At 60.8% G+C, this 111,525-nt stretch carries 114 protein-coding genes, 1 tRNA gene and 1 pseudogene (2 of these 116 cut by a window edge); 64 read left to right on the plus strand and 52 right to left on the minus strand.

Annotation, left to right across the window (positions count from 1 at the left end; genetic code table 11):
* Positions 1–440, minus strand: partial view of an efflux RND transporter periplasmic adaptor subunit gene (locus tag L1O02_RS05840; RefSeq protein ID WP_235759680.1) — the 5' end (the start) only. It extends 718 nt beyond the left edge of the window; 440 of the gene's 1,158 nt are visible here — the first part of the coding sequence; its start codon is at positions 438–440; its stop codon lies off the left edge, out of view.
* A 224-nt stretch (positions 441–664) separates the two neighbouring features.
* Between L1O02_RS05840 and L1O02_RS05845 the strand changes: the two genes are divergently transcribed.
* Positions 665–910 carry a hypothetical protein gene (locus L1O02_RS05845; RefSeq protein WP_060840952.1) on the plus strand — a complete coding sequence of 82 codons (246 nt, stop codon included), beginning with the start codon at positions 665–667 and terminating at the stop codon, positions 908–910.
* A gap of 157 nt (positions 911–1,067) precedes the next feature.
* Complete coding sequence (locus L1O02_RS05850; protein WP_060840951.1) at positions 1,068–2,651, plus strand: PAS domain-containing methyl-accepting chemotaxis protein; 1,584 nt, start codon at positions 1,068–1,070, stop codon at positions 2,649–2,651.
* 38 nt (positions 2,652–2,689) lie between these two features.
* Here L1O02_RS05850 and L1O02_RS05855 read toward each other — a convergent pair whose 3' ends face one another.
* The 4 genes from L1O02_RS05855 to norR all read right to left on the minus strand — a co-directional run bounded on the left by L1O02_RS05855 (position 2,690) and on the right by norR (position 6,696).
* Positions 2,690–3,439 (minus strand): YkgJ family cysteine cluster protein, encoded by a 750-nt coding sequence (locus L1O02_RS05855; RefSeq protein ID WP_235759681.1) that lies wholly within the window; start codon positions 3,437–3,439, stop codon positions 2,690–2,692.
* A gap of 129 nt (positions 3,440–3,568) precedes the next feature.
* Complete coding sequence (locus tag L1O02_RS05860) at positions 3,569–4,057, minus strand: GNAT family N-acetyltransferase (RefSeq protein WP_060840949.1); 489 nt, start codon at positions 4,055–4,057, stop codon at positions 3,569–3,571.
* A 3-nt stretch (positions 4,058–4,060) separates the two neighbouring features.
* Positions 4,061–4,963: a chemotaxis protein gene (locus L1O02_RS05865; protein ID WP_060840948.1), complete on the minus strand. Its 903-nt coding sequence runs from the start codon at positions 4,961–4,963 to the stop codon at positions 4,061–4,063.
* Positions 4,964–5,139: 176 nt separating this feature from the next.
* A complete protein-coding gene (gene norR, locus L1O02_RS05870; protein WP_235759682.1) occupies positions 5,140–6,696 on the minus strand; it encodes a nitric oxide reductase transcriptional regulator NorR in 1,557 nt (518 codons plus the stop codon).
* A 156-nt stretch (positions 6,697–6,852) separates the two neighbouring features.
* On the opposite strand from norR, the gene hmpA reads away from it, so the two are divergent.
* Both hmpA and L1O02_RS05880 read left to right on the plus strand, forming a co-directional pair.
* Positions 6,853–8,034, plus strand: a complete 1,182-nt coding sequence (gene hmpA / locus L1O02_RS05875; protein WP_235759683.1) for an NO-inducible flavohemoprotein — start codon at positions 6,853–6,855, stop codon at positions 8,032–8,034.
* A 305-nt stretch (positions 8,035–8,339) separates the two neighbouring features.
* Positions 8,340–8,849, plus strand: a complete 510-nt coding sequence (locus tag L1O02_RS05880; protein ID WP_060840945.1) for a disulfide bond formation protein B — start codon at positions 8,340–8,342, stop codon at positions 8,847–8,849.
* A 572-nt stretch (positions 8,850–9,421) separates the two neighbouring features.
* Here the strand turns inward: L1O02_RS05880 and L1O02_RS31155 are convergent.
* Positions 9,422–9,616, minus strand: a pseudogene (locus L1O02_RS31155) (hypothetical protein); the annotation flags it as partial.
* 27 nt (positions 9,617–9,643) lie between these two features.
* On the opposite strand from L1O02_RS31155, the gene cyoA reads away from it, so the two are divergent.
* The 6 genes from cyoA to L1O02_RS05910 all read left to right on the plus strand — a co-directional run bounded on the left by cyoA (position 9,644) and on the right by L1O02_RS05910 (position 15,178).
* Positions 9,644–10,588: a ubiquinol oxidase subunit II gene (gene cyoA, locus L1O02_RS05885; protein WP_060840944.1), complete on the plus strand. Its 945-nt coding sequence runs from the start codon at positions 9,644–9,646 to the stop codon at positions 10,586–10,588.
* Between the two features lie 3 nt (positions 10,589–10,591).
* Positions 10,592–12,610, plus strand: a complete 2,019-nt coding sequence (gene cyoB / locus L1O02_RS05890; RefSeq protein WP_060840943.1) for a cytochrome o ubiquinol oxidase subunit I — start codon at positions 10,592–10,594, stop codon at positions 12,608–12,610.
* A gap of 3 nt (positions 12,611–12,613) precedes the next feature.
* Positions 12,614–13,240 carry a cytochrome o ubiquinol oxidase subunit III gene (locus tag L1O02_RS05895; RefSeq protein ID WP_011063285.1) on the plus strand — a complete coding sequence of 209 codons (627 nt, stop codon included), beginning with the start codon at positions 12,614–12,616 and terminating at the stop codon, positions 13,238–13,240.
* Complete coding sequence (gene cyoD, locus L1O02_RS05900; protein ID WP_060840942.1) at positions 13,241–13,570, plus strand: cytochrome o ubiquinol oxidase subunit IV; 330 nt, start codon at positions 13,241–13,243, stop codon at positions 13,568–13,570.
* Positions 13,571–13,580: 10 nt separating this feature from the next.
* The gene (gene cyoE, locus L1O02_RS05905; RefSeq protein WP_060840941.1) at positions 13,581–14,468 is read left to right on the plus strand and encodes a heme o synthase; all 888 of its coding nucleotides are present in this window, start codon (positions 13,581–13,583) and stop codon (positions 14,466–14,468) included.
* Positions 14,469–14,623: 155 nt separating this feature from the next.
* Complete coding sequence (locus L1O02_RS05910; protein WP_060840940.1) at positions 14,624–15,178, plus strand: cytochrome b; 555 nt, start codon at positions 14,624–14,626, stop codon at positions 15,176–15,178.
* Positions 15,179–15,277: 99 nt separating this feature from the next.
* Here L1O02_RS05910 and L1O02_RS05915 read toward each other — a convergent pair whose 3' ends face one another.
* The gene (locus L1O02_RS05915; protein WP_060840939.1) at positions 15,278–16,159 is read right to left on the minus strand and encodes a queuosine precursor transporter; all 882 of its coding nucleotides are present in this window, start codon (positions 16,157–16,159) and stop codon (positions 15,278–15,280) included.
* Positions 16,146–16,748, minus strand: a complete 603-nt coding sequence (locus L1O02_RS05920; protein ID WP_060840938.1) for a helix-turn-helix transcriptional regulator — start codon at positions 16,746–16,748, stop codon at positions 16,146–16,148. The genes L1O02_RS05915 and L1O02_RS05920 overlap by 14 nt, the downstream gene beginning before the upstream one ends.
* A 532-nt stretch (positions 16,749–17,280) precedes the next feature.
* Between L1O02_RS05920 and L1O02_RS05925 the strand changes: the two genes are divergently transcribed.
* Positions 17,281–18,636 (plus strand): serine hydroxymethyltransferase, encoded by a 1,356-nt coding sequence (locus L1O02_RS05925; protein ID WP_235759684.1) that lies wholly within the window; start codon positions 17,281–17,283, stop codon positions 18,634–18,636.
* A gap of 100 nt (positions 18,637–18,736) precedes the next feature.
* Here the strand turns inward: L1O02_RS05925 and L1O02_RS05930 are convergent, their stop codons facing one another.
* The 9 genes from L1O02_RS05930 to L1O02_RS05970 form a co-directional block, all read right to left on the minus strand.
* A complete protein-coding gene (locus tag L1O02_RS05930) occupies positions 18,737–19,438 on the minus strand; it encodes a hypothetical protein (RefSeq protein WP_060840935.1) in 702 nt (233 codons plus the stop codon).
* 189 nt (positions 19,439–19,627) lie between these two features.
* Positions 19,628–20,125, minus strand: coding sequence for a hypothetical protein (locus L1O02_RS05935; RefSeq protein ID WP_235759685.1), 498 nt, complete (start codon positions 20,123–20,125; stop codon positions 19,628–19,630).
* Between the two features lie 127 nt (positions 20,126–20,252).
* Entirely contained in the window at positions 20,253–21,179 is a 927-nt protein-coding gene (locus L1O02_RS05940; RefSeq protein ID WP_235759686.1) for a GTP-binding protein, read from the minus strand.
* Positions 21,176–22,924, minus strand: coding sequence for an amidohydrolase (locus L1O02_RS05945; RefSeq protein ID WP_108545246.1), 1,749 nt, complete (start codon positions 22,922–22,924; stop codon positions 21,176–21,178). Before L1O02_RS05945 ends, L1O02_RS05940 begins: the two co-directional genes overlap by 4 nt.
* A gap of 216 nt (positions 22,925–23,140) precedes the next feature.
* Complete coding sequence (locus tag L1O02_RS05950; protein ID WP_060840931.1) at positions 23,141–24,322, minus strand: aminotransferase class I/II-fold pyridoxal phosphate-dependent enzyme; 1,182 nt, start codon at positions 24,320–24,322, stop codon at positions 23,141–23,143.
* A 43-nt stretch (positions 24,323–24,365) separates the two neighbouring features.
* Positions 24,366–25,070 carry an ABC transporter permease subunit gene (locus L1O02_RS05955; protein ID WP_060840930.1) on the minus strand — a complete coding sequence of 235 codons (705 nt, stop codon included), beginning with the start codon at positions 25,068–25,070 and terminating at the stop codon, positions 24,366–24,368.
* A 9-nt stretch (positions 25,071–25,079) separates the two neighbouring features.
* A complete protein-coding gene (locus L1O02_RS05960) occupies positions 25,080–25,793 on the minus strand; it encodes an ABC transporter permease subunit (protein ID WP_047305985.1) in 714 nt (237 codons plus the stop codon).
* A 51-nt stretch (positions 25,794–25,844) separates the two neighbouring features.
* On the minus strand, positions 25,845–26,618 hold the full coding sequence (locus L1O02_RS05965; protein WP_060840928.1) for a transporter substrate-binding domain-containing protein: 774 nt from the start codon (positions 26,616–26,618) through the stop codon (positions 25,845–25,847).
* A 49-nt stretch (positions 26,619–26,667) separates the two neighbouring features.
* On the minus strand, positions 26,668–27,462 hold the full coding sequence (locus L1O02_RS05970) for an ATP-binding cassette domain-containing protein (protein WP_016966681.1): 795 nt from the start codon (positions 27,460–27,462) through the stop codon (positions 26,668–26,670).
* Positions 27,463–27,686: 224 nt separating this feature from the next.
* Between L1O02_RS05970 and L1O02_RS05975 the strand changes: the two genes are divergently transcribed.
* From L1O02_RS05975 to L1O02_RS05990, 4 genes are all read left to right on the plus strand, one after another.
* On the plus strand, positions 27,687–28,607 hold the full coding sequence (locus tag L1O02_RS05975) for a LysR substrate-binding domain-containing protein (protein ID WP_060842013.1): 921 nt from the start codon (positions 27,687–27,689) through the stop codon (positions 28,605–28,607).
* A 124-nt stretch (positions 28,608–28,731) separates the two neighbouring features.
* Positions 28,732–30,339, plus strand: a complete 1,608-nt coding sequence (locus tag L1O02_RS05980; RefSeq protein ID WP_235759687.1) for a 5-guanidino-2-oxopentanoate decarboxylase — start codon at positions 28,732–28,734, stop codon at positions 30,337–30,339.
* A 111-nt stretch (positions 30,340–30,450) separates the two neighbouring features.
* Positions 30,451–30,927: an HIT family protein gene (locus L1O02_RS05985; RefSeq protein ID WP_235759688.1), complete on the plus strand. Its 477-nt coding sequence runs from the start codon at positions 30,451–30,453 to the stop codon at positions 30,925–30,927.
* A 1-nt stretch (position 30,928) separates the two neighbouring features.
* On the plus strand, positions 30,929–31,726 hold the full coding sequence (locus tag L1O02_RS05990) for a GNAT family N-acetyltransferase (protein ID WP_235759689.1): 798 nt from the start codon (positions 30,929–30,931) through the stop codon (positions 31,724–31,726).
* Here L1O02_RS05990 and L1O02_RS05995 read toward each other — a convergent pair.
* A complete protein-coding gene (locus L1O02_RS05995; protein WP_235759690.1) occupies positions 31,723–32,592 on the minus strand; it encodes a DUF4087 domain-containing protein in 870 nt (289 codons plus the stop codon). The genes L1O02_RS05990 and L1O02_RS05995 overlap by 4 nt on opposite strands.
* 229 nt (positions 32,593–32,821) lie before the next feature.
* Between L1O02_RS05995 and L1O02_RS06000 the strand changes: the two genes are divergently transcribed.
* Positions 32,822–33,526 (plus strand): hypothetical protein, encoded by a 705-nt coding sequence (locus L1O02_RS06000; protein ID WP_146189193.1) that lies wholly within the window; start codon positions 32,822–32,824, stop codon positions 33,524–33,526.
* Between the two features lie 10 nt (positions 33,527–33,536).
* Here the strand turns inward: L1O02_RS06000 and L1O02_RS06005 are convergent, their stop codons facing one another.
* Positions 33,537–34,163: an SMI1/KNR4 family protein gene (locus L1O02_RS06005; RefSeq protein ID WP_108545252.1), complete on the minus strand. Its 627-nt coding sequence runs from the start codon at positions 34,161–34,163 to the stop codon at positions 33,537–33,539.
* A 152-nt stretch (positions 34,164–34,315) separates the two neighbouring features.
* Here L1O02_RS06005 and L1O02_RS06010 point away from each other — a divergent pair, with 152 nt between their 5' ends.
* Genes L1O02_RS06010 through L1O02_RS06020 form a run of 3 tightly spaced genes read left to right on the plus strand, consistent with a single transcriptional unit; the run spans position 34,316 to position 36,322 of the window.
* On the plus strand, positions 34,316–35,146 hold the full coding sequence (locus L1O02_RS06010; protein WP_108545253.1) for an amidohydrolase family protein: 831 nt from the start codon (positions 34,316–34,318) through the stop codon (positions 35,144–35,146).
* Positions 35,147–35,202: 56 nt separating this feature from the next.
* Positions 35,203–35,733, plus strand: coding sequence for a DUF3592 domain-containing protein (locus tag L1O02_RS06015; RefSeq protein ID WP_060844547.1), 531 nt, complete (start codon positions 35,203–35,205; stop codon positions 35,731–35,733).
* A gap of 4 nt (positions 35,734–35,737) precedes the next feature.
* Complete coding sequence (locus L1O02_RS06020) at positions 35,738–36,322, plus strand: hypothetical protein (protein ID WP_102860366.1); 585 nt, start codon at positions 35,738–35,740, stop codon at positions 36,320–36,322.
* A gap of 24 nt (positions 36,323–36,346) precedes the next feature.
* Here L1O02_RS06020 and L1O02_RS06025 read toward each other — a convergent pair whose 3' ends face one another.
* The 4 genes from L1O02_RS06025 to L1O02_RS06040 form a co-directional block, all read right to left on the minus strand.
* Positions 36,347–37,594 (minus strand): aspartate aminotransferase family protein, encoded by a 1,248-nt coding sequence (locus tag L1O02_RS06025; RefSeq protein ID WP_235759691.1) that lies wholly within the window; start codon positions 37,592–37,594, stop codon positions 36,347–36,349.
* Positions 37,595–37,714: 120 nt separating this feature from the next.
* On the minus strand, positions 37,715–38,296 hold the full coding sequence (locus L1O02_RS06030; RefSeq protein WP_060844544.1) for a DedA family protein: 582 nt from the start codon (positions 38,294–38,296) through the stop codon (positions 37,715–37,717).
* 263 nt (positions 38,297–38,559) lie between these two features.
* Positions 38,560–39,078: a hypothetical protein gene (locus L1O02_RS06035; RefSeq protein WP_060840907.1), complete on the minus strand. Its 519-nt coding sequence runs from the start codon at positions 39,076–39,078 to the stop codon at positions 38,560–38,562.
* A gap of 42 nt (positions 39,079–39,120) precedes the next feature.
* Complete coding sequence (locus L1O02_RS06040) at positions 39,121–39,630, minus strand: DUF2938 domain-containing protein (RefSeq protein ID WP_060840906.1); 510 nt, start codon at positions 39,628–39,630, stop codon at positions 39,121–39,123.
* A 109-nt stretch (positions 39,631–39,739) separates the two neighbouring features.
* Between L1O02_RS06040 and L1O02_RS06045 the strand changes: the two genes are divergently transcribed.
* The 3 genes from L1O02_RS06045 to L1O02_RS06055 all read left to right on the plus strand — a co-directional run bounded on the left by L1O02_RS06045 (position 39,740) and on the right by L1O02_RS06055 (position 43,443).
* The gene (locus tag L1O02_RS06045) at positions 39,740–40,405 is read left to right on the plus strand and encodes a metalloregulator ArsR/SmtB family transcription factor (protein ID WP_235759692.1); all 666 of its coding nucleotides are present in this window, start codon (positions 39,740–39,742) and stop codon (positions 40,403–40,405) included.
* Between the two features lie 214 nt (positions 40,406–40,619).
* Positions 40,620–42,668: a c-type cytochrome gene (locus tag L1O02_RS06050; protein ID WP_235759693.1), complete on the plus strand. Its 2,049-nt coding sequence runs from the start codon at positions 40,620–40,622 to the stop codon at positions 42,666–42,668.
* Between the two features lie 205 nt (positions 42,669–42,873).
* Positions 42,874–43,443: a hypothetical protein gene (locus tag L1O02_RS06055; protein WP_235759694.1), complete on the plus strand. Its 570-nt coding sequence runs from the start codon at positions 42,874–42,876 to the stop codon at positions 43,441–43,443.
* A gap of 9 nt (positions 43,444–43,452) precedes the next feature.
* On the opposite strand, the gene L1O02_RS06060 is transcribed toward L1O02_RS06055, so the two are convergent.
* The 5 genes from L1O02_RS06060 to gcvA all read right to left on the minus strand — a co-directional run bounded on the left by L1O02_RS06060 (position 43,453) and on the right by gcvA (position 48,091).
* Positions 43,453–43,815, minus strand: a complete 363-nt coding sequence (locus L1O02_RS06060; protein ID WP_173664420.1) for a hypothetical protein — start codon at positions 43,813–43,815, stop codon at positions 43,453–43,455.
* A 75-nt stretch (positions 43,816–43,890) separates the two neighbouring features.
* On the minus strand, positions 43,891–44,358 hold the full coding sequence (locus L1O02_RS06065) for a hypothetical protein (protein WP_235759695.1): 468 nt from the start codon (positions 44,356–44,358) through the stop codon (positions 43,891–43,893).
* Between the two features lie 37 nt (positions 44,359–44,395).
* On the minus strand, positions 44,396–46,324 hold the full coding sequence (locus L1O02_RS06070) for an alkaline phosphatase D family protein (RefSeq protein WP_235759696.1): 1,929 nt from the start codon (positions 46,322–46,324) through the stop codon (positions 44,396–44,398).
* 103 nt (positions 46,325–46,427) lie between these two features.
* The gene (locus L1O02_RS06075; RefSeq protein WP_235759697.1) at positions 46,428–47,036 is read right to left on the minus strand and encodes a LysE family translocator; all 609 of its coding nucleotides are present in this window, start codon (positions 47,034–47,036) and stop codon (positions 46,428–46,430) included.
* Positions 47,037–47,161: 125 nt separating this feature from the next.
* On the minus strand, positions 47,162–48,091 hold the full coding sequence (gcvA, locus tag L1O02_RS06080; RefSeq protein WP_235759698.1) for a transcriptional regulator GcvA: 930 nt from the start codon (positions 48,089–48,091) through the stop codon (positions 47,162–47,164).
* 100 nt (positions 48,092–48,191) lie between these two features.
* Here gcvA and L1O02_RS06085 point away from each other — a divergent pair, with 100 nt between their 5' ends.
* Both L1O02_RS06085 and L1O02_RS06090 read left to right on the plus strand, forming a co-directional pair.
* On the plus strand, positions 48,192–49,352 hold the full coding sequence (locus tag L1O02_RS06085) for an MFS transporter (RefSeq protein ID WP_060844538.1): 1,161 nt from the start codon (positions 48,192–48,194) through the stop codon (positions 49,350–49,352).
* A gap of 374 nt (positions 49,353–49,726) precedes the next feature.
* Complete coding sequence (locus tag L1O02_RS06090; RefSeq protein ID WP_108545261.1) at positions 49,727–50,005, plus strand: DUF3077 domain-containing protein; 279 nt, start codon at positions 49,727–49,729, stop codon at positions 50,003–50,005.
* Positions 50,006–50,175: 170 nt separating this feature from the next.
* On the opposite strand, the gene L1O02_RS06095 is transcribed toward L1O02_RS06090, so the two are convergent.
* Positions 50,176–50,448 carry a hypothetical protein gene (locus tag L1O02_RS06095; protein ID WP_232513178.1) on the minus strand — a complete coding sequence of 91 codons (273 nt, stop codon included), beginning with the start codon at positions 50,446–50,448 and terminating at the stop codon, positions 50,176–50,178.
* A gap of 218 nt (positions 50,449–50,666) precedes the next feature.
* Between L1O02_RS06095 and L1O02_RS06100 the strand changes: the two genes are divergently transcribed.
* Complete coding sequence (locus L1O02_RS06100; protein WP_108545262.1) at positions 50,667–51,377, plus strand: response regulator; 711 nt, start codon at positions 50,667–50,669, stop codon at positions 51,375–51,377.
* Complete coding sequence (locus L1O02_RS06105) at positions 51,374–52,714, plus strand: ATP-binding protein (protein WP_108545263.1); 1,341 nt, start codon at positions 51,374–51,376, stop codon at positions 52,712–52,714. The genes L1O02_RS06100 and L1O02_RS06105 overlap by 4 nt, the downstream gene beginning before the upstream one ends.
* 87 nt (positions 52,715–52,801) lie before the next feature.
* On the opposite strand, the gene L1O02_RS06110 is transcribed toward L1O02_RS06105, so the two are convergent.
* Both L1O02_RS06110 and L1O02_RS06115 read right to left on the minus strand, forming a co-directional pair.
* Complete coding sequence (locus L1O02_RS06110) at positions 52,802–53,530, minus strand: hypothetical protein (protein WP_016968352.1); 729 nt, start codon at positions 53,528–53,530, stop codon at positions 52,802–52,804.
* A 51-nt stretch (positions 53,531–53,581) separates the two neighbouring features.
* On the minus strand, positions 53,582–54,424 hold the full coding sequence (locus tag L1O02_RS06115) for an AraC family transcriptional regulator (RefSeq protein ID WP_235759699.1): 843 nt from the start codon (positions 54,422–54,424) through the stop codon (positions 53,582–53,584).
* A gap of 80 nt (positions 54,425–54,504) precedes the next feature.
* Here L1O02_RS06115 and L1O02_RS06120 point away from each other — a divergent pair, with 80 nt between their 5' ends.
* Positions 54,505–55,131, plus strand: a complete 627-nt coding sequence (locus L1O02_RS06120) for a glutathione S-transferase family protein (RefSeq protein WP_060844534.1) — start codon at positions 54,505–54,507, stop codon at positions 55,129–55,131.
* Between the two features lie 49 nt (positions 55,132–55,180).
* A complete protein-coding gene (locus L1O02_RS06125) occupies positions 55,181–56,080 on the plus strand; it encodes a DMT family transporter (RefSeq protein WP_235759700.1) in 900 nt (299 codons plus the stop codon).
* A 96-nt stretch (positions 56,081–56,176) separates the two neighbouring features.
* Here the strand turns inward: L1O02_RS06125 and ppk2 are convergent, their stop codons facing one another.
* Entirely contained in the window at positions 56,177–57,073 is an 897-nt protein-coding gene (gene ppk2 / locus L1O02_RS06130; RefSeq protein WP_162492860.1) for a polyphosphate kinase 2, read from the minus strand.
* Between the two features lie 623 nt (positions 57,074–57,696).
* Between ppk2 and L1O02_RS06135 the strand changes: the two genes are divergently transcribed.
* Positions 57,697–57,942 (plus strand): hypothetical protein, encoded by a 246-nt coding sequence (locus L1O02_RS06135; protein ID WP_235759701.1) that lies wholly within the window; start codon positions 57,697–57,699, stop codon positions 57,940–57,942.
* Positions 57,943–58,188: 246 nt separating this feature from the next.
* On the opposite strand, the gene L1O02_RS06140 is transcribed toward L1O02_RS06135, so the two are convergent.
* Positions 58,189–59,145, minus strand: coding sequence for an NAD-dependent epimerase/dehydratase family protein (locus L1O02_RS06140; protein ID WP_235759702.1), 957 nt, complete (start codon positions 59,143–59,145; stop codon positions 58,189–58,191).
* Positions 59,146–59,711: 566 nt separating this feature from the next.
* The gene (locus L1O02_RS06145) at positions 59,712–60,539 is read right to left on the minus strand and encodes a hypothetical protein (RefSeq protein ID WP_235759703.1); all 828 of its coding nucleotides are present in this window, start codon (positions 60,537–60,539) and stop codon (positions 59,712–59,714) included.
* Positions 60,540–61,912: 1,373 nt separating this feature from the next.
* Here L1O02_RS06145 and L1O02_RS06150 point away from each other — a divergent pair.
* Both L1O02_RS06150 and L1O02_RS06155 read left to right on the plus strand, forming a co-directional pair.
* The gene (locus L1O02_RS06150) at positions 61,913–62,530 is read left to right on the plus strand and encodes a hypothetical protein (protein ID WP_235759704.1); all 618 of its coding nucleotides are present in this window, start codon (positions 61,913–61,915) and stop codon (positions 62,528–62,530) included.
* Entirely contained in the window at positions 62,523–64,016 is a 1,494-nt protein-coding gene (locus L1O02_RS06155; RefSeq protein ID WP_235759705.1) for a hypothetical protein, read from the plus strand. The genes L1O02_RS06150 and L1O02_RS06155 overlap by 8 nt, the downstream gene beginning before the upstream one ends.
* Here the strand turns inward: L1O02_RS06155 and L1O02_RS06160 are convergent.
* Positions 64,013–64,582, minus strand: a complete 570-nt coding sequence (locus L1O02_RS06160; protein ID WP_235759706.1) for a hypothetical protein — start codon at positions 64,580–64,582, stop codon at positions 64,013–64,015. The genes L1O02_RS06155 and L1O02_RS06160 overlap by 4 nt on opposite strands.
* A gap of 173 nt (positions 64,583–64,755) precedes the next feature.
* On the opposite strand from L1O02_RS06160, the gene L1O02_RS06165 reads away from it, so the two are divergent.
* On the plus strand, positions 64,756–65,472 hold the full coding sequence (locus tag L1O02_RS06165; protein WP_145597234.1) for a hypothetical protein: 717 nt from the start codon (positions 64,756–64,758) through the stop codon (positions 65,470–65,472).
* 1,069 nt (positions 65,473–66,541) lie between these two features.
* Here L1O02_RS06165 and L1O02_RS06170 read toward each other — a convergent pair.
* From L1O02_RS06170 to L1O02_RS06225, 12 genes are all read right to left on the minus strand, one after another.
* Positions 66,542–66,907 (minus strand): histone-like nucleoid-structuring protein, MvaT/MvaU family, encoded by a 366-nt coding sequence (locus L1O02_RS06170; protein WP_065365243.1) that lies wholly within the window; start codon positions 66,905–66,907, stop codon positions 66,542–66,544.
* Between the two features lie 66 nt (positions 66,908–66,973).
* A complete protein-coding gene (locus tag L1O02_RS06175) occupies positions 66,974–67,162 on the minus strand; it encodes a hypothetical protein (protein WP_065365244.1) in 189 nt (62 codons plus the stop codon).
* Between the two features lie 63 nt (positions 67,163–67,225).
* Positions 67,226–68,068 carry a chromosome segregation protein SMC gene (locus tag L1O02_RS06180; RefSeq protein ID WP_235760234.1) on the minus strand — a complete coding sequence of 281 codons (843 nt, stop codon included), beginning with the start codon at positions 68,066–68,068 and terminating at the stop codon, positions 67,226–67,228.
* A gap of 228 nt (positions 68,069–68,296) precedes the next feature.
* A complete protein-coding gene (locus L1O02_RS06185; RefSeq protein WP_235759707.1) occupies positions 68,297–71,191 on the minus strand; it encodes a DUF927 domain-containing protein in 2,895 nt (964 codons plus the stop codon).
* On the minus strand, positions 71,188–71,457 hold the full coding sequence (locus tag L1O02_RS06190) for a DUF3077 domain-containing protein (protein ID WP_235759708.1): 270 nt from the start codon (positions 71,455–71,457) through the stop codon (positions 71,188–71,190). The genes L1O02_RS06185 and L1O02_RS06190 overlap by 4 nt, the downstream gene beginning before the upstream one ends.
* On the minus strand, positions 71,454–71,738 hold the full coding sequence (locus L1O02_RS06195) for a hypothetical protein (protein ID WP_194237135.1): 285 nt from the start codon (positions 71,736–71,738) through the stop codon (positions 71,454–71,456). Before L1O02_RS06195 ends, L1O02_RS06190 begins: the two co-directional genes overlap by 4 nt.
* Positions 71,735–72,220, minus strand: a complete 486-nt coding sequence (locus tag L1O02_RS06200; protein ID WP_235760278.1) for a hypothetical protein — start codon at positions 72,218–72,220, stop codon at positions 71,735–71,737. The genes L1O02_RS06195 and L1O02_RS06200 overlap by 4 nt, the downstream gene beginning before the upstream one ends.
* Positions 72,221–72,268: 48 nt before the next feature.
* Entirely contained in the window at positions 72,269–72,574 is a 306-nt protein-coding gene (locus L1O02_RS06205; protein WP_235759709.1) for a hypothetical protein, read from the minus strand.
* Positions 72,571–72,825 carry an AlpA family phage regulatory protein gene (locus L1O02_RS06210; RefSeq protein ID WP_073698973.1) on the minus strand — a complete coding sequence of 85 codons (255 nt, stop codon included), beginning with the start codon at positions 72,823–72,825 and terminating at the stop codon, positions 72,571–72,573. The genes L1O02_RS06205 and L1O02_RS06210 overlap by 4 nt, the downstream gene beginning before the upstream one ends.
* 82 nt (positions 72,826–72,907) lie before the next feature.
* Entirely contained in the window at positions 72,908–73,846 is a 939-nt protein-coding gene (locus L1O02_RS06215; RefSeq protein ID WP_235759710.1) for a hypothetical protein, read from the minus strand.
* A gap of 246 nt (positions 73,847–74,092) precedes the next feature.
* A complete protein-coding gene (locus tag L1O02_RS06220) occupies positions 74,093–75,334 on the minus strand; it encodes an integrase arm-type DNA-binding domain-containing protein (RefSeq protein WP_235759711.1) in 1,242 nt (413 codons plus the stop codon).
* 165 nt (positions 75,335–75,499) lie between these two features.
* A tRNA-Leu gene (locus L1O02_RS06225) sits at positions 75,500–75,584 on the minus strand.
* Between the two features lie 108 nt (positions 75,585–75,692).
* Between L1O02_RS06225 and queA the strand changes: the two genes are divergently transcribed.
* The 6 genes from queA to L1O02_RS06255 all read left to right on the plus strand — a co-directional run bounded on the left by queA (position 75,693) and on the right by L1O02_RS06255 (position 81,805).
* Positions 75,693–76,757 (plus strand): tRNA preQ1(34) S-adenosylmethionine ribosyltransferase-isomerase QueA, encoded by a 1,065-nt coding sequence (gene queA / locus L1O02_RS06230; RefSeq protein WP_129406514.1) that lies wholly within the window; start codon positions 75,693–75,695, stop codon positions 76,755–76,757.
* Between the two features lie 14 nt (positions 76,758–76,771).
* Entirely contained in the window at positions 76,772–77,887 is a 1,116-nt protein-coding gene (gene tgt / locus L1O02_RS06235) for a tRNA guanosine(34) transglycosylase Tgt (RefSeq protein ID WP_161799191.1), read from the plus strand.
* A gap of 47 nt (positions 77,888–77,934) precedes the next feature.
* Positions 77,935–78,273 (plus strand): preprotein translocase subunit YajC, encoded by a 339-nt coding sequence (yajC, locus tag L1O02_RS06240; protein WP_060840888.1) that lies wholly within the window; start codon positions 77,935–77,937, stop codon positions 78,271–78,273.
* 62 nt (positions 78,274–78,335) lie between these two features.
* Positions 78,336–80,204, plus strand: a complete 1,869-nt coding sequence (gene secD, locus L1O02_RS06245; protein WP_060840887.1) for a protein translocase subunit SecD — start codon at positions 78,336–78,338, stop codon at positions 80,202–80,204.
* Between the two features lie 9 nt (positions 80,205–80,213).
* Positions 80,214–81,128, plus strand: coding sequence for a protein translocase subunit SecF (gene secF, locus L1O02_RS06250; protein ID WP_060840886.1), 915 nt, complete (start codon positions 80,214–80,216; stop codon positions 81,126–81,128).
* Between the two features lie 122 nt (positions 81,129–81,250).
* Positions 81,251–81,805 carry a glycine zipper 2TM domain-containing protein gene (locus tag L1O02_RS06255; protein ID WP_011063221.1) on the plus strand — a complete coding sequence of 185 codons (555 nt, stop codon included), beginning with the start codon at positions 81,251–81,253 and terminating at the stop codon, positions 81,803–81,805.
* A gap of 133 nt (positions 81,806–81,938) precedes the next feature.
* Here the strand turns inward: L1O02_RS06255 and suhB are convergent, their stop codons facing one another.
* Positions 81,939–82,754 carry an inositol-phosphate phosphatase gene (gene suhB, locus L1O02_RS06260; protein WP_011063220.1) on the minus strand — a complete coding sequence of 272 codons (816 nt, stop codon included), beginning with the start codon at positions 82,752–82,754 and terminating at the stop codon, positions 81,939–81,941.
* Between the two features lie 246 nt (positions 82,755–83,000).
* On the opposite strand from suhB, the gene trmJ reads away from it, so the two are divergent.
* The 22 genes from trmJ (at position 83,001) to L1O02_RS06370 (ending at position 102,354) form a co-directional block, all read left to right on the plus strand.
* Positions 83,001–83,774 carry a tRNA (cytosine(32)/uridine(32)-2'-O)-methyltransferase TrmJ gene (gene trmJ / locus L1O02_RS06265; protein WP_108545270.1) on the plus strand — a complete coding sequence of 258 codons (774 nt, stop codon included), beginning with the start codon at positions 83,001–83,003 and terminating at the stop codon, positions 83,772–83,774.
* Positions 83,774–84,550, plus strand: a complete 777-nt coding sequence (cysE, locus tag L1O02_RS06270) for a serine O-acetyltransferase (protein ID WP_060840884.1) — start codon at positions 83,774–83,776, stop codon at positions 84,548–84,550. Before trmJ ends, cysE begins: the two co-directional genes overlap by 1 nt.
* 239 nt (positions 84,551–84,789) lie before the next feature.
* On the plus strand, positions 84,790–85,281 hold the full coding sequence (gene iscR / locus L1O02_RS06275; RefSeq protein ID WP_011063217.1) for a Fe-S cluster assembly transcriptional regulator IscR: 492 nt from the start codon (positions 84,790–84,792) through the stop codon (positions 85,279–85,281).
* A gap of 50 nt (positions 85,282–85,331) precedes the next feature.
* Positions 85,332–86,546, plus strand: coding sequence for an IscS subfamily cysteine desulfurase (locus L1O02_RS06280; RefSeq protein WP_060840883.1), 1,215 nt, complete (start codon positions 85,332–85,334; stop codon positions 86,544–86,546).
* 94 nt (positions 86,547–86,640) lie between these two features.
* Positions 86,641–87,027, plus strand: coding sequence for a Fe-S cluster assembly scaffold IscU (gene iscU, locus L1O02_RS06285; RefSeq protein ID WP_003443374.1), 387 nt, complete (start codon positions 86,641–86,643; stop codon positions 87,025–87,027).
* Positions 87,028–87,069: 42 nt separating this feature from the next.
* Positions 87,070–87,393 carry an iron-sulfur cluster assembly protein IscA gene (iscA, locus tag L1O02_RS06290; RefSeq protein WP_007929524.1) on the plus strand — a complete coding sequence of 108 codons (324 nt, stop codon included), beginning with the start codon at positions 87,070–87,072 and terminating at the stop codon, positions 87,391–87,393.
* An 8-nt stretch (positions 87,394–87,401) separates the two neighbouring features.
* A complete protein-coding gene (gene hscB / locus L1O02_RS06295) occupies positions 87,402–87,923 on the plus strand; it encodes a co-chaperone HscB (RefSeq protein WP_060840882.1) in 522 nt (173 codons plus the stop codon).
* Between the two features lie 51 nt (positions 87,924–87,974).
* Positions 87,975–89,837, plus strand: coding sequence for a Fe-S protein assembly chaperone HscA (gene hscA, locus L1O02_RS06300; protein WP_060844529.1), 1,863 nt, complete (start codon positions 87,975–87,977; stop codon positions 89,835–89,837).
* Positions 89,838–89,840: 3 nt separating this feature from the next.
* On the plus strand, positions 89,841–90,182 hold the full coding sequence (gene fdx, locus L1O02_RS06305; RefSeq protein ID WP_011063213.1) for an ISC system 2Fe-2S type ferredoxin: 342 nt from the start codon (positions 89,841–89,843) through the stop codon (positions 90,180–90,182).
* A 14-nt stretch (positions 90,183–90,196) separates the two neighbouring features.
* Positions 90,197–90,397 carry a Fe-S cluster assembly protein IscX gene (gene iscX, locus L1O02_RS06310; RefSeq protein WP_011063212.1) on the plus strand — a complete coding sequence of 67 codons (201 nt, stop codon included), beginning with the start codon at positions 90,197–90,199 and terminating at the stop codon, positions 90,395–90,397.
* A gap of 94 nt (positions 90,398–90,491) precedes the next feature.
* Positions 90,492–90,917 (plus strand): nucleoside-diphosphate kinase, encoded by a 426-nt coding sequence (gene ndk / locus L1O02_RS06315; RefSeq protein WP_025129556.1) that lies wholly within the window; start codon positions 90,492–90,494, stop codon positions 90,915–90,917.
* 28 nt (positions 90,918–90,945) lie between these two features.
* Positions 90,946–92,094, plus strand: coding sequence for a 23S rRNA (adenine(2503)-C(2))-methyltransferase RlmN (gene rlmN, locus L1O02_RS06320; protein WP_060840879.1), 1,149 nt, complete (start codon positions 90,946–90,948; stop codon positions 92,092–92,094).
* Positions 92,095–92,106: 12 nt separating this feature from the next.
* The gene (pilW, locus tag L1O02_RS06325) at positions 92,107–92,865 is read left to right on the plus strand and encodes a type IV pilus biogenesis/stability protein PilW (protein ID WP_060840878.1); all 759 of its coding nucleotides are present in this window, start codon (positions 92,107–92,109) and stop codon (positions 92,863–92,865) included.
* The gene (locus tag L1O02_RS06330; protein ID WP_235759712.1) at positions 92,865–93,881 is read left to right on the plus strand and encodes a RodZ domain-containing protein; all 1,017 of its coding nucleotides are present in this window, start codon (positions 92,865–92,867) and stop codon (positions 93,879–93,881) included. The genes pilW and L1O02_RS06330 overlap by 1 nt, the downstream gene beginning before the upstream one ends.
* A 3-nt stretch (positions 93,882–93,884) precedes the next feature.
* Complete coding sequence (ispG, locus tag L1O02_RS06335) at positions 93,885–94,994, plus strand: flavodoxin-dependent (E)-4-hydroxy-3-methylbut-2-enyl-diphosphate synthase (protein ID WP_016968333.1); 1,110 nt, start codon at positions 93,885–93,887, stop codon at positions 94,992–94,994.
* Between the two features lie 23 nt (positions 94,995–95,017).
* On the plus strand, positions 95,018–96,307 hold the full coding sequence (gene hisS / locus L1O02_RS06340) for a histidine--tRNA ligase (protein ID WP_060840876.1): 1,290 nt from the start codon (positions 95,018–95,020) through the stop codon (positions 96,305–96,307).
* A gap of 40 nt (positions 96,308–96,347) precedes the next feature.
* Complete coding sequence (locus L1O02_RS06345) at positions 96,348–96,989, plus strand: tetratricopeptide repeat protein (protein ID WP_016968331.1); 642 nt, start codon at positions 96,348–96,350, stop codon at positions 96,987–96,989.
* Positions 96,982–98,133: an outer membrane protein assembly factor BamB gene (gene bamB / locus L1O02_RS06350; RefSeq protein ID WP_060840875.1), complete on the plus strand. Its 1,152-nt coding sequence runs from the start codon at positions 96,982–96,984 to the stop codon at positions 98,131–98,133. Before L1O02_RS06345 ends, bamB begins: the two co-directional genes overlap by 8 nt.
* Before the next feature lie 141 nt (positions 98,134–98,274).
* Positions 98,275–99,747, plus strand: coding sequence for a ribosome biogenesis GTPase Der (der, locus tag L1O02_RS06355; protein ID WP_016968329.1), 1,473 nt, complete (start codon positions 98,275–98,277; stop codon positions 99,745–99,747).
* A gap of 187 nt (positions 99,748–99,934) precedes the next feature.
* The gene (locus L1O02_RS06360; protein WP_060840874.1) at positions 99,935–101,083 is read left to right on the plus strand and encodes a pyridoxal phosphate-dependent aminotransferase; all 1,149 of its coding nucleotides are present in this window, start codon (positions 99,935–99,937) and stop codon (positions 101,081–101,083) included.
* Positions 101,071–101,862, plus strand: coding sequence for an amidohydrolase (locus L1O02_RS06365; protein ID WP_108545400.1), 792 nt, complete (start codon positions 101,071–101,073; stop codon positions 101,860–101,862). The genes L1O02_RS06360 and L1O02_RS06365 overlap by 13 nt, the downstream gene beginning before the upstream one ends.
* Positions 101,863–101,952: 90 nt before the next feature.
* Positions 101,953–102,354 (plus strand): hypothetical protein, encoded by a 402-nt coding sequence (locus L1O02_RS06370; protein WP_060844524.1) that lies wholly within the window; start codon positions 101,953–101,955, stop codon positions 102,352–102,354.
* 88 nt (positions 102,355–102,442) lie between these two features.
* Here the strand turns inward: L1O02_RS06370 and leuA are convergent, their stop codons facing one another.
* From leuA to L1O02_RS06390, 4 genes are all read right to left on the minus strand, one after another.
* Entirely contained in the window at positions 102,443–104,122 is a 1,680-nt protein-coding gene (gene leuA / locus L1O02_RS06375; protein ID WP_016968325.1) for a 2-isopropylmalate synthase, read from the minus strand.
* A 356-nt stretch (positions 104,123–104,478) separates the two neighbouring features.
* On the minus strand, positions 104,479–105,300 hold the full coding sequence (locus L1O02_RS06380; protein WP_060840871.1) for a peptidoglycan DD-metalloendopeptidase family protein: 822 nt from the start codon (positions 105,298–105,300) through the stop codon (positions 104,479–104,481).
* 3 nt (positions 105,301–105,303) lie between these two features.
* The gene (gene xseA / locus L1O02_RS06385; protein WP_108545275.1) at positions 105,304–106,683 is read right to left on the minus strand and encodes an exodeoxyribonuclease VII large subunit; all 1,380 of its coding nucleotides are present in this window, start codon (positions 106,681–106,683) and stop codon (positions 105,304–105,306) included.
* The gene (locus tag L1O02_RS06390; RefSeq protein WP_235759713.1) at positions 106,680–107,627 is read right to left on the minus strand and encodes a LysR family transcriptional regulator; all 948 of its coding nucleotides are present in this window, start codon (positions 107,625–107,627) and stop codon (positions 106,680–106,682) included. Before L1O02_RS06390 ends, xseA begins: the two co-directional genes overlap by 4 nt.
* Before the next feature lie 102 nt (positions 107,628–107,729).
* On the opposite strand from L1O02_RS06390, the gene L1O02_RS06395 reads away from it, so the two are divergent.
* From L1O02_RS06395 to guaA, 4 genes are all read left to right on the plus strand, one after another.
* Positions 107,730–108,500, plus strand: a complete 771-nt coding sequence (locus L1O02_RS06395; RefSeq protein ID WP_060844520.1) for a sulfite exporter TauE/SafE family protein — start codon at positions 107,730–107,732, stop codon at positions 108,498–108,500.
* A 130-nt stretch (positions 108,501–108,630) separates the two neighbouring features.
* Complete coding sequence (locus tag L1O02_RS06400; RefSeq protein WP_060840867.1) at positions 108,631–109,179, plus strand: hypothetical protein; 549 nt, start codon at positions 108,631–108,633, stop codon at positions 109,177–109,179.
* A gap of 116 nt (positions 109,180–109,295) precedes the next feature.
* Positions 109,296–110,765 (plus strand): IMP dehydrogenase, encoded by a 1,470-nt coding sequence (gene guaB, locus L1O02_RS06405; RefSeq protein WP_060840866.1) that lies wholly within the window; start codon positions 109,296–109,298, stop codon positions 110,763–110,765.
* A 104-nt stretch (positions 110,766–110,869) separates the two neighbouring features.
* Positions 110,870–111,525: the 5' portion of a glutamine-hydrolyzing GMP synthase gene (gene guaA / locus L1O02_RS06410; RefSeq protein WP_060840865.1), read on the plus strand. It continues 922 nt past the right edge of the window; only the first 656 of its 1,578 coding nucleotides appear in the window; it begins with the start codon at positions 110,870–110,872; the stop codon falls past the right edge of the window.

Raw genomic sequence — 111,525 nt, forward strand, 5'->3', positions numbered from 1 at the left:
TGCTGGTCGTAGGTCTGTTTCGAGACGCCGTCATCCACCGACAGCAGCTTGTAGCGCTTGAGGTTGACCTGCGCCACCTGCAACTGGGCCTGGTTCTGTGCCAGCTGGGCCTTGGCCTGATCCAGGCTGGCGCGGATCGAGCGGTCATCGAGGGTGGCCAGCAGATCCCCGGCCTTGACCTGTTGTCCCTCCCTGACCAGCAATCGGGTGAGGATGCCATCCACCTGGGGACGGATGATCACGCTGTGCAGCGACAACACCGTACCGATGCCGCTGACGTAGCGCGGCACATCCTGCTGGAGCACCTGCACCGCTCGCACCGGAATGGCCGTGGGCGCGGCCAGCCTGGCGGTCGCCGGCTTGTTGAAAAACCAGGCCGCGCCAGCGGTGAGGCCCACCAGCAGCGCTGCGGTCACGACGGTTTTCTTGGCATTGGGCATAGAGGTAGAACGCCGGGGGCAATGGTGTCGAAAGGCTGGCCATGATCTGTTGACAGTTATAGTCCGGCAACCCGGTCAGCACCGTGACCGCCAGCTGTCAGCGCTGTCAGAAAAGTACAGCCCGACCGCCGTGCCCCAGGTCAAAGATCGCGGGCGCGCAGGTATACTGCCGGCCACTGCGGCCCGTTCCCTGGCGCGGATTATCTTTCTCCCCTGGAGCTTCCATGACTTGCCCTGCACAACCTGCTGCGGATGACGGCCTGAACGTCGATCCCGCGGCCGCCCCGGCCACTCCTGAAACCGAGGCCAAGGCGGCGATTCCGGCGTTCAAGTTTCCTTTCAAGCCGTCCGAGTTCGCGCCGGCCAAGAATGCCCAGCAGCCCTGGTACAAGAACGGTGCCAGCAACGGCCACACCAAGACCCCCGGCGCAGCGCCGCCCGGCACCCGTCGCTCCATGGGCAAACGTTGAGATCGCCGACAATCGCAGACATTGCCCTTATTTGCGCTTTTTAATCGCAGTGATGGCTAATTGCTTTAAACCTGAGCTGGATCAGTATTTGTGGCATCAGTGCGCTTAGAGTCAGCAGCCCTGCCGACTCCTCCTAACAAATACGAGCGCGCTTCCCATGAAGATCAACCTGCCGGTTACTGGGCGAAACGTGGACTTTGCCCCTGATGCGAACATCCTTTCGACCACCGATCTGACCAGCGCGATCACCTACGCCAATCCTGATTTCATCAAGATCAGCGGCTACACCCGTGAGGAACTGCTGGGGTCGCCGCATAACCTGCTGCGTCACCCGGACATGCCCCCGGCGGCCTTCGGCCATATGTGGCGCACGCTCAAGCGCGGCCGCTCGTGGATGGGCATGGTCAAGAACCGTTGCAAGAACGGTGACCACTACTGGGTCAGCGCCTACGTCACCCCGGTGACGCGGGACGGTCAGGCGGTGGAATACCAATCGGTGCGCACCAAGCCCAGCCCGCAACAGATCGCCGCCGCGGAGCGGGCCTATGCCCGACTCAGGGAGGGCGGGCCTTCATGGTGGAGCCTGCTGCCGGTCATGAGCCTGCGCTTGCGCCTGTGGGCCGCCATCAGCGCCGGTTTTATCGGCAGCTTCGGGGTTTCAGCGTGGCTGCTGCCCGAGTCCTGGATGCTCCAGGGCACGGTGATGGCCATGGGCTGGTGCCTGAGTCTGCTGGCGGTCGGTGTGCAAATGCGCCCGCTGGACCGCCTGGCCGAGCGCGCCCGGCAGATCGGCGACAACCCACTGAGCCAGGGGATCTACACCGGTCGTGCGGACGAATTCGGACGTATCGAGTTCGCCCTGCAGATGCTCGAAGCCCAGGTAGGAGCCGTGGTGGGGCGGATTGGCGATGCCTCCCAGCGCCTGGCCGGGCATGCCGCGGAGCTGGTGGAGCATCTGCACAGCAGCCATAACAGCACCCTGGAACAGCAGGCGGAAACCGATCAGGTGGCCGCGGCCATTCACCAGATGGCCGCCAGCGTGGCCGAGGTCGCCACCCATGCCCAGCAGGCCTCGGTGGCGGCGGATCAGGCGGAAAGCGAAACCCGTGAGGGGCATCAACTGGTGGGCGAAAGCCGCAGCGCGGTGTTGCGCCTGGCCAGCGAGCTGGAGCGGGCCACCGAGGTCATCCATCAACTGGAAGGCCACAGCTCGGATATTTCCGGGGTGCTGGAGGTGATTCGCAGCATTGCCGAACAGACCAACCTGCTGGCCCTGAATGCGGCCATCGAGGCGGCGCGGGCTGGCGAGCAGGGACGCGGCTTTGCCGTGGTGGCCGATGAGGTGCGCGGGCTGGCCCAGCGGACCCAGGACTCCACCAACGAGATCCAGCGCATGATCAGCACCCTGCAAAATGCGGCGCGCCATGCGGTGGAGGCCATGCAGCACAGCAGTGCCCATGTGGAAAGCAGCGTCGATCAGGCCCAGCGCGCGGCGGTGGCCCTGGACGGCATCAGCCAGCGGGTCAACCAGATCACCGAGATGAGCCTGCAGATTGCTGCGGCAGTGGAAGAGCAGAGCGCGGTCAGCGAGGACATCAACCGCAACATCATGGGCATTCGCAATGCCTGCGAGGTGACGGTCAGCGCCGGCCAGCTCAGCCACGTCAATTCAGGTGATGTGGCCGGGCTGGCGGGGGACCTGCGCCAGCTGGCCCAGGAGTTCTGGCATAAGCGTGGATAGGCCGCCGCGCGGGGCGGCGGCCAGCCGGCGCCGGCGGCTCAGGCGGCGCGCAGGGAGATGAAGGCGTAGTCCACGCCGGCAGTGCTGACCACCTGGGCCCCAGCGGCCAGGACCTGGCTGGCGATGTCGTCGCCGGACAGGTGAAAGCGCCACGGCTGGCTCGCGGTCTGCGGGGGAGCGGCGCGGACCTGGTCGATGGCGGCGGCCAGGGCGTTCATGTCGGGCAGATAGGCAGTGAAACCGTCGCCCTTGAGGGCCGTGGCGCGAATGCCCAGCAGGGCGCAGATGGCTTCCTTGGTGTGGATATCGTCGCGGTCGGCCTGGCGCGAGCGCGCGATCAGTTCCGCCAGCTCCTGGTCCACCAGTTCACCCCCGAGGATCAGTTGCGGGCCCTGTTCCCATGAATGCGGCGGGCAGTCCTTGGCCAGCGGATTGAGCGGAATGTGTGGATTGATTTCCATCGGATAGATGCGACACACCAGCGGTCGCCGCTCATAGATGCGACAGCGCGACTCTTCGTCAAGATTCCGGCAGGGGCCGACGTTGTAGGCGGCAAAGGTGATCGCCACGTAGGCTTCGGTACTGCCACTGGTGATCCGGCAGGAACGGCGTTCGGCGTGTTCGCGCTGTTGCGCCGGCAGCCCCAGGCCATTGCCGAGGAAGGCCTCCACCAGAACGATCACCTGACCGCCGTCAGCCGCCCAGGCCCGGGCTTCCGTGAGGGTCAGGGGCACGTGGTGATCGGTGCAGCACTTGCCGCAACCAACGCAGGAAAACTGGGTGTTCATGGATCGGGGAACCCTTCTGGGGCGATGGGGATCGCGTCGAAAAAAACACGTCGACGCGGCTGGAGCAGGGGCCAAGCAAGTTGCATGCCACCCGCCGCGGCTGGCGGGGTGGGGCGGGTCGGTCGCTGCTCAGGAGCCCCGGGGCACCCGTTCGCGACGCAGGATCTGCATGCCGGCGCTTTCATACAAACGACGGGCTCGCCGGTTGTCTTCCAGAACCCGAAGATCGACAAAGCCTTCCCGGCGTTCGGCGAACATCACGAAGGCCTGCTCCAGGAGGGCCCTTCCCACCCCCTGGCCACGGGCGCGGGGATGCACCACCAGATCCTTGATGTAGGCACTGGTCCAGCATTGGGCGACGCCGATCAGGCCGTCGGCATCACGGGCCAGCAGACAGAGTTGCGGATCGTATTCGGCATCGCTTTCGAAGCACTGGCGCCAGCGGTCCAGCGTCGGCACACTGCCGCCGCCATCCTGGTAGCCCAGGTGCATCAGCTGATGCACCTGGGCGGCCAGCTCGGGCTGGTAGTGCAGCAGGGTGACGCCGGGCGGCCACTGCGGGGCGGCCTGCGCACGGGTGAGATCGCGGCGCAGCAGCAGGCAGTGGATCTCGCTCACGGTTCAGGCCGCCTGGCTGGCGATGGTTTTGGCGGCGTCGATCAGGCAGCGGGTCAGTTCCGGCGAAGAGAACTTGGTGAGTACCGCATTGGCCCCGGCCTGACGCGCTTTTTCACTGTTCATGGCGCTGTCCAGGGAGGTGTGCAGCAGCACGTAGAGGTGAGCGAAGTCCGGGGTTTCCCGCAGGGTCCGGGTCAGGGCGTAGCCGTCCATTTCCGACATCTCGATGTCCGAGACGATCAGGTTGATCTCGTTGGCCGTGCCCTGCAGTTCCAGCAGGCAGTCGATGGCTTCCTTGGCACTGCGGGCGGTGTGGCATTGCAGGCCGAGGTTGCGCAGGGTGTGCACCGATTGCTGCAGCGCCACCTGACTGTCGTCCACCACCAGGATCCGCGCGTTGCCCAGGGCTTCGGCGTCTTCCATGCTCAGTTCGGTGGGCGCCATCTCGATCTGCGCCGGGGCAATGCCGTGGATCACCTTCTCGATGTCCAGCACCTGCACCAGGGTGCCGTCCACCTGGGTCACGCCGGTGATGTAGGACTTGATACCGCCGGAGCCAAAGGGTGGCGGGCGGATATCAGTGGTCAGGCAATGCACGATCTTGCTCACGGCCTGCACGTGCAGACCCTGCTTGGAGCGGCTGACGTCGGTGACGATCAGGCAGCCGCTGTCCGGGTCGGCCAGGGGGCGTTCGCCAATGGCCCGGCTGAGGTCGATCACCGACAGCGAGTTGCCGCGCAGGGTGGCGATGCCTTTCACATGGGGGTGGGACTCTGGCAGCTTGGTCAGCGGCGGGCAGGGAATGATTTCACTGACTTTAAGCAGGTTGATTGCCATCAGCTTGCCGCTGCGCAAGGTAAACAGCAGAAGCGAAAGCGAATCTGCGCGGGCTTTGTTGGAGGACATAAAAACCTTCTCTGAAAAAGTTGGCGTGTGGCTCGACCCACGGAGCACCATTGATAACGGGTTATCGACGTGTTCAGGGCAGGCTTTAGCGGTGTTCCTGCTTTCCGTCGGCGCTGCTGCCTTCGCCGGTAAGCCGGCGAAGGCAGCGGGGCGTGGCGTTCTGCCGATGCTGGCGTTTAGCGCAGGCCCAGGCGTTTGGCCAGACGGCTGAGGTTGGCTCTGTCCAAGCCTAGCTCACGGGCGGCACTGGCCCAGTTGTGCTGGTGCCGTTCCAGGCAGGCGTTGATCAGCTGGCGTTGATAGTGCTCGGTGGCCTGGCGCAGGTCGCCTTCGAGGGGCGCTGGCGCCAGGCTTTCCAGGGTTGGGGCGAGGACGCCGGGCGCTTTTTCGCCGAGCCCGGGCAGGTCGAGGTCGGCTGCATCCAGGCTGAGAATCTTCGGGCGTTCGCGGCAGTTGCCCAGGGCCTTGAGGGCGCTGCGGCCGATCAGGTGCTCCAGTTCGCGAACGTTGCCCGGCCAGTTGTAGCCCAGCAGTGCCTGCTGCGCGTCGGCACTGAGCCGCAGGCTGCCCAGGCCCATGCGCGAACGGTTCTGCTCCAGGAAGTAGCCGCTGAGCAGCAGCACGTCGCGACCCCGGTCGCGCAGGGCCGGCACTCGCAGCGGGTAGACGCTGAGGCGGTGGTAGAAGTCGGCACGGTAGCGCCCGCTGCGCACTTCTTCGGCCAGGTCGCGGTTGGTGGCGGCGATCAGGCGCACGTCCACCTGATGCTCCTTGTCCGAACCCAGGCGCTGCAACTGTCCGCTTTGCAAGACCCGCAGCAGTTTGGCCTGGACCGAAAGCGACAGTTCGCCCACCTCATCGAGAAACAGCGTGCCGCCATTGGCCAGCTCGAATTTGCCCCGCCGATCCTGGGTGGCTCCGGTGAAGGCGCCGCGCACATGGCCGAACAGTTCGCTTTCCACCAGGGTGTCGGGCAGGGCCGCGCAGTTGAGGCTGATGATCGGCTGTTCGGCCCGGGGCGAGGCGGCGTGAATGGCCTGGGCCACCAACTCCTTGCCGACGCCGGTTTCACCGGTGATCAGTACCGTCAGGTCGCTGCCGCCCACCAGGCTGATTTCTTCCAGCAGGCGCTTGTGGGCCTTGCTCTGGCCGATCATCTCGCGGTGCTGTCCGCTGGCCTGGCGATAGACTTCGGCCCGTTGATGCTCGTTTTCGGCCCGCAGAGCCAGGCGTTCGATACGCTCGGCGGCACTGACCGTGGCCGCGGCGAGGCTGGCGAAGGCTTGCAGGGCGTCCAGTTCGATGGGCTCGAAGCGCTGCGGGTCCAGGGCATCGAGGGTCAGCAGGCCCCAGGGGCGCTCATCGACGAACAGCGGGCAGCCCATGCAGTCATGGACTTCCAGGTGGTCGTCAAGACCTTCCACCAGACCGTCATAGGGATCGGGCAGCTCACTGTCGCTGGCAAAGCGGGTCGGGCCCGGGCTGGCGAGCAGGGCGGCAAAGCGTGGGTGCTCGCTGACCTTGAAGCGGCGGCCCAGGGTATCGGTGCTCAAGCCGTCCACCGCCAGCGGCACCAGCCATTCGCCATCCAGGCGCAGCAGCGCCGCGGCATCGCAGGGCAGCAGGGCGCGCAAGGCTTCCAGCAGGCGGCGGTAGCGTTCGCCCTCGGGCAGTTCCCGGGACAGGTCGGTCACCAGGGGGAGCAGGGTCGTGAGCAGGGATTTTGCGGTCATAATGACTCCGTCTAGTCTTAATGACTATAAATGCATCAGTGTCTTTATGACCAACTGAATTTTAAGCCATTGATTTATAAGGATTTTAATCTTGGCATGAAAACTGACTGGATAAGGGAAACCTGCAAGCAGTCATAAAGTCCAGGAGTTGTCCTTATGCTAAGCGTCCAAGATCGCACCCTCATCAAAGCCACCGTGCCCCTGCTGGAGAGCGGTGGTGAAGCGCTGATCACCCACTTCTACCGGATGATGCTGTCCGAGTACCCCCAGGTACGTCCGCTGTTCAACCAGGCGCACCAGGCCAGCGGCGACCAGCCCCGTGCCCTGGCCAACGGGGTACTGATGTATGCCCGGCATATCGACCAGTTGGATCAACTGGGGGATCTGGTGGCCAAGATCATCAACAAGCATGTGGCCCTGCAGATCCTGCCGGAGCACTACCCCATCGTGGGAGCCTGTCTGTTGCGGGCCATTTCCGAGGTGCTGGGCAGCGAGATTGCCACCCCTGAAGTGATCGATGCCTGGGGCGCGGCCTATAACCAGTTGGCGGATATCCTGATCGGTGCCGAGGCGGCGATCTACGACCAGAAGGCCCAGGCTCCGGGCGGCTGGCGTGGCGCGCGGGCATTCGAGCTGGTGCAGAAGGTGCAGGAGAGCGTGGAAATCACCTCGTTGTATTTCGCGCCGCTGGATCAGGGGCCGATCCTCGCCGCCGAGCCGGGTCAGTACATCGGCTTGCAGTTGTTCATCGACGGTCAGGAGGTGCGGCGCAACTACTCGCTGTCGGCCCTTTCCAACCGGGGGCAGTACCGCATCAGCGTCAAGCGCGAACCCGGGGGAGTGGCCTCCAACTACCTGCATGACCAATGCCCGGTGGGCACCCGCATCATGCTGTTCCCGCCTGCCGGCGAGTTCACCCTGGCGGCAAGCACCAAGCCGCTGGTCCTGATCAGTGGCGGCGTGGGCATCACCCCGACCCTGCCGATGCTGGAGGCGGCGCTGGCCACGGAGCGTCCGGTGCATTTCATCCACTGCGCGCGCAACGGCCAGGTGCATGCGTTCCGTCACTGGGTCGACGAACTGGCCCAGCGTTATCCACAGCTCAAGCGCTTTTACTGCTACGCCGAGGACGACGGTGTCAGCCCGGCGGCAGACCAACTGGGGCTGCTGACCCGGGAGCAGTTGGCCGACTGGTTGCCGCAGGAGCGAGATCTGGATGCCTACTTCCTCGGGCCCAAGGGATTCATGGCGGCCATCAAGCGCCACCTCAAGGCCCTGGGCATTCCCGAGCAACAGAGCCGGTATGAGTTCTTCGGCCCGGCGGCGGCCCTGGAATAACCCGGCCGGCTCCTGCGCAACCCGGCCCTGCAACGGGGCCGGGTTGTTAATCCTTGCTTAACCTGCCTGTCGTTAATTCCCCTCGATGCCGGGATGGCGCTGCCATCCCGGCCTTTTCGTTCGTGTGTCCCCCTGGCCCGTAAACCTTGGGTGTTGCCTTCGATGCTGTGCATTCAAAGGTCATGATCAGCGTGTAGACTTCCGGGCACCCGATGGCAATCAGATCAACTTCGCAATTCAACCCGCGGGCTGGCGTGACAAGCACGGCTACGCCGGTTGAGCAGACAACAGAAAAAGGAATAGGGATGAGTGACGACAGACTGCGTTTAGGGCGTGAACGGCGCTTCCTGGTGCTGCTGGGGATTATCTGCCTGGCGCTGATCGGCGGGGCCCTGTACATGCAGGTGGTGCTGGGCGAGGCGCCTTGCCCGCTGTGTATCCTGCAGCGCTATGCCTTGCTGCTGATCGCTCTGTTCGCCTTCATCGGGGCGGCCCTGAGCTCGCGACGTGGGGTGACCGTGATGGAGACCCTGGTGGTCATCAGTGCCATCGCCGGTGCCGGGGTGGCCGGGCACCATGTGTACACCCAGTTCTACCCGGCGGTGAGCTGCGGCATCGATGTGCTGCAGCCCTTTGTCGACAGCCTGCCGCTGGCGAGCATCTTTCCCCTGGTCTTCCAGGTCGACGGTTTCTGCTCCACGCCGTATCCGCCGATCCTTGGCCTGTCCCTGGCGCAATGGGCGCTGCTGGCGTTCGTGTTGACGGTGATCCTGGTGCCCCTGGGCGTCGTTCGCAATCGCAAGAAAACCTACTGATTCACCCGGAAAAGCCCCGGTCCCTCAACAGGGGCCGGGGCTTTTTCATGTCGTTCATCCGGCTGTTGAAAAGTCCGTGATTTGCGGCAAGTGAGGGGGCGGTAAAAGTGCGACATGTTGTCACACTGTCGCGGTCGCACAGGGGCGGAGGGAGGCCGGCAACAGACTGCATATTGGGTAATCGGTTCCCCTGAAGTCTGTCACTTTGTGTAAATCCCCAGGCTGGGTTAAATCCATAGCCTGCTATCTATACATCTCTTCACAAAGCCCGTTTTACAAGGGTTGAAGCCCTATCCAAGGCGGCTTTCAGCCGCTCGTTCGGCCTGTTGAAAGGGGGCGCTGGAAGTCCCTTTTGGGGTTTTTGTTGAGAATAAAAATCGATATCATTACGATCCTTCGCAATAATCGTGAGGGATTGTTGCGCCGGGGGATAAAAATTATTTCGGGATAAGACATGGTTTATAAAACGCGACATATCTACAATCGCCCGCACTGAATTTCCGACGCTGCTCATCCCTGAGCACACGAGGACGGTCGAGGGGCGGATTGAGCGCTCCGTGCGACTGCGGGTGTCGGCGCCTTCCAAACTTCCGCACCAAATGGAATTGGTCTGTAACAAGGCCTTTGACCACGAGATCGAATAAGAACCACTGCTAGCCCGGGATGTGTCGTTGAGCGTTTAACGCAACGGGCAGGCCCTTATTCAATTGAAGAAAAATGCCAACCCTTGGCAGGGTGAAGTGTTGGCGATCAAAACCCAACTGCATTGCGCAAGCTGCTTTAGAGGTCGTGAGATGAGTAAAAACAGGTACCCCAGATTACTAGGCTTATTGCCGCTGCTCGGCATGTTAATGCTGGGAGGCTGCAAATGGACCTTGCTTGATCCCAAAGGTCAGGTTGGTCTGGATGAACGAAACCTGATCATCACGGCCACCATCCTGATGCTGCTGGTGGTTGTGCCGGTCATCATCATGACCTTCGCCTTCGCCTGGAAATACCGCGCCTCGAACAAGGACGCGACCTACGCGCCCAAGTGGTCCCACTCCACCAAGATCGAGATCGCGGTGTGGCTGGTTCCGGTGCTGATCATCATTGCCCTGGGTTATGTCACCTACAAGTCGACCCACGCCCTGGACCCGTACCGTCCGCTGGAGTCCGACGCCAAGCCTGTGACCATCGAAGTGGTCGCCATGGACTGGAAGTGGCTGTTCATCTACCCCGACCAGGGCATCGCCACCGTCAACAAGATCGTGTTCCCGGCCCATACCCCGGTGAACTTCCGCGTCACCTCCGACACCGTGATGAACTCGTTCTTCATCCCGGGCCTGGGCGGCCAGATCTACGCAATGGCGGGCATGACCACCAAGCTGCACCTGATTGCCAACCAGAACACCGAACTTGAAGGGATCTCCGCCAACTACAGCGGCGCGGGTTTCACCGGCATGAAGTTCAAAGCGATCGCTACCAGTCAGGAAGATTTCGACGCCTGGGTAAACGAAGTCAAAAAGGCACCTAAACAGCTGGACACCGCTGAATACGAAGCCCTTTCCAAGCCGAGCCAGAACAATCCTGTCGAGCTCTACTCCGCCTACGCGCCGAACCTGTTCCAGACCGTCATCGACAAGTATGAAGGCATGAAACCGGGCAAGCCGCTCAAGCACGAGAAGAAAGAAAAGGAAGTGGCCGCAACCGAAGGGATGGACGTGAGTTCGCATTCAGCTGCCGGGGCAGAGGAGTAAACGATGTTTGGTAAATTAAGTCTGGAAGCGATACCGTTCCACGAGCCGATCGTCATGGTGACCGTTGCCATGATCCTGCTCGGTGGTGTGGCGCTGTTCGCGGCAATCACCTACTTCAAGAAGTGGACCTACCTGTGGACCGAGTGGCTGACGTCCGTCGACCACAAGAAAATCGGTGTGATGTACATCATCGTCGCCATGGTCATGCTCCTGCGTGGCTTCGCCGACGCCATCATGATGCGTACCCAGCTGGCCATGGCCACCGAGGGTTCGCCTGGCTACCTGCCACCTGAACACTATGACCAGATCTTCACCGCCCACGGTGTGATCATGATCATCTTCATGGCGATGCCATTCTTCACCGGCCTGATGAACCTTGTCGTGCCGCTGCAGATCGGCGCGCGTGACGTGGCCTATCCGTTCCTCAACTCCCTGAGCTTCTGGCTGCTGGTATCGGGCGTGGTGCTGATCAACCTGTCCCTGGGCGTCGGCGAATTCGCCAAGACCGGCTGGGTTGCCTATCCGCCGCTGTCGGGCCTGCAATACAGCCCGGGCGTGGGTGTGGACTACTACATCTGGGCGCTGCAGCTATCGGGTCTGGGGACAACGCTGACGGGGGTCAACTTCCTGGCCACCGTGCTGAAAATGCGTACCCCTGGCATGAAGATGATGGACATGCCGATCTTCACCTGGACCTGCACCTGGGCCAACGTGCTGATCGTGGCTTCGTTCCCGATCCTCACCGCCACCCTGGCACTGCTGACGCTTGACCGTTACATGGATTTCCACATTTTCACCAATGAACTTGGTGGCAATCCAATGATGTACGTGAACCTGTTCTGGGCCTGGGGTCACCCCGAGGTGTACATCCTGATCCTGCCGGCGTTCGGTATCTTCTCCGAAGTCATCTCGACCTTCTCGGGCAAGCGCCTGTTCGGTCACCACTCGATGATCTACGCTTCCGGCGCGATCTCGATCCTGGGCTTCATGGTTTGGCTGCACCACTTCTTCACCATGGGTTCGGGTGCCAGCGTCAACGCCTTCTTCGGCCTGGCGACCATGCTGATCTCGATCCCGACCGGGGTGAAGCTGTTCAACTGGCTGTTCACCATCTACCACGGTCGTCTGCGCATCACCAGCCAGGTTCTGTGGACCCTGGGCTTCATGGTGACCTTCGCCATCGGCGGCATGACCGGCGTACTGCTGGCCATCCCGGGTGCGGACTTCGTCCTGCACAACAGCCTGTTCGTGATCGCTCACTTCCACAACGTGATCATCGGCGGCGCGGTGTTCGGCTACATCGCCGGCTTCAGCTTCTACTTCCCGAAAGCCTTCGGCTTCAAGCTGCATGAAGGTTGGGGCAAGGCTGCCTTCTGGTTCTGGATCTCGGGCTTCTTCGTCGCCTTCATGCCGCTCTACGCACTGGGCTTCATGGGCATGACCCGTCGTCTGAACGCCACCACCAACCCTGAGTGGGTGCCATACCTGTACGTGGCCATGGTGGGTGCACTGATGATCGCCGTGGGCATCGCCTGCCAGCTGATCCAGCTGTACGTCAGCGTGCGTGACCGCAAGCAGAACATGTGCGTGTCCGGCGACCCATGGAACGCCCACACCCTGGAATGGTCGACCTCGTCGCCACCTCCGTTCTACAACTTCGCGGTACTGCCCAAAGCCGAAGGCATCGACCCGTTCACCGAAGCCAAGGAAGACGGCACTGCCTACGCGCAGCCAAGCCGCTACCAGCCGATCCACATGCCCAACAACACCGCTACCGGTGTGGTCATGGGGGCCCTGCTGACCGTGTTCGGTTTCGCCATGATCTGGCACATCTGGTGGCTGGCCATCGCAAGCCTGGCCGGCACCGTGATCTATTTCGCGATCCACGCTGCCCGTGATGATCAAGGCTACATGGTGCCGGTCGAGACGATCGAGCGCATCGAAGCCGAACAGCACAAGCGTCTGGTATCGGAGAACAAGATCCCGGCTACCCGTGTTGAAACCTCGTTGGAACAGGCTTAATCCATGTCGAACTTAGTGACCAATGCTGGACACGCCCATGTCGATGACCATGGGCACGATGACCATCACCACGACTCGGGCGAGATGACCGTATTCGGTTTCTGGCTCTACCTGATGACCGACTGCATTCTGTTTGCGTCGATCTTCGCGGTATACGCGGTACTGGTTAACAACGTAGCGGGTGGCCCGTCGGGCCACGACATCTTCGAACTGCCTTACGTACTGGGCGAAACCGCTCTGCTGCTGTTCAGTTCGATCACCTACGGCTTCGCCATGCTGGCGTTCTTCCGGGGCAACAAGAAGCAGGTGCTGGGCTGGCTGGCCATGACCTTCCTGTTCGGCCTGGGCTTCATCGGCATGGAGATCAACGAGTTCCACCTGCTGATCTCCGAAGGCTACGGCCCTAGCCGTTCCGGCTTCCTGTCCGGGTTCTTCACCCTGGTCGGCACCCACGGTCTGCACGTGACCAGCGGTCTGATCTGGATGGCGATCATGATGTACCAGGTGCAGAAAAACGGCCTGACGGCGACCAACAAGACCCGTCTGAGCTGCCTGAGCCTGTTCTGGCACTTCCTGGACGTGGTGTGGATCTGCGTATTCACCGTTGTTTACCTGATGGGGACTATGTAAATGGCCAACGCACACTCCCACGACGAAGCCGGTCACGGCAGCGTCAAGTCCTACGCCATCGGCTTCATCCTGTCGGTCATCCTGACACTGATCCCGTTCGGCCTGGTGATGTACCCGTCGCTGCCTAAAGACGTGACCCTGTGGATCGTCCTGGCATTCGCCGTGATCCAGGTGCTGGTGCACCTGGTGTACTTCCTGCACCTGGACCGTTCCGCGGCACAGCGCAACAACGTGGTGGCGTTCATCTTCGCCGCGCTGGTCATTGTTCTGCTGGTTGGTCTGTCGTTGTGGATCATGTTCAGCATCCACACCGTCATGATGGCCAAGTGAGGTAAACCCGATGTCGCTCAAGCACTTTATCCAAATCACCAAACCGGGGATCATTTTCGGTAACGTGCTTTCTGTGGCAGGCGGGTTTTTCCTGGCCTCGAAAGGGCATGTCGATCTGGCCATTTTCCTGGCCGCGATGATCGGCACCTCGCTGGTGGTAGCGTCCGGTTGCGTGTTCAACAACTGCATCGACCGAGACATCGACCTGAAGATGGAGCGCACCAAGAACCGCGTGCTGGTCCAGGGCCTGATCTCCCTGGAAGTGGCCCTGGTCTATGCCTCCCTCCTCGGGATCGCCGGCGTCGCCCTGCTGTACTACGTGGCCAACCCGTTGGCCGCGTTGTTCGCGGTAATCGGCTTTGTCATCTACGTCGGCCTCTACAGCCTGTACCTCAAGCGCAAGTCGGTTCACGGCACGCTGGTGGGCAGTCTGTCCGGGGCCATGCCGCCGGTGATCGGTTATGTGGCCGTGAGCAACAGCTTCGACATGGCCGCGCTGACCCTGCTGGTGATGTTCAGCCTGTGGCAGATGCCGCATTCCTACGCCATCGCGATCTTCCGCTTCAACGATTACCTGGCCGCATCGATTCCGGTGCTGCCGGTGAAGCGCGGCATTCGCGTGGCCAAGAAGCACATCCTGCTCTACATCCTGGCGTTCCTGGTGGCGACCCTGATGCTGACCTTCAGCGGTTACGCCGGCATGAGCTACCTGGCGGTAGCGGCGGCGATGGGCATGTACTGGCTGTACATGGCCTGGACCGGCTACAAGGCGGTGGATGACACCGTGTGGGCGCGCAAGCTGTTCGTGTTCTCGATCTTCACCATCACCGCGCTGAGCGTGATGATGTCGGTGGATTTCAAGGCCCCGACCGAGCTGTTGCTGACCTACGCGCACTAAGCTGTCCAGGCCACAGAAAAGCCCCGCCTTCGTAAGAAGTGCGGGGCTTTTTTTATCCGCTGGCGCGACGGTCACATCATTTAAAGCTTTTCGGTCCGAAGGCTCCGCCTGGCCGGGTAAAATGCGCCGCTCGTGGATGAACCTGAGTGGATGCAATGCAAAGCCGTATTGAAATGAACGACAGCCAGGAGCGTTACGGCGCGGTCAGTCGTGGGTTGCACTGGGCCATGGCGCTGGCCTTTGCCTGGATCTATTGCTCGACCGCCGCCCATTACCTGCTGGAGGATTCGGCACTGGACAAGTTCCTCTGGCCGACCCACAAGCAAGTCGGGCTGCTATTGATGGGGCTGTTGCTGGTGCGGCTGTTCTGGAGCCTGCTGAACCGGCATCGTCGGCCGCCGAGCCTGAACCTGGCCGCGCGCCTGGGGCATGGGCTGCTGTATGCCGGGATGTTCGCCATTCCGTTTCTCGGGCTGCTGCGCCAGTACGGCTCCGGGCGAGCGTTTTCCGCCTTCGGGCTGCCGGTGATGAGCGGCTTCGAAGGGCCGAAGATCCAGTGGATGACCGACCTGGGCAACAGCTTCCATAGCCTCCTGGGCTGGACCTTGCTGGTACTGATCGTCGGTCATGTGGCCGCGGTGATCCTGCACTGCGTCAAAGGCCAGGGGCATATCCTGCGGCGCATGGCCGGTAGCACGACCTCGGCTTGAGGTATCGTCGGAGCAGAGAAAACCCCGTCTTCGAGAGAAGGGCGGGGTTTTTTATTTAGAACCTATTGATGGGACATCTGGATGATATTCAGTGCCAGATCATTTTGTCTGGTTGCTGCTCATGTATCTCTTGAACAGTGATCTTGCGCCGTAAGCGGGCAAGATATTGAAGAGTGCAAAAAACACTTTTATCGCAATCTGAAAAAAGATCATGTTGAGAATGTCGCTGTTTTTCATCAATCCATAGAAGGCGATATAGCAAAACAGGAAGCTGTCGATAATGACCGCGAAGAAGGTGCTGAGGAATATTCGCAAGAACAAAAATCTGGAATTTGTCAGCTCTTTTATCTTGCACAGCAAGTATGAGTTTATGTTTTCAGAAACAAGGAATGAAACAGAGGAGGCTACCAGTACGGATGACACCTGAATGATCACGTCATTGTAGGGCGTTTCAAGCTTCCAGCCTGGCATACCTGGCAGGAAGGTCGAGCCGTAGAGCAGGATGAAAACCGTGGATGTGCTAGCGAATGCAAAGAAAATGGCTCTTCTGGCTAACCGGAGTCCAAAGTTTTCGTTTAACAAGTCGACGATCAAAAAAGTAATGGAGTAAAGGAAGGTACCAGGAGTAATGATGATGTCCAGCGACTCCAGATAAATGGGTTTTGTCGCTGCAATACTGGTGAATATATAAAATGTGACGAGCAACAAGTTCAGGATTATATAAATCATCCATGAGTTCTCATGGCGATCGTTCAGGTCGTATGCGGTCAGCGTGTCTCCCTGGGAATAGAGCTTTCGATACAGATTCTTGATTTCCGTTTTGTTCAGGTTATCCATTATTTCACTGTTCAGTACCTCTCTTAGCTTGATTCTGATGACCTTGCCTGTAGCAATGATCATGATTACGGCAAGTTTTTTATTGTTCTCGAAACCCAGAAGTTTGTATTTGCTGTTTTCGATTTCGCTTTCATGGACAGTCATTGAACCGCTCCTCAATGATATCGCCCACTACAATCATGCGATCTGAGTCGGGACAAACATCATTCAAGATGAGCAGCCTGCCTGTCAGTTTGTCGTAAGCCAGTTTTTCTTTGTCGTCGGTCGAGGAGCCCTTTTGTACGATCAACAGATCGCCGGGTTCATTCATTCCGTTGATTTCGTTCTCCAGCAGCACCGCTATCAGGTTGTAGGAAGTGCCGAAGTAGTAAGTCAATGGATAGAGCGTCGCCAGTTCCCCAATGCGTTTGTCCATGTTGGCCATCAGCAGGCTCTCCTTGATGATCGGAACGGCCGCCGGGTTCATGTTTCCTTGAGGGGAGATGCTGCTCTCGATGATCTCCTTTTCTTCAAAGTCGACAGTCTCTATTTCTTCGTAGGAGACGCCAAAAAAGTCAGAGATTTTTCGAATGGTGGACTGCTGTACGTTGGTGACCTTGCCTTCCAGAATGTTGTAAATGGTCGTTCTGGTCAGCCCGCTGGCGTTGCACAAAGACAGTTGTGTCTCACCACGGCTTTTTATCAAGTACTTGATGTTGCTTTTTAAATGCTCGGTTCTTTCTCTTTTATGCATCAGATACTCACCACTTCCTTTTGGCCGTAACCCATTGAATCTTTGCAAGTTATAGAGCCGTATCAGGCATTCAGTCGCCCGACGCCGAGACGAGATCGGCCAGATCAATGCGGTAGATGTATGTCGGATTTTTCGAAGTCTGTACCAACCTATGCTCCTTTAGCCGGACTGCCTCCATCCTGGGGGCTTTCGCAGTCGGTTTCTTGAGTGATCCTGCCTTCGGCAGGAGTTGGATCAGCGTCACCGAGGAAAAATTGTCGCATGCGCCGGCCATGACAATACAGTCCCGCAGGCTTGGCGTCATGGCTCTCGACCATGAAGGTACTCGCTAGCGCAAGGCTGAGGCTGCCCTTCCTCGATAAGAAAAGCATCATTTAATTTGGAAAATGTTTAATTCTTTGATTAATTTTGTTGCGGCTTATAGAGTCTGACGCCGAGGCTTGGATAAGCCCGATGCAGACAAACGAACGTGATACCCAGGAAGCGTGCTGTCGTTCGTGGCGCGCAACACACAAGGAAGGGACACAGAAGAATGGCAGCTGACACTGAACCACTCAGGACCCAGGCCGACCTGCTGCGACGCGGTCTGGCCGATCTGCGCGCTGAAGACACGGAGCTGGCAAGCATCCTGGACGCGGAAGTCACGCGCCAACACCGCACACTGTCTTTGGTTTCATCTTCCTGCGCGGCCGGCCCCCGGAGCTTGGCGGCATCAGCCTCGGCGCTGGTCAACGTCACGGTCGAGGGCGCTCCCGGCCGGCGTCATTATAGTGGGTGTGAAAACGTTGATCGGGTTGAGGCTCTGGCGATCCGACGCGCTCGGGAGCTGTTCTCTGCCCAATACGCCTGCGTGCAATCACACTCGGCCTCGAATGCCATTTACCAGGTGCTGACGGCGCTGGCCGAGCCTGGGGATACGATCCTGGGCATGGCCCTCGAACAGGGTGGGCACCTTGCACATGGCCGAGTGGAAGCCTTCACGGAGGCCAACTACAAGGCTGTTCGCTACGGCACCACATCCCAGGGGGAGATCGATTACGCAGAAGTGCGCCAACTGGCGATGGCCCATCGTCCGCGGATCATCATTTGCGGGGCGACGGCCCATTCTCGGGTCGTGGACTTCCAGCGCTTTCGTGCCATTGCCGATGAGGCCGGGGCCATCGTGCTTGCCGATATTTCCCATATCGCCGGGCTGGTGGCCACAGGGCGCCATCCGAGCCCGATCGATGCCGCGCACGTCACAATCACCTGCACCCACAAGCAGCTCGCCGGCCCGCGTGGAGGTCTGATTCTCTCCGGTCGTGATGCAGACACCAAAGTGCCTGGACTGAGGTCGAGTTTTCGCCGGGTTCTCGAACAAGCGGTTTCCCCCGGTATGCAAGGCGCGCCTGCCGTCAACGTGATTGCCGCCAAGGCTGCCGCGTTGGGCTATGCGATGTCCCCGCTGTTTGATGCCTACATGGGGCGGATTCGCGCCACGGCAGATGAAATGGCTTGCGCGTTCATGGAGCGGGACTACGAGGTCGTGGGGGGAGGAACGGAAAATCACACGATCTTGCTGCGCTTGCGTGGCGGCATCAGCGGCTCCATCGCCGAATCGGCGCTGGAGAAGTGTGGAATCATCGTCAGCAAAAAACGCGGTCCGAGGGAAAACCGATCATCATTTGCCGCCAATGGCTTGTGTATCGGCACCGGCTCCATCGCCCAGCGCTACGTGGACGCCCAAGGGTGTCGCCAGATCGTCGACCTGGTGTGCCGGATACTCGATCAGGTGCAGCCCCACGGCGAGCAGAAATACACCCTGGAGCCCGGATTGCAGGAGCAGTTCCGGCAACAGACCGAAGCGTTGTGCGCGATGTACCCGATCCGTGAGTACGGGGATCGCTGAAAACAAAAAGCCCCGACTTCATACACAAGTACGGGGCTTTTTCTCGGCGCTCAGGTCGGGCTGACGCCTTCGCGAGCAAGCTCGCTCCTACAGGGGCGGGTTACAGCTGCTGTTGCGCGCTGTAGCCTTCGAATGCGGTCTGCTGCTGGATCGCGGTGATGATGTTCTTGCGGGTCGCTTGCTGCTCGTTGCCGTCCTTGTCGAGGAACATCTCGCTTTCCAGTTCGGCCTCGTCGCCTTCGCCGACAAAGCTGAAGCCGAGGAATTCGAAGGCTTCACGGTCGACGTTGGCCTTGGAGCGCGGGCGCATCGGCAGGGTGACGCTGATGCCGTCCTTGCTGATGGCGAACACTTCCATTTCCTTCTTCGGCCGCGCCTTGCTCTTGCCGCCGCTGGGGTTGCTGATGGCCTGGTGCGTCTGGTTCAGCACTTTCAGGGCCAGGCCGTAGACCAGTTCCTGGAAGTCCGGGTCGTCCTTGTAGCTGGAGAGAATCCGGCTGATGGGGAATTTCTTGCTCAGGTCTTCCAGGGCAGCCAGGTCGGCGGCCTCGGCGTCTTTGAGTTGCTTGAGCTGGCCCATTAGTTCATAGGCGGTGTCGTCGTCAAAGCGGTCGTGGGCCTGGCGAATCGCAGCACGCAGTTCGCGAATCTGGTCACTTTCTTTCGAGGTGTGGAAGGCGTCGAGCACCATCTCGCTGATGGTCTTGGCCTGGGACACGTGTTGTGAAAGATGAATGGCGTTTTCGTACTCGGCCTTGTTGGACAGGGCGATTACGGATTCTTCGGTGTTGGAATCAGGCATTGAACATCCACTACTTGGTTTAACAGGTTTTAGGCGCGAAAGGCCCAGGGGGATTTTCGGGGGCGCCTAATCTATTGGACCCGGACCCTAATGTCACGGACCAAGCGACCCGCCCAACAGGACCGTCCCTACAGACCGGTTTGCACGGCGAAGATTCCCCAGTGATCCAAGGGCATGGCCGCACCGCTTTCAGGCGTTGAGCCGCAGTTGCCGGAAGTTGCGGAACAGCTTGAGTGCTCGCCCGCAGAACAGACCAACGGTAAAGCCTGCGGCGGCGCCACTGATAGCGAGCATCTGCACGCTGGCGGCCTGTACGGGGTGCACGGCGGTTTGATAGCCGATCCAATACTTCACCGCGAAGAACAGCAGCGAGATGGCGAGGATCTTCACGGTGCCAGGCACCAGGATCGCCTCGCCGCCGGACTCCGGTAGCACGCCGGCGCTGGAGAACAACAGCATCGCCAGCAGGCTGCCGAGTGCGGCACCACCGGCCCAGGCGCCCAGCGCCAGCAATGGGTGATCGCCGAGATTCACCGAGCACAGCGACCAGACCAGCAGGATCACTGGCGTCAGCAGCAGCGAACGACGGCTCTCGCGAGTGATGGCGAGGGCACGCAGACCGTAGTAGCAGACCAGGGCGAAGACCGCGTACACCCACAGGAGCGTGCCTTGGAGGATATCGAGCATCTGTAGCGTCCTTGCTTCAGCGGAAAATGAGCGATCCATGGTGCGCTATGTACCCGCCGACGTGAAGCCTTCGCCCTCGGCACAGCTCACCGCAGCCGCTTGCGGCTGAAAACGTGCCGCTTGAAGCTCAGTGCACTTGGGTATCGCTGACCCCGGCCTCCAGTTCCTGGCGCAGATCGCTGCCCCGACGGGCGATGAACACCAGTTGCACGGCATGCTCGGTGGGCTGCCCTGTGGCCAGGGTGAACTGGCTGCGGTTGCCTACATGCTGCAACCAATAGGGTTGTTCATTGCCTTCCAGGCGCACCAGGCCCTTGAGGCGCAGCAGGTCGGCGGGCAGGCGCGCCAGCCAGTCGCGCAGGGCCTTGGGCTGCAGCGGTCGCGAGCTTTTCCACACCCAGCTTTCGAACAGTTCGTCGTGGGCCTGGGGCAGGGCCTTGAACAGCACTTCGGTGGAACGCACCGGCGGCGCCAGCAGCAGCTCGGGTGGCAGTTCGGCCTGCACCGTTTCGAATACCGGGGCGCGGCCGCCGAGGCTGGCGCGGATGCTTTGCAACTGCTCGGGGCTCACCAGGTCGGCCTTGTTCAGCAGCACCCAGTCGGCGCAGGCCACCTGGGCCCGGGACAGCCGGGCCATTTCACCTTCTAGGTCCTGGTAGCCGCTGGCATCCACCAGGGTGATCACCGCGTCCAGGTGCAGACGGTTGCGCAGTTGCGGGTAGCCGATGGTTTGCACGATACGCTGCGGGTCGGAGACGCCACTGCACTCGATGACGATCCGTTCCAGGGCCGGGCGCAGCTTGGACAGGCTCACCAGTTGCGCCAGCAGGTCCTCCTGCACGGTGCAGCAGATGCAGCCGTTCTGCAGGCTGTACACCGCGTCGGTGACCTCGGCAATGATCGCCGCATCGATGTTCAGCTCGCCGAAGTCGTTGACGATCACCGCCAATCGGCCGCTGTCGGCGCGCTGCACCATGCGGTTGAGCAGGGTGGTCTTGCCGGCGCCGAGAAAGCCTGCAACCACGGTCACCGGAATGCTCGGGGTGCTGTTCATTGTTCCTTGCCCTCGATCACCGGTGGCAGGCCTTCCCACACCGCCTGCAACGGCGTGTCGCTGAAGATGCCCTGGCGGTCGTAGACCAGTTGCCCTTCGACGAAGGTCAGTTGCACCTGGGTGTGGTGGATGTAGTTGCGCGGCCCTTGGGCGAACAGGTTGCGGTCGAGGACGATCAGGTCCGCCGACTTGCCCACCTGCAGGCTGCCGGTCAGGTGTTCCAGGCCCATGGCGTGGGCGCCGTTGAGGGTCGCCACTTGCAACGCCTGCTCCAGGCTGATGGGGTCGCCGAAGGTGTCGGGCTCCTGGTTCCACGGGTTCTGCCGGGTGACCATGGTTTCCAGGGCCAGCCACGGGTCGATGGACGCCACCGGCCAGTCGGTGCCGAACACCGCGATGCCACCGGCGGCCAGCACGCCCTTGAAGTCATAGATGCGCTTGAGGCGCTCCTGGCCGTAACCGGAGCGGGCACCGCTGGCGAACGGCGTCGGGTACCAGGCCGCCGGGGAGAACTCGGCGATCACGTCCAGGCTCTGGAAGCGCTTGAGGTTGCCCGGGTGCAGCAAGGTGCTGTGGGCGCATTGGTGGCGGATGCCGCTGTTGCCGTTGCGCCGCCGGGCTTCGGCCACGGCGTCGAGGAACACGTCGGAGGCGCCGTCGCCGGTGCAGTGGGCGATCACCCGCAGGCCGCGCTTGTCCATGTCCACCACCATGTCGGTGATGTGTTCCGGGGTCAGGTTGAGCTTGCCGCGCCAGCTCGATTCTTCCGGCCAGGGGGTCAGCAGGTAGGACGACTTGGGCTCCACGGTGCCGTCGAAGTGGAACTTCACCGCGTTGGCGCTCAGGCGGGCGCTGCGATAGAAGTGCCGCTCGCCACTGAGCAGCTCCCAGCGCCGGCGCACCGGGAAGATATCGTCCTGCCAACTGATGGCGGCTTCCACCCGTAGGGTCAGCTCGCCGGCGTCGTCCAGTTCCTTGAGGGCCTGCAGACGGTTCTCGCAGACGTGCACGTACTTGGTGGCGGTGACCCCGCGCGAGGTCTGGAAGTGCACGCCATCGCGGTAGGCGCGGCGCAGTACCGGGACGGGCGTCGGCGGCATGGCGGCGTGGATCAGGGCGTAGGCGCCGTCGATCAGCAGGCCGTTGGGCTCGCCGCTCAGCTCGTCGCGCTCCAGGTAGCCGTTGCGCGGGTCGCTGGTGTGGCGGTCGATGCCGGCCAGTTCCAGGGCCTTGGAGTTGACCATCATGGTGCCCCACATGCGGTCCAGCAGGGCCACCGGGCGATCCGGCATGACGCTGTCGAGCCATTCGCGGCCCGGGGTCAGGCCGGCTTCGCGGAAGGTGTAGCGCACCCAGTACTGGCCGTAGATCCAGCCGTCGCCGGGGTGGCTGTCGGCGTAGGCGTGGATCGCCGCCGCCAGTTGCTCGGGAGTCGGATCTTCGATGCCCACGTCCAGGTCGTCGGCGTAGCGCGGCGCCAGGGCCAGGTCCGGGTGGGTGTGCATGTCGTGCAGGCCGGGCATGCAGAAGGCCCCGTCCAGGTCGTGCTGTCGGGTGTTGGGCCCGATCAGCGAAGCCAGGGAGGCGAGGCTGCCCACCGCGATCAGCTTGCCCTGGCGGATGGCCACGGCATCGGCCCAGGGTTGGGCCGGGTCGAGGGTGTACATCCGGCCGTTGTGCAGCACCAGTTCGGCGTATTGATCGACGGCGCTATGGGTGGAGTTGAATTGGTCGGAAGCGGTCACGGGGTCAACCTCTCAAGCAGGGGGCCCTTCAAAGGTGGGCGGAAAAATGGGCGACAAGCTCAAATGCATTCTTGTTGTGCGGGCTACTGTGGCGAGGGCGCTTGCTCCCGCCGGGTGGCGTAGCCACCCCAATGGCCGTGACCGCGATGGCCAGGCCTTTACGACTGCTTCGCAGCCGAACGGGAGCAAGCTCCCTCACCACTATCGGGTTGTTGTCTAGCGTTGTGCGCCCAGGGTTTCGACAAAGCCGGCGATGCGCTGGCAGGCGTCCTTGAGCACCTCGTCGGCGACGGTGAAGGAGATCCGCACGAAGCCCTCGGCGCTGGCGCCAAAGGCCTGGGCGTCGAGCACCGAGACCCCGGTGGCGCGGAACAGCTGCCAGGCGAAATCCATGCTCGACAGCCCGGTGCGGCGCACGTCCACCAGCATGAACATCCCGGCCTCGGGCTCGCGGCAATCGAGCAGGTGCACCGACTTGAGCCCGGCCACCACCAGGTCGCGGCGCCGGCGATAGACCTCGCGGGCGCTGCCGATCACTTCTTCATCCAGCTCCAGGGCCTTGAGCGCGGCTTCCTGGATAAACCCGGGCAGGCCGTAGAGCATGCACAGCAGCAGGTTGTCCAGGTGCCCGACCAGGGCCGGCGGGGCGATCACCCAGCCCACGCGCCAGCCGGTCATGGCGTGGGTTTTCGACAGGCTGTTGAGGATCACCGTGCGCTCGGCCATGCCTGGCATCGAAGCGATGCTCAGGTGGTCGCGGTCGTAGGTCAGTTGCCCGTAGACCTCGTCGGAGATCACCCACAGGTCGTGCTTGCGCGCCACTTCGGCCACGGCTTCCAGCTCTTCGCGGCTGTAGACGTTGCCGGTGGGGTTGCACGGGGTGGCCAGGGCGATGCCCCGGGTCTTGTCGGTCAGCGCCGCTTCCAGGGCCGCGGCGGTCAGGCGGAAGCCGTTGGCCGCCGGCTGCTGCACACAGGCGATCTTGGCCCCCGAGGCGTGGATGCAGGCCTCGTAGGTCAGGTACATGGGTTCCGGCACCAGCACCTCGTCGCCACTGCTGAACAGGCACAGCGAGGTGGCGAACAGGCCGTTCTGCGCCCCGGCCACCAGGGCCACGTTGTCGGCGCTGACCTCGATCCCCAGCAGGCGTCGCTGCTTGGCGGCAATCGCTTCGCGCAGGGCCGGGCGACCCAGGACGTGGGTGTAATGGGTGTCGCCTTGTTCCAGGGCGGCGCTGGCGGCGGCGCTGATACGTGCATCGGTGGCGAAGTCCGGATCTCCGACGCTGAGGACGATCACGTCCTCGCCGCGGCCCCGGGCCTCGATGGCCGCGTAGTGGATGTCCCAGGCGCTGACGGATTCGCCGCTGATGCGCTGAACGAAAGGTGAATAACGCATGTTGTGCTCCTCACGGGCTCGGTTGCCCGCGCAATGAATGGGTTCAGGCCTGACGCTGTGGCCGCTGAGTCTGCGAGGCGTTGCCCAGGCGTGCGCACAGGTGTTCGATGACAAAGGCCAGGACGATGTAGATCAGCGCCACCGCCAGCAGCGGTTCGTAGACCTTCAGGGTCTGGGCCCGCACCAGGTTGGCGGCGCCGAGCAGGTCGGTGACCGCCACGGTGGAGGCCAATGCGGTGGCCTTGAGCAGCAGCACGCATTCCCCCACCAGGGTCGGGCGTACCAGCTCCAGGGCCCGGGGCAGCCAGACTCGGCGCAGGGTCAGCCAGTAGCCCATGCCATAGGCGCGGGCGGCTTCCAGCTCGCCCCGGGGCACGGCCCGCAGGCCACCGCGCAGCACTTCGCCGACATAGGCGCCGACACTCAGGGTCAGGGCCAGGGCCACGTACCAGAAGCCTTCGCGCAGGTAGGGCCAGAGAAAGCTGCCGCGGATCGGCGGGTAGGCGGCGAACAGGCTGCCGACCCCGTAGTAGAGGATGTAGATCTGCACCAGCAGCGGCGTGCCGCGGAACACACTGATGTAGAACTGCATGGGCGCACGCAGCAACGGATTGCGCGACACCCGGCCCAGGCCCACCACCACCGCCAGGGCAAAGCCGCAGACCCCGCTCAGCAGCAGGAGCTTGAGGGTGATGCCCAGGCCGCGCAGCAGTTCGGCGGAAAAACCGTTGATCCAGGAAAAGTCCATCCGAGTCTCCTAGTGCTGGGGCAGCCAGCGATTGGTGCGACGCTCGAGCACCCGGAACAGGCTGCCGGACACCAGGGTAATGACGAAATAGAAAGCCGCGACCGCCAGGTAGAACACCAGGTAGTGCTTGGTGGAACCGGCCGCCTGTTTGCCGACTGAAAGCAGTTCGCTGTAGCCGACGATGCTGATCAGCGCGCTGTCCTTGACCAGTACCAGCCACAGGTTCGACAGCCCGGCCATGGCGTAGGGCAGCATGCTCGGCAGCAGGATGCGCCGCACCAGCAGCCAGCGCTCGATGCCGTAGGCCCGCGCCGCTTCGATCTGGCCGTGGGGAATGGCCTGGATCGCGCCGCGGATGATCTCCGCCGAATAGGCGCCCTGGACAATCCCCAGCACCAGTACCGCGGCAATGAAGCCGTTGACCGTGACACTTGGCCGGTCCATGGCGGCCATGGCCATGTTCAACAGGTCAGTGCCGGCGTAGTACAGCAGCAGGATCAGCAGCAGCTCGGGCATGGCCCGGTACAGGGTGGTATAGACGTTGGCCAGCTTCACCAGCCAGCGCGGGCCCTTGAGCTTGATCATCGCCACCAGCAGGCCGATGCCCAGGCCGAGGACGAAGGCCCCGGCGGAAATCTGCAAGGACACCAGCGCGCCCTGGGCCAGGGCGCCGAGCCAGCCGTCGGCGACGAACAGTTGGGAAAGGTCGGACAGAGAAATCATGACGTATCCAGTCAACGCCGGCGGCCCGCGCGAGCGGGCGCACCGGACGGCTTAGTTGGCAGAGATGTCGACGCTGAAGTAGCGGCTGCGGATCTTGTCGTAGGTGCCGTCGGCCTTGAGCGAGGCCAGGGCGGTGTTGATCCGCTGTTGCAGGGCGCTGTCGCCCTTGCGCAGGCCGACGCCGATGCCGGAACCGAACAGCGGGTCTTTCGGCGCCAGGCCCTTGTCCGCCAGGCCGGCCCCGGCGGTGGTCTTGAGGATCGGTTCGATGGTCAGGGCGTCGGCCAGCATCACGTCGATCCGCCCGCTCTGCAGGTCGGCGATCATGTCGTCCTGGGTGGTGTAGTAGCGCAGGGTCGAGGTCTTGCCGTAGTAGGTCTTGGCGAAGGTGGCGTTGGAGGTCGAACCCTGCACGCCGATCAGCTTGCCCTTGAGGCCCTCGGGGGTGGTGACCAGTTCCAGGCTCTGGTCGGCGACCCACATGGCCGGGGTCTGGTAGTAGGGCGCGGAGAAATCGATGACCTTCTCGCGCTCCTCGGTGATGCTCAGGGAGTTGAGAATGGCGTCGATCTGGCTCGATTGCAGGGCCGGAATCAAACCGTCCCAGGCCACTTCCTTGAGCGGACACTGGGCCTGCATGCGTTCGCACAGGGCCTTGATCAGCTCCGGTTCGAAGCCGCTCCAGTCGCCGTTGCCGCTTTTCATCGAGAACGGCGGGTAAGGTTCCAGGGCGATGCCGAAGACGATCTTGTCGGCGGCCACCGCGTGGCTGGCCAATGCGCTGAACAGGCAACCGGTGGCGAGCACCTTGAGCAGGTTTTTCATGGCTTTACCCTTTATCGAAGTTGTTGTTTTCAAGGATTGAAGCGGGACGTCAGACGCGGTTTTCCTGGGCCATGACGAATTGCCGGCAGCGTTCGCTGACCGGGTTGAGGAACACTTGTTGCGGCGGGCCTTCCTCTTCCACCAGCCCCTGGTGAAGGAACATCACCTTGCTCGACACATCCCGGGCGAAGGCCATTTCGTGGGTCACCAGGATCATGGTGCGGCCTTCCTCAGCGATGCCCTGGATGACCTTGAGCACTTCGCCCACCAGTTCCGGGTCCAGGGCCGAGGTCGGTTCGTCCATCAGCAGTACCTGGGGCCGCATGGCCAGGGCCCGGGCGATGGCCACCCGTTGTTGCTGGCCGCCGGAGAGAAAGGACGGGAAGGCGTCGCGCTTGTTGGCCAGGCCGACTTTTTCCAGCAGGTGCTCGGCGTGGGCGATGGCGTCCTTGCGGTCTTCGCCGAGGACATACACCGGCGCCTCGATGACGTTTTCCAGCACGCTGCGATGGGGCCACAGGTTGAAGCTCTGGAACACCATGCTCAATTGCGTGCGCAAGCGTGCCACCTGGGCCGGGTCGGCCACCTGGGGGTTGCCGGCGCGATCGGTCTTCAGGCGCACTTCTTCGCCATTGATGCGCAGGCTGCCGCTGCAGGGGATTTCCAACAGGTTGATGCAGCGCAGCAGGGTGCTTTTGCCCGAGCCGCTGGAGCCGATCAGCGACACCACTTCACCTTCATTGGCGCGCAGGGCAATGCCCTTGAGCACGTGGTGATCGGCGTAGCTCTTGTGCAGATCATCGATCGCCACCACGGGATTGACGGAGTTGGGCTGCGATTGCAAGGGTCGACCCTCTTGTTATTGTGCGATGGCCGGGCAGTACCCGGCACAGGGTAGGGCTGGAGAATTAGCCATCGATGGCCTGGGGTCAATCGAGCATTTTTAGCCCGATGCGGTAATTTTTTTCAGCAGTCGGGGATTTTTTCGGCGACGGGCAAGGCTATTGCCGGATCGCGATTGCGGCTATGGTGCTGGCACTCGTTTTTTGCAGTCGAGGCCTGATCGGTATGCGTTATCCCTCCATGACCGCTCTGCGCGCGCTGGACGCGGTGGCCCGCCTGGGCAGTGTCGCCGAAGCCGCCAATGAGCTGAACCTGACCCCCAGCGCCATCAGCCACCAGATCAAGAGCCTGGAGCAGACCCTGGGGTTTGCCCTGACCGAGCGCCAGGGCCGCAGCATTCGCATCACCTACCAGGGCGAGCGCTATGCCCGGGACATTCACCTGCTGCTGGCCAATATCCTCGAGGCCGGCCAGCGCTCCGACGGCCAGCAGGTCAGTGGGCGACTGTGCATCAGCAGCCCGCCGGGGTTCGCCACCTATTGGCTGTGCACCCATATCGCCGAGTTCCAGGCGCTGTATCCCCAGGTCGAATTGCAGCTGGTTTCACCCCGCACCCCGGGCGACACCAGCGACAGCAGCGTCGATCTGTTCGTCGCCTACGGCATGGGCGACTGGCCCAACCAGCATGTGCAGAAGATCGTCTCCCTGCGCTATTTCCCGGTGTGCAGCCCGAGCCTGGTCAATGCCATGGGCGGTTTGAAAACCCTCGACAGCCTGGACCACGCCCTGCTGCTGCACATGATCGACTACTCCGACTGGCGGGTCTGGCTGGCGGCGGCCGGGGCGCCGAATGTCGATGTGCGCCGGGGCATCGTGTTTGCCGACGCGCACTTCGTGCAGTCGGCCTGCATCGCCGGCCAGGGCATCGCCATGGGCGACAACCTGATCAGCGGCGAGGCCCTGGCCAGGGGGCAGTTGGTGCAACCCTTCGGCACCGAGATCGAATCCAACCGCGGCTACTACCTGGTGGCCGACCTGCTCAAGGCCGAGCGCCCGGTGGTGCTGGCCTTCAGCGAATGGGTCAAATCCCAGCTGCAGGGCATCACCCGCCTGCACCCGGAACCCCGGCGCAATGGCAAAGCGTGAATTTTATTGAGCAATCGCGGCGATTTTTTTCGATTGTTGCCCCTTGGGTGCAGCGACTAATGTCCCTCGACATCAGCCGGGCGCAGGGTGTCGTCCGGACGCATAAGAACAAGAGGAGTAGTCGATGACCACCTGTGCCCAGTCCCTGGTTCGTTTGCTGGAAGGTTATGGCGTGGACACGGTGTTCGGGATTCCCGGCGTGCACACCGTCGAGCTGTATCGCGGCCTGCACGGCAGCCGCCTGCGCCATGTCAGCCCGCGGCACGAACAGGGCGCCGGGTTCATGGCCGACGGCTATGCCCGGGCCAGCGGCAAGCCGGGAGTGTGCTTCATCATCACTGGTCCGGGGATGACCAACATCCTCACCGCCATGGGCCAGGCCTACGCCGATTCGGTGCCGATGCTGGTGATTTCCACGGTCAACCGTCGCGAGCACCTGCGCCTGGGCCATGGCCACCTGCATGAGCTGCCGGACCAGCGGGCGATGGTGGCCGGGGTCTGTGCCTTCAGTCATACCCTGCAATCGCCTGCGGAACTGCCGGAGCTCCTGGCCCGTGCCTTTGCCGTGTTCAAGTGCGCGCGGCCACGGCCGGTGCACATCGAGATTCCCCTGGATGTGCTGGACATGCCCGCCACCGACCTCAACCTCATGCCCCGCAGCCTGCCCGGTGCACCGGCGCCTGCCGGGGCTTCGATCGAGGCGGCCGCGACCTTGCTCAACAGTGCCCACCGGCCGCTGATCCTGGCCGGCGGCGGCGCCCGCGGTTGCGCCGAGGTCCTGCGACAATTGGCTGAACGCCTGCAAGCGCCGGTGGCCCTGACCACCAACGCCCGCGGCTTGCTGCCCTGTGGCCACCCGTTGCTGCTCGACGGCGTGCAGTCGTCGGCCCATGGCCGGGCCCTGATCGATGAGGCCGACGTGGTGCTGGCCGTGGGCACCGAACTGGGGGAAACCGACTACGACTTCTTCGGCCTCGGGCCGCTGCGCTTCAAGGGGTCGCTGATCCGCCTGGACATCGACCCGATGCAGGTCATGGGCGTGCAACGGGCCCATGTCGGCCTGGTGGGCGATGCCCTGGAAGGCTTGCAAGCCTTGCTTGGCAAAGTGGCACCACCCAGCGCTCGCGGTCGTTGGGCGCTGGACAGCGTGCAGCGCGTGAACCAGGCCGAACGCACCGGCTGGACGCCCAAGCAACAAGGCTTGCAGGGCTTGCTCGACCTGCTGCGCGACACCCTGGGCAGCCCGATCCTGGTGGGCGACTCGACCCAACCGGTGTACCAGGGCGCCTGCGGCTACCAGGCACCGGCCCCGGCCAGCTGGTTCAACGCCGGCAGCGGTTACGGCACCCTGGGCTACGGCCTGCCGGCAGCCATGGGCGCCAAGCTGGCACAGCCCGAGCGTCCGGTGGTGGCGTTGGTGGGGGACGGCGGCCTGCAGTTCGCCAGCAGCGAGCTGATCGCCGCCAAGGAAGCGCAGATCGGCGTGATCCTGCTGGTGTGGAACAACCAGTGCTACGGCGAGATCCGCGACTACATGCAGGCCCGGGACATCGCGCCGCTGGGGGTGGACATCCTCACCCCGAACTTCCAGGCCATGGCCCAAAGCTTCCACGTGGCGCACCATCGCGCCGACACGCCAGGGCAGCTGCAGGACTTGCTGCAGAGCCTCAAGGACACTCGGCAGCCGGTGATGATCGAGGTCGACGCCCGGGCCTACCTGGCCCTGGACTGATCCGCCGGCCGGTTCGGCACTCGGGCCGACAAGGAGCGGGCCTTCAAGGGACAAGCTGGGTTACATTGGCCGCGCTCGCCAGGACGCACCTTGTCACTTGAGGATTCAGGGATGAACTGCATTTTCTGCCAGATCGTCGCCGGCACCCTGCCGGCGGCCGTGGTTTACCGCGATGAACACTGCATGGCCTTCATGGACGTGCATCCGCTGGGGCGGGGCCATGTGCTGCTGATTCCCCAGTCTCATGTGGAAAAGCTCGAGCAACTGCCCGGCTTTGTCCGCCAGCACCTGTATCAGGTGTTCGATGGATTGGTGGCCGCGCAGCGGCGTGCCGGCTACGGCGTCGAAGGCACCCACCTGCTGGTCAATGATGGTCGGGCCACCAACCAGCACATCCCCCATGCCCATCTGCACCTGATCCCGCGCAAGCGTGGCGATGCCCTGGGGTTTGCCGGGCGCTTGCTGCTGCATTTCACTGGGGTGTTCGGGCGCCGCGCGAAACTGGACGTCCTGCAGCAGCAGGCCGCCGGCATCGCCGAACAGGTGCGCGTGCCCTGGGTCAGTGAAACACCGGTGGGCAACCGCTGATATGGACCGCCGTCGCGCGCTGGCCCTTGAATATGCGGAGGCCCAATACCTGCGGGCGCGGGTTCAGGGGCTGGCGAATCTGCCGGGCAACCCCTATCGGGCCAGCCTGTTGGGCGAGCCGGAGTGTGGCGCCTTCGTGGTCGCCGGCAATCCCAGTCCGATGATGAACCGGGTGCATGGCGACTGTGGGCAACAGGCGCGCAGCCTTGTCGGTCTGTTACAGACTTGCGCGGCCTACGCCCCGGCAATCGCCTTGATCGCTGAGTCAGCCAAGGTGGCGAACACCCTGGAGCTTGACGGGCAGCCGTTGCAGCGTCTCAAGGGTTGGACCCACGGGCAGCTGTTCGCCTCGGTGGACCCGCGTGTCGCGCCCTCTTCGGCGCTGGATATCGAACCGGTGACGGCCTTGACCCTGGAAGACTTCTGCGTGCTGCACGGGGACAGTTTCAAAACGCCTGCGGCGGCCCGACCGGTCAATCAGGCGGCCTTCGGTGGATTGCTCAATGAGGACCGTGGGCACTTGTACCTGCTGCGCGAGCAGGGCGTTGCAGTGGCCGGGGCGGCGCTGTTCATCGCTGACAACGCGCTGGCCTACCTGGGCACCGCCTTTACCGCTCGGACCGCCCGGGGCCAGGGTTATCACCGGGCCCTGATCGCCCATCGCTTGCAGCAGGCCGCCGCCCTCGGCGCCCAGAGTGTGGCGGCCACCGCCCTGCTGAACTCGCAAAGCCGGCGCAACCTGGAGCACTACGGCCTGCGCCTGTCCCACCTGCAGACCCTGTATCGGGCCGTGCCTTAGTGCGGGTTCTGTTGCGCCGCTGGCACCGGGTCGAAGCGGATCGAGTGCAGGATCGCGTCCAGGGTCGCGAAGTCCTGGAAGAACCCCACGCTGTCAGCCACCACCTGACGCCGACTACTGTCGAGCAACGCCATCAGGCAGGTGCCACCATAGGCGTGAAAACCGGTTTCCTCATCGCTGATGCCGCAGGTCTGATAGGCCCGCAAGCCTTTCCAGCCGGGGCCTGAAATGTCCTGCACCGGGCTGGGTGCATCCCTTCCGGCGCTGCGCATCCAGACGCCGTTTTCCTGATAGAAAAACAGCTCCTCGGCGGCCTGTTCCAGGCTGCCCTGCCGCAGGCACAGGTGCAGGGTGTACTCCTCGTTTGGGCGTTTGTTCGGATGGTCTAGGGTGAGGCAGTTCTGCGTCTGGCTGAGCTTCCAGCCTTTGGGGTACTGCAGGCTGAATCCCGGTCCGTTGAAGCGTGGCGAATCCTCGGGCAATACCGGTATTCCGTCTTCCTCCCGCAAGGGTTCATACAGCCTGGGATCGTTGCGACAGGCGGACAGCGGGCGGGCCTGGGCCTTGTGCAACTGGTCGAGGCGATGAGTCCGTGGATCAGCGCTGGCGCTGACACAGGCGCAACCGTAGCCGTAATGATTGTTGGTGCGTACCCATTGCTGGTCGTTGAAGGTGGGCCAGTCGCCTTCGGCCTGATAACCGCCCTGGCTGGCAATTTCCCAGACGCCGTCGCGGTCGGTCAGGGTGGCGTTGGCCGGGGTCGGGTTCTCGAACCAGCCGCATCGGCGTTCGACCTTGGCCGGCGCCGCGAACGCGGGCAGGGCGATGACGGTCAGCAGAGTGCAGAGCATGACGCGCTGAAGCATGGAGCATCCTTGTTCGGGGGGCAGGGCCGGGGACAATGGAGCGCTGCTTCGGGCGCGTCAAGTCGGGCAGAGGGGCCGTTGAGATTGCACCAGGCGCTCGTCAGCGTCGCAGCAGCATGCCTGTTGCTGATTGGGTTAAGGCTTCGGCAAGCCTGGCCGAAACAGCGGCTGGGAAATGGCGTAATCTCGCGCCTGGCCAACGAGCCGTCCACCTGCCCTGGGGCCTGTCATGCAACGGATGCTGTGCAGTGTTTTAAACCTGGCGATCATCCTGTCATCGCTGGGAGCTTGTACTACGGCGCCGGTCAGGCCGGCGGTCGAGGGCCCGCAGGTGTATGGCTACACCCTCAATCAACCCTTGAGCCGCGAACAGGTGCAGCGGCTGACCGACACCGGCAAGCACTTTGTCGGGGCCATCAAGCTGTATCAGCAGGAATTGCCGGACGGCAGCCAGTTCGGTTTCTACACCGATTACCGGAACTGGCTGGATACGCTGGCCCGCACCAGCCGAGAGTTCCCTGCCGAGGGCGATTGCCAGGCGGCCCAGCAGGCGGACCAGATGCAGCTCACCACCCTGATCGATGACTTCAACGCCCGTCAGGCCCGCCCGGCGGGAGCGCCGCGTCAGGTGGGGGAGGTCTATGCCATCCAGGCGCTGGACGCCTGTCGGCGTGTCGGTGGCCAGGGGCCTGGAGCACACGCCTTTCGCTACACCCTCTGGGCCACCCTGCAAACCGAAACAGCGGCCCCTGAGCACGACTTTCTGCGCAAGGTCGAGGACCCGCATGCCCAGGCCCGGGGCATCGCGCAGGTGATGCTCATGCTGCCCTTTGCCGCGCTGGCGACGTTCATGGGGGGCGGCTGCACTGATTTGCAGTCTCAGCCCAATGGCGACGGCTACTGCGCCCGGCAGCGCGCAGGGGCAGGTAAATGAAGCGCCGGGGTCAATAGCGCCACTTGCGCACCAGGTCCTCGCCGTAGCGCTGGCTGATCAGCGCTTCGCCGCCGTCATCGTCGTCATACACCTCCGCCAGGCACAGTAGCATCAGGGCATCCAGGTACTCCTCGGGCGAGTCGAAGAAGCGCGTCAGCGCCGCGCCTGTGTCGTGGTCGAAGTAGTAGACCGCGCCGCTTTCGCGGTGAAAGCAGAACAGATTGCCGTTGCCCAGGTAGTCGCCGAAAGCGATCAACTGATGCGCCAGCGTCAGGTCCAGATCGCTCTCGGGGATATCGACGATACCGGGGTAGGCCTCCAGCAGTGGCTGGATGCAGATGTTTCCGGGCTCGACGCTGCACAGGACTTCCGCCAGGGACAGCACCCCCAGTTGCCGGTGATAGTCACGCAGTGAAGGGGGCAGGCGGCAGCCCAGGCGCTGTTCCAGGGCCAGCAGGGCGTCCTCGGCAACTGGTGACAGTTGCGGCTGGTTGACGTGGCCTTCCCAGAGCGCGCCGTAGGCGCCGATGACCGCCAGGTACCAGCTTCGCCGCGCGGCCTGATCGGGCAGATCCGGCCAGGCCAGGGGCGGGCAGCCGGCGGGTGTCCATTGTTCGGGGGTGGTTTGATCGGTCATGGAGCGTCCTTGCGAGGGGGCGAAAAGGGGAAAGCTTTATCCATGGCTTGAACACATGGGTCAAGCCTGATGAGCGCTGCGGACATTGTTGGCGGCAAGGTCCGGATCTAGCCTGTGGTTTCGATCATGAATACATCAGGGAGGACTGCCCAATGACCTTGAAATTCGCAGCCATCGATGCCTGGGCGCAGCCGGCCAACGGCCGTGCCCGGGCGCTGTTGCCGGAAGTGGCGCGGTTGTTCGAGAAGTCCGGGTCCGCGCATTGGCTCGACCAGGCCCTGAGCATTGAACAGACCGTGGAACTGATGGATCAGGCTGGGGTGGAGAAACTCATGCTCTCGGCCTGGTGCCGGCCCGAGGGCTGGGTGTTCAGCAACGATGAGATTGCGGCTTACACCCGGGCCTTTCCCGAACGTTTCGTCGGCGTGGCCACGGTGGACCTGAGCCGGCCCGTGGCGGCGGTGGCCGAGCTGGAGCGAGCGGTCAAGGAACTGGGCTGCAAGGCTCTGCGCATCGTGCCCTGGTTATGGAAACTGCCGCCCAATCACCGCTGGTATTACCCGCTGTATGTGAAGTGCATCGAATTGGGCATTCCCTTTTGTACCCAGGTTGGTCATACCGGGCCGCTGATGCCGTCGGAAACCGGGCGGCCCGTGCCGTACCTGGACGAGGTGGCCCTGGATTTTCCCGAACTGGTGATCGTTGGCGGGCACATCGGGCATCCCTGGACCGACGAGATGATCGGCCTGGCCTGGAAGCACGACAACATTCACATCGATACCTCCGCCTACCTGCCGGCCTATTACCCCCCGCAGCTGCTGCATTTCATGCGCACTTATGGCCAGGACAAGGTGTTGTTCGGCAGCAACTTTCCCCAGCTGTCGCTGAAAAAATGCCTGGAACAGGTGCGCGCCCTGGAACTTCCGCCGGCCATTGCGGACAAATTCCTCCAGGGCAATGCCCGTCGGGTATTCGGTTTGTAAGCGTCGGCAACAGACGCTCACCCGCCTGGCCCGGGCGCCTGAACGCCGCTGCCAGATTGCGCTTGCCGCGCGGCAGCGGTTTTTTTGGTCGGAGGTTTCTTGCTATCGTGGCCTCCCTCTTTCACGGACGAATATCGAGACAGCCCATGGCTAACTCCACCCCGTCACGCCTCGGCAAGATCCTTCAGGGTCTGCTGTTTGTTCTGATCGGCATCGGCCTGTTGGTCATCGCCGGCAACCTCACCCTCGAGCGTCGCGAATTCATCGCCAGTGCCCAGACCGCCGACGGTATCGTCAGTGACCTGAACGCCGGTGGTTCGCACCCCGAGATCGCCTTTACCACCGGCAGCGGTGAGAAAATTTCCTACCCCCAGGGCGGCTTTATCTTCGGCTACCAGAAGGATCAGCCGGTGCGGGTCTATTACCAGCCCGAACGGCCGGCCAACAGCGCGGTCATCGATGACCCCGCGGCACTCTGGGGCACTCCCGGTGTGCTGGGCCTGATCGGTTTGGTATTCACCCTGGCCGGCCTGGTGGGTGTCATCAGCCAGCGCGGACGAGCCGCACAAAAAGCAAAAGGACTTTGACCCCATGAACCTCAGCATTCCGATTCCGGTCAACGAAAGTAAATGGCTCTACCAGACCGCCAGCGGCGGCGGCCTGACCATCGCCCTCGTGGCCGGCGGTGGTGGGTCGATCACCCTGCGTTCGCCCCAGGGCAAGGACGTCAGCTATCGCTACGGCGGTCTGGGGGTAGGCGCCGGCTTTGGTGGACGCCTGCCGCGTTTCGGCAAGGTCAATATCCAGGTCAAGGGCAAGAGCGTCAGTGGTGCCGGTGCGGCGGAGGCTTTTCCCAGCACCGGCAAGGTCTTTGTCAGCGATGCCCTTCGCAGCCGGGACCTGACCGAGGACGACATCACCGGGCCTTGCTTCTATACCGAAGTCGGTGGCGGACTGGTGGTGGGCGGTTCGGCCACGGCCCTGCTGTTCGGCCTGGACCCCAAGCTACTGGCCCTGGCGGTCGTTTTGGGAAGCAACCCGGCGACCATGATGGCTTCGATCAAGGTCAACGAGCAGTTGCTGCGTTCGGCCAAGGGCGCCGTGGTCATGGCGGGCATGAACGTCGGACCACAGGCCGGTGGCGGCATTGCCACCTACATGGGCTACCTGTTCTAGCCGCGTCCGGAGGCGCGCCGGGAATCACAGGCGCGCCAGGCACTCCTGGAGAATATCCAGGCCTTCCTCGAACACCTCAGGTTCTGTGGTCAAGGGCGCCAGCAGGCGGATGATGTGCCGCGACTTGCCGCTGGGCATCAGCAGCAGCCCGGCCTCCCGGGCGTTGCCGAGCAGGGCGCTCAACTGTTCCGGCGCCGGCTCGCCCTGGGCGTTGACCAGCTCGACACCACGCATCGCGCCGACCCCGGTCAAGCGTCCCAGATAGGGGCTCAGGCGATCGGCTTTCCAGCCCTCATAACGTTGCACGATGGCCTGTTCCTGGCGCTCGCCCCAGGTTTGCAGGTGCTCGTCGGTCATTTCCTCCAGGGTGGCGAGGGCGGCTGCGCAGGCAATCGGGTTGCCGGAATAGGTGCCACCCAGGCCGCCCTTGGGCAACGCGTCGAGCAACTCCTTGCGTCCCACCACGGCCCCCAGCGGAAGCCCGCCGCCAATGCTCTTGCCCAGCAGGATCAGGTCCGGCTCGATGCTCAGGGCAGAGAAGGCAAAGCGTTGCCCGGTGCGGCCGAAGCCGGACTGGATTTCATCGGCGATCAGCAAAATGCCATGTTGGTCACAGAAGCTGCGCAACGCCCGGGCGAAGGTCGGGTCCAGGGCCAGGAAGCCGCCTTCGCCCTGCACCGGTTCGAGGATGAAACAGGCCACTTCCTCGACAGCGATTTCCACGCTGAACAGGCGCTGCATGGCCTTCAGGGCTTCGTCGCAGCTGACGCCGTTGTCGGCGCTGGGGTAGGGCAGGTGATACACCGGCCCCGGCAGCACCCCGACTTTCTGCTTGTAGGGCGCCACCTTGCCATTGAGGTTGAGGGTGGCCAGGGTGCGCCCGTGAAAGCCGCCGTCGAAGGCGATGACCGCGCTGCGCCCAGTGGCCCCGCGCACGATCTTCAGGGCATTTTCCGCGGCCTCGGCGCCGCTGTTGGTAAGCATGCCGCTGACCGGGTAACGCACCGGGATAAAGTCCGCCAGGCGCTGCATGAGCTCGATGTAGGGCTCGTGGTGTGCGGCGTTGAAGGCGTAGTGGGTGAGTCGGGTGGCCTGCTGCTGGATGGCCGCGACGATCCGCGGATGGCAATGCCCAAGGTTGAGCACGCCGATACCGCCGACGAAGTCGATGTAGCGTTTGCCGTCACTGTCCCAGACCTCGGCGTTGCGTCCGTGGCTGAGGCGGATCGGGTGGACGGTGGAAATTGAACGGCTGATGTTCTCGTGGCTCATGGATGCGGGCTCTGGGTGCCGGAAACGAGCCGTTATCTAAGCCGGGGCCGGGGGGCCGGGACAAACGAAATAAAGTCGTCGGGTCAGTATGAAAATTCCCGATGTGTTGCGGCCTTTAGCTCATTTTTGCTGCGCCTTGCGCCGGTTGCGCAGGTGCCGCACCAGCGCTATCAGGGCCACCAGCGCCAGGACCCCGAGGAAGATCGGCAGGCGGTAGGGTTTCAGGTCACCGAGGAAATGCTCCAGGGCTTCGCCGGCCCAGTAACCGGCGCTGACGAACAGGACGGCCCAGACCGCCGCGCCCAGCACGTTGAGCAGGGCGAAGCGCCAGGGCGCCAGGCCGCTGGCACCGATCACCATCGGGCCGACCAGGCGCATGCCGTAGAGAAAGCGCACGGCGAACACCGACGTCGAAGGGTAGCGCTGGATCAGCCCCTGGACCCGTTCGATGGCCGCCTGATGGCGCTTGAGCCTGGGCAGCAGGCGCGCTCCGGAGTAACGGCCGGTCCAGAACAGCAGTTGATCGCCGAGGATGCCGCCGAGGGTGGCCCAGCCGATCACTTGCGGCCAGTGCAGGCTGCCCTGATGCGCCGCCATGCCGCCGAGGATCAACACGGTTTCGCCTTCCAGCAGGCAGCCGATGAAGATCACCCAGTAGCCGTAGGCGGCGATCAGGGCATTGAGGTCGAGGTGTTCGAGCATGGGCAAGAGCTTCCGGAGGGGGCCTGAAAACAAGCCGGGCGATGATCAGGTTACAAATGGCTCTGATTCCATTCCTAGGCACAAGTGCCCAGGATCTTCAGCGCGGGTCCGGCCAGGGCGCCGGCCAGTCCTTCAGAGCCCAGCGTAGACGTCAGTCTCGGCGTAGGACACGGGTAGACATACGGCCATTGTTTCCGTGGAGCAGACTGGGATCGCGGGTGTGAGGAAGCCCCTGTGAGTGCAGGCGGCATGGGGGAGCAGGATCAGTCGTTATCTGCGTCGGCTTTCTCGGCCCAGGCGGATTTGGACGAGGGATAGCGTATTTCAACCTGGGTACCCGCTTGAATCAGGGCCTCCTGCCAGACCCTGAACTGTTGTGGCCAGGCTTGGCTCACCTTGAAGGGGCCGCCGGCCAGCAAGTCCCTGGCCACGCTGGGACTGACGCCCATGGCTTGCCTGATCAGCGCGAAGACTTTCGCGGGGTTGGGCCCCACCTCGGTGATCCAGAGCGCTGGATCACTGGAGGCGAGGGGCGGGTAGTCCGCAAACGGAGCATATTGCCGGGTCAGCACTGTCATGGCATCGCTGTAGCTCAGCGAAGCCAGGGCCTGGGCATTGGCCAGGTGTTCATCGCAGAACCACTCGTAGCCATGAGGGTGTCCTGCGCACCCTTCGCCCAGTGGACGGTAATCGGCGAACTGCACCATGGCGCCGCCACTTCCGGCATGCTGCATCTCTGAGGAAAAATCGTTGTGGCACAGCTCGCATACAGGCGGTTTCATCGCTTTATCACTCTGGGCATGCTTGGCCTTGCGGGGCCGAGGTCACGCAGTCTGCCCCAACACCCACGCCCAGAACATCCCCGCCCCATACAAGCCCAGCCCGAACACCGCATGCGCCATCAGGCTGCGCAGCCGGGCCACATTCGGCTTGGGCGTCTTGCTCGCCGCGATTCCGGCGCCCATGCCCGGTTGCATCAGCAGGAACGGCGCAGCCACCGTCAAGACACCGATGATCAGGGCCGGTGCCAGGGTCGGCTGTCGCGCCCACTCCAGGCCGCAGATCAGCAGCAACAGGGCGGCAAAGCCGACGCCGATCAGGTAGTGCGCCAGCCAGCCCAGTGCATGCTCCCCGGGGACCGCGGCGGCTTGGGCGATGCTTGGATGCACGAAGCGCCCACGAGGAAAATGCCCGATCCAGCGGCCGACCATCGCCCAGTTGGCGCCAGGCATGTTCAGCGCCCGCGCCAGAAACAGCGTCCAAAGATCAAGGATCAAGGTGGCGCCGATGCCCAACAGCAGCGCCTGTGAGATCAACGCGACGAACTCATGCATTACGGACTCCTTGAAGTGCGACGGGCTGTGCTTCAGCCTTGTGCACGGGCGTGGTAAGTTTTCATTCAATTAAGTGATTGAATGATCAATAAAGCAGCAGGAGCTGTCAATGAGCGATTCGATTTCCCCCCAGCATCCCCTGGTCGAGATGGCTGAGCTGGCGCGCATTCTCGGTCACCATCACCGGCTGATCCTGTTGGAGCACATTGCTCGCGGCGAGCTGCCGGTGGAGCGTCTGGTGGAAGCCTCGGGCCTGTCGGTGGCCAATACATCACAGCATCTGCAGCAGTTGCGGCGTGGCGGTTTCGTGCAGACCCGGCGCGATGGCAAGCGGGTGCTCTACAGCCTCAGCCAGGGACCGCTGGCCAGTCTGCTGGGCGCCTTGCGTCAGTACGTCGATTACAACCATGGGCAGATTCGCCAACTGCTGGCCGACAGTGAGCAGCAACCGATGCAACTGGAGGGCATATCCCGTGAGGAACTGCGTCAACGCTTGCAGGAAGGCGGCATGACCCTGCTGGACGTGCGTTCGCCGGAGGAGTTCGCTCAAGGGCATTTGCCCGGGGCAATCAACATCCCGCTGGAGGAGCTGGAGCAGCGTCTGGCCGAATTGGCTGCTGATCAGGAGTGTGTAGCGTATTGCCGTGGCCCCTACTGCGTGCTGTCACACAATGCCGCAGCCCTGCTGCGGGCCAAGGGCTTCAAGGTGCGGCGTCTGGAGCAGGGATTCACCGATTGGCAAGCGGCGGGACTGGGGGTGGAAACCAGCGAGTAAAAGCGCCACCTGGGCCGGCATACAGGACATTGCCTAGGGCGCAATGATCCATATCAACAGGGTTTTCAGAAAAATCCGCTACAAGGGCAACAGGCTCGGACCCACAAGGTATCGAGCCCCGGGCCCGCATCCTGAGGGCCGGGATAACCAATAAGAACCTTTGTGGATATCGGCCGAGGGGACCACCCCAGGCGGATTTTAAAGGAATAACCTGATGGCTTTTTCTCTGTCGCGCCTGTACCTGCTGGGCGCCGCGCTGCTCTGCGTACCTCTTTTGCATGCCAGCGAGCCGACCCCGGCAGCGGCGCTTTCCACCCCCGACTCCGAGTTGATCCAGCGTGGCCAGTACGTGGCCCAACTGGGCGATTGCATTGCCTGCCACACCGCCAAGGGCGGCGCCACCATGGCCGGTGGCCTGGAGCTGAAGACGCCCATGGGCACCATCTACTCCAGCAACATCACCCCGGATAAAGACACCGGTATCGGCCGCTACAGCTTCGAAGCATTCGATCGCGCCATGCGCGAAGGCGTCACCCCTGACGGCAGCCATCTGTACCCGGCCATGCCATACCCGTCCTACGCCAAGATGACCGAAGAGGACATGCGCGCCCTTTACGCCTACCTGATGCACGGCGTGGAGCCGGTGGCCCAGGGCAATCTGGAAGCCGACATGGGCTTCCCCTTCAACCAGCGCTGGGGCCTATGGTTCTGGAACCTGGCCTTCGTCGACAAGCAGCCGTTCAAGCCCGATCCGGCCAAGGACGAGCAACTCAATCGCGGCGCCTACCTGGTCCAGGGTTTGGGCCACTGCGGTTCCTGCCATACGCCACGGGGCATTGCCTTCCAGGAGAAGGCCATGAGCGACACCGAGTCCGGCGGCCAGCACTACCTGGCCGGTGAGACGGTGGAAGAGTGGCGGGCCCTGAGCCTGCGCAACCTGTGGACCGTGGAAGACACGGTGCAACTGCTCAAGACCGGGCAGAACCGCTTCGCCACGGTGTCCGGCAACATGGCCGACGTGATCCACCATAGCACCCAGCACTTCACCGACGCCGACCTGACCGCCATTGCCGCCTACCTCAAGTCCCTGCCGGCCGGTAAAGACGATCTGCCCATGCCTTCGGTGGCCCTGACTCCGGCGGCCCCGCCGAGCAACCTGTTCACCTCTCGCGGTGGCCTGGGCTACGCGCAGTTCTGTTCCGACTGCCACCGCCAGGACGGCGCCGGCGTGCCGCAGATGTTCCCGTCCCTGGCGGGCAACCCCAGTGTCGCCTCGGCCAATCCGACCTCCTTGCTGCACATCACCCTGACCGGCTGGCAGACCGCGCAGACCGCCGCTCATCCGCGGGTCTACACCATGCCCGGGTTCGCCCAGCTGGCGGATGGCGAGATTGCCGAAATCCTCAGTTTTATCCGCAGCAGCTGGGGCAACAACGGCTCGGCCATCAGCGCCGAGCAAGTGAAAAAGATGCGTGCGCAACTGAGCCCACAGGTGGAAAACACCCTGTTCGAAACCCCGCGCCTGGCCAACCTGCTGGCGGCACCGAATGCCGAGCAAGTGGTGCGCGGCATGCGCCTGCACCTGGAAACCAAGGCTCTGCTGCCGGACAACGTCGGCAACTCGCTGAACTGCACCAGTTGCCACCTCAACGCCGGCACCGTGGCCGACGGTTCACCCTTTGTCGGTGTCTCGGCGTTCTTCCCCGGCTACGCGCCGCGGGCGGGCAAGACCATCACCCTGGAGGAGCGCATCAACGGCTGCTTCCGCCGTTCCATGCACGGCAAGCCGCTGCCGGTGAACGGTGCCGACATGCAAGCCATGGTGGCTTATTTCGAATGGATGAAAATGAACACTCGCCCCGAAGACAAGGTGGCCGGGCGCGGTGTCGGCAAGATCGACCCGGCCCTCACGCCCAACGCCGACAACGGCAAGCAGGTCTATGCCAAGCAATGCGCGGTGTGCCATGGCGCTGATGGCGAAGGCCTGAAACGGGCCGACGGCAGCCTGATCTTCCCGCCGCTGTGGGGCGATCAATCCTTCAACATCGGTGCCGGCATGGCCCGTACCTACACCGCCGCGGCCTTCGTCAAACGCAACATGCCCATCGGCTTCCACGAGAAATTCCCCCTGGGCCAGGGCGGCCTGTCGGACCAGGAGGCCCTGGACGTGGCCGAGTACTTCTCCCACCAACCGCGTCCGGACTTCCCGGACAAGGTCAAGGACTGGCCCAACGGTGGCCGTCCGGCGGACGCCCGCTACTGACCACCGCAACGGCTCTGTAGCCGCTGTCGCAGGCTGCGAAAAAGCCCTCCGCGGCCCTCAAGCGCTCGTGCTCTTCGGGGGCCGCGGAGGGCTTCGGCAGCCGCTGCCGAAATCGCAGAAAAGTCTGTGGCGGCACAGTGGCGCCGGAGTAAGATCGCCATCCTTTGCCCGCCGCCTGTGCGGGCGTTCCCATCAAGGATGAATCATGCGGCTTCGCTCGATCCTGTTGCTGACCCTGTCCCTGGGGCTTGGTGGTTGTGCCTTTGTTTCCGAGCTCAAAGCCACCACCGTGAGTTACCGGGTGCCGGCCGATGCCGGTGAAACCGCGCTGATCCGCATCGTCGCCCAGGGGCTGGTGCGTGGCGTGCCCTACAGCGATTGCATCGACTGGAGCAGGCCCGCGTCGGGGCTGATGGTTCGGCCCCATCGCGGCATTGCCCACCCCAACTTCCGCAACCTGGGCATCCCCATGACCGCCGCCACCGACCGCATGCGCCGTCAGGAAGGCTTTGGCGCCAACGAGCTGAAGATTCCGGCCAATCGTCCGTTCGCCTTCATGTTCTACAACACGGAACCGGGGATGGATAAGGACTACCGCTTTGTCTGCGAACAAAGCGTGACCTTCGTGCCCGAGGCCGGCGCGACCTATCAGATGGAGTTTCTCCAGGACCAGATGTGCACCGCGAGGCTGCGCAAGATCGATGAGCGTGGCGAAGCGCTGCCGGACCTGGTGGTTTTGCGCCCCACCGATCTGTGCAGCGCCAAAACCCAATAGGGCGTGAAGCTAGGGGGCGTAGTGCTTGCAGATCTCTTCCCAGATGTAGGCCCCGCGAAAGCGGATCCAACGGATGAACAAGCGCACGCGAAACGCCTGCCAGCGGCTGCGGCGCCGTAGCGCCAGGCTTTCCTCGATCGCCTCCAGCAAGGATTCGCGCGCGAAGCACAGCCAGATTTCCGGGATCACCGCCATCAGGTTGGTGTAGCACACCGGCGCCACCTCCTCGTAGAGAATGCGCTCCACCTCGGCCCGGTCATACGCCTGGGTTTCGCGGGCGATATAGGCGTAGTCCACCTCGTTATCGACAAAGGCGTCCGACAGTACGTAGCGAATATCGTCCCGCTGTTGCGGGGTGATTGCTGATGACACGGAGCGCTCCTTCCTGGGGCTTTGGCAATCGATCTGAGGCAATCTGCGCGCCGCATGAGGCGCGCTGCGACGGGCTCACCAGCGACGATAGGGGCGGCCGAAGGGAACCCCGTTCAAGGTGTGAGTGCAGCAAGGGCAATTGGGGCTCATGGTGGCTGCGCTCAGCTGGGGATTGACCTTCTGCAGCAGGCCCTGGGTATCGACGTACAGACCGCTGAAATAGGCGCAACCGCTGAGGCCCACGTAATCCTGTTGTTCGTGCTCATGCAGGGCCACCAACCAGAAAATCGGTTCTTCCCGATCCAGCCGGCCTTTCGCTTCGCTGAATACCCCATCCCACGGCTGGCCGACCCGGCTGAGCAGAAAACGGAACAACGGCGTGTAATCCAGCCCCAGGCGCTTGTCGGAGTGCATGCTGCCGCGTTGCTGTTCCCTGGCCAGGAGGGCCTTGCTGTGACGCTGTTTGGCGTAGGACGGTGAGTTCTTGTGCCCCACGCCCCGGGTCCGGGTGTTGACCTTGCGATACAACGGTTGTTTTTCCATCGGGCGGGTCCTTCCTGGTGGCCGGCGACAGCGGATTCTATCTTGGCGCGATCATTCGCGTCGGCGCCGCGCCATTGGCATTGTGCTGGAGGATGGTCACCGGCTGGCCCTGCTGATTGAAAAACACCTGGCCGATCCCCGACGAATTCCACAACCGCTCCCCGGCTTCGGCATGCTCGGGCACGTGGGGTATCACCTTCATCCGCCGGCGCTTGGTGAACCAGTTCAACGGCGAGCGGGGCGAGTAGAGCCAGCGGTTGAGGCGGTCGAACCATTCCAGCAGGGCGGCGGGAAATTCGTTCTTGATGCCGCTGCTGGTGATCTGCCAGATGCGCGGGCCGCCCTGGCGGTGACGGATCAGCACTTCGTAGACGAAGGAATAGTGCACGTCGCCGGAGAGAATCACGTAGCTGCCCGGGGTTCGCGAGTGGCGGAAGATGTTGAGGATCACCTGGGCCGAACCGCGATGGGCCATCCAGTTTTCCGCGTCCACCAGCAGCTGGTAGCCGCACCAACTGAAGACTTTCTGCACCGTCTCGATCAGCTTGACTCCGAAGATCGGCGCCGGTGAAACGATGATCGCCGAGGGGTGATCCAGCAGTTCGTGTTGCAGTTCGCACAGGGCCTCCCAGTCCAGCAGGCCCGAGGGCTGGCCCAGGTTGGACTCGCTGCGCCAGCGCCGGGTGCGGGTGTCCAGCACCACCAGGGCCGGGGTGCTGGGCAAGACGTACTGCCACTGCGCAAAGCGCAGCAACTGGTCGATCAAATCGTCCTGGGCCTGACGTTGCAGCAGGTGTTTCGGGCCTTGTGGCGTGGTGCTCAAGGCGCGGGTCTGTTCCAGCAGTGGCACGAAGGCGTCCGGGTTGTTGCCCCAGCCTTGGCACAGCATGTACGCCAGTAGCGCGTTGCCGATGATGCGTTTGGAGAAGGGATGACCGTAGGCGGTTTCTTCCCACTGGGCGCTGAGGTTCCAGTCGTCGGTGATGTCGTGGTCGTCGAAGATCATCAGGCACGACAGGTGGGCGAAGACCCGCGCGGCACCCTCCAGGCCCTGGACAAAATCATCGATGCGCTGCTGTTCCCGGGTGTAGCGCGTTTGCTGTTCCGGCTTCAGTTGCGGTGGCTTGGGCGCGATCAGGGTCCAGGGCACCGGTGACCACACCAGCAGGTACATGGCCAGCACCTCGGCGAAGGTCACCAGGTGGTTGTCGGCATTGCTGCTGGTGAAGATCGGCTTTTTCACCCCGCCGAAAAACCGCTCGCGCAGGGTTTCATTGCTTTTGAGGGCCGGGAGCAGTTCGGCCCGCTGGTAGTAGCTGGCGCCATGGCGGTACAGCGCCTGACTGTCGGCCACCACCGCGCCCTCCAACTCTTCATCGAACAGCCCGAGGCGCTCGATCAGGGCGTGAACCGCCCGCAACATCGGCCCGGCCACATCGTCGGCATACACCTGGTCGCCGCTCATCATCAACAAGGCCGGGCGCTGTGCGGGCTCGGGCTGTTGCGCCAGCAGGCGATCGACGCAGAGCAGGCCATCAGTGGACGGGTGATGGGGCTTGCGGCAGGAGCCGTGGAGCAGGTTGTCGATGCGGCTGTGGAGCACGAACTCCGGAGTCCTGGCATCGCCATACAGCAGGTGCGGCGCCCAGTCGGCAATGGATCGGGCGCCGTCCTCGGCGTCGTTGATCAAGAGGTCATAGGCAATCGTCACGTCCTGGGGCAGGGCGTCGTCCAGGGGCACATCGATCAGATGGATAAAAGCCTGGCGCCCGACGGGGATGACCTGGCATTGCTGCTGATCGAGGGGCCGTTCCAGGGCCGGGCCGCCCGTGGGGTGCAGGCGCAGGGTCAGCGGCAACGCCCTTGAACCCACCAGCCACAGCACCAGCCGCGTTGGCTCCAGGCGGCGCAGTAGCGGGCCGGCAAGAACGGAGGGCAGGGCTGGGGCGGGCGTAGTCAGTGGCATCTGCAGCGGGGTCTCTGGCGGTTGCAAAGGGGGCGCAATGGTAGCGCAGCCGATGTCGAAGAAACGTCGGCTGTGGGGGCGGCGGCAAGGCTTTTGTATCCGATTATTTATGGGCGCTGGCCAGCATCACACCGAATCCGAGAAAGGTCATCCCCGACAGTTTGCCGACGATCCTGGCCCCTCGGCGACTGGACAGCCAGCCCCTGGCGCCGTTGGCCATCAGCGCGTAACCGCTGTGCAGCGCAATCACCAACAGGCTGTAGGACGCCACCAGCACAAAGAACTGGCTGTAGTAATCGCCTTGCGGCTGGATGAACTGCGGGAACACCGCGAGAAAGAAAAACCCGGCCTTGGGGTTGAGCAACTGGATCGACAGGGCCTCGACAAAGCGCCGTGCGGGGCGGCTTTTAGTGTCCTGGAGTGGCGGAATGAAACTCTGCGTGCGCCACATCTTCACCCCCAGATACAGCAAGTACAGGGCGCCGATGTACTTGAGCAGGGTAAAGGCAGTGGTTGAGGCCGCCAGGACCAGACCCAGGCTGCTGGCGGAAATCCCCGCCACCACAAAGGCGCCCAGGGCGATACCGAGAATGCCCGGCAGTGCCCCGCTCCAGCCGTGGCGCAGGGCGTTGGACAGGGTCAGTACCACCCCGGGGCCGGGGCTGAGAATGGTCAGGGTGGCCAGCAGTAAAAACAGTCCATAACTTGCCATGCAGCACTCCAGAAATGAGCCATTGAAGGGGCGCAGCCTGCTCCGCGGTTGGTGGCCTGACAAACGCTTTAATTGCACGGCTGATGTGCCTAAATCAGATCCATGCACAGGCTCTACAAAGCGTCTCAGGCGCCGCTGGCCCGGGCGGGCACCTGGGTCCGATTAGTCACCGCGTCCTGCTGAATCTGCGCCAGCATCCACTCGATAAACACCTGGGCTTCGGGGGCGGCATCGGCGGCGAGCGCGTAGTAATAGCGGGTCAGCGGCTGGTGCAGTTCCGGCAACGGGCAGACCAGCCGGCCGCTGCTCAGATCCTTGGCCAGCAACGAGGCCGGGCACAGCGCCAGCCCCAGGCCGTCGACACAGGCCTGGAGCACGAAGTGCAGATGGTCGAAATGCAAGGTCGGTGGCTGGCGCAGTGGCTTCAGACCGCAGTGTTCCAGCCATTTTTGCCAGTCGTTGGCGCGGCTACGACTGACCAACAGGGTATGGCGCCCCAGATCCTTGGGGCTGTTCAGTGCTGTGCTCTGCAACAGCGATGGCGCGGCCACCACCAGGATTTCATCCTCCAGCAAGCGCTGAGGGTGCAGCGATGGCGCCCAGCCCGAACGCCCGCGACGAATCACCAGATCGAAGGTTTCCTTGGCCGGGTCGGGGAGCAGGGTGCTGGTCACCACTTCCGGCTGGATCTGCGGGTACAGCGCCATGAACTGCGGCAAGCGCGGAATCAGCCAGCGCACCGCGAAGGACGGCCGCACATTGACCGTCACCTTGCGCAGGGCCGCGCCGCGGCGCAGTGAAACCGCGGCCGCGGCGATCTGGGTCAGGGCCACGCTGACCTGTTCATAGAAGGCTTGCCCGGCGGGGGTCAGCACCGACTGGCGAATGCGCCGTTCGAACAGCAACACATCCAGGTGCTCTTCCAGCAGTTTGATATGGCGGCTCACTGCGCTGTGGCTCACGTGCAGTTCTTCAGCAGCGCGGCTGAAACTCTCGTGGCGAGCGGCGGCGGCAAAGGCGCGGACGGCGTTCAAGGGGGGAAGGTCAGTGATCATGTGTCTAATTTAGTCACCTATGTGGCGCAATAAAAGCGTTTGTCAGTGCCTTGGCCGAACGTCAGGCTGAAACCATCCGTGACCTGCCGGTTTGCCTGCCATGCCCGATACCCACGCCCGCACCACCGATAAAGCCTCCGCCCGCGCCGCCGCGATCCTTGGCCTGTGCCTGCCCGGCGACACCTTGCTCTACCTGCTGCTGCCCATGCAGCACGAAGCCTTCGGCGTGACCCTGGGCCAAGCCGGCCTGCTGCTGGCGGCCAACCGACTGGTGCGGATCTTCGGCTACAGCCATGTGATGCGTTTCTACGCCCGCCGCGGCGACCGCCCGGTCTGCGTGCTGGCTGCCTTTACTGCGGCCCTCTGTGCCCTGGGCTACGCCACCTTGTCCGGTTTCTGGTGGCTGCTGCTGTTGCGCCTGGGCTGGGGCCTGAGCTACGCAGCCCTCAACCTTTCGACCCAGGTCATGGCCACCGCCGAGCCCAGCGGCGCTGCTCGCCGCACTGGCCGCTCCCGAGCACTGATCGCTACCGGGCCGATGCTGGCCTTGCCCCTGGGCGCCCTGGTCAGCGTCGAATACGGCCCGCGAGTGATCTTCCTTCTTATGGCCCTGACCTCGTTGATCGCCATGCTCCTGGCCTTCGGCTTGCCGAATAGGCCCCATCCGCTGGCCAGCTCCAGCCGCCGTTTCCAGCGCCCTGACAGTGTGGCGGTTTGGTCCTTTATCGAAGGCCTGGTGCTGGACGGCCTGTTCATCATTGGCCTGTCGCTGCTGGCCGAACAGCTGATGGCGGGCAATGCAGTGCTGGTGGCGGGCGGGCTTCTGGCCCTGCGCTACGTGTCGGAAATGCTCCTCAGTGCCCTGGGCGGTATCGCCGCACAGCGCTGGGGCGCGACGCGGATGTTGATCGTCTTTTCCCTGCTGACCTCTATGGCCCTGGTGGGTTTTGGTTGCCATTGGCTGATCGTCGGCGGCGCCTTGGTGCTGGTGTTGCGGGCCCTGCAATTGCCGCTGGTGGTCACGGTGGTGGCGCAACGGCATCCGGGTGCGGGAAGGGTGCGGGCCTTGGCGGCCAATGCGGTGTGGCGGGACATCGGCGCCGGGATCGGGCCCTTGATCGCCGGCTTGCTGCTGCCGGTGGCATCGACGGTGTGGGTGTATTCGCTGGCGGCGGGGTGTTTGGCGCTGAGTGCGTTGGCGTGTCGGGAGGTTCGTATTCGTGGGGAAGAGGTTAAGCCGGCGCCTGCCGAAGAGGTTTGAGGGTTTTTGGAAGAGTTTCTGCAGCCCCCAGCAAGTCAGATCAGTTAAAGAAATTTTGTAGGAGTCACTGACATCCAGCATGGTCGGAGATAGTGATGGCCATAGCCTTGGCAAAGGCACTAGGTAATTCCCAAAAAGAATCCATGAAATATCTCGCGCCAAAGCCTGGATTGAACACCTCGTGTATCCCGCTAGGCTTGGGTTGTCGCTGCCAATCCAGCGACAGGGCCTGGGAACCCGTAGAAACAATAGGTGGTTGCGTGCCGCCTTTTTTGGTGGCAGCTCATCACTCAGGAGCTGGTTTCATGGACGTTTCGACTCAGTATCTTCCCCCCCACCACCCCTCGCACCCAGGCCCACGCCGGAGGTGCGCAATGACCATCAAGACCCTCGGCCATGTCACTTTCGCCGCCAGTGGCGAAGCCCAGCATTCGCTGTTCCGGGGCAATCCGGACGTGCCGCTGCGCGAAGCCCTGGAGCAGGTGTCGCAATTGCTGTTCCACGCCAAGCATCTGGCTCGGGACGCGGCGCTGGAGCGGGACGACCGCTATGCCTGGGCCGCTCATTATTTCAGCGAGATGGGCAAGGCGATTGTCGATGATTTGTGCCTGGGAAGCTGGCCGGCGGCCGGGGAAGGGCTGCGCGCCGGTTGAGGTGAAGCTCTGAAGGTCTGTGCAGGAGGGGAGCTCGGAGGTGAGTCGCTCCACGCCTGAAATTCTGTAGGAGCGAGCTTGCTCGCGATGATGCTGAGAGCGCCGCATTCTTCCCTGTGAACGCGCGTTATCGTTGACGTCCATCGCGAGCAAGCTCGCTCCTACAGGCCTCAGGCCGAGGCTTTGTGCGTTTCACCGCGTTCAATGCTCTGCGGCTGGCCCTGTTCGATCACCCAGCGCAGCAGCTCGGTCACCGACACCCGGTGCTTGCGTTCGACCCATTCCATGCCTTCAGGGCTGTAGTGCTCGCTGTAGCGGGTCAGCACCAGGTAGTGCTGGTCTTCGGACAGGCCCAGGCTGACTTCGCGGCAATGCAGGCTGGCGTCATCGAGTCTGGTCACCCGTTGCAGCAGCATCAGGGCGTGTTGATCGGAGGTGGGCATGGACAGCTCCTTCGCGACGAGAGGGGCCGGGGCGGGGTTGATCAGGCGCATGGTCAGGGTTCTCCAGCAAGGGGAGGCCGATGCTGGCAGCTGAACCTTGCGCAAAGATGTCTGCTTTATTGCGTCGCTGAAGGTTTGTTGCGGCGTTGAAATAAATGACGCCGGGCGGCGAATGGTTTTAGATAACGGCTCATTCCGACTTGAAGTGATCTCCGCCGGTGAGCCGTCTCTTGATCGTGGACGACGACATTGAAGTCCTCGCGCTGCTGAAGAAATTCTTTGTCCAACAGGGTTATCAGGTGGCGGTGGCCGCCGATGGCGCGTCGCTGTGGGCGGCGCTGGAGCGCGAGGTGCCGGACCTGATCATCCTCGACCTGATGCTCCCCGGCGACAACGGCCTGACCCTGTGCCAGCGCCTGCGCCAGTTGCATGCCACGCCGGTGATCATGCTCACCGCCATGGGCGAGTTGAGCGATCGGGTGGTGGGCCTGGAGATGGGCGCCGACGATTACCTGAGCAAGCCCTTCGATGCCCGTGAGCTGTTGGCCCGGGTGCGGGCGGTGCTGCGCCGGGCCGGGGAAAGCCGGCCGGTGAGCGGCGAGGTGCCGCGGCCGTTGATCAAGTTCGCCGACTGGCAGCTGGACCTGACCCGCCGTGAGCTGCGCTCGCCGGATCAGGTGATGATTCCGTTGTCGGCGGGGGAGTTCGACCTGCTGCTGGTGTTTGTCGAGCATCCGCAACGCATCCTCACCCGCGAGCAGTTGCTGGACCTGGCCCGGGGTCAGGCCCATGACGCTTTCGATCGCAGCATCGATGTCCAGGTCAGTCGCCTGCGGCGCAAGCTGGAGTTCGACACCAAGCGCCCGGCGATGATTCGCACCGTGCGCAATGGCGGTTATCTGTTCACCCCCAGCGTGACCCGCCAGTGAAGCTGATCAAGCCGTTGTGGCGCTATCGGCTGCGGGACACCGTGGCGCGCTGGATCGCCCTGACCATCATCATGGCCATGCTCACCGCCCTGGCCTTCAATGCGCTGTTCGTGCAACTGGCCGGGGTCTGGGCCTATCCGCCGCTGGCGGAAACCGGGTTGCTGGAAAAGTCCGCGGCCATCGTGCGCATGATCGAAGCCTCGGAGCCGGGCCAGCGCGCGCGCTTGGCGGCCTCGGTCAGCAGCGATCACTTGAGCATTGCCTGGCAGGCGACGCGGCAGGGCCTGGATCTGCCGCTGCTGGAAGACTCCGAATACCGCGATGGCTCGGAGGCGTTTCGCGCCTTGCTCGGACCTGCGCAGCGGTATATCGAGGCCTATCAGCCCAGCGACTGGAGAAGCGGTAAAGGCCGCTACGCGCTGCTGGTGCAGTTGACCGATCAAAGCTGGCTGATGTTTTCCTCGGCGTCGCGCAGTTGGGGCCTGGAGGAGGGCACGCGCAATCTGATTGTGATCGCCCTGGTGCTGATCTCCACTGGCCTTGTGGCCTTGATCGCCACGCGCCGGCTGGCCAAGCCGCTGCAGCAGTTCGCCCAGGGGGCGCGGCGCTTTGCCGTGGACTTTCGCGCGCCGCCCATCGAGCCGGTGGGCCCCCACGAGATCCGTCAGGCGATTCTCGCCTTCAACGCCATGCAGGCGCAGTTGCAGCACTTCATCAAGGACCGCACGCAGATGCTCGCGGCCATCTCCCATGACCTGCGCACGCCGCTGACCCGCATGCGCCTGCGCGGCGAGTTCATCGAAGATGCCGACCAGCAGCAGCGCCTGTTTCGTGATGTGGACGAAATGCAGGCCATGATCAATTCGGCCCTGGAGTTCTTTCGCGACGATGCGCGGTTGGAACAGGCCACCCATTTCGATCTGGCCGAGCTGCTGCAGACCCTGGTGGACGATTATCGCGACCAGTCGATCCCGATCGTTTTCAGCGGCCCGCCGCGCCTGGTGTATTGCGGCCGGCCCCTGGGGCTCAAGCGGGTGATGACCAACCTGCTGGATAACGCGATCAAGTACGGGGGCGAGCCGGCCATCGTGCTGGAGCAGGGCGCCGATCAATTGCGGGTGCGGGTGCTGGACCGTGGCCCGGGAATCCCGCCCGAGGCCTTGGAGCAGGTATTTGCGCCGTTCTACCGGCTGGAGAGTTCGCGCAACAAGAGTACCGGTGGCGTGGGCCTGGGGCTGTCGGCGGCGCGGGCCATCGTACGTGAGCATGGCGGCGAGTTGCGCCTGTTCAATCGTGAAGGCGGTGGGTTGGAAGCGCGGGTGGAATTGCCGCTGTAGCCGCTGGCGCAGCCTGCGACAAGCCCCGAAGGGCCTTGCGAGCCCAGGCCGGCCGATCCCGGCCTGGGCTCAGTGATCCGTTGCGGCTCAGGACCAGTCGAAGCTGAACAGCACCAGGCCTTCCACCGGTTCGTAGAGCATCACCACCCGGTCGGCGCCGCTGATGCCGTAGTGGTAGGCCGGCACGCTGAGCACGTGCTGAAAGCGCCGGCCCGCCGGGCTCAGGGGCCAGATATTGCAGCTGTCGTCCGACTCTTCGACGTCCATGGGGAACTCCACGGTTTCCACCCAGTTGCCGTAGCCCTCGGCCACACCGCCCATTTCCTCGATATAGGTCAGGCGCTCCTTGTCGTTCTTGGGCCAGGTCAGGTAGCCCAGTTCCTGATGGCGCTGGCGCGCGGTGAGGTAGGCGGCGTGCTGCTTGCGGTAGTGGTGTTGCAGGTTGGCGCGCTGGTTACGCCGGGATTCGGGCAACTCGGCGTTGTCGCCGTGGAGGAAGAAATAGCGTGGACTGCCGCACAGGCGATAGCGGCCGTTCTCGATCTTGAAGCCGATCCAGTTGGTTTTCAGCAGCTCGCTGCCGAATTCGTAATCGTCGGTCAATTCGCCCACTAGCCCCTCGTCGGGCTCGATAGGGCTCAGCAGATGCAGGCGGCCGGACCACTCGGGATTGATCAGGCTGGCGTCGAAGGACAGCAGCGGTAGCAGGTGTTCGGCCAGCTCCTGCTGGTCGGCGACGAACAGCTCGCGGGCGTCGGGGTAGGCGATGGCGCCTTCAGGTAGTTGGGTCAGGTTCGGGGCGGCAACTGTGGGCATGGAGCAATCCTTTGAGGAATGGGCCGGTGCTCGGGGCAAGCGGCACTGGGGTCAGGTGTGGCGATGGCGAAAGTGACCGGGGGTGATGCCGACGACTTTCTTGAAGGCCCGGGTCATGTGGCTTTGATCGAAGAATCCACAGTGAAACGAGGCCTCGGTGATGCTTGCGCCGCTGCGCAACAGGTGCTGGACCCGGGCTATGCGGCGTTGGATCTGGTAGCTGTGGGGCGAGATGCCCAGGCTGTTCTTGAACACCCGGATCATGTACAGCGGCTCCAGGTTCACCAGGGCTGCCAGTTCTTCCAGGCGGATACTCTGTTCGAAGTCGTCGTCCAGGCGCTGCCGGATGCGTTTCACCGCCTCGCGCTCCTGGCGATCAGTGGCTGGCTGGCGCACGCCGTTTCTCTGGAACAGCTGCGCCAGCAGTTCCAGCAGAATGCTTTCGCGCTCAAGGCTGGAGTCGGCGTGTTCGATCCGTTGGTGCTGTTGCAGGAACCAGCGGGCGAAGGCCGGATCTTCGCTCAGCACGTTGCGAAACAGGTGGATGTGATCCGCTGCCAGGCGCTGACCGAGAACGGCCCGGTTCAGCCACTGCGGGTCGATGTACAGCATGCGATAGACCCAGCCCTGGTCGCAGGCCTGGACCCCGTCGTGGATTTCGCCGGGGCTGATGGTGACCACGCAGCCCTGGGTCGCCAGGTGGTGGCTGCCGCGATAGAAGAGTTTCTCCACGCCGCCGCTGATGACGCCTACGGCATAACGGTCATGGCTATGGCGGCCAAACGACTGTCGGCTGTAGCGGGCTGCCAGCAGCTCGCAGTTGCCTTCCGGGATGCGCCAGAAGCGGGAGAAATCCCCAGGCGGTGATGGTGGGCGGTTCTGGTGGGCATCCATTCCATGTCCAGTTTTGTGCAATACGCAGAGATTGCCGGCCGATAAATTTAGCACCCCTTGAACCCTGCGAGCTAGACGCGATGAGTGTGATGAAACTGGTGATCGGCGACTACAAGAAGTCCTCCTGGTCATTGCGGGCCTGGTTGGTGCTGGTCACTGCGGATGTGCCTTTTGAGGTCATCCAGATCAAGTTGGAGGCGCCGCAGACCGGCGAGCGAATCCTTGCCTATTCAGCGTCGGGCAAGGTGCCGGTGCTGTTGCAGGACGGCCTGTCGATCAACGACAGCCTGGCGATCTGTGAATACGTTGCTGAACACTGGCCCCAGGCCCAACTGTGGCCCGCGGATGCCGGGCTCAAGGCACTGGCCCGCTCGGCCTGCGCCGAAATGCATGCCGGTTTCACTCAGTTGCGCACGCAATTGCCGTTCGGGGTCAACCGTGGCGAGCCTGCCCAGGCGTTGAGCCTGGCGGCCGAGGCCGAGATCCAACGGGTGTTTTCGATCTGGCGCCAGTTGCTGGCCCGGAGCCGGTCCGAGGCGTTCCTGTGCGGAACCTTTGGGGTGGTGGATGCCATGTTCGCGCCGGTGCTGTTGCGCTTCATGCGCTATGGCATCGCCATTCCCGAGGATCTGAAGCCCTACGCCGATGCGGTGTTGCTGCACCCTCCGGTGTTGCTGTGGCTGAAACTGGCGATGCAGGAAACTTGAATGTCCGGCGTGCAAGGCAACAACAAGGTCAATCGCGGTGGGGGGATCTATGTCGAGCAATAGAGCGTTAGTGGAGCTGACCCTGGGAGGGCTGATGCTCAGCCTGTCGGCCCTGGCAGTGGCCTTTGCCCATATCGGCGCGGGCGGGGCGGGGTTCTACCGCATGCTGTTCGCCTCGATCCTGTTCTTGCTGCTGCTCAAGGTGCGCCGCATCCCGGTGCTGCTCAAGAGTGCCAGGGCCCGGTTGTATACGGCCCTGGCCGGGGTATTCCTGGCCATCGACCTGGTGCTCTGGCACCAGAGCATCTACATCGTCGGCCCGGGTATCGGCTCGATTCTGACCAACTGCCAGGTGTTCTTCATGACCCTGCTGGGCCTTTATCTGCTCAAGGAAAAGCCGTCGCTCTACTTCCTGATCTCCATCAGCCTGGCGTTTGTCGGCCTGTACCTGTTGTTGCTGCCGGAAATGAGCAGTGCCCTGGGCATCAAGGGCGTGGTGTATGGCGTGCTGTCGGGCCTGGCTTACGCCGTCTGTGTGTATTTCCTCAAGGTCAACACCCAGTTGCCTGACGGCGGTGGCGACAAGATCGCGCAGATGCTCAACCTGAGCCTGTGGGCCGCGCTGGTGTTGCTGGTGTATGCCCTGGCCATGGGGGAAAGCCTGGCAATCGTCGACGGGCAGACTTTAGTGATGCTGATCATCTACGGGGTGATGGTGCAGTTCGTGGGCTGGCTGTTGGTCAACCGCTCCATCGGCGCCATCAGCCTGGGATTGGCAGGGCTGATCCTGCTGCTGGAACCGGTGATTACCTATTTCGTCGATGTGGCGTTTCTCGGCAAGGCCAGCTCGGCGCTGCAGATCGCCGGTGCGTTGCTGACGATCTTTGCCGTGTACATCGGTTCGATCAAACCGCCGGTAAAGGTGACGCCGGTGACCGAGGCCGCTTGAGGCCCCGATCTGATGCCGCGTTCCGATTCAGCGTCGTGCTGGATTTTTACTGCGCCCGGACCCGCCTGTCTGTGCGCAGTTTTTTTTGCCGGTCATTCAGGCTGACAGGGCCAGACGTGTAGCACCGGCATCCGCCGCGGCCTGGGCCTGGGTGCGCTCATCCTCTTCCAGTACCCGCGAGGCCCGACCCACCAGCAACGGATCAGGGGCGTGGGCGACTTTCAGGTCCTTGCCCGGGTAGTCCAGCTCATGCAGGAAATGGCGGATGCAGTTGATCCGCGCGCGCTTCTTGTCGTCGGACTTGATCACCGTCCACGGTGCATCGGCGGTGTCGGTGTGGAAGAACATCGCCTGCTTGGCGGCGGTGTATTCGTCCCACTTGTCCAGGGACTTGATGTCGATGGGCGAGAGCTTCCAGTGCTTGAGCGGGTCGTCTCGGCGCGAGATGAAGCGGCGCAATTGTTCTTCGCGGTTCACCGAGAACCAGAACTTGAACATCAGGATGCCGCTGTTGCACAGCATGCGTTCCAGCTCCGGAGTCTGGCGCATGAACTCCAGGTATTGCAGGGGCGAGCAGAACTCCATCACCCGCTCGACCCCGGCGCGGTTGTACCAGGAGCGGTCGAAGAAGACCATTTCCCCGGCGGTGGGCAGATGCTGGATATAGCGCTGGAAATACCACTGGCCCTTTTCCTGTTCCGAGGGCTTTTCCAGGGCTACGATCCGCGCGCCGCGGGGGTTGAGGTGTTCCATGAAGCGCTTGATGGTGCCGCCTTTACCGGCCGCATCACGGCCTTCGAACAGCACCACGATGCGCTGCCCGGTTTCCTTGACCCAGCTCTGCACCTTGAGCAGCTCGATCTGCAGCTCGCTCTTGGCCTTTTCGTACTCGGCGCGGCGCATGCGGTTGCGATAGGGGTAGTTGCCCGGCAGTGCGGCGGACACGCTGTCTTCATTGGAGCCGCGCGGCGCGCTGGCCACTTGCAGGGCCATGGGCTTCTGGCTGATGGCGCTGATTTCGGCCTCGGCGACTTTCACCGGGGCGGCCTTGGTGGTCCGTGGCCGGCGTGGGCGTGGCGTGGCGGCTTTGCGTGGAGCGGCCTTGGTGCTGGCGGTGCCGGTGCTGGCCGGGGCCTTTTGCACTGGGGCGGGAGGCAGGGGCAGGGCGGTGGATTCTTCACTCATGGGAGGGGCCTGTAGTTGCGTTCAATGTCCTCCGGTCATTTTTAGGGCTGGGGGGCTCGGGGCCGTTGATCTCGATCAAATTTGTTACAACGAAAAGTCTGTAATGAGTTTCAGATTTTTCTAGCGTATTTAAGGACGCATCAGGGCATATGGCGGCTATCGTGCAGTCAGGCGCAGATCAGAAGAGAGGCCACCGTGAACCCGATCGTTTGGCCAGCACTGGCTATTTTGCTGGTTGCCCAGTCGCCGGCGTACGCCATCAACGAAAAGTATCGCCAGCAACTTGAGCAATCGGGCTGCACTCAGATGACCGAGCTTCAGGGTTGTGACATCCACAAGAGCAAAGCCGAGAACGCCAAGGCCGGATTTGCTGACCCCGACGCCCCGGCAAGCGCTGACAGCCTGAAGGCACCGACGCCTTATGTCGGGCAATGGACGGCGAAAGCCCATCCGGCGCGACGGTCGCCACGATCCGTATCGATGCCAGGGAGCGGGTGTGGGTCAATGGCAAACAGGTCAAAGCCAAACGCACGGATGGCGCCCTGCAATTTCGTCAGGGCACGCTGCTCTTCACCATTCAAGGCGATCGGCGGCGGCAGAACGAAGACATCTGGATGGATACAGATACCGGAGCCAAGGGGCTAATTCAGGCTCAAATGCCGGAGTTAGCTGAATAGGTCAGGGGGACATGCTGGGATACATAGACTTCTGAGGAAGAGGCGACCAAGCCGACACAAAAGACGGCTCGGACTATGGCTTTTGGGGTATAGCAAGGAATTTGTTATTGCGAGTTCAGTTGGTCTTGGCTTGTCATGTCTTGAAAATGTAGATGTAAAGTCTGTTGTCTATTGCTGGTGTTTCATACTGTGTGGTGTGTGTTTTTTACTGAAGGTATAAGTATGGTTGAGTCTAAAAGTCAAGAGTCAAGGTTTGTTGTTATCAGTTTTTTTGTGTGAGGATTTGTAGTCTTTTCCTGCTTTGCAGATTGCCTCTTCTGGTGAGGTTATAGGTTGCCACTGAAGCTTGTTTCTGGCTTTGCTTGAGTCAATGATTAAAGAGCAGAAAAGTTGCTCGTATATGCCTTTTACACCGAGCAGATTGGCTGAGATTTTTATCAGGGGTAATGGTATTGGCAGGAGTCGTGGTGTTCGATTTAGCCCTTTTGCCAAATATTTTATGATTTGTGCGGTTGATATTTCAGTGCCATCAGAAATTAGGAAGGTTTCATTGGCGGCTTGTGGGTGGTCAATGCAGCAGATAATGAAGTCGACAAGGTTTTCCAAGGCGATCATGCTGCGCGAGTTGTTAACTAATGCAAAGGGTAATGGCAGTCCAGTATTGACTAGCTTTATAAGGCGTTCGAAGTTTCCAGGTGCGTGACCTGCATAGACGAGAGGGGGACGGATGACTACCAGCTCTGTCGGTGAGCCGTGTAGAAGCTCCTTCAGGCCGAGTTCCGCCTCCAATTTTGAAATGGCATAGTGGGCTCTAGGGGTCGTGGGAGACAACTCATTAAAAGGCAAGTCTCTAGTGGTTGATCCATTGACTCCTATGGAGCTGACAAAGATAAAGCGTCTTACACCTGAGCTTATTGCCTGTTTTGCAAGCTCTAAGGTTTTCTCGACATTGTCTGCTCTATAAAGAGTCAAAGGGTTGTCGTTTGTTTCTTTTAATATGTGCGCACGGCCTGCCAGATGAATGACTGTGTCAATACTTTCCAGTTTTTTTGTGTTTGAGTCTGCTGTTGCGGTGTGGGTGTTTTTTTGTTTTAGGGAAAGTGTGCTGATGGTGGTGTTTTTTTTGTTTGCTAGCGTCATCGTCAGTGCCTTTCCAATAAAGCCTGATGCGCCTGTTATAAGTATATTTTGATTGGCTGACATATATAGTTTCTTCTGTTTTTAAGGTGGCTGCTGGGCTGTATTTTTCTACTACTGGTTTTTAATTGCGAGTACGGCGTTTGAGGTTAAGTATGGAGCAATAGCTGGGAGCTTATCATATTCTCGCTGCAAGGCTTTTATGGTAGCTCTTGCCGTCAAGCGGCGCCCGATAAAGAGTCGATGACCTATTGAATAGAGAGTGATACTGGTTTCATAAAAGTGCTCGATGGGACGGTCACCTTAGGGAGAGGGGAGCAAGGCGCGGACCTGCCTTTGTCATTCGCGATTTTACCGAACGCACCAAAGGTCTTCGGATTTTTGCAGCGAGCTGGAGTTAAGGATGAGAACACTCTGTGGAGCTTTCTCCAGGCAGATGCTCAAAAACAAGACGAAAAAAAACCGGCTCAATATGGCCGGTCTTTTTGCACAGGAGCTTCGTAAAGCTCTTGGGTTTTGCTATATGGTGCCCGAGGGAGACTCGAGTGTTCCATATCAAACGTGCCTTGTGGCGGGATTTTACAATTAGGGATACAGATAGGGATACAAGGTCTGAGCTGCTACCTCACCTTTCAGCTTTGCGGAGGCATCTTCTTGCTCAGCGCTTGAACAGAGTTTTCAACATAATCAATAAACGTTTTCACATCGTCCATTGTTTCTTCAACCAATTGAGTAGGGAAGTGTTGTTCATTGCCCTCCTTGTCCCGACCGTTTCGGTGTACCACATCGTGACGAAGCACTATCGTTTTGTGCAGCCGACGCTTGAGTTCTTTATCTGGAAAAATCTCAACTTTAAGCGCGAAACTGAAAATCATTTCAATTTTGGCAAGGTTGTGGTAAAGCAGCCCGCGCAGGTAGGTTTGAACCCGCTCCTCTACTATTTTTGGGTTTCCCAGAATCTCATTTAGAGAAAATTTTTCTGCGGAAAGCTCTTTGTCTTCGACCACCATGCGCTGCATTGCCATAGGGTCTTTCAACACCGCGCTCTGGAGGGTGTCACCCAGGTAGGCCTCCATGGCGCTGATCGTTTCGGCAAAAACCATTCGATTAATTACTGAAGCGGATCGCTTCAGCACCCCTGTGCCGCCTATGCCGTACTCAGCCAGTACGTCGCCCAAGTGATGTTGGTTGGACTCGAATACATCAAACGGGTTTGGAGGTGTGTAATCGTTTAACCAATCCTCGTCATCAGGACCATCAGCCGAAAATGGTGCTTCGTCAGCATCTACTTCGACGTCAGGGTATTCATCGAACTCTATAAAACAACCTGCTGGCGAGTTTTGCACGTGAACGCTGAATGGGGCGCCACATTCATTGCATTCAATATCAGTGTCATCTTCCGATAGCGAGTCGGACAGCGGCTCCACGCACCAGTCGACCTCAGGGACATCGACGGTCACACAAGCAGATCTCTTACACGCTGGACATTGGAATCTTGCGGTAGTGGTGAGTTGAGCCATTAGTCAAATTCCCTATTCGTGGTGCCGTGTTCTTGGCATTTGAGCTGCCAGAATCTCATGGTGCGGTTTTGCGTTCACGCTTCTTTGAGGTCAATGGTTCACCCCGCAAAAAAGAGCTCTGTCGTTTGATCCGCTGGTATGGGGCTAGCTCATCAACTTGCTGGGGACCCTGGGAGATTATCCTATACACGGGGTCGGAAACCCGCGAGATCTTGGTAGCGACAGTTCTTCGAGCTTACTGAAATTTCGACGTTGAAATTGAAAGGATATTGAAGAGAAAAGGGCATCGTTACCGTAACGGTAAAGGTGGGCCATTGTGTGGTTAATAGCGAACGATTGAGCCCGGTCAACCTTGGGGATGGTGTCAACTACGTCAACCTGTCAACCAACGTAGAAAACTCAGCCGCTAACCAGGTGCGGCGGGTTCTCTGCCCCGTATCTTTCAGGTTTGCTCAGGGTCCCCGGCAACCTCTCAGGACCTTGTGCATTTGCACTGGTGAACTGTGTATTCACCCGGTTCACCAGTTCACTAAGCTGGGCACTTTTTCGCTAACACAGTCCTGCGGGTTTGCGACCCCGTATGTGTCTCATTTGCTCAGGGTCCCCCAGCTCCTGCTGGAATCTCTTCGCTGATGGTGCTTATTGCCGATGGGGTGTGGGGTGGACACCTAAAAAGACGTGTAACTTGTGTTTCAGGTGTGACGGTTATAAGTAACTTATTGATTTTATTAGCTAAAAATAAGGTCACACCGTTTTGCTTCGCGCAGAGTGTGCGGTGTAACGATAGCGAACTGTGTAACGTCCTGAGCCCGAGCCTTCCTATATTAAGACGCACTGTGCCAAAGGTTCCGAAGAATGCGGTTCGCCTAGGTCTGCTATCGGCCAGAAGCGGACGTTCGCACGCGACCGCTACCGGCCAAAAGCGGCAAGTCACGAATGGCAGTCGGCCAAGAACTGGGGCCCAGTCCACCTACTCTTCCGTTAGATGCATCTTGTATACCTGCAAATGGAACTTGATATTAAATCGGCGGCTGTTCTAGTAGAGCATATGTTAATGTGCTATCACGCATTGCATTGCCTAGGGTGGGTGCGCATGGGGCGATGGAACATTGCGTGCCGGTGTCAGCCTTAGCAAGGAGATCGGACCTTAGCGCACAGTGCCGTAGGCCGTCAAACTAGAGAGGGTGCACGCTCGTATGGAAAATCTAAAGCAAGCCGCATAAGAAATTCACGAGTATAAAAATATGGATTCGACTTTTTGCAATTCGATTTCAGATAGATATGAATTAAGGTTAGCAGTAGAGGCGTTATAAATGATTATTGCGTTTGCAGGACTGCCAAGCTCCGGAAAATCGTCTACAGCTAAAGCTCTGGGTAGACTAATTAATGCAGAGGTGCATCTTGAACCGGAGGAGTCAGCATGGCCAGAATTAGTTAGAGAGCGAGCTACCGTTGGTGCCTTTACTGCTTTAACTTGGTTTCGGACAATACGTGTCCCTCAATTATTTAAAGCTGATCAGACTAGAAATAGCGGGAGGCTGTCAATTATAGATAGCTATTATGATGTTCTGGTAAATTGTTATTTAGGAGAACAACCGTTCGAGTGGCTTATATCCAGTAGTGACCCTTATTTTCCTGCGGCTCAGAAAATGGCTCTAGTAGACTGGGCGGAGCTTCCGAAGGCAGACCTGCTAATTTTTCTACGGCTTGATGAGAAGGTTTGGCAAGAATTTATGGCACGGCGGGATCGTGATTTTGATCGTGTAGCTGAGTTATCTAAACACTTTGCGATGCAATTAAAAATGGAAGAAGCATGCAGAAAAGCTGCAGAAGATCATGGTTCACGCCTAGTTATTATTGACCAGGCATCTTCAACGCCAGAATTTACTGCTCGCCGTGTAGCTGAAGCAATCGGAGTGTTCTATGAATAAATCAGCAGCTCTAATTCTTGCCCAATCTACTGCAGCTATTCGCCAAGGTAAAGACGTATCTGCATCTCTTTCGTTGCCGCTCACTGCGGCTCAAGCAGGGTGTGCCTTAAGACTTAGCGAAGCTAGCAACCTAATTATTGAAGGCGCAGCAGAGGATTCGTTACTGAGTGCGAAAATCGCAATCGGAAGAATATTCTGTAAGGGAAGTGAAGCAGCATCGATACTCGGCAGAGCAGTACCATTGCATATTTTCGAAAAAATTGCAGAAAACTGGTTCGCTGCTGGGCAGCGCGAGGAGTACCAAGATATATCAGCTGGATATTGGCTTGCTGATGCATTTATTCGAGGGGTAGCGCCATCAGAAGCAGCAGACCTTACACAATTTTTAGCTGGCAAACGGCGAGCAGCCAAACCACGCAATATAGCGTCTGTCAGACGATATCCCACTGGTGGGATATCAGAAAAACAAGCACTGATTCTGCCTCCAATAATGCGAGCACTTGCTCGGGAGTTTCATTGGTGCTCGCCATTTCTAGTCGCTGGTAAATTGGCTCACACCGGCGGAACTCGGGATAAGCTCGCAGTAATCCCAGGGTTCAAGATTGCCAGTATGGCTGATATTCCACACTGGAACGGCGTTGATCGACCTGTTCGCTATTTCTCAGCCGGCGCTGATTTGTGTCCGCGCGATGCGACAATGTACCGTCTGCGCGGGGAAACAGGTACCGTAGCGGACAAGGGTTTAATGGCATCTAGTATTATGTCCAAACAAATTGCCCTTCCAGCAGATGTAATTATTCTAGATATATTGTTCGGTCCTACGGCCTTCTTGAAGAATCGCCTAGATGCTGAGAGTTTTGGTGAGGTTTGCGAAGTTATAGGTGAGTTGAGTAAAGTTAGGGTAATTTCAAAGTTGAGGGCTTCTAAAAACATCATTGGCCGATCAGTAGGATCAAGCACTGAAGTTCTAGAAGCTGCTGAAATATTACGGGGGGATATCTGCACCGATTCCGGGCGCGCAGAAATTACTACTTCTATAAGTTTTATTAGATGTTTTGCGGAGGAGCTTGGATTAGACTCGGAAGTTGTTTGTAAAAGGGCAGAGGCAGTGATTGCTAATGGCGAAGCTTTCGATGCAATGCTCGGCTTGCTTTCAGATCATGGAGTAGATAGTGAATACATCAAATCATTTTCGAACGACCCGAGGAATGCGGTTCTTGGTGAGCTTGAGAAAACAATAGTGTTTGCCTCTAGTTCTGGAAGGTTGTTATGGGATGCTGTGTCTGTAGCAGACGTAGCAAACAATCAAATTAACTCATCTGTAAGTGGGAAGTCACCAGTTGGCAGTATTAGGCAGGGCGGCCTAGAGCTTCTTACTGGTGACGGAGAAATAGTTAAAAAAGGTGATCCGCTGGCCATCATCTACGGTGAGAAAACGAATGCTTTAGTTAGTTCGCTTGTAGCTGCGGCTTCGATCGTTACTTAGTCGCGGGGAGTCACTACGCTCCCTAGCTTCCATAGCGCCTCAAAGTCTTCCATCTGCCTATCAAACAACCATCCTCGTCCGAGCTTCAGAGTAAATGCTTTAGCGCTTTTGGCTGAGGCGGGGTACGGTCCAGTGAAAAGAATGTTGTCAATTCTGTAAATCATCATTGAGAGGTGTCGAGGTGATAGTCGGACCTCAACGCCTGGTATATTCCCAAGCGATTTGAGCAATGAATCTCGCGAGCCAGAATATTGCCCTGTGGATAGGTTTTCAGCATGTTGCATGATTTTGGAGGATTCGGATTCTGGATCCACAAGCAGAATCCGCACAAGAACTGGGCTTTGTTGTTCTGCCCGTTTCCTCAGGACTTCCTCGTTCTGTTCACTGAATGACTTGAGGGTATAGCCAGTAACATCAATGACCTTGGCATTTGCAACAAGAGCATCGTACTCCTCTGTCAGGTTCCTACGAGGATAAGCTGCGACAAGACCCGTTTCAACAAGATCCCTCATTCGTATCGCTTCACCATTTCTTATCTGGTCAATCCATAGGGTTGCGAGCGACATCAGAGCGCCAGCGATCAGAGATGTGCCAATAGATAGCTGCACTGAGCCGCCGATTAGGACTAAAATTATCCCTAGCACCATAAATGCCAAAAATACCAGTACAAGAGTTGTGCGTGATCTGAAAAACAAATGACGCGCGTCGGCGTGAGCATATTTATCCGGAGTAGTTTTCAATGGCGTTCCCTTCAGAAGCTCGATCAGGTTTTCTAGTGATAATCGAGGGTGGTGATGGGCTTGGCAAGTCTACGCAGCTCAAAATTTTGAAGAGTAGGTTGGAGTCACAAGGGCGAAAAGCAGTGACTTATGACTTTCCCAACAAATCGGGTACGCCTATAGGCCAGCTGATTGGAGATTTTTTGAAGGGTGGCTTTGGACAGGTCACGCCTGAGTTCCTAGGTCTTGCATTTGCTGCTGACCGGCTTGTCTCGAGGAAAAGCATCATAGAAGCTCTCGATGCTGGCGCAGTCGTGCTCTGTGACAGATATGTAGCATCCAACATCGCATTTCAGGGGGCCAAGATATCTGATGAACAGCGGCGAGGAGAGTTAGACCTACTGCTGCGCTGGCTTGAATATGATATCTATGAGCTACCACGTCCTAATCTTGAAATTGTCTTGACATGTACTGATAGGCACTACGTGGAGGGCACGCATCTTACGCGAAACGTTGACCCGACCCGGGCCTACACTGATGACCAAGCTGACATCCATGAAGCCTCCTCGGACCTTCAGCGAGCGGTAAATTTATACTTTAGACAGTTGCCAGAAACGCCAACGCTTAAAAAGGTTGAAATCGAAGCCCCAAGCGGTGCCAGACGGACCGTTGAAGAAATGTCAGCACTTATTTTGGGCGTAGTAAAGGAAGCAATGAAGTCTAGCCAACATGACTGAATCTCCGCACAATGCATCGCTTACGCCATCCACGAATTTTCGGGAAAAGCTATGAATCAGAAAATCGAGGACCTTATCCGCGACATCTGGCAGTCGGGGGATCCAATCCGTAGAGCAGAAGAGCTTGGTTTGGGACTAGCAGAGAATTCCCAAGCAGTCATCCGAGACGTTCTCAGTAAAATTCGAGTACGTTCGATAGCACGGGCGCGCCTTTCCTCGGGGACTGGAGAGTATAGCGCCGAAGGTGATGCTATCTCGGTTAACAGCCCATCAATTCACTACTATCTGCTCTTACTTTACTTCGCAATGTACGACTCAGACAACCTAGCTGACTACCCTGTAGACATGAGAGAGCGCTGCCTTATGAGTTGGTCGAAGCAGACAGGATTCCCCATTGAAGTTGTCCGAGAAGCCGCTATTCTCGGCCAAAATGGGATTAGATCATTGATCTTGGATTCCACGCCACCTCATGGATGAGGCATTCCGGTTGCGTTGTGCCGGCTTTCAATCGTTAGAGTTATCTAAAACGTTAAACTGTATTAACTATAGAATACAATTTATCGAATCTTGCCATGGTACGACCTGAGTATTTGGCTTGCTACGGATTCAGATTGATGGTTTTGGGGGAGGACCTTTTATCGGTTCTATCCGAAAGCTACTTACTTCAACCAGCTCATCGCTGGCTTTTCTTTCTTTCGTAGCAGAAGAAAGACTACTCAATAGTTTTTCATTTGAGCGGCAGCTTTTGGCCGACAGCGGTCGCTCCAGAGCGTCTGCTCTTGGCCGGAAGCCGCCAGCCAGGCAAGACAGCTAACGGCTAGAAGCGGCTAGGTAGATCATCCGTACTTCGACATCGGGCTGACCTGGTAAAGAAAGCACGCATCATTGCTGCTATCACTACGGTGGCTCATGTGCGGCTTCCAACAACTCCACTCTCATCCTGAGCGGTTTTTCCTGGTAAGAAATCGTCAGCAGGCTGTGAGCGGATAACGATAGTTTTAAGTTTCATTCGCAATAATGCGGGCAACACAAAAGGGCCCGATTGGGCCCTTTTTCAGATGAAGCGATCTTACTTTTGCAGCCAGCTTTCAACCACGTCCGAGCCGTGCTCGGTTTTCCACTCCTTCAGCGTCTTGTGATTACCGCCTTTGGTTTCGACGACTTCGCCGGTGTGTGGGTTCTTGTAGGTCTTCAGCTCGCGAGGCTTCCGAGTGCTGGGCGTAGTAGCCGAGGCTGGAGCTCGCTTAGTGCTTTGTGGATCGAGCAAGTTAATGATGTGCTTAAGGCTGAAGCCATACTGATCCAGCAGGCCACGGAGCTTGGTTTCGAATTCGATTTCTTTCTTCAGGGCACCGTCGCTTTTCAGCGCTTCTAATGCTTGAAGCTGCTCAGCCAGGTGTTTTTCAAGCTGGCGGAATTCTGCGAGTTTGGACATTGTGTTTTCCTGATGCGTGTCTAGACGATGTTTTTCTGAATAGTATTATGGTACTTGAGGTCAGCGCTATTGTCGGCGTTTTAACTGGCTTTCGATGTGGCTCATTTCAGTCTTAATCAAATCGACTGTGAGCGCCTGCACCTTAGTTGTTTTGCCGCTTTTGATATCTACAATTTTCAGCAGCGTTGTTAAGTGATCTTTACGTGCTTTCAGTGTGTCGATCCAGCTTGCGCTGCTTTGTATGTGTTCGGTCATGATCGTTGTCCTGGCGGGATTCTAAACAGCCCACGTGCGTAGGCTGTTTCAGGGGCAGCGGTGCTAAACGGTGAGCACTTCTTGAATGCTGAATTTGTTTGCTCGGCCGGACAATTCACTCCATGTCCAATTACCGAAATTTTCGCCTGTTTCCGGTACGACCAGCTTGAATAAGCAGACCTGATCTCGGCCGATCATGTCGTAGGCAGCCCATAGCTTTCCGCCGACTTCAAACAGCTCTTTTGCCGCTTCATTCCATTTCTCTTCCAGTAGTGTGTGAGCCAGATGTAGAGCTTTTTGTTCGATAGTCTTGTGTTCTTTTTGGGCCTCCACGATGAATTGGTAAACGGTGATCAGCTCTTGCTCCAATGCGGCAATAATCAGGTGCTGGCGACGATTGTGCTCGGTCGCCGTGCTAAGATTTTTCGCTGCCTTTTGTGCGTCTGCATTGGCATTTTTTTCGCCTTCCGTGTCCCCCCACGCCACGGCTTGAGCGTAAGCGGTGGCGGCGTCGGTTTCTGCTTGCCGGGCTTTTGCCATGTCCTCAGTAGCTTGCTTCTGGATCTGTTCCAAACGGGTACTGAGGCTGTCTCGCTTTTCGTTAAGCTCTTTCTCGTCGGCTTTCCAGTTCGCCATCGACTCTATGTATTCCGCCATCAAAGTTTCGTAATTGACGAGTTTCTCGCGTCGATGAATCTTGTTGTTCGCGAGAGAGGCGTGATGATTTAGCGAGTCGTAAGGGCGTTTCAGTTCGTTGTAACTTCTTTGGAGTTCATGCAACCGGTCAGCGTCCATTGTTTCATCGCTTTCCAATAGCGCTTCCAATGGAGCTATCTCTTTATAGAGTTGTTCGGCTTCACCCAGGAGTTTATCGCGATGATTTTTCAGGCCCTCGATCTCGTCCAGCAGTAGCTGTTTATTTTCGTAATAGGCGGGTGTTTCACTGGCGCCCGAAATAGCCTGTGCAAGGTCTGTGGCCTCACTGCGTTTCAGCTCATTGGGCAGCAGTTCGCGTTGTTCGGTGTTTGCTTGGGAATCGTTCATCTGTGTTTTTCCTTAAAAATTGATGTGGGTTGAATGAGTGGCTGGCGAGGCCGGAAGCGCCCGGCTAAATCTCGTCGTCATGAGCTGCCTTTAGGCTGCTTCCGTTTCTGCCAATGCCACCTCATTCCCTGGTTCGCTCAAGACCACATAGCAGCGCTGAACCCCCATGCCGGGCAGACGTACCGAGCAAGAGGCCTTTCCGTCCTTGGCAGGTTGCAGCACGCCCCGCTGGATAAGCTCTCGATTGACGGCTGTGAGGTTCAACCCCTTAAACACCTCCGAACGCCATGCTTCAGGCAACACGTAGTAGGTGATGGTCGTGTGCATGGTGTCGCCCATGCCGTGTTCCATGGTCTTGCGAAAACCCAGGCGGTCGATGGTGCGGGGGCCGTGTTCATCGATCTTGGCGGCAGTGGACTCCCACCAGGTGAACCGGCTTTCTCCGAAGCGCTCGATCACCTGGCGCAGTCGGGCCATGATGGCTTCGCCCTCCAGGTTGCCCGCGCCACCTCGCTCAGCCAGCCACCCATGCAAGCAAACCCGGGCAGCAGTCGTGGCGGTGCCATCTGGCCAGTTGGTGACACCAAAGGCCGTCGCCAGCTCGCCCGCCGCAGCGGCGAGGCCGAAGCGCAGGGCCGCACGTTGAGCTTGACCGCTGGCTGTAGCGGGTAGGTTTTGGGTGATGAATTGCTCCAGAGTGCGGCGAACGATCACCGACCATCTCAGCATCTCGCCGGGCTCACTCAGGGCCTTCAGGAAGGCGGTGAGGGGCGTGCCGTAGAACTTGGCTACGCGAGCCTTTAGCGCATCGGAGAGGGCGGCGGCATCCTCAAAACCGTTCAGCACATCAAACATGCCGAGGCCTTTGCTTGCGTCCGCTGGCACCGCGAGCATGCGGACCTCCATACCGGCTTTCAGCTCCTTGTTGGCCTCGGCCATGTGTTGCGCCAATGTCTTTTCGCCGGTCGAGAGAAACAGCAAGCGCCACTCCTGCACCTGTCGGCTCGCTTGTCCTCGATCATTGGCCCGGGCTTTACCGGTGCCGTTGCCGAGCATGTAAACCGTCTCGCCAATGATGCGGGCATCGCACATGCCGATTTCATCCAGCACCAGAAGCCCGTCTGAGTGCGCGGCGGCGATGGACTCCAGAGCGTTGTCTGTAGAGCGCCACGAACGCACCAGGCGCGGCCCGCCATAAACCGAGGCGGCTACCTGCAAGTGGGTGGTTTTGCCGCCCGAGCTGTCGCCGTAGAAGTGGAAGCCGCCCGACTCATGGCCCAGCAAGTTCAGCAGAGGGCCCGCAAAGGCCACACTAACGACAAACGCTAAGCGGTGATTGCCAACGCACAGGGCTCCGATCTGCTGCTGCCATTGCTCCAGGGAGCCCGCCTCGCTGATCGGCGGGAGCTGGGCACCGGCCTCGTAGAAGTGCAGGTGTTCTTCGTGCGATCCAATCTGTTGCTCGGGCAAAAGGAAGGCGTTGCCGTGCCAGCCCAGTCGCGTCACCAGACGGGCCCGCTGTGCGCTGTCAAAGCCTCCGAGGTAGCTCTGCAAGTCGTTGCGTGCGTTGCGTCCTGAACGGCTCCCTGCGAGGCGCAGGCCCATGTCTACCAGCGGCCCTAACACGTCTTTGCCGAAGTCACCGGTCATGGTGCGTGCCGGAATGTTCCAGCGTTTTTTGGCGCCGTCTGGATCGTCAAACTCGACCAACAAGCCCCAGTTATGGCCCTTCTCGTCACGGGTGCGAGCGATGATCTCCAGGGGCGAGCACACCGGGCGTGCCTCACCATCATCACCGGCATAAAAAACCCCTTCGGGCGTCAGGCGGAAGCCACTGGGCATCAGGTCATTTTTCGATTTCGCCGGGCGCTTGGTCGCTGTCTTTGTCTTGATGGGCTCCTCTGTTTTTTTGTCCGCCGTGTTCACGAAAAACTGACCGCTGCGTACCAGCTCGGCAATGTGGCCAGCGGTCCAGCCCTTGGTCAGTGCGTCGGCAGCGTCGTCGCCTTCTAGCCACTTGCCGCCTTTAGCGAATGAGGGCTTGCCGTCCTTGGTGGTGGGCTTGCTCTTGAACACCTCAAGTGACACTCGCTGTACTGACTCCGCGCCCAGTTCAAGCAGCTTCGGCTCGATGGCGTCCATGCACGCTTTACCGCTGGCATCGTTGTCCGGCCAGAGCAGTACCGACCGCCCTTTGAGCGGCAACAGGTCGGCCTTGTGCCAGGAGTTCGAACCGTTCGGCCAGCAGGTGGCCACGTACTCAGGCATCAACTCAGTGGCGGCGTCTGCGGCCTTCTCGCCTTCACACAGCACCACCGGGGCGTCGATACGCTGGGCCAATTCATCCAGGCGCAGCAGGGGACGCGGCTCAGGCAGGCCCTGCCAGCGCCATTGAGTTGTCTGGCCATCGGAGCGTTTGCACCAAGTCAGCGGGGCAAAGACCTTTCTCGGATTGCCGTCTTCATCCGGCCTCAGGTCGAAGCGATACAGCACCATGACCGGCTGACCTTGAGCATCGCGGTAGATCCATACCTTGGACGGTGCGCCGTGTTGTCGGTGTTTGGCCGGGCACTTGCTCATGGCCTCTGCTGGGATCGGCTGGATGGCGATCCACTCGGGCGACTTGCTTTTGGGCGGTGTGGGTTTGGCCTGCGCTGTTCCAGCAGAAACGCTCAACAGATCCGCCAGCTTGTTGCAGGCTTCCACATCTGTGCCGCCGTCGAGGTAGCGCACCAGGTCAATCAGGTCGCCGCCCTTGTCGCCGGTGGCAAAGTCCGCCCAGGTGCCTTTGCTCAGGTTGACCTTGAGTGAGCCTGCGCGCTTGTCGGTGCGTGTGGGGTTCGGTGCGGTGTATTCCTTGCCTCCGTCTACGCGTTTGCCGTTGGGCAACCAATGGGCCAGCACGCGGTCAATGTCCTTGAGAGCGGCGCTTTTCACGTCGGCAAAGCTGGGTCGTTTTGAGGCGTTGCTGGTGCGTTGGGTCATGGCTCGGCCCTCGACACGAAGAGTGAGTCGTTCACATCGTCGAGGAGCGCCTTGGCCATCTCGCCGAGGTATAGCGCACACCAGCTATAACGCTCGCCTTTATCGCTCATGGCCGCGTCAAGAGTGAGCTGGTTGCTGTAGTGCTGAAGGAGTGAAATCGTTTCGAGCGCGTCCTCGATCGACACTCCTGCATTGACTCGAAACAGGCATTGGCCGTTGGTGCTGTCAAAAAATAAAGCCCGGCCCAGGGTGGTTTGAGTGCTCATAGCGCACCGCCTTTCTGGTCCAGGGGAACAGAGGAGGCATCACCATGCAGGGTGAGTGTTTTGATCAGGCCCAGGGTGCCGCGAACGTCCCAAATAACCGAGGCGATAACGTGATTGGAGAGGCGTGACTGATCACCTTCGAAGTGATCTTCGAGCAGCGTAAGTACGGAGTCTGCACGGTCAATAGCGCAGGTGATGGCGTCGATAGGGATACCGGCTTCAACGTCATTGCTGACGCACAGCAGGTCTTCGGGCAGGGCAAGGCTGCGCTGAGTGCTCATTGGGCACCCCCTGCGCTTTCCAGGGCACGAGCCTTGGCCATGTGGGTGTTGTAGCGAGAAAGGCGTGTAGCGAGGCTGGAGTTGGCGTGTAAAGCGGCGAGAGCCATTGCCCTGTGGGCAGCGGCGCGAATTTTGGACGGATTGAGGGCGTGCATGGGCGAAACTCCTATTGTTGAGGAGCTGCCACGGTTCGCCGTCAAACGAATTAGGGTGGCAGCTGTGCGCAGGTTGACGGACCGGGACAATAGGAACCCGGCAGACCCGAGGGTCTCCCACGCACAGCCACCATAAAACGGACATGCGGGCACAAAAAAAGCGCCTGCAATCGTAATGGGGGCGCCTGTGCGCCTATTGTTGATCGGGCCGTCAAACCCGGTCGCTGATTTTGCAGCGACGGCCAGAGAGTAGCGCCCGTTTTTTGAAAGTGCAACTGCGGTGATGGCTTGCAGATTTTTCAGGTGCGGCATAAATTGTTCGCGCATGTAGATTTACCTCAACGCCTCCGGATCGCCCCCGGGGGCGTTTTCATTTCAGGCATGAACTTCCCGGCGCAGGGAAAGCAGAGGAAGGAAGTCGCCCTCGATGCAGGAGCGTGCGTCTTCGTAGGCATCGATCTGCTGGCCTTCATCGACGATGACGGCGTGAGGGGGCATGCTGGGCAACGCGAGCGCGCACCAGGTACCGTCAGCCCAGCTCATCACGGCCACTACGTGGTTTCGTTTGGCCTGCTCGGTTCGGTAGCGCTCCAGGCGTTGCATGCATCGCGATGAAAAGCCGATTTTTCGAAGCACGGAGAAGGGCTGCAGGACGGCTCGGTGAGCTATGCGTTTTTTCATGCGGCCACCTGATCGCGTGCTGCGATGCGCGCTCGTGTCCATGCCTGAACCTCTCCCAGTACCCAAGCGACCGGAGCACTTCGGGCATTGCTGTTACTCAGCTTTACCGGTAAGGGAAATCCGCTTTCAGGTTGGCGCATCAGCTTGTAGATCGTCGGGCGTGCGAGCCCTACGATTGAAATGACCTCAGGCATACGGATGAGGGTCGTGGAGGGATCATGCGAGGAGATGGCTTTTGAAACGGTAGTCATAGCGATCTAACCCTTTGTTAATTGAGACAACGGGTCATACGCTACGCAGGGGAGAGGGAGTGGACTGTGTCCGCTCCCTTTTTTATTTCAGTGGTCTAAGGCCTAGGGCGGTTAGGTGCTCTCGAATGGTCTTCTCGGTGCCATGAATCCCTTGCTTGAAAAGCAGCTTGGTCAATTCAGCATCGGTCAGTCGGCGCTTTTCAATCATTCGTCCATTGATGATTTGTTCGGCGGCAGCTTTGATTTTTGCCCGTCTCTGCATGGCATCTAATTGTATTTTTGAACTGGGGTTGCGGTTTCCTTTACCGGCTTCCCGACCTCGCCTTGATGCTTTTTCAGAAAAGGCGTTGTTAAGAACTTGATGCATTAGGCTTGATGGGTTGAAGCCATTTCTTTCTACGTCTATCTGCTCAACTTGGCGATATAGATTCGCCATCAATAGTGCCTGATTCGCCTCTCCTAACAACGTAGCGAATTCTTCTCGGGCTCTGATTTCGTTACCGCTACGGCGGTCTCGTTCCTTTTCAGCTAAGGCGAGATATTGGCGTGGTGAGTCATGTCTCAGCTGTTCTATCAGATCTGCATCAATGTCGTAGGTCGCAAGCTCAATATCGAACAACCAGTTTGCGAGTGTTTCCACGGCTTGGGTGCCAAGAATTAGGGCAAAGGTCGCAACAAGTTGTGAGTCTGTTACGGGATGGCGTAGCTTGAGCAGTCGTCGAATTACACTCGGCAATGAGCTTGCTGCTTCATAGCTGGCATGCTCATAGATGACATCACGTAGTCGATAAGTATCTCTGGTCACCGTCACTGTGCATGAAGCATAGGACTCGCCTTCGAGCCAGAACGATGTAGCTGTGTTGATCAGGTCGAAGGCGTCTCTGAAGTATTCGTTGAATTGCGGAAACAGTACTAGATTGCGAACGGCTGTTTCGACGTCGTGCTGGTCGTAAACCAGGCACTCTACGTCGAGTCCTGCAATTTCCAGTTCCCCTGTCTCGATACCTTGCTCAATGTCCACTTAGATCACCCCGTCGCCCCAGGTTCGGTGTGCTGTACCAGCGGCACAAATAGTGCGTAGAGGCTGCCAGCAGCAGGGAAGGGGAGTTATCGTTGTTACACGATTTAGCTCCGTTACACTGGATCTGCTCGAATTTTGATTCGCGTGTAACTTTAAAAATATTGTTTATTATCAACTGGTTAGTTTTGTTCGTTACACCGGTAACACGCGTAACCCCTGTTTTAACAGAGTGTGGAGAACTCCCCCTCATAGTGCTTTACCGAATTGACCTTGAATCACGTTCCCCCGCTCCAGGGCGTCCAAGTGATCGGCGTACCACTGCATCATTGTTATGCGCTGTTCGAGATACTGAGCCTTGTTGTAGACCCCTGAGATTCCTTCCTCCTTGTGGGCCAGCTGTGCCTCAACGTGCTCCTTGGGCCAACCATGTTCTCGCAGCAGCGTGCTTGCTGTGTGCCGGGTACCGTGACCCACAAGGCGGCCTTTATACCCGATGGTAGCGAAGACTTTGTTGATCGTGTTTTCACTGATAGTCGGGTTCTTGGCGCCCACTCCGGGGAACAGCCAGCGACTGCGGCCAGTCAGGCAATGGAGTTCCTTTAGTGCGGCAATGGCTTGATGGGGGAGAGGGCAAACGAAGTCTCGGCGCATCTTCATCTTTGCCGCTGGTGTCGTCCAAGTGGCCTTATCGAGGTCGAACTCTTTCCATTCAGCTAGGCGAACCATGCCAGGTCGTGAGGCTGTCCAGATGCAAAGCCATGCTGCTGTTCGTGCCGTCAGTCTGCTGGGGGTGTTTTTAAGTGCGGTGAGGAACTCGCCTAGCTCGGGTTCTAGTAGATGCGGGTGCTGTTGAGTTTTTGGCGCTTGGGCAGCTATATCCCGAAGCCGGCTCCCCGGGTCGTTCTCGGTGAGCCCTAACCCGATAGCCCGTCCAAATATCTGGTTGATCCAGGTGCGGCACTTTTCCGCTACGTTGTGGGCATCTCGGGCTTCGATGGATGCTTGGAGTTCGGCGCAATCGGTACGGGTGATTTCGTCGAGCGGTTTGTCCCCCAATGCCGGGAGAATGTCCTTGTCGAGGTAGGTGCGGATTTTGTTGAGCGTTGAGGGAGCCAGTCCCTTTTCTTCTTTTGCCTTTAGCCAAGCGTCAGCAGCTGCTCTGAAGGTTCGTGTCTTGGCTGCATCTATTGCGGCCTTGGCAGACCGCTTTTGCTCAAGGGGATCAATTCCGCTGCTTATGGTCTTGCGCAGTTCGGCAGCTTTTTCCCGGGCCAATGCACCGCTCACCTCGGGGTAACCCCCTAGCCCCATCCAGGCCCAATTGCCCGCAGGGCGTTTGTAACGGAGCTGCCAGGATTTGCCACCATCAGGCTTGACCCTGAAGTACAGGCCGTTTCCGTCCAGCTCGCGATACTCCTTTGCTTCAGGTTCTAGCCCTGTAAGTGTCGTGTCTGCGAGAGGGCGGCGCTTGATATCTGCGCGCTTCATCCTTGTATCCCAAAGTTCGGTATTTTTCTCAGGATACAAGCGGGGATACAGGGATACAACGGATAAGGGGAGATGGGGGTAGATAGCCAGACACAAAAAAACCGGCTCAAGTGGCCGGTTTTCCTGGTGCTGAGAGCCTTATGGAGACTTTCAGATACTGCTATATGGTGCCCCGAGGGAGACTCGAACTCCCACTTCTTGCGAAAACGGATTTTGAATCCGCCGCGTCTACCAATTCCGCCATCAGGGCTCAATGGCGGCGAAGTATAGAGAGGCGGTTACCGTTGGTCAATCGGCTTTCATGGTCAATTTTTAGTTATTCCGCTAAACTTTCCGGCCCTGCTAGACGAACCCCATCATGCGCGTTGCTGACTTTACCTTCGAGCTTCCTGATTCGCTGATCGCCCGCCATCCTTTGGCCGAGCGTCGCGGCAGCCGTCTGTTGACCCTGGATGGGCCAACCGGCGCCTTGGCCCACCGTCAATTCACCGATCTGCTGGAGCATCTGCGCCCTGGCGATCTGATGGTGTTCAACAATACCCGGGTGATTCCGGCCCGCCTGTTTGGCCAGAAGGCCTCCGGCGGCAAGCTGGAGATCCTCATCGAGCGGGTGCTGGACAGCCATCGTGTGCTGGCCCATGTGCGCTCCAGCAAGTCGCCCAAGCCGGGCTCGAAGATTCTGATCGAGGGCGGTGGCGAGGCCGAGATGCTGGCGCGCCACGACACGCTGTTCGAGCTGGGTTTTGCCGAGGAGGTGCTGCCGCTGCTGGACCGGGTCGGGCACATGCCGTTGCCTCCTTATATAGACCGCCCGGACGAAGGCGCGGATCGCGAGCGCTACCAGACCGTGTACGCCCAGCGCCTGGGCGCCGTGGCAGCACCGACCGCCGGGCTGCATTTCGACCAGCCGCTGCTGGACGCGATTGCCGCCAAGGGTGTGGAGACGGCATTCGTGACCCTGCATGTCGGCGCCGGAACCTTCCAGCCGGTGCGTGTCGAACGCATCGAAGATCACCATATGCACCACGAGTGGCTGGAAGTCGGCCAGGATGTGGTGGATGCGGTGGCCGTGTGCCGGGCTCGCGGCGGCCGGGTGGTGGCGGTGGGTACCACCAGCGTGCGTTCCCTGGAAAGCGCCGCCCGCGATGGTGTGCTCAAGCCGTTCAGCGGCGACACCGACATCTTTATCTACCCGGGCCGGCCATTCCATGTGGTCGATGCCCTGGTGACCAACTTCCACCTGCCGGAATCCACGCTGTTGATGCTGGTTTCGGCGTTCGCCGGTTATCCCGAGACCATGGCCGCCTATCGCGCCGCAGTGGAAAATGGGTACCGCTTTTTCAGCTACGGTGATGCGATGTTCATCACCCGTAATCCCGCGCCGACCGCTCCCAAGGATCTGGCCCCCGAGGAAACTGTATGAGTCGCACTTGTCGTATGTCCTTCGAGCTTCTGGCCACTGATGGCAAGGCTCGTCGCGGTCGCCTGACCTTCCCCCGCGGTACGGTGGAAACCCCGGCCTTCATGCCGGTGGGCACCTATGGCACGGTCAAGGGCATGTTGCCGCGGGATATCGTCGCCACCGGCGCCGAGATCATTCTCGGCAACACCTTCCACCTGTGGCTGCGCCCGGGTACGGAAGTGATCAAGGCCCACGGTGACCTGCATGATTTCATGCAGTGGAATGGCCCGATCCTGACCGACTCCGGCGGTTTCCAGGTGTTCAGCCTGGGGGCGATGCGCAAGATCAAGGAAGAGGGCGTGACCTTCGCCTCGCCGGTGGACGGCGCCAAGGTGTTCATGGGCCCGGAAGAGTCGATGCAAGTGCAGCGCGACCTGGGGTCGGACATCGTGATGATCTTCGATGAGTGCACGCCGTACCCGGCCGATGAGGACGTGGCGCGGATCTCCATGGAGTTGTCCCTGCGCTGGGCCCAGCGCTCGAAGAACGCCCACGGCGACAACACGGCGGCGCTGTTCGGCATCGTCCAGGGCGGCATGCACCAGGACCTGCGCATGCGTTCCCTGGAAGGCCTGGACAAGATCGGCTTCGACGGCCTGGCCATCGGCGGCCTGTCGGTGGGCGAGCCCAAGCATGAAATGATCAAGGTCCTGGACTACCTGCCGGGCCAGATGCCTGCCGACAAACCTCGTTACCTTATGGGAGTTGGCAAGCCGGAAGATCTGGTTGAGGGTGTGCGCCGCGGTGTGGACATGTTCGATTGCGTGATGCCAACCCGCAATGCCCGCAATGGGCATCTGTTCATCGATACAGGCGTGCTGAAAATCCGTAACGCGTTTCATCGCCATGATGATTCGCCGCTGGACCCAACTTGTGATTGCTACACCTGCCAGAACTTCTCCCGTGCCTATCTGCATCACTTGGACAAGTGCGGGGAAATGCTCGGGAGTATGCTCAATACCATCCATAATTTGCGCCATTACCAGCGTCTTATGGCTGGTTTGCGCGAGGCTATTCAACAAGGTACATTGGCCGCCTTTGTCGATTCCTTCTATGCCAAGCGCGGGTTACCCGTGCCGCCTTTAGAGTAAGTTCTAAAGACGTTAAGCCACTAATTCTGCAATTATCGGAGTGTTAAATGAGCTTTTTGATCCCTGCCGCGTATGCGGACGCCGCTGCACCTGCTGCTGCCGGTCCTGCCGGCACTGGTTTCGAGTGGATTTTCCTGGTCGGCTTCCTGGTCATCTTCTATCTGATGATCTGGCGTCCACAGGCCAAGCGCGCCAAAGAGCAGAAGAACCTGCTGAGCAACCTGCAGAAAGGCGACGAAGTTGTGACCACTGGCGGTATCGCCGGCAAGATCAACAAAGTGACCGACGACTTCGTGGTTCTGGAAGTGTCGGACTCCGTTGAGCTGAAGTTCCAGAAGGGCGCGATCGCAGCCACGCTGCCAAAAGGCACGCTGAAAGCGATCTAAGTTTCATCTTTTACCAATCGACGGGGCGCGCAAGGCGCCCCGCGTCATAAACGGGCGGCGTGATGCTGAACAAATATCCTCTGTGGAAGTACCTACTGATCCTGGCGGTGCTGGCGATCGGTTTTATTTATTCCGCTCCCAATCTATACCCTGATGATCCGGCCATTCAGGTCAGCGGTGCGAGCACTGCGTTGCAGGTCACTCAGGCGGATCTGGATCGTGCGAGCAACGCGCTCACCGACGCCGGTATCAAGGTCAAGGCTTCCTCCATTGCCGCCAACGGCAAGGGTGGCCTGCTGCGCTTGATCAACAAGGAAGACCAGCTTCCGGCCAAGGATGTAGTGCGCAAGGCGCTGGGCGATGACTATGTGGTGGCGTTGAACCTGGCGCAAACCACCCCGCAATGGCTGCGCAACCTCGGTGCGCACCCGATGAAACTGGGTCTGGACTTGTCCGGTGGTGTGCACTTCCTGCTGGAAGTGGACATGGACAAAGCCCTCGACGCCCGCCTGAAGGTCTATGAAGGCGACGTCAAGAGCCTGCTGCGCAAAGAGCGTCTGCGCTATCGCAGCCTGCCGCAGCTCAACGGTGCCATCCAGCTGGGCTTCAGCGATGAAGACAGCCGTGAACAGGCCCGCTCGCTGATCCGCAAGAACTTCAATGATTTCGATATCGTACCGGCCGACCTCAATGGCCAACCGGTGCTGCGTCTGGCGATGACCCCGGCCAAGCTGGCGGAAATCCGCGAATACTCCATCAAGCAGAACTTGACCACCGTGCGTAACCGGGTCAACGAGCTGGGTGTGGCCGAGCCTCTGGTTCAGCGTCAGGGTGCCAACCGTATCGTGGTTGAGCTGCCGGGCGTGCAGGACACCGCTGAAGCCAAGCGGATCCTGGGCAAGACCGCCAACCTGGAATTCCGCCTGGCCGCCGAGCCGGGTGCTTCCAAGGCGACTTCCGAGTCCTTCGAATTCCGTGAGGGCAACCGTCCTCCAGCGCTGATCGAGCGTGGCCTGATCATCACCGGCGACCAGGTGACCGATGCCCAGGCCGGCTACGACGAGCACGGCCGTCCACAGGTGAACATCAAGCTCGATGGTCACGGTGGCGAACTGATGAACCGTTCGACCCGCAGCAACGTCGGTCGCAGCATGGCGGTGATCTTCATCGAGCAGAAGCCGATCACCACCTACACCAAGCAGATGGTCGACGGCGTCGAGAAAGATGTGCCGGTCCAGGCGTTCAAGGAAGAGAAGAAGATCATCAGCCTGGCGACCATCCAGTCGCCACTGGGCAGTCAGTTCCGCATCACCGGCCTGAACGGCCAGGGTGAGTCCTCCGAGCTGGCGCTGCTGCTGCGTGCCGGTGGTCTGGCGGCGCCGATGTACTTCGCTGAAGAGCGCACAATCGGTCCGAGCCTGGGTGCTGACAACATCACCAAGGGTATCGATGCGTCGCTGTGGGGCATGCTGTTCGTGTCGCTGTTCATCATCGCCATCTACCGCTTCTTCGGCGTGATCGCCACAGTGGCCCTGGCGCTGAACATGGTGCTGCTGCTGGCCCTGATGTCCTTGCTGGGGGCGACGCTGACCCTGCCGGGCATCGCCGGTATCGTGCTGACCATGGGTATGGCGGTGGACGCCAACGTACTGATCTTCTCGCGGATACGTGAAGAGATCGCCGCCGGCATGACGGTGCAGCGGGCAATCAACGAAGGCTTCGGCCGGGCATTCACCGCGATTCTCGATGCCAACCTGACCACCTTGCTGGTGGGCGGCATCCTCTTTGCCATGGGCACCGGCCCGGTCAAGGGCTTTGCGGTGACCATGTCCCTCGGGATCTTTACCTCGATGTTCACGGCCATCTGGCTGACCCGCGCGATGGTCAACCTGATCTTCGGCGGTCGTGACTTCAAGAAGTTGTGGATTTAAGGGGCTGCCATGTTACGTACTATCAACTTCATGGGCGTCCGCAACTTTGCGTTCGGCGTCACAGTGCTCCTCACCGTTCTGGCGTTGTTCAGCTGGTTCCACAAGGGGTTGAACTACGGTCTGGACTTCACCGGCGGTACGCTTATCGAGCTGACCTACGAGCGTCCGGCGGATGTGATGAAGGTGCGTTCGCAACTGAACGACGCCGGTTATCACGAAGCCATCGTGCAGAGCTTTGGTGCGACCACCGACCTGCTGGTGCGGATGCCGGGTGAAGACCCGCAACTAGGCCACCAGGTGGCCGAAGCGTTGCAGAAGGTCGGCGGCGACAACCCGGCGCAGGTCAAGCGCGTCGAGTTCGTCGGCCCGCAAGTGGGTGAAGAGCTGCGCGACCAGGGCGGTCTGGGCATGCTCATGGCGCTGGGCGGCATCCTGATCTACCTGGCTTTCCGCTTCCAGTGGAAGTTCGCCGTGGGCGCCATCGTTTCGCTGATCCATGACGTGATCGTGACCGTGGGTATCCTGTCGTTCTTCCAGATCACCTTCGACCTGACGGTGCTGGCGGCGGTGCTGGCGATCATCGGTTACTCCCTCAACGACACCATCGTGGTGTTCGACCGGGTGCGTGAGAACTTCCGGGTGCTGCGCAAGGCCAGCCTGATCGAGAACATCAACATCTCGACCACTCAGACCCTGCTGCGGACCATGGCGACGTCGATCTCCACCTTGCTGGCGATCATTGCGCTGCTGTTCTTCGGTGGTGACAACCTGCACGGCTTCTCCATCGCCCTGTTTGTCGGTGTGCTGGCGGGTACCTACTCGTCGATCTATATCGCCAACGTGGTGCTGATCTGGCTGAACCTGAACAGCGAGGACCTGATTCCTCCGGCCAACACCGAGAAGGAAGTGGACGACCGTCCTTGAGGATCTAGCCCTTTTCCGGCTGTCAGTTAAAAAGGCGCGAGTGTTGAACTCGCGCCTTTTTTATTGCTCCAACGCTGGGAGAAGCGCGGGCTAAGTCCCGTTTGTATGGTCAGGAGGTTCACGTGAACAAGTCGTTGCTGGTTGGTGCGGTATTGGGTGCTGTCGGTGTCACCGCCGGGGGTGCTGTTGCCACCTACAGCCTGGTTAAAAGCGGCCCTGAGTATGCGCAAGTGCTGGCTGTGCAGCCGGTCAAGCAACAGATCAAGACCCCTCGCGAAGTCTGCAAGGACGTTGCGGTCACCCGTCAGCGCCCGGTCAAGGATGAGCATCAGATCCTCGGCACCGTGGCCGGTGCGGTGGGCGGTGGCCTGCTGGGCAGCATGATTGGCAATGGTAACGGCAAGAAGCTTGCCACTGTGGCCGGCGCCGTGGGTGGCGGTTATGCGGGTAACAAGGTGCAGGAAGGCATGCAGGAGCGTGACACCTACACCACCACGCAGACTCGCTGCAACACGGTCAATGACATCAGTGACAAGATCGTCGGTTACGACGTGAAGTACGACCTGGGCGGCAAGCAAGGTCAGGTGCGCATGGATCGCGATCCGGGCAACCAGATCCCGGTGGATAAAGAAGGGCGTCTGATTCTCGGCCAGAACCAGAATCAGCCGGGTCAATAACCCGCGCTTGCAGGAGTCTGCTTGCCGGCGAATGGGCTCTGAGATTGCCTTCGCCAGCAACTCGGCTCCTGCGGGGCGGGTTTTGCGGACATAAAAAAAGCACCCCAAAGGGTGCTTTTTTTGTCGCTGGCGCTTAGCGCTTCAGCGAGGCCGGCAGGTGCGGCTGGATGGCGGTCAGGACCGCTTTGAAGCATTTGGTGTTGCCGGCTACCACATGGCCTTTTTCCAGGAAGTCGTGACCGCCGGTGAAGTCGCTCACCAGGCCGCCGGCTTCTTGAATCAGCAGGGCGCCTGCTGCCATGTCCCATTCGGACAGGCCCGACTCCCAGAACGCATCGAAACGACCGGCGGCGACGTAGGCCAGGTCCAGGCTCGCAGCGCCAGCACGGCGAATGCCGGCGGTCTGGCCCACCAGGGCGCGGAACATGCCCAGGTAGTTGTCGAGGTTGTCCATTTGGTCGTCACGGAACGGGAAGCCGGTGCCCAGCAGGGCGCCGTCGAGGCTGGTGCGACCGCTGACCCGCAGGCGGCGACCGTTCAGCTGGGCGCCACGGCCGCGGCTGGCGGTGAATTCTTCCTGGCGAACCGGATCGAGGACCACGGCGTGTTCCAGGCGGCCACGGTATTTGCAGGCGATGCTTACGGCAAAGTGCGGGATGCCACGCAGGAAGTTGGTGGTGCCGTCCAGTGGGTCGATGATCCACAGGTAGTCTTCACCTTCGCCGCTACCGGCATGCAGGCCGGTTTCTTCGCCGAGGATGGCGTGGGTCGGGTAGGCCTTGCGCAATGCGTCGATGATCTTCTGCTCGGCGGCACGATCAACTTCGGATACGTAGTCTTTGGCGTCTTTTTCGTCGACCTTGATGGTATCCAGGCGCTCGATGGAGCGGAAAATCAATTCACTGGCGCTGCGGGCGGCGCGCAGCGCGATATTCAGCATTGGCTGCATGGATAGGTCACCTAAGGTTGTTAAAGAAAGCCGAGCATTCTAGCAGAAAACTTTTGCAGATGAAGGTCGGCGTTCGCTTTGATTGCATCGATCCGCTGTGTGGCGCAGTTCGAGGGTGTGGGTGCGCCTCGCTGGCCGACTGCGCTTGATGGGCGGGTCGTTGGTTGTGGATGGTTATTTTTGAGGCGGGAGTCTTGCCTGTTCTGTAAGATTTGCTCCCCTTTCCAGTGTCCGAGAGCGCCTCCCTTGCTGCAGAACATTCGTGTCGTCCTGGTCAATACCAGTCATCCCGGCAATATCGGCGGGGCTGCGCGTGCCATGAAGAACATGGGCCTGTCGCGGCTGGTGCTGGTGGAGCCCCGGGTGTTTCCGTCCCATGAGGCCGATGCGCGGGCTTCCGGTGCCACCGATATCCTGGAGAGCGCCCAGGTGGTCGCCACCCTTGAGGAGGCCCTGGCCGGTTGCACTCTGGTATTTGGTACCAGTGCTCGTGATCGACGCATTCCCTGGCCGCTGCTGGATCCTCGTGAATCCGGCCTGAAAGTGGTGGAAGAGGCCGGGCAGGGCGCGCAGATCGCTCTGGTCTTCGGTCGTGAAGATTCCGGCCTGACCAATGACGAGCTGCAGCGATGTCATTTCCATGTGCATATCCCGTCGGACCCGGCGTTCAGCTCGCTGAACCTGGCCACGGCGGTGCAGGTGTTGACCTATGAAGTGCGCATGTCCTGGCTGGCGGCCCAAGGTCGGCCGACCAAGGTTGAGAAGGATGAAGTGGCCTCGCCGCGCAGTGAAGAACTGGCGACCATGGATGAGTTGGAGCGGTTTTACGAGCATCTGCAGCAGACGCTGGTGGCCATCGACTTTCTCGATCCGGAAAAACCGCGGCACTTGATGGCGCGCCTGCGTCGGTTGTACGGTCGCAGCTCGGTCAGCCGGGCGGAAATGAATATATTGCGTGGCATTCTCACGGAAACCCAGAAAGCGGCCCGTGGAGAGCTACAAAAGCGGAAGGATCAATGATGTTCGAGCGTCTGCGTGAAGATATCCAAAGCGTATTTCATCGTGACCCGGCGGCGCGCAATGCGTTCGAGGTGCTGACCTGCTACCCGGGGATGCACGCGATCTGGATTCACCGCTTGTCCGCTGCCCTGTGGGGTATGGGCTGGAAATGGCTGGCGCGGCTGGTGTCGAACTTCGGTCGCTGGCTGACCGGGATCGAGATCCACCCGGGGGCCAAGGTGGGGCGTCGTTTCTTCATTGACCATGGCATGGGCATCGTCATTGGTGAAACCGCCGAGATCGGTGATGACGTCACGCTCTATCAGGGTGTGACCCTGGGCGGTACCAGCTGGAACAAGGGTAAACGTCATCCGACCCTGGAGGACGGTGTGGTGGTGGGTGCGGGTGCCAAGGTGCTGGGCCCCTTCACGGTCGGTGCGGGGGCCAAGGTCGGTTCCAATGCGGTGGTGACCAAGGCGGTGCCGGCGGGCGCGACAGTGGTCGGCATTCCGGGGCGGATCATCATGAAGTCCAGTGACGAGCAGGAAGCCAAGCGCAAGGCGATGGCGGAGAAGCTCGGTTTCGATGCCTATGGCGTCAGCGAGGACATGCCTGATCCGGTGGCGCGGGCCATTGGTCAGTTGCTCGACCACCTGCAGGCGGTGGACGCTCGCCTGGAGGGTGTGTGCGGCGCTCTGAAGGATCTGGGCAGTGACTACTGCGCCAAGGATCTGCCAGTCCTGCGAGAGGAAGACTTCGCAGCAGTCAAAGGCAAGAGCGACAGCCAGATCGGCTGATGGCCTGGCCGGCGGCTCCTTGTCCAGGGGGCCGCTTGCCGGCGAAAGGGGGCTGAGGCGCCCTGGGTGACCCGCAGGTCAGTTGTCGGCAACCCGCTGTGCCATTACGTCGCAGACTTTGCTATGATTCGCGCGCTCTTTTGCGGGTAAACCCGACTAAAGTAGTTGGTCTTATAGTTGACCTGATTACTCGGGTATTGCATACTCGCCTCCATTCCGAAACTCCGTGGTACTTGTCCATGCGACTGACTACTAAAGGCCGATACGCGGTGACCGCCATGCTTGATCTGGCGTTGCACGCGCAACATGGCCCGGTCTCCCTGGCCGATATCTCTGAGCGCCAAGGCATTTCCCTGTCCTACCTCGAACAGCTTTTCGCCAAACTGCGTCGCAGTAACCTGGTGTCCAGCGTCCGTGGTCCGGGTGGCGGCTATCAGCTGTCCCGTGACATGCAGGGGATCCAGGTGGCCCAGGTGATCGATGCCGTGAACGAATCGGTCGATGCCACCAAATGCCAGGGGCTGGGTGATTGCCATGCCGGCGACACCTGCCTGACCCATCACCTGTGGTGCGACCTGAGCCTGCAGATCCACGAATTTCTGAGCGGTATCAGCTTGGCAGACCTTGTCACTCGCCGTGAGGTACAAGAAGTTGCCCAGCGTCAGGATCAGCGCCGTTGTAATGGCAAGGCGCCGCGCCTGGACAAGATTGAAGCGTCAGCCGTCGAATGACAGCCATAGAGCTAGCGGCACGCCAGCCAGCCTGATTTAGGAGAGAGTCCATGAAATTGCCGATTTACCTTGATTACTCTGCAACCACCCCGGTTGATCCGCGCGTGGCGCAGAAGATGAGTGAATGCCTGCTGGTCGACGGAAACTTCGGTAACCCGGCGTCCCGCTCCCACGTGTTTGGCTGGAAGGCCGAAGAGTCGGTGGAAAATGCCCGTCGCCAAGTGGCAGACCTGGTCAACGCCGACCCGCGTGAAATCGTCTGGACCTCCGGTGCCACCGAGTCCGACAACCTGGCAATCAAGGGCGTCGCGCATTTCTATCACACCAAGGGCAAGCACCTGATCACCTCGAAGATCGAGCACAAGGCTGTCCTGGACACCATGCGCCAGCTTGAGCGTGAAGGCTTCGAAGTGACCTACATCGAGCCGGGCGAAGACGGTCTGATCACTCCGGCCATGGTTGAAGCGGCTCTGCGTGACGACACCATCCTGGTTTCGATCATGCATGTGAACAACGAGATCGGCACCATCAACGACATCGCCGCCATCGGCGAGTTGACCCGCTCCAAAGGCGTCCTGTTCCACGTCGACGGCGCTCAGTCCACCGGCAAGGTCGAGATCGACCTGCAGGCCCTGAAAGTCGACCTGATGTCCTTCTCGGCCCACAAGACCTACGGTCCTAAAGGCATCGGCGCGCTGTACGTCAGCCGCAAGCCGCGGGTGCGCCTGGAAGCCACCATGCACGGCGGCGGTCACGAGCGCGGCATGCGTTCCGGCACCCTGGCCACTCACCAGATCGTCGGCATGGGCGAAGCCTTCCGCGTCGCCAAGGAAGACATGGCGGCCGAGAATGCCCGCATCAAGGCCTTGAGCGAGCGCTTTTACAAGCAGGTCGAGCACTTGGAAGAGCTGTACATCAACGGCAGCATGACTGCCCGCGTGCCGCACAACCTGAACCTGAGCTTCAACTACGTTGAAGGCGAGTCGCTGATCATGGCCCTCAAGGACCTGGCGGTGTCTTCCGGCTCGGCTTGCACTTCGGCGTCGCTTGAGCCTTCGTACGTGCTGCGCGCCCTGGGCCGCAACGACGAGCTGGCTCACAGCTCGATCCGCTTCACCTTCGGCCGCTTCACCACCGAAGAAGAAATCGATTACGCAGCGCAGAAAGTCTGCGAAGCCGTTACCAAGCTGCGCGCTTTGTCGCCGCTGTGGGACATGTACAAAGATGGCGTCGATATCTCGAAGATCGAGTGGGCGGCACACTGAATATAAGTCGCCGCACAGGGTTCTGTAGAACGTGCCGATAACGGCGATTTGCGGAACCCGAGAGCGACTCTCTGATGAGTGAGGATTAAGAATCATGGCTTACAGCGAAAAGGTCATCGACCACTACGAGAACCCGCGTAACGTCGGCAAGATGGACGCGGAAGATCCTGATGTCGGCACCGGCATGGTCGGCGCTCCCGCCTGCGGCGACGTGATGCGTCTGCAGATCAAGGTCAACGAGCAGGGCATCATCGAGGACGCCAAGTTCAAGACCTATGGCTGCGGTTCCGCCATTGCCTCCAGCTCCCTGGCCACTGAGTGGATGAAGGGCAAGACGCTGGATGAAGCCGAAACCATCAAGAACACCCAGCTGGCAGAAGAGCTGGCCCTGCCTCCAGTGAAGATTCACTGCTCGGTACTCGCCGAAGACGCCATCAAGGCCGCCGTTCGCGACTACAAGCAGAAGAAAGGCCTGATCTGATCGATCGGCTTTCACAGATTTGGCGACAAGTAAGGAGTCACGATGGCTATCAGCATGACAGAAGCGGCTGCTCAACACGTGCGACGCTCCCTCAACGGGCGCGGCAAGGGTGATGGGATTCGTCTGGGTGTTCGCACCACGGGCTGTTCCGGCCTTGCCTATGTGCTGGAGTTCGTCGACGAGATCGGCGAGGACGATCAGGTGTTCGAGAGTCACGGCGAGAAAGTGATCATCGACCCGAAAAGCCTGACCTATCTGGACGGCACCGAGCTTGATTTCGTCAAGGAAGGGTTGAACGAAGGCTTCAAGTTCAACAACCCCAACGTGCGCGGTGAATGTGGCTGCGGCGAAAGCTTCAACATCTGAGGCTTCCAGTGGGTACTCCTTGTCATTTCGCTTTATTTGAGCTGCAACCGAGCTTCCGCCTGGATCTCGAGCAGCTGGCCGCGCGCTACCGTGAGTTGGCGCGCGGGGTTCATCCTGACCGTTTTGCCGATGCGTCCGAGCGTGAGCAGCGCCTGGCCCTGGAGCAGTCGGCAAGCCTCAATGAGGCTTATCAGACGCTCAAGAGTCCGCCCAAGCGTGCCCGTTATCTGTTGGCGTTGAAGGGTGGCGAGTTGCCGCTGGAAGTCACGGTGCATGATCCCGAGTTTCTTCTGCAGCAGATGCAGTGGCGCGAAGAGCTCGAAGACCTGCAGGACAGCGCCGACCTGGCCGGCGTGGCGGCATTCAAGCGGCGGTTGAAGATTGCCCAGGATGAACTGAACGAAAGCTTCGCAGCCTGTTGGGATGATGCAGCGCAGCGCGAGCAGGCCGAGCGCCTGATGCGGCGCATGCAGTTCCTCGACAAGCTCACCTACGAAGTGCGCCAGTTAGAAGAGCGCCTCGACGATTAACCCAGTGCCGCTCCGGTCGCACGCCTGATATACAGATAAGTCCAGATAAGCATGGCCCTACTGCAGATCGCCGAACCCGGCCAAAGTCCTCAACCGCACCAGCGTCGCCTGGCTGTGGGAATCGACTTGGGCACTACCAATTCGCTGGTCGCTGCCTTGCGCAGTGGTCTTTCCGAGCCTCTGGCCGACGCGCAGGGTCAGGTGATTCTGCCGTCCGCCGTGCGTTATCACGCCGACCGCGTCGAAGTGGGCGAATCCGCCCGCCTGGCCGCGCCCACCGATCCCTTGAATACCGTGCTTTCGGTCAAGCGCCTGATGGGGCGCGGGCTGGCCGACGTCAAGCAGCTGGGCGAACAACTGCCCTATCGCTTCGTTGACGGCGAGTCGCACATGCCGTTCATCGAGACCATCCAGGGGCCGAAAAGCCCGGTGGAGGTCTCCGCGGAAGTGCTGAAGGTGTTGCGTCAGCGCGCTGAAGCGACCCTGGGTGGCGAGCTGGTGGGGGCGGTGATCACTGTTCCGGCCTATTTCGACGATGCCCAGCGTCAAGCCACCAAGGATGCGGCCAAGCTGGCCGGTCTGAATGTGCTGCGCTTGCTCAACGAACCGACCGCGGCTGCCGTGGCCTACGGCCTGGACCAGCACGCCGAGGGCGTGGTGGCGATCTATGACCTGGGTGGCGGTACCTTCGATATTTCCATCCTGCGCCTGACCGGCGGTGTCTTCGAGGTGCTGGCCACCGGCGGCGATACCGCCTTGGGTGGCGATGACTTCGATCACGCCATTGCCGGCTGGATCATCGAGGGCGCGGGCTTGTCCGCCGACCTGGATCCGGGCACTCAGCGCAACCTGTTGCAAACCGCCTGCGCGGCCAAGGAAGCCCTGACCCATGCCGCCTCGGTGGAAGTGGTTTACGGTGACTGGCGCGCCGCGCTGACCCGCGAAACCTTCGATGCCCTGATCGAGCCCATGGTGGCGCGCAGCCTCAAGGCCTGCCGTCGCGCCGTTCGTGACTCCAATGTCGAATTGGACGAAGTGCAGGCAGTGGTCATGGTGGGCGGTTCGACCCGGGTGCCGCGAGTGCGGGAAGCGGTCGCCGAAATGTTCGGTCGCCAGCCGTTGACCGAAATCGACCCGGATCAAGTGGTGGCCATTGGTGCTGCGATCCAGGCCGATACGCTGGCCGGTAACAAGCGCGAAGGTGGCGAGTTGTTGCTGCTGGACGTGATTCCGCTGTCCCTGGGTCTGGAAACCATGGGCGGGCTGATGGAGAAGGTGATTCCGCGCAACACCACCATCCCGGTGGCCCGTGCCCAGGACTTCACGACTTACAAAGATGGCCAGACGGCCATGATGATTCATGTGCTGCAGGGCGAGCGTGAGCTGATCAGCGACTGCCGCTCCCTGGCGCGCTTCGAATTGCGCGGCATCCCGCCGATGGTGGCGGGTGCGGCGAAGATCCGCGTGACCTTCCAGGTCGATGCCGACGGCCTGCTCAGCGTCTCGGCACGGGAGTTGGGGTCGGGCGTGGAAGCCAGCATTCAGGTCAAGCCATCCTACGGTCTGACCGACGGCGAGATCGCCAAGATGCTCAAGGACTCCTTCCAGTACGCCGGCGACGACAAGGTGGCCCGCGTGCTGCGGGAGCAGCAGGTTGATGCCCAGCGGCTGATCGAGGCCGTGCAAGGCGCTCTGGACGCGGACGGTGATCGCCTGCTGGACGCTGAAGAGCGAATGGTCATCGAGCTGCAGATGCAGGAACTGAGTGAATTGATGCGTGGCACCGATGGTTACGCCATCGAGCAGCAGACCAAGCGTCTGTCGCAAGTGACCGATGCCTTTGCTGCCCGCCGCCTGGATTCGACGGTGAAAGCCGCCCTGGCGGGGCGCAACCTGAATGAAATCGAGGAATAACTGATGCCGCAGATCATTTTTCTGCCACACGCCGTGTTCTGCCCGGACGGTCTGGTTGTCGAGGTCGAGCCCGGGGTTTCGGTGCTCGAGGTGGCCCATGACAACCACATCGAGATCGAGAGCGCCTGCGGCGGCGTCTGTGCCTGTACCACCTGCCACTGCATCATTCGTGAAGGGTTCGATTCGCTGAACGAAGCCGACGAGCTGGAAGAAGACTTGCTGGACAAGGCCTGGGGCCTGGAAGCGCAATCGCGGCTGTCGTGCCAGGCCATCGTCGGCGACGAAGACCTGACCGTTGAAATTCCCAAGTACTCGCTCAACCATGCTGCCGAAGCGCCGCACTGATTCAAGGAGTCGTCATGAGTCTGAAGTGGGTTGATGTACTGGAAATCGCGATCCAGCTGGCTGAGTCCAAGCCCGATGTGGATCCGCGTTATGTGAACTTTGTCGATCTGCACCAATGGGTTCTGGCATTGCCGGAGTTCAGCGACGATCCGGCTCGCGGAGGCGAGAAGGTTCTTGAAGCAATTCAGGCCGCCTGGATCGACGAAGCGGACTGAATCCGCGGGCTACGCAGTTAGGCAATCCCTATAAACCCGCGTATAATTCGCGGGTTTAATTTTTCGCTTTAATCACCGTTTCTGGAGTTACACCATGGCTGTTCAACGTACTTTCTCCATCATCAAGCCTGACGCTGTTGCAAAAAACGTTATCGGCAAGATCGTTTCCCGTTTTGAAGAAGCCGGCCTGCGCGTTGTAGCTTCGAAAATGAAGCAACTGTCCAAGGCTGAAGCTGAAGGCTTCTACGCTGAGCACAGCGAGCGTGGCTTCTTCGGCGAACTGGTTGCCTTCATGACTTCCGGTCCAGTTGTTGTTCAGGTTCTGGAAGGCGAAAACGCCATCGCTCGCAACCGTGAGCTGATGGGCGCTACCAACCCTAAAGAAGCTGCTGCCGGCACCATCCGTGCTGACTTCGCCGAGTCCATCGACGCCAACGCCGTTCACGGTTCGGACTCCGAAGCTGCCGCTGCTCGCGAAATCGCTTACTTCTTCGCAGCTACTGAAGTAACCGCTCGCTGAGTAAGGCTTGCGTGTGAGGGGTGAGACCATGACTACATCGATCGGCAAAACTAACCTGTTGGGGCTGACTCAACCGGAAATGGAGAAATTCTTCGACTCAATCGGGGAGAAGCGTTTCCGTGCCGGTCAGGTAATGAAATGGATTCACCACTTTGGCGTCGATGATTTCGACGCCATGACGAATGTCGGCAAGGCCTTGCGCGAAAAGCTCAAGGCCGTTGCCGAGATTCGCGGTCCGGAAGTGGTCAGCGAGGACATCTCCAGCGATGGCACCCGTAAATGGGTGGTGCGCGTGGCGTCCGGCAGCTGCGTCGAGACCGTGTACATTCCCCAGGGCAAGCGCGGCACGCTGTGCGTTTCGTCCCAGGCAGGCTGTGCCCTGGACTGCAGTTTCTGCTCCACCGGCAAGCAAGGCTTCAATAGCAACCTCACCGCCGCCGAAGTCATCGGCCAGGTGTGGATTGCCAACAAATCCTTTGGCAGCGTCCCGGCGACCGTCGACCGTGCCATCACCAACGTGGTGATGATGGGCATGGGTGAGCCGCTGCTGAACTTCGACAACGTCATCGCGGCCATGCACCTGATGATGGACGACCTGGGCTACGGCATTTCCAAGCGCCGGGTGACCCTGTCCACCTCCGGCGTGGTGCCGATGATCGATGAGCTGGCCAAGCACATCGACGTCTCCCTGGCGTTGTCGCTGCACGCACCCAACGATGCGCTGCGCAACCAGCTGGTACCGATCAACAAGAAGTACCCGCTGAAGATGCTTCTCGAGTCCTGCCAGCGCTACATGTCCGCCCTGGGCGAGAAGCGCGTGCTGACCATCGAGTACACCCTGCTCAAGGATGTCAACGACAAGCTGGAACACGCCGTTGAAATGATCGAGTTGCTCAAGGACGTTCCTTGCAAGATCAACCTGATTCCGTTCAACCCGTTCCCTCACTCCGGCTACGAACGTCCGAGCAACAATGCCATTCGCCGTTTCCAGGACCAGCTGCATCACGCCGGCTTCAATGTCACCGTGCGCACGACTCGCGGTGAGGACATTGACGCCGCCTGCGGGCAGTTGGTCGGGCAGGTGCTGGACCGCACCCGTCGCAGCGAACGCTATATCGCCGTGCGTGAGTTGAGCGCCGACGCCGATATGCCGCAAAGCGCTGCGACCCGTACCTGAGAGAGGAACTCCATGACCCTGCGCTTCGCGCTGCTCCTGCTCGTTGCCAGTCTCTGTGCTGGCTGTGTTCTGTCGGGTGATTCCAATCCGCTGAACACCAGCAAGGGCCGCGATGAGGCGCGTGCCGCCTATGTGCAACTGGGGCTGGGTTATCTGCAGCAAGGCATGAGCGAGCGCGCCAAGGTTCCGTTGCGCAAGGCTCTGGAACTGGCTCCTGCCGATGCCGATGCCAATGCCGCCCTGGCGTTGGTGTTCCAGGCCGAGATGGAGCCGGCCCTGGCCGACGAGCATTTTCGCCAGGCCCTGGCGGCCCGTCCGGACGATGCGCGAATCCTCAATAACTACGGCAGTTTCCTGTTCGAAGAAAAACGTTACAAAGAGGCCTATCAGCGTTTTGAGCAAGCCGCGGCTGATACTCTGTACCCCGAACGTTCCCGGGTGTTTGAAAGCCTCGGGATGACCGCTTCGAAGCTGGGCCAGCGTGAGCTGGCCCGGTTGCAACTGGAAAAAGCCCTGCGCTTGAATCACCAACAGCCCCGCGCGTTGCTGGAAATGGCTGAGTTGTCTTACGAAGACAGGCATTATGTGCCCGCCCGCGACTATTACGATCGTTTTAGCCTGCTCGACGCGCAAAATGCACGTAGTCTATTGCTCGGCGTTCGGCTGGCAACGGTGTTCGAAGATCGCGACAAGGCCGCCAGTTACGGTCTGCAACTAAAACGACTTTATCCCGGTACGCCGGAATATCAGCAATACCTGTCGGAGCAATGATGAAAGCGGCGCATCCCGAAGTTCAAGCAGTGACTCGCGTAAACCCCGGTGAGACCCTGCGTCAGGCCCGCGAAAGCAATGGTTGGTCGCTGGCAGAAGTGGCCCACAAGCTCAACCTCACCGTGAGCTCTCTGAGCAACCTGGAAGCCGGCGCTTTCGACAAGCTGCCAGGGCATACCTTTGCTCGCGGCTATATCCGTGCCTATGCCAAGTTGCTGGGCATGGATCAGGCGATCCTGGTTCAGGAGTTCGATCAATACACCGGTACCGACTCTCAAGGCAGCAACGTTCACGCCCTGGGACGGATCGAGGAACCGGTACGGGTTTCCCACACCATCCTGCGCATTGTCAGCTTGCTGCTGCTGGTGGCGGTGGTCGGTGGCGGTTTCATCTGGTGGCAGGATCAATCCTCCCAGCGTGGCAAGGAGCCAGTGTCCCTGAGCCCTGAGCACGTTGAGGTCGAAGGGGCCGACGGCACCACGCAGATCCATCCGATCGACGAGCCCGAAGACCAGGCGGTTGCCGAAGGTCAGAGCGAAGCCCTGGACAACGCCGCACAAGACCAGAACCAGGCGAGTGCCGAGGCGCCGGCCAATCCGCCAGCTCCTGCGGCCCCGGCTCCCGTTGTGACGCCTGCGGCACCGACCGCTCCTGTGCATGCCGCCCCAACCACTGCGCCTGTTGCCAGCGCACCGGTAGCTCAGGCTCCGGCCGCCGCGCCCGCTGTGCCGGCAAATGCTGGCAATGCCGCAGCGCCGAGCTCGCCGGTTGCCGGTTCGGGTCAGGTACAGATCCAGTTCAGCGCCGATTGCTGGGCCCAGGTCATCGATGGCAACGGCAAGATTCTGCTCAGCGCCCTCAAGCGCAAGGGCGAGAACGTTGATGTCAGCGGCAAGCCACCTTTTGCCGTGCGTCTGGGTTATGCCCGTGGCGCACAAATCACTTACAACGGTCAGGCGGTGGATATCGCCCCGTTCACCAGTGGCGAGACTGCTCGCCTGAAGTTAGGTCAATAAGTCATGCACGGCGAATCTCCAATCAAACGTCGCGAGTCCCGCAAGATCTGGGTCGGCTCGGTACCGGTCGGCGGCGATGCGCCGATCGCGGTGCAGAGCATGACCAACAGCGACACCAACGACGTAGCGGCAACCGTCGCCCAGATCAACCGCCTGGAAGCCGCCGGTGTCGACATCGTGCGGGTTTCGGTGCCGGACATGGACGCCGCCGAAGCGTTCGGCCGGATCAAGCAGCAGGTCAAGGTGCCCCTGGTGGCCGACATTCACTTCGACTACAAGATCGCTTTGCGCGTGGCCGAGCTGGGTGTCGATTGCCTGCGGATCAACCCCGGCAACATCGGTCGCGAAGACCGGGTTCGCGCCGTGGTGGACGCCGCTCGCGATCGCGGGATCCCGATCCGTATCGGGGTCAACGCCGGCTCCCTGGAAAAGGACCTGCAGAAGAAGTACGGCGAGCCGACTCCGGCTGCGCTGGTCGAGTCGGCACTGCGTCATGTCGAGCACCTCGAACGCCTGAATTTCCAGGACTTCAAGGTCAGCGTTAAGGCTTCCGACGTGTTCATGGCGGTCGAAGCCTACCGTTTGCTGGCCAAGGAAATCATTCAACCCTTGCACCTGGGCATCACTGAAGCCGGTGGATTGCGTTCAGGCACGGTGAAATCCGCTGTCGGCCTCGGTATGCTGCTGGCCGAAGGGATTGGCGATACCATTCGCATCTCGTTGGCGGCCGACCCGGTCGAGGAAGTGAAGGTCGGCTACGACATTCTCAAGTCCCTGCACCTGCGTTCCCGTGGCATCAACTTCATCGCCTGCCCGAGCTGCTCGCGGCAGAATTTCGATGTGGTGAAAACCATGAACGAGCTGGAAGGGCGCCTTGAAGACCTGCTGGTGCCGTTGGATGTCGCGGTGATCGGTTGCGTGGTCAACGGCCCGGGTGAAGCCAAAGAGGCGCACATCGGTCTGACCGGCGGTACGCCGAACCTGATCTACATCGACGGCAAGCCGGCACAGAAACTGACCAATGACAATCTGGTGGACGAGCTCGAAAAGCTGATCCGGCAGAAGGCGGCCGAAAAGGTCGAAGCCGACGCAGCGCTGATCGCTCGCGGCTAACCGAACGTATTTAAGGATTTTTTGTGAGCAAGTCTCTGCAAGCCATTCGTGGCATGAATGACATCCTGCCCGAGCAGACGCCCCTGTGGCGTTATTTCGAGGGTACCGTGGCGCGTCTGCTGGATAACTACGGTTACAAGCAGATCCGCATGCCGATCGTCGAGTTCACCGAGCTGTTCAAGCGCTCCATCGGTGAAGTGACCGACATCGTCGAAAAAGAGATGTACACCTTCGAAGACCGCAACGGCGACTCCCTGACCTTGCGTCCGGAAGGCACCGCGGCTTGCGTTCGCGCGGCCCTGGAGCATGGCCTGACCGGTGCTGGCCAGGTGCAGAAACTGTGGTACATCGGCCCGATGTTCCGTCACGAGCGTCCACAGAAAGGCCGTTATCGCCAGTTCCACCAGATCGGTCTGGAGGTGTTCAACCTCGACGGTCCGGATATCGACGCCGAGCTGATCGTGCTGACCTGGCGCCTGTGGGGCGAGCTGGGCATCCGTGATGCGGTGAAGCTCGAACTCAACAGCCTGGGTACTTCCGAAGCCCGTGCCCGCTATCGCGATGCCCTGGTGGAATTCCTCTCGGCCCGTCACGACAAGCTGGACGAAGACAGCCAGCGTCGCCTGAAGAGCAACCCGCTGCGGGTTCTGGACACCAAGGATCCAGGCACCCAGGCCGTACTGGTGGACGCGCCGAAGCTGGCCGACTACCTCGATGAAGAATCCCGGGTTCACTTCGAGGGCCTCAAGGCTCGCCTGGATGCCGCCGGGATTCCTTATGTGATCAACCCGAAGCTGGTCCGCGGCCTGGATTACTACAGCAAGACCGTTTTCGAATGGGTGACCGACAAGCTCGGTGCCCAGGGCACCGTCTGCGCGGGTGGCCGTTATGACGGCCTGGTGGAGCAGATGGGCGGCAAGCCGACCTCGGGCGTGGGTTTCGCCATGGGTATCGAGCGTCTGGTGCTGATGCTGGAAACCCTGGAGCAGGTGCCGGAATCGATTTCCCGCCAGGTGGATGTCTACCTCTGCGCCTTTGGCGAGGCTGCCGAATTGGCGGGGCTGGCCCTGAGCGAGCGGGTACGCGACCAGTTGCCCAACCTGCGCCTGCAGGTCAACGCCGGTGGCGGCAGCTTCAAGAGCCAATTCAAGAAGGCCGACAAGAGCGGTGCGTTGTACGCGCTGATCCTCGGTGACGACGAGCTGGCCCAGCAAGTGGTAGGTTTCAAACCCCTGCGTGGCCAGGGCGAACAACAAAGCATTGCCTGGGATGCGCTCGCGGCGCACCTGGCCACCTGCGTCGTGCAGGGTTGAAGCTGTCAAACAGCCGAATTAGCGAATAAGGAGTATTGGGGTGTCGAGTACCGAAGACGAACAGCTGGCGGAATTGAAAGACTGGTGGCAGCGCAACGGCAAACCTCTGGTGACCGGCGGTCTGCTGGCTCTGGTCATCGTGTTTGGCTGGCAGGCCTGGCACAAGTATCAGAACAATCAGTCGCAAGGCGCTTCGGTGCTCTATCAGCAACTGCTGGAAACCACGCTGACACCGGATGGCAAGCCTGATGCCGCCCGCGTTGCGGACCTGGCCGGCAAGCTCAACAGCGAGTTCGGCGGCACCGCCTACGCGCAGTACGGCAGTCTGTTCGTCGCCAAGGTGGCGGTAGACACCGGCAAGCTGGATGATGCAGCGGCGCAACTGAAGGCCATCGCCGACAAGCCTGCGAACCCGACCTTGGGTGAAGTGGCGCGTCAGCGCCTGGCCCAGGTGCTGGCGGCGCAGAACAAGGCCGACGAAGCCCTGAAACTGCTCGACGGCGATGCCGACAAGGCCTTCCTGGCAACCCGTGAAGAGCTCAAGGGTGATCTGCTGGTGCAGTTGGGCCGTGTCGATGAAGCTCATGCGGCATATCAAAAAGCCAAGGCAGCGCTCTCGGATGAAGCGGCGGTCGGTGGCTTACAAATCAAGCTGGACGACCTGGCCAAAGGGGATGCATGACGTGATCCGTTGGAAACATGCAGCATTGCTGGCTCTGGCCTTGTTGGCCGCGGGTTGCAGCAGCAACAGCAAGAAAGAACTGCCGCCGGCTGAGCTGGTCGACTTCAAAGAAGAAGTGGTCCTGCAGAAGCAGTGGAGCCGTTCGATCGGTGACGGTCAGGGCGAAACCTACAACATGCTGGTACCGGCCATCGATGGTGACACCATCTATGCTGCCGACGTCACCGGTGTGGTGGTTTCCATGGATCGCATGAACGGCGACGTCAAATGGAAGAAAGATCTCGAACTGCCTGTTTCCGGCGCCGTGGGCGTGGGTTATGGCCTGGTCATGATCGGCACCCTGAAAGGCGAAGTGGTTGCCCTGGATGCTTCCAGCGGTGAAGAGAAGTGGCGTACCCGTGTGACCAGTGAAGTTCTGGCTCCGCCTGCCACCAACGGTGACGTAGTGGTGGTGCAGACTCAGGATGATCGGGTGATTGGCCTTGATGCCAGCACCGGTCATCAGATCTGGCTGTACGACAGCACCCCGGCGGTACTGACCCTGCGGGGCACCAGTGCCCCCTTGGCGACCAACCGTCTGGCCCTGGCCGGTCTTTCCACTGGCAAGGTGGTGGCCCTGGATATCCGCAACGGCGTGCCGGTGTGGGAGCAGCGCATCGCCATTCCACAAGGCCGTTCCGAACTGGATCGCGTAGTGGACATCGACGGCGGCCTGCTGCTGTCCGGCGGTACGCTGTATGTCGCCAGTTACCAGGGGCGTGTGGTTGCCCTGGACCTGGAGAGCGGTCGTCCGCTGTGGCAGCGTGATGCGTCCAGCTATGCCGGCGTGGCACAAGGTTTTGGCAGCGTCTATGTCAGCCTGTCCTCGGGCACCGTGGAAGGCGTGGACGAGCGTTCGACCACCGCCCTGTGGAGCAACGACTCCCTGGCTCGACGTCAACTGTCGGCGCCGGAAGTCTTCTCCAGCTACGTGGCTGTAGGTGACCTGGAAGGTTATCTGCACCTGCTGAGCCAGGTTGACGGTCGTTTCGTCGGCCGTACGCGCATTGACAGCGATGGCCTGCGCGCCCGTCCGCTGGTGGTGGGCGACATGATTTATGTGTATGGCAACAGCGGCAAACTGGAAGCCCTGACCATCAAGTAATGGTTTGACTATGCTTGGGGTTGATTCCCCAAGCGGCCTTGTCTCGACAAGGTTCGCAGCACTTCAAGGTGCTGCCCCGAGCACCAGCCGCTGCCTCGCAGCGGCTTTTGTATTTTCGCAATTAACGCAGTGGAGAGCCGCATGGTTCCCGTAATCGCCCTGGTGGGCCGACCTAACGTCGGCAAGTCCACCTTGTTCAACCGCCTGACTCGGACTCGCGACGCCATTGTCGGCGACCTGTCCGGTCTGACCCGTGATCGCCAATACGGTGAGGCCAAGTGGCAAGGGCGTACCTATATTCTGATCGACACCGGTGGTATTTCCGGTGACGAGCATGGCATGGACGAAAAGATGGCCGAGCAGTCGCTGCTGGCCATTGAAGAAGCTGATGTGGTGTTGTTCCTGGTGGACGCCAAGGCCGGGTTTACCGCGGCCGACCAGATGATCGGCGAGCACCTGCGCAAACGTAACAAGACCTCCTACGTGATCGCCAACAAGGTCGACAACATCGACCCGGACATGGCCCGCGCCGAGTTCGCGCCATTGGGCATGGGCGATGCGATCCCGATCGCCGGTGCCCATGGCCGCGGCATCACCCAGATGCTGGAAATCGCCCTGCGCGAATTCCCCAAGGATGACGCCGACGAGCCGGAGGAAGGTGAAGAAGAGATCGTCGCCGAAGGCGAGGAAGCCAAGCGCATTCCGGGCCCGAGCGAGAAGGACGGGATCAAGATCGCCATCATCGGGCGTCCCAACGTCGGCAAGTCGACCCTGGTCAACCGCATGCTCGGTGAAGATCGGGTCATCGTCTATGACCAGCCCGGCACCACCCGCGACAGCATCTACATCCCGTTCGAGCGCAACGACGAGAAGTACACGCTGATCGACACCGCCGGTGTGCGCAAGCGCGGCAAGATCCACGAGGAAGTCGAAAAGTTCTCGGTGGTCAAAACCCTGCAGGCGATCAAGGACGCCAACGTGGTGATCTTCGTCATGGACGCCCGCGAAGGCGTGGTGGATCACGACCTGAACCTGCTGGGCTTTGCCCTGGAAGCCGGTCGGGCCCTGGTGATTGCCCTGAACAAGTGGGACGGCATGCAGCCGAGCGAGCGCGACTACGTGAAGACCGAGCTGCAGCGGCGGTTGTTCTTCGTCGACTTCGCCGATATCCACTTCATCTCGGCACTGCACGGCACGGGCGTGGGCAACCTCTACCAGTCGGTGCAGAACTCGTTCAAGTCGGCGGTGACCCGCTGGCCGACCAGCCGCCTGACCCAGATTCTCGAAGACGCCGTTGGCGAGCATGCGCCGCCCATGGTCAACAACCGTCGGATCAAGTTGCGCTACGCCCACTTGGGCGGTGCCAACCCGCCGCTGATCGTGATTCACGGCAACCAGGTGGAGAAGGTACCCAAGTCCTACGTGCGTTACCTGGAAAACACCTACCGTCGGGTGCTGAAGCTGGTGGGCACGCCGATCCGTATCGAGTTCAAAGGTGGCGAGAACCCATACGAAGGCAACAAGAACACGCTCACCGACCGCCAGGTCAACAAGAAGCGTCGTTTGATGTCGCACCACAAGAAGGCCGACAAGAAGCGCCGCGACAAGCGCTAAACAGCAGCGGCAAGCTGCAAGGGACGAGCTGCAAGTGAGGGTAGGGAAGTCTTGCCGCTCGTGGCTTGCAGCTTGAAGCAGCGACAGAAGAAGGGGCCTTGGGGCCCCTTTTTTAATCGCCGCGCTTTGGGCTATTCTCGGGACCTCCCGCGCCGCCGTAGAGCCGGGTGTTCAGCAGGGAACCCTCATGATCACCAGTAAGCTGCCGCATGTCGGCACCACCATCTTCACGCAAATGTCCCAGCTCGCGGTGGAAACCGGAGCGCTCAACCTGTCCCAGGGCTTTCCTGATTTCGATGGTCCCCAGGCCTTGCGCGACGCGGTTGGCCGGCATATCGCCAATGGCCATAACCAATACGCCCCCATGACCGGTTTGCCGGCTCTGCGCCAACAGGTGGCGGCGAAAATCGCTCGCAGCTATGGCGTCGAGGTCAATGCCGACAGCGAAGTGACCATCACTCCTGGCGCGACCCAGGCCATTTTCTGTGCCATCCAGGCGGTGATTCAGCGTGGCGACGAGGTCATCGTTTTCGATCCCTGTTACGACAGTTATGAGCCGGCAGTGGAGCTGGCCGGTGGCCGCTGTGTGCATGTGCAGCTCGGGCTCGAGGACTTTGCCATCGACTGGCAGCAGCTTGGCCAAGCCTTGAGTCCGCGTACGCGGATGATCATCCTCAACACCCCTCACAACCCCAGTGGCGCCTTGATCAGCTGGGCCGAGCTGGATCAGCTGGCAGCGTTGATCCGTGATCGCGACATCTACCTGGTCAGCGACGAGGTGTATGAACATCTGGTATTCGACGGTGTGCCCCATGTCAGCGTATTGGCTCACGAGGAGCTGTATAAACGGGCCTTCGTTGTCAGTTCCTTCGGCAAGACTTACCACGTGACTGGCTGGAAGACGGGATATGTGGTTGCGCCACCGGCCCTGAGCGCCGAGCTGCGCAAGGTGCATCAATATGTCAGCTTCTGCGGCGTGACCCCTTTGCAGTACGCTCTGGCGGATTTCATGGCCCAGTGCCCGGAACATGTCGAGGAACTGCCGGCCTTCTATCAGGCCAAGCGTGATCTGTTCTGCGACTTGCTGAGCGCTTCGCGTTTCAGCTTCACCCGGGTGGCCGGTACTTACTTTCAACTGGTGGACTATGCGCAGATTCGTCCGGACTTGAATGACGTCGACATGGCGAAATGGATGACCCGCGAACATGGCGTGGCCGCCATTCCGGTGTCGGTGTTCTATCGGCAGCCGCCCCAGGGGCAGCGTCTGGTACGACTGTGTTTCGCCAAACGCGAGGAGACGCTGCGTCAGGCAGCGGAGAAACTATGCGTGATCTGAGTGCATTACCCGATCTGAATCTGGCGTTGATTCAGACCACCCTGGCCTGGCATGACCGCCAGGCCAACTTCGAACACTTTGAGCAGTTGCTGGAGCAGGCCCGCGGTGCCGATCTGATTATCCTGCCGGAGATGTTCACCACCGGATTTTCCATGGAGTCCAGCACCCTGGCGGAGTCTGAGAACGGTCCCACCAGCAAGTGGTTGCGCTGCCAGGCGAAGAGGCTCGATGCGGTGATCACGGGGAGCGTGATCATCCAGGCGGCGGATGGCAGCCACCGTAACCGCCTGTTGTGGGCACGCCCCGACGGCGAAGTCTGGCATTACGACAAGCGCCATCTGTTCCGCATGGCCGGCGAGCACAATCACTTCACTCCGGGCGAGCGCCAGGTGCAGTTCGAGCTCAAGGGCTGGCGCATTCGTCCGCTGATCTGCTACGACCTGCGCTTTCCGGTGTGGAGTCGCGATGCCCAGGACACCGATCTGCTGCTGTACACCGCCAATTGGCCGGGCGCCCGGCGCTTGCACTGGAACCGCCTGCTACCGGCCCGGGCCATTGAAAATCTTTGCTATGTGGCGGCGGTCAACCGGATCGGCACTGACGGCAAGGGCTTCGCCTACACCGGTGACAGCCAGGTGCTGGATTATCAGGGCGAAACCCTGCTTAGCGCCGGGGAAGCGGATGGGGTGTTTCAGGTGCGCCTGAATGCCGGCGAGCTGGCGGCCTACCGCGCACGCTTTCCAGCCAACCTCGATGCCGACACTTTCATGTTCACTTAGGGGCAGATCGCCGCACACTTTTTTACAGGTTGCCGATATCAAGCTTCAGGGACGAGCGCCGATAGGACGGACATCCAGGAGGAATCAAGCATGACCACCATCAACGCCAATGCCGTCAATCCTTATCCATTGTCCGCGCCGACAGTCGTGACCGGGGCAGCCGAAGACACCAGCCCGCTGGCGCCGGCGGCCCAGGGCAAGGATGGCGAGGACAAGGAACTGCGGGTCAACTCTGCCGGTGCCGGCATCGATGCGGTGCAAGGTGGCGGCGATCCGGTGCAGCAGTTGCAGAAGCAGATCGAGCAGACCCAGAAGATTCTGCAGCAACAACAGGCGCAATTGGCCAGTACCGAGAAGGGGCAGGCCAGTGATGAACAGAAGGCCCAGCAGGTCATGGAGATTCAGGCGCAGATTGCCGTGACCAACAGCACTTTGCAGGTGTTGCAGGCCGCTTTGCTGCAAGCCATGTTCAGTGTCGATGTCCATGCCTGAACCCTGTGCCGCGCCCAATTAGCGTGGCAACGGATGCAAAAAGGCCCCGAGGAGCAGCGCTCCCCGGGGCCTTTTTGATCAGCGCTGTTTAAGCCGCCTTGGCTTCCTGCTCGCTCAGGGAGCGGTTCAGGGCACTGAACAGCGCCTTGAAGCTGGCCGTGGTGATGTTTTCGTCGATGCCCACGCCGTGGACCGCACGCTCACCGTTGACCCGCAGTTCGATGTAGGCCGCCGCCTTGGCGTTGGTGCCGGCGCCGATGGCGTGTTCGTTGTAGTCCATGATCTCCACCGGCACCGGCAAGCCGGCCACCAGCGCTTCCAGGGCACCGTTGCCCTTGCCACGCCAGTGCAGGTTGGTTTCGCCCTGGCCCTTGCTCGACACTTCCACTTCCACGGCGCTGTGGCCGTTTTCTTCCTGCAGGCGATGGCTGACCAGCGCGTACGGGGTGTTGGCCTGCAAGTACTCGCTGTGCAACAGCGCGTGGATCTGCTGGGCGGTCATTTCCAGGCCCAGGCGATCGGTTTCCCGCTGCACCACCTGGCTGAATTCGATCTGCATGCGGCGCGGCAAGCTGATGCCGTATTCCTGCTCCAGCAGGTAGGCGATACCGCCCTTGCCCGACTGGCTGTTGACGCGGATCACTGCCTCGTAGCTGCGACCGATGTCGGCCGGGTCGATCGGCAAGTACGGCACTTCCCACAAGCCGTCGGCTTTCTGCTGGGCGAAGCCCTTGCGAATCGCGTCCTGGTGGGAGCCGGAGAAGGCGGTGTGGACCAGGTCACCGACATATGGGTGACGTGGGTGCACGGCAATCTGGTTGCACTCTTCCACCACTTTGCGCACGCCGTCGATGTCGGAAAAGTCCAGCTCCGGATCGACGCCCTGGGTATAGAGGTTCAAGGCCACGGTGACCAGGTCGACGTTGCCGGTACGCTCGCCGTTGCCGAACAGGCAGCCTTCCACACGGTCGGCGCCGGCCATCAGGCCCAGCTCGGTGGCGGCTACGCCAGTGCCACGGTCGTTGTGGGTGTGCAGGCTGATGAGCACGCTGTCGCGACGGTTGATGTGGCGGCAGAACCACTCGATCTGGTCGGCGTAGATGTTCGGTGTCGCCACTTCAACGGTGGCCGGCAGGTTGAGGATCACCTTGTTGGTCGGCGTCGCGTTCCAGACTTCCACCACGGCGTCACAGACTTCCTTGGCGAACTCCAGTTCGGTGGCGCTGAAGGTCTCTGGCGAGTACTCGAACTGCCACTGGGTTTCCGGCTGCTGAGCGGCGTATTTGACGAACAGCTTGGCGGCGTTCACCGCGATTTCCTTCACGCCGGCCTTGTCCTGGTTGAAGACGATGCGGCGGAACGACGGGCTGGTGGCGTTGTACAGGTGGACGATGGCTTTCTTCGCCCCACGCAAGGACTCGAAGGTGCGGGCAATCAGGTCTTCGCGGGCCTGGGTCAATACCTGGATGGTGGTGTCGTCCGGGATATGGCCGCCTTCGATCAGGGTGCGCACGAAATCGAAGTCGGTTTGCGAAGCGGCGGGGAACGACGCCTCGATTTCCTTCACGCCAACAGCTACCAGGGTTTTCCAGAAACGCAGCTTCTTGACCGCATCCATCGGCTCGATCAGCGACTGGTTGCCATCACGCAAGTCCGAGCTGCACCAGATCGGCGCGCGGGTGATGGTCTTCGACGGCCAGGTGCGGTCCGGCAAGTTGATGGTCGGAAACGCGCGGTACTTGGAGGATGGGTCTTTGAGCATGGTCATGGAGAAATCCTTATGGTCCGGGCCGAAAAGAGGCGGCCTGCCGGTGAGTCAAGAGTGCAGTGTTGACGCAGGGGGATGAGACACCGCGATTCAGCCTGGCAGTCGTGCGCTGACGAGGCAGAGGCTCCGGTGTTGACGACGCTGAATGAGGGTGTGAGAGGTTTTCATGCGCTCAACCCTAACCACTGAGATGAGAGATGGCAAGCAGTCGAAAAAAATTGAGAGGAATACTCGAAATTGAAGCTATATCGAGATTTTATGCTGGCTATTCTTGTAAAGAATATCAACGATTGCGCAGTCGTCCTGGCCTGCGCAATCCTCGTGGGGGCCGACTTGTCGGCGGTCAGGCCCGGGGATCAGGGTTGAAACGCCCCGATAAAAATCGCCGGATCGACCCGGGCATCGTTCAGGCTGACGTTCCAGTGCATATGCGGGCCGGTGGCGCGTCCAGTCGAACCCACCTTGCCCACCACTGCTGCGCGAGCCAGCGACTGGCCGACTTTCACATCGATCTTCGACATGTGGCAGAACATGCTGATAAAGCCCTGGCCGTGGTCGACGAACACCGTGTTGCCGTTGAAGAAGTAGTTGCCGATCAGGATCACCTTGCCGGCTGCCGGAGTCTTGATCGGCGTGCCTGCCGGTACGGCAAAGTCCAGCCCGGCGTGAGGATTGCGCTCCTCGCCATTGAAGAACCGGCGCACGCCGAACTTGCTCGACAGCGGTCCGTTAACCGGTTTGTCCAGCAGCAGGTTGCTCGGGGTGTTGGGGCTGAAGCTGCGGTAGGCGCGGATCTGCTCTGCCAGTTCGCCATCGATGCGCTTGAGGTCCGCCGGGTTCGGATTGACCTGGCGCTGGTTCTTCAAGGTGATGTGCTGCTCGGGGTATTTCTTGCTACCCACCACGAAACTCAAGCTGCGGTTGCCGGCGCTGATCTGCTGGGGACCGGGCTTGACCGTCAGTGGGATGCCGACGATCGCCAGCCAGTTGTTCTGCTCCTTGACCACCAGCACGGGTTTGCCTTGATAGCTGGCCTTGGGCGCCTGGGCGGCGTTGCCCAGGTCGACCACCGCGACGCCACCGGGCACAGGCTTGTTCAACAGGCGGGTGATGTAGCTGTCGGCTTGAGCATTCAAGGCCAGGCACAGCAACAGCAGGGAGCAGAGAAAGCGCGACATGGATCAATCCAGTAGAGAGAGGGTGACAGGCGTCAGGTGGTTGTCTTCGACCCGCACTTGCAACTCGCCTTCACCCAGGCGGGCAGTGAGGCGCTGGCCGTTGCGGGTCTGGGCGGCGTTGCGGATGGCCTGGCCACGATCGTCCAGCAGGATGCTGTAGCCGCGGCCCAGGGTGGCCAGGGGGCTGACCACATGCAGGGTCTGCATCTGGCTGTGCAATTGCAGGCGCCGGGCCTTGAGACCTTCGCGCATGGCGCGGGGCAGCCGTTCGGCCAGGCTGTCCAGGCGCTGGCGCAGCAGTGCCAGTTGCCGACCCGGATGCTGGGCGCCGAGGCGGGTTTCCAGGCGGATCAAGCGTTCGCGCCGGGTATTGAGGCTGCGTTCGAAGGCCCGGCGCAGGCGCATGTCCAGGTCATCCAGGCGCTGTGCTTGCTGGCGCAGGCGTTCGCCGGGATGGCGCAGGCGTCGGGCCAGGCCGTCCAGGCGCAGGCGGTCGCGCATCAGCCGGTCGCGGATGCGCATCACCAGGCGCCGATGCAGGCTGTCGATGCGGCGTTGCAGGTCGCTGGAATCAGGGGCCAGCAGTTCGGCGGCGGCGGAAGGCGTGGGGGCACGAACGTCGGCCACGAAATCGCTGATGGACACGTCGGTTTCATGGCCGACGGCGCTGACGATCGGCGTCACGCAGGCATCCACTGCCCGCGCCACGGCTTCTTCGTTGAAGCACCAGAGGTCTTCCAGCGAGCCGCCACCACGGGCCAGGATCAGCGCGTCAAAGCCCCGGGCATCGGCCAGTTGCAAGGCGCGGACGATCTGCGCCGTGGCCTCGCGGCCCTGCACCGCTGTGGGAATCAGGGTCAGTTCAACCTGCGGCGCCCGGCGGCGGAACACGCTGATGATGTCGCGGATCACCGCGCCGGTAGGGGAACTGATGATGCCGATGCGTTGCGGATGAGCGGGCAGCGGCACCTTGCGCTCGGCGCTGAACAGGCCTTCGGCGCTGAGCTTTTCCTTGAGTGCATCGAAGGCCAGGCGCAGGGCGCCGTCACCGGCTGGCTCCACGGTGTCGAGGATCAGTTGATAGTCGCCGCGGCCCTCGAACAGCGAGACCTTGCCCCGGACCTTGACCGCCAGGCCGTCCTTCAGGGCCTGGCGGACCCGCGCGGCGTTCTGCCGGAACAGCGCGCAACGCACCTGGGCGCCGCTGTCCTTGAGGGTGAAGTAGACATGGCCGGAAGCCGGGCGAGCGAGGTTGGAGATCTCGCCTTCGACCCAGATGTTGCTGAACACGTCCTCGAGCAGCACCCGGGCGCGGCCGTTGAGCTGGGTGACAGTGAGGACCTCGCGGTCCAGGCCGAGTCGTGCAAAGGGATCTTTAATCATGGGGCGCAGTTTAAGGGGCTGTCAGTCCACGGAACAACGCAATTCGATTGCCAATGATTGCGCAGCTGTTCGACAAACTGCGCCACCAGCGGTGTGGGGTCTTGTCGATAGGCGAGGGCGACGGTGCTCTGGCAATCGCTATCGGCCAGAGGCAGGAAACGCACGCTGGTCGGGGCGATGTCCTGCATCGATTCGGGCAGCAGGGCGATGCCGAAACCGGCCTGGATCAACTGCAGTTGAGTGGTCTTGCGTGACATCACTCGCGCGGCCTTGGGAAAGAATCCCTGGCGCATGCACAACTGTGCCGACAGATAGCTCAAGCCCCCGCGCTGGGGATGGGGGATGGAGATAAAGGCTTCGTTGCGCAGTTGCGCCAACTCCACCCCCCGGGCCGGTGGATCAAGGGCCAGAGGATGCTGTGGCGGCAAGGCCAGGAGCAGGGATTCGCTGAACAGGGGCACGATTTGCACGCCCTCCCGCTGGCGCAGTACCGGCAGGCGCAGCAGGCCAGCATCCAGCCGGCCTTCGGCGAGCTCCTGCAACTGCGCCTCGGACGACAGCTTGACGATGTCCATCGAGGCTCCGGGGCACGCCTGCAGATACTCGCTGATGCCCCTCAGCAGGCGACCGCTCATGGGCACGGTGCTTGAATGACTCAGGCGCAGCGTGCCCAGTTGCCCCTGGCCGACCTGGGTGGCCAGCTCCGCGGCCTTGTGCAGTTCGCTCAGCAGGTTGCGGGCCTTGGGCAGGAAGGCTTCACCGGCGGCAGTCAGCCGAGGCTGGCGGGCGGTGCGTTGGAACAGTGGGGTTTGCAGTTGGCCTTCCAGTTCCTTGATCTGCCGGCTGAGGGCCGACTGGGCAACGAACAGGCGTTCTGCCGCAGCGCTGAAGCTACCGCTCTCGGCAATTTCCACGAAATAGCGCAGTTGACGGGTTGAAATCACAAGGCATGCCTTTTTGCGATGGGTTGAAGGCTTTGACGATATTAGTCGCAAGGCTCGCCGCTGGCTAAAGTCATTGCTGATCCAGTTGGGGAAGTCGCAGTGATGAGCGTGATCATCGAGGGGTTGAGTCAGTGGTCGTTTGGTCCGGGAGCCTGGTTGGCGATCGGCCTGGGCATCGCGCTGGCGTACATCGTGTTTGGCATTGCCGGTTTCGGCACGGCGCTGGTGGCGGGGCCGGTGCTGATCCTGTTCATGCCGTTGTCGAAGATCGTGCCGCTGCTGGTGCTGCTCGACTTTGTCGCGGCCTTCGGCAACCTGTTGCCGTCGCGCAAGGACGTGGCCAGGCCCGAGCTGTTGCGGCTGTTGCCCTGCATGGCGCTGGGCTGCACCTTGGGGGTGATTTTCCTGCTCAACCTCAAGTCCGATCTGCTGCTTCTATTAATGGGGCTGTTTATCAGTGCCTACGCCATCTACAGCTTGTGGGTGAAGGTGCGCCCGGCTCAGCTGGCGGCCGGCTGGGCGGTGCCGATGGGAATAGTGGGCGGAATGTTTGGCGCGCTGTTTGGCAGTGGCGGCTTTCTATATGCCATTTACCTGAACAGCCGTTTGCCCAAGGACCCGGCCCGGGCCACTCAAAGTGCGTTGATCAGTTGCAGCACCGTGGTGCGCCTGAGCCTGTTCGCCCTGGCCGGGGTGTATGCCGAGTGGCCGCTGCTGCTGTTGGCCGGCTGCCTGTTGCCAGCGATGGCGTTGGGCTTGTGGGTCGGGCGGCGCTTGACCATGAAATTGTCTCGGGAGGCTTTTGTCCGCCTGGTGACCTGGCTGGTGCTGGCCAGTGGTTTTGCCTTGATCGGGCGCTACCTGAGCACTTGACCTGCCGGGGGCAGGGATTAAGCTGCGGGCCTTTAAATTCGTTCGCCGGCACGCCGGCTCCTACAATTGATGCCAGGAGCCGGTTTGCCGGCGAACGCGTTCGTACTGTCCCGCACGTTTCAGGTTATCCATGAACTCGCAAAGCATCCTCGTCCCGAAAATCTCCACCCTGCCGGTGCACGAGCCCCGGGCCCGGGCCATCGTGCGCTGGCTGGTGCGCAAGAACATCGTCGAGGAAACCCTGAGCACCTGCGGGCGTACCGGCAATCGCATGGGCCATGCGATTGCGCCGGGGGCACGGGACGTGGTGCTGCGGCCAGAGGCGCTGCCCTTCGGCGAGCCGATCAATGGCCTGGAGATCATCACCAAGCGCTGCATCTATACCCCGGCCAAGGGCTTCCTCGAAGAAGCCGGCTGCGCCGAATGCCGCCAGGAAATCGGCGAGGCGCTGTTCGAGAGCCTGGAAGACTGGATGCCGGGGCGGACCGATAACTTCACCTGTCCCGAGTGCGGTCATGAAGATGACATCAACGGCTTTCTGTTTCTTCAGGAATGCGGCTTTTCCAACTTGGGCTTTATCTTCAACAACTGGGCCGAAGCGGGTTTCAAACAGAGTTTTATCGACGAGTTCGCCGACTGGCTGGATCAACCGATAAGTTGGGTCAAGGTCGAGTTGTAGCGCGCGGATATCTCCATCTATCACTCCAGCAATATTAGACAGAGTTTTACATTGAGCCCGGGTAGGTGTCTGAGTATAATGGCGCGCTTCCATTTTCCCGCCCGGGAGCCCCCGCGATGCTGCGTATCAGCCAAGAAGCCCTCACCTTCGACGACATCCTCTTAGTGCCCGGTTATTCCGAAGTACTGCCTAATGAAGTCAGTCTAAAGACCCGTTTGACCCGTGGCATCGAGCTGAATATTCCACTGGTTTCCGCCGCCATGGACACCGTCACTGAAGCCCGTCTGGCAATCGCCATGGCTCAGGAAGGCGGCATCGGCATCATCCACAAGAACATGACCATCGAGCAGCAAGCTGCCGAAGTGCGCAAGGTCAAGCGTTTCGAAGCCGGTGTGGTCAAAGACCCCATCACCATCGAAGCCGACGCCACCGTGCGTGATCTGCTCGAGCTGACCAACATGCACAACATCTCCGGTGTGCCCGTGCTGCACAACGGCGACCTGGTGGGCATCGTGACTTCCCGCGACGTGCGTTTCGAAAGCCGTCTGGACGTCAGCGTTCGCGAAGTGATGACGCCTAAAGAGCGTCTGGTCACCGTCAAGGAAGGCGCCGACAAGACCGCCGTCCGCGAGCTGCTGCACAAGCACCGCATCGAGCGCGTACTGATCGTCGACGACGCCTTCGCCCTCAAGGGCATGATGACCGTCAACGACATCGAAAAAGCCAAGGCCTACCCGCTGGCCAGCAAGGACGACCAAGGTCGCCTGCGCGTCGGCGCTGCGGTCGGCACGGGTAAGGACACCGGCGATCGCGTTGCCGCGCTGGTCAACGCCGGTGTCGACGTGGTGGTGGTAGACACCGCCCACGGTCACTCCAAGGGCGTGATCGACCGCGTTCGCTGGGTCAAGGAGAACTTCCCTGAGGTCCAGGTGATCGGCGGCAACATCGCTACCGGCGCTGCAGCCAAGGCCCTGGCCGAAGCCGGCGCCGACGCGGTCAAGGTCGGTATCGGCCCTGGCTCGATCTGCACCACCCGTATCGTTGCCGGTGTCGGCGTGCCGCAAATCAGCGCGATCGCCAATGTTGCAGCGGCCCTGGTCGGCACGGGCGTTCCCCTGATCGCCGACGGCGGTATCCGTTTCTCCGGTGACCTGTCCAAGGCCATCGTGGCCGGTGCCTCCTGCGTGATGATGGGTTCGATGTTCGCCGGTACCGAAGAGGCTCCGGGCGAGATCGAACTGTTCCAGGGTCGTTCCTACAAGGCTTACCGTGGCATGGGTTCCCTGGGCGCCATGTCCCAGGCCCAGGGCTCTTCCGACCGCTACTTCCAGGACTCCTCCGCGGGTGCCGAGAAGCTGGTACCGGAAGGTATCGAAGGTCGTGTGCCGTACAAGGGCACCCTGACCGCGATCATCCATCAGCTGATGGGTGGCCTGCGTTCTTCCATGGGCTACACCGGTAGCGCCAACATCGAAGAAATGCGCACCAAGCCGGAGTTTGTCCGCATCACCGGCGCCGGCATGGCTGAATCCCACGTCCACGACGTGCAGATCACCAAGGAAGCGCCAAACTATCGCGTAGGTTGATAGTGATCGCCTCCAGGCCCAGGCCCGGAGGCGATCGACGAATTTAGTAACCGGGGCTGTGTTTTTCAGCCCCGTGTCGTTTCTGAAATTAGACGAGACTGACCATGGCCCTCGACATTCACGCCCACCGCATTCTGATCCTCGACTTCGGTTCCCAGTACACCCAACTGATCGCCCGCCGCGTGCGTGAAATCGGGGTCTACTGCGAACTGCATCCGTTCGACATGGACGACGAAGCGATCCGCGAATTCGCTCCCAAAGGCGTCATCCTCGCCGGCGGCCCCGAGTCCGTGCACGAAGCCAACAGCCCTCGCTGCCCGCAAGCGGTGTTCGATCTGGGCGTCCCGGTCTTCGGCATCTGCTACGGCATGCAGACCATGGCCGAGCAAATGGGCGGCAAGGTCGAAGGTTCCGAACTGCGCGAATTCGGTTACGCCCGGGTTGATGTGGTGGGCAAGAGCCGCCTGCTGGACGGCATCGAAGACCACGTCGACGCCGACGGCCTGTTCGGTCTCGATGTGTGGATGAGCCACGGTGACAAGGTCACCAAGATGCCCAAGGACTTCCACATCCTGGCCAGCACCCCGAGCTGCCCGATTGCCGGCATGTTCAACGATGACCTGCGTTACTACGGCGTGCAGTTCCACCCGGAAGTGACCCACACCAAGCAGGGCGGCCGCATTCTGTCGCGCTTCATCCTCGATATCTGCGGCTGTGAAGCGCTGTGGACCCCGTCGAAGATCGCCGAAGACGCCATTGC

This window comes from Pseudomonas sp. BC42, from assembly GCF_021560055.1.
GTDB lineage: Bacteria > Pseudomonadota > Gammaproteobacteria > Pseudomonadales > Pseudomonadaceae > Aquipseudomonas.

Bases quoted from the DNA above. Each gene is read 5' to 3' on its own strand.
- L1O02_RS06200 (WP_235760278.1), bottom strand. From the start codon at position 72,220: ATGCGCGAACAATTTATGCCGCACCTGAAAAATCTGCAAGCCATCACC.
- L1O02_RS05995 (WP_235759690.1), bottom strand. From the start codon at position 32,592: ATGCTTCAGCGCGTCATGCTCTGCACTCTGCTGACCGTCATCGCCCTG.
- iscX (WP_011063212.1), top strand. From the start codon at position 90,197: ATGAGTCTGAAGTGGGTTGATGTACTGGAAATCGCGATCCAGCTGGCT.
- L1O02_RS05955 (WP_060840930.1), bottom strand. From the start codon at position 25,070: ATGGACTTTTCCTGGATCAACGGTTTTTCCGCCGAACTGCTGCGCGGC.
- bamB (WP_060840875.1), top strand. From the start codon at position 96,982: ATGCATGACGTGATCCGTTGGAAACATGCAGCATTGCTGGCTCTGGCC.
- L1O02_RS05895 (WP_011063285.1), top strand. From the start codon at position 12,614: ATGTCGAACTTAGTGACCAATGCTGGACACGCCCATGTCGATGACCAT.
- L1O02_RS06110 (WP_016968352.1), bottom strand. From the start codon at position 53,530: ATGCCCACAGTTGCCGCCCCGAACCTGACCCAACTACCTGAAGGCGCC.
- L1O02_RS05930 (WP_060840935.1), bottom strand. From the start codon at position 19,438: ATGCCTGATTCCAACACCGAAGAATCCGTAATCGCCCTGTCCAACAAG.
- L1O02_RS06205 (WP_235759709.1), bottom strand. From the start codon at position 72,574: ATGAAAAAACGCATAGCTCACCGAGCCGTCCTGCAGCCCTTCTCCGTG.
- L1O02_RS05865 (WP_060840948.1), bottom strand. From the start codon at position 4,963: ATGTCCTCCAACAAAGCCCGCGCAGATTCGCTTTCGCTTCTGCTGTTT.
- iscR (WP_011063217.1), top strand. From the start codon at position 84,790: ATGCGACTGACTACTAAAGGCCGATACGCGGTGACCGCCATGCTTGAT.
- L1O02_RS06360 (WP_060840874.1), top strand. From the start codon at position 99,935: ATGATCACCAGTAAGCTGCCGCATGTCGGCACCACCATCTTCACGCAA.
- L1O02_RS06070 (WP_235759696.1), bottom strand. From the start codon at position 46,324: ATGCCACTGACTACGCCCGCCCCAGCCCTGCCCTCCGTTCTTGCCGGC.
- L1O02_RS06140 (WP_235759702.1), bottom strand. From the start codon at position 59,145: ATGTCAGCCAATCAAAATATACTTATAACAGGCGCATCAGGCTTTATT.
- L1O02_RS06370 (WP_060844524.1), top strand. From the start codon at position 101,953: ATGACCACCATCAACGCCAATGCCGTCAATCCTTATCCATTGTCCGCG.
- L1O02_RS05950 (WP_060840931.1), bottom strand. From the start codon at position 24,322: ATGCGTTATTCACCTTTCGTTCAGCGCATCAGCGGCGAATCCGTCAGC.
- L1O02_RS06120 (WP_060844534.1), top strand. From the start codon at position 54,505: ATGAGTGTGATGAAACTGGTGATCGGCGACTACAAGAAGTCCTCCTGG.
- L1O02_RS06040 (WP_060840906.1), bottom strand. From the start codon at position 39,630: ATGCATGAGTTCGTCGCGTTGATCTCACAGGCGCTGCTGTTGGGCATC.
- secF (WP_060840886.1), top strand. From the start codon at position 80,214: ATGTTACGTACTATCAACTTCATGGGCGTCCGCAACTTTGCGTTCGGC.
- L1O02_RS06065 (WP_235759695.1), bottom strand. From the start codon at position 44,358: ATGGAAAAACAACCGTTGTATCGCAAGGTCAACACCCGGACCCGGGGC.
- L1O02_RS05960 (WP_047305985.1), bottom strand. From the start codon at position 25,793: ATGATTTCTCTGTCCGACCTTTCCCAACTGTTCGTCGCCGACGGCTGG.
- L1O02_RS05965 (WP_060840928.1), bottom strand. From the start codon at position 26,618: ATGAAAAACCTGCTCAAGGTGCTCGCCACCGGTTGCCTGTTCAGCGCA.
- L1O02_RS06055 (WP_235759694.1), top strand. From the start codon at position 42,874: ATGCGGCTTCGCTCGATCCTGTTGCTGACCCTGTCCCTGGGGCTTGGT.
- L1O02_RS05850 (WP_060840951.1), top strand. From the start codon at position 1,068: ATGAAGATCAACCTGCCGGTTACTGGGCGAAACGTGGACTTTGCCCCT.
- fdx (WP_011063213.1), top strand. From the start codon at position 89,841: ATGCCGCAGATCATTTTTCTGCCACACGCCGTGTTCTGCCCGGACGGT.
- L1O02_RS06090 (WP_108545261.1), top strand. From the start codon at position 49,727: ATGACCATCAAGACCCTCGGCCATGTCACTTTCGCCGCCAGTGGCGAA.
- L1O02_RS06195 (WP_194237135.1), bottom strand. From the start codon at position 71,738: ATGAGCACTCAGCGCAGCCTTGCCCTGCCCGAAGACCTGCTGTGCGTC.
- gcvA (WP_235759698.1), bottom strand. From the start codon at position 48,091: ATGATCACTGACCTTCCCCCCTTGAACGCCGTCCGCGCCTTTGCCGCC.
- L1O02_RS06165 (WP_145597234.1), top strand. From the start codon at position 64,756: ATGGCGTTCCCTTCAGAAGCTCGATCAGGTTTTCTAGTGATAATCGAG.
- L1O02_RS05880 (WP_060840945.1), top strand. From the start codon at position 8,340: ATGAGTGACGACAGACTGCGTTTAGGGCGTGAACGGCGCTTCCTGGTG.
- pilW (WP_060840878.1), top strand. From the start codon at position 92,107: ATGACCCTGCGCTTCGCGCTGCTCCTGCTCGTTGCCAGTCTCTGTGCT.
- L1O02_RS05990 (WP_235759689.1), top strand. From the start codon at position 30,929: ATGGACCGCCGTCGCGCGCTGGCCCTTGAATATGCGGAGGCCCAATAC.
- iscA (WP_007929524.1), top strand. From the start codon at position 87,070: ATGGCTATCAGCATGACAGAAGCGGCTGCTCAACACGTGCGACGCTCC.
- L1O02_RS06085 (WP_060844538.1), top strand. From the start codon at position 48,192: ATGCCCGATACCCACGCCCGCACCACCGATAAAGCCTCCGCCCGCGCC.
- L1O02_RS06185 (WP_235759707.1), bottom strand. From the start codon at position 71,191: ATGACCCAACGCACCAGCAACGCCTCAAAACGACCCAGCTTTGCCGAC.
- L1O02_RS06010 (WP_108545253.1), top strand. From the start codon at position 34,316: ATGACCTTGAAATTCGCAGCCATCGATGCCTGGGCGCAGCCGGCCAAC.
- L1O02_RS06155 (WP_235759705.1), top strand. From the start codon at position 62,523: ATGAATAAATCAGCAGCTCTAATTCTTGCCCAATCTACTGCAGCTATT.
- der (WP_016968329.1), top strand. From the start codon at position 98,275: ATGGTTCCCGTAATCGCCCTGGTGGGCCGACCTAACGTCGGCAAGTCC.
- L1O02_RS06210 (WP_073698973.1), bottom strand. From the start codon at position 72,825: ATGACTACCGTTTCAAAAGCCATCTCCTCGCATGATCCCTCCACGACC.
- L1O02_RS05920 (WP_060840938.1), bottom strand. From the start codon at position 16,748: ATGCATAAAAGAGAAAGAACCGAGCATTTAAAAAGCAACATCAAGTAC.
- L1O02_RS06025 (WP_235759691.1), bottom strand. From the start codon at position 37,594: ATGAGCCACGAGAACATCAGCCGTTCAATTTCCACCGTCCACCCGATC.
- ispG (WP_016968333.1), top strand. From the start codon at position 93,885: ATGCACGGCGAATCTCCAATCAAACGTCGCGAGTCCCGCAAGATCTGG.
- L1O02_RS06135 (WP_235759701.1), top strand. From the start codon at position 57,697: ATGGACGGCGAAAGCCCATCCGGCGCGACGGTCGCCACGATCCGTATC.
- norR (WP_235759682.1), bottom strand. From the start codon at position 6,696: ATGACCGCAAAATCCCTGCTCACGACCCTGCTCCCCCTGGTGACCGAC.
- L1O02_RS06150 (WP_235759704.1), top strand. From the start codon at position 61,913: ATGATTATTGCGTTTGCAGGACTGCCAAGCTCCGGAAAATCGTCTACA.
- L1O02_RS06280 (WP_060840883.1), top strand. From the start codon at position 85,332: ATGAAATTGCCGATTTACCTTGATTACTCTGCAACCACCCCGGTTGAT.
- ndk (WP_025129556.1), top strand. From the start codon at position 90,492: ATGGCTGTTCAACGTACTTTCTCCATCATCAAGCCTGACGCTGTTGCA.
- L1O02_RS06000 (WP_146189193.1), top strand. From the start codon at position 32,822: ATGCAACGGATGCTGTGCAGTGTTTTAAACCTGGCGATCATCCTGTCA.
- L1O02_RS06160 (WP_235759706.1), bottom strand. From the start codon at position 64,582: ATGTCGCTCGCAACCCTATGGATTGACCAGATAAGAAATGGTGAAGCG.
- xseA (WP_108545275.1), bottom strand. From the start codon at position 106,683: ATGATTAAAGATCCCTTTGCACGACTCGGCCTGGACCGCGAGGTCCTC.
- L1O02_RS06005 (WP_108545252.1), bottom strand. From the start codon at position 34,163: ATGACCGATCAAACCACCCCCGAACAATGGACACCCGCCGGCTGCCCG.
- L1O02_RS06175 (WP_065365244.1), bottom strand. From the start codon at position 67,162: ATGACCGAACACATACAAAGCAGCGCAAGCTGGATCGACACACTGAAA.
- tgt (WP_161799191.1), top strand. From the start codon at position 76,772: ATGTCCTTCGAGCTTCTGGCCACTGATGGCAAGGCTCGTCGCGGTCGC.
- L1O02_RS06045 (WP_235759692.1), top strand. From the start codon at position 39,740: ATGAGCGATTCGATTTCCCCCCAGCATCCCCTGGTCGAGATGGCTGAG.
- leuA (WP_016968325.1), bottom strand. From the start codon at position 104,122: ATGACCATGCTCAAAGACCCATCCTCCAAGTACCGCGCGTTTCCGACC.
- L1O02_RS06050 (WP_235759693.1), top strand. From the start codon at position 40,620: ATGGCTTTTTCTCTGTCGCGCCTGTACCTGCTGGGCGCCGCGCTGCTC.
- L1O02_RS05975 (WP_060842013.1), top strand. From the start codon at position 27,687: ATGCGTTATCCCTCCATGACCGCTCTGCGCGCGCTGGACGCGGTGGCC.
- L1O02_RS06035 (WP_060840907.1), bottom strand. From the start codon at position 39,078: ATGAAACCGCCTGTATGCGAGCTGTGCCACAACGATTTTTCCTCAGAG.
- L1O02_RS06095 (WP_232513178.1), bottom strand. From the start codon at position 50,448: ATGCCCACCTCCGATCAACACGCCCTGATGCTGCTGCAACGGGTGACC.
- L1O02_RS06030 (WP_060844544.1), bottom strand. From the start codon at position 38,296: ATGCTCGAACACCTCGACCTCAATGCCCTGATCGCCGCCTACGGCTAC.
- L1O02_RS05910 (WP_060840940.1), top strand. From the start codon at position 14,624: ATGCAAAGCCGTATTGAAATGAACGACAGCCAGGAGCGTTACGGCGCG.
- L1O02_RS06380 (WP_060840871.1), bottom strand. From the start codon at position 105,300: ATGTCGCGCTTTCTCTGCTCCCTGCTGTTGCTGTGCCTGGCCTTGAAT.
- cyoE (WP_060840941.1), top strand. From the start codon at position 13,581: ATGTCGCTCAAGCACTTTATCCAAATCACCAAACCGGGGATCATTTTC.
- iscU (WP_003443374.1), top strand. From the start codon at position 86,641: ATGGCTTACAGCGAAAAGGTCATCGACCACTACGAGAACCCGCGTAAC.
- L1O02_RS06115 (WP_235759699.1), bottom strand. From the start codon at position 54,424: ATGGATGCCCACCAGAACCGCCCACCATCACCGCCTGGGGATTTCTCC.
- L1O02_RS05940 (WP_235759686.1), bottom strand. From the start codon at position 21,179: ATGAACAGCACCCCGAGCATTCCGGTGACCGTGGTTGCAGGCTTTCTC.
- L1O02_RS05925 (WP_235759684.1), top strand. From the start codon at position 17,281: ATGGCAGCTGACACTGAACCACTCAGGACCCAGGCCGACCTGCTGCGA.
- L1O02_RS05980 (WP_235759687.1), top strand. From the start codon at position 28,732: ATGACCACCTGTGCCCAGTCCCTGGTTCGTTTGCTGGAAGGTTATGGC.
- L1O02_RS06400 (WP_060840867.1), top strand. From the start codon at position 108,631: ATGAACTCGCAAAGCATCCTCGTCCCGAAAATCTCCACCCTGCCGGTG.
- L1O02_RS06330 (WP_235759712.1), top strand. From the start codon at position 92,865: ATGAAAGCGGCGCATCCCGAAGTTCAAGCAGTGACTCGCGTAAACCCC.
- queA (WP_129406514.1), top strand. From the start codon at position 75,693: ATGCGCGTTGCTGACTTTACCTTCGAGCTTCCTGATTCGCTGATCGCC.
- L1O02_RS06365 (WP_108545400.1), top strand. From the start codon at position 101,071: ATGCGTGATCTGAGTGCATTACCCGATCTGAATCTGGCGTTGATTCAG.
- L1O02_RS06220 (WP_235759711.1), bottom strand. From the start codon at position 75,334: ATGAAGCGCGCAGATATCAAGCGCCGCCCTCTCGCAGACACGACACTT.
- L1O02_RS05915 (WP_060840939.1), bottom strand. From the start codon at position 16,159: ATGACTGTCCATGAAAGCGAAATCGAAAACAGCAAATACAAACTTCTG.
- cyoD (WP_060840942.1), top strand. From the start codon at position 13,241: ATGGCCAACGCACACTCCCACGACGAAGCCGGTCACGGCAGCGTCAAG.
- cyoB (WP_060840943.1), top strand. From the start codon at position 10,592: ATGTTTGGTAAATTAAGTCTGGAAGCGATACCGTTCCACGAGCCGATC.
- L1O02_RS05845 (WP_060840952.1), top strand. From the start codon at position 665: ATGACTTGCCCTGCACAACCTGCTGCGGATGACGGCCTGAACGTCGAT.
- secD (WP_060840887.1), top strand. From the start codon at position 78,336: ATGCTGAACAAATATCCTCTGTGGAAGTACCTACTGATCCTGGCGGTG.
- L1O02_RS06395 (WP_060844520.1), top strand. From the start codon at position 107,730: ATGAGCGTGATCATCGAGGGGTTGAGTCAGTGGTCGTTTGGTCCGGGA.
- cysE (WP_060840884.1), top strand. From the start codon at position 83,774: ATGTTCGAGCGTCTGCGTGAAGATATCCAAAGCGTATTTCATCGTGAC.
- rlmN (WP_060840879.1), top strand. From the start codon at position 90,946: ATGACTACATCGATCGGCAAAACTAACCTGTTGGGGCTGACTCAACCG.
- L1O02_RS06190 (WP_235759708.1), bottom strand. From the start codon at position 71,457: ATGAGCACTCAAACCACCCTGGGCCGGGCTTTATTTTTTGACAGCACC.
- L1O02_RS06170 (WP_065365243.1), bottom strand. From the start codon at position 66,907: ATGTCCAAACTCGCAGAATTCCGCCAGCTTGAAAAACACCTGGCTGAG.
- hmpA (WP_235759683.1), top strand. From the start codon at position 6,853: ATGCTAAGCGTCCAAGATCGCACCCTCATCAAAGCCACCGTGCCCCTG.
- guaB (WP_060840866.1), top strand. From the start codon at position 109,296: ATGCTGCGTATCAGCCAAGAAGCCCTCACCTTCGACGACATCCTCTTA.
- L1O02_RS06125 (WP_235759700.1), top strand. From the start codon at position 55,181: ATGTCGAGCAATAGAGCGTTAGTGGAGCTGACCCTGGGAGGGCTGATG.
- ppk2 (WP_162492860.1), bottom strand. From the start codon at position 57,073: ATGGCCCTGCAAGTGGCCAGCGCGCCGCGCGGCTCCAATGAAGACAGC.
- cyoA (WP_060840944.1), top strand. From the start codon at position 9,644: ATGAGTAAAAACAGGTACCCCAGATTACTAGGCTTATTGCCGCTGCTC.
- hscA (WP_060844529.1), top strand. From the start codon at position 87,975: ATGGCCCTACTGCAGATCGCCGAACCCGGCCAAAGTCCTCAACCGCAC.
- L1O02_RS06075 (WP_235759697.1), bottom strand. From the start codon at position 47,036: ATGGCAAGTTATGGACTGTTTTTACTGCTGGCCACCCTGACCATTCTC.
- L1O02_RS05985 (WP_235759688.1), top strand. From the start codon at position 30,451: ATGAACTGCATTTTCTGCCAGATCGTCGCCGGCACCCTGCCGGCGGCC.
- L1O02_RS06020 (WP_102860366.1), top strand. From the start codon at position 35,738: ATGAACCTCAGCATTCCGATTCCGGTCAACGAAAGTAAATGGCTCTAC.
- suhB (WP_011063220.1), bottom strand. From the start codon at position 82,754: ATGCAGCCAATGCTGAATATCGCGCTGCGCGCCGCCCGCAGCGCCAGT.
- yajC (WP_060840888.1), top strand. From the start codon at position 77,935: ATGAGCTTTTTGATCCCTGCCGCGTATGCGGACGCCGCTGCACCTGCT.
- L1O02_RS05935 (WP_235759685.1), bottom strand. From the start codon at position 20,125: ATGCTCGATATCCTCCAAGGCACGCTCCTGTGGGTGTACGCGGTCTTC.
- L1O02_RS05855 (WP_235759681.1), bottom strand. From the start codon at position 3,439: ATGAACACCCAGTTTTCCTGCGTTGGTTGCGGCAAGTGCTGCACCGAT.